General features: G+C 69.6%; 90 protein-coding genes. 36 read left to right on the top strand and 54 right to left on the bottom strand.

Annotated elements, in window-relative coordinates:
- Positions 1 to 115 precede the first annotated feature (115 nt).
- On the bottom strand, positions 116 to 1,915 hold the full coding sequence (locus KV106_RS32360; protein WP_261215427.1) for a tannase/feruloyl esterase family alpha/beta hydrolase: 1,800 nt from the start codon (positions 1,913 to 1,915) through the stop codon (positions 116 to 118).
- A 100-nt stretch (positions 1,916 to 2,015) separates the two neighbouring features.
- On the bottom strand, positions 2,016 to 2,948 hold the full coding sequence (locus KV106_RS32355) for a 3-hydroxyacyl-CoA dehydrogenase family protein (RefSeq protein ID WP_082322037.1): 933 nt from the start codon (positions 2,946 to 2,948) through the stop codon (positions 2,016 to 2,018).
- Between the two features lie 285 nt (positions 2,949 to 3,233).
- Here KV106_RS32355 and KV106_RS32350 point away from each other — a divergent pair, with 285 nt between their 5' ends.
- Positions 3,234 to 4,667 carry a sigma-54 interaction domain-containing protein gene (locus tag KV106_RS32350; RefSeq protein ID WP_057597136.1) on the top strand — a complete coding sequence of 478 codons (1,434 nt, stop codon included), beginning with the start codon at positions 3,234 to 3,236 and terminating at the stop codon, positions 4,665 to 4,667.
- Between the two features lie 12 nt (positions 4,668 to 4,679).
- On the opposite strand, the gene KV106_RS32345 is transcribed toward KV106_RS32350, so the two are convergent.
- Together KV106_RS32345 and KV106_RS32340 are read right to left on the bottom strand one after the other, a co-directional pair.
- Complete coding sequence (locus KV106_RS32345; RefSeq protein ID WP_261215422.1) at positions 4,680 to 5,150, bottom strand: hypothetical protein; 471 nt, start codon at positions 5,148 to 5,150, stop codon at positions 4,680 to 4,682.
- Positions 5,147 to 5,935, bottom strand: coding sequence for a Crp/Fnr family transcriptional regulator (locus tag KV106_RS32340; protein ID WP_057597138.1), 789 nt, complete (start codon positions 5,933 to 5,935; stop codon positions 5,147 to 5,149). The genes KV106_RS32345 and KV106_RS32340 overlap by 4 nt, the downstream gene beginning before the upstream one ends.
- Positions 5,936 to 6,020: 85 nt before the next feature.
- Here KV106_RS32340 and KV106_RS32335 point away from each other — a divergent pair, with 85 nt between their 5' ends.
- From KV106_RS32335 to KV106_RS32305, 7 genes are all read left to right on the top strand, one after another.
- Positions 6,021 to 7,994, top strand: coding sequence for an AMP-dependent synthetase/ligase (locus KV106_RS32335; RefSeq protein WP_261215420.1), 1,974 nt, complete (start codon positions 6,021 to 6,023; stop codon positions 7,992 to 7,994).
- Between the two features lies 1 nt (position 7,995).
- A complete protein-coding gene (locus KV106_RS32330; protein ID WP_057597139.1) occupies positions 7,996 to 8,778 on the top strand; it encodes an ABC transporter ATP-binding protein in 783 nt (260 codons plus the stop codon).
- 1 nt (position 8,779) lies between these two features.
- Positions 8,780 to 9,709: a branched-chain amino acid ABC transporter permease gene (locus KV106_RS32325; protein ID WP_093344126.1), complete on the top strand. Its 930-nt coding sequence runs from the start codon at positions 8,780 to 8,782 to the stop codon at positions 9,707 to 9,709.
- A gap of 3 nt (positions 9,710 to 9,712) precedes the next feature.
- The gene (locus tag KV106_RS32320; protein ID WP_057597141.1) at positions 9,713 to 10,777 is read left to right on the top strand and encodes a branched-chain amino acid ABC transporter permease; all 1,065 of its coding nucleotides are present in this window, start codon (positions 9,713 to 9,715) and stop codon (positions 10,775 to 10,777) included.
- 65 nt (positions 10,778 to 10,842) lie between these two features.
- Positions 10,843 to 12,174, top strand: a complete 1,332-nt coding sequence (locus KV106_RS32315) for an ABC transporter substrate-binding protein (RefSeq protein WP_057597142.1) — start codon at positions 10,843 to 10,845, stop codon at positions 12,172 to 12,174.
- Positions 12,175 to 12,323: 149 nt separating this feature from the next.
- On the top strand, positions 12,324 to 13,136 hold the full coding sequence (locus KV106_RS32310) for an ABC transporter ATP-binding protein (protein WP_057597143.1): 813 nt from the start codon (positions 12,324 to 12,326) through the stop codon (positions 13,134 to 13,136).
- Positions 13,137 to 13,470: 334 nt separating this feature from the next.
- Positions 13,471 to 14,718 carry a phenylacetate--CoA ligase family protein gene (locus KV106_RS32305; RefSeq protein WP_057597144.1) on the top strand — a complete coding sequence of 416 codons (1,248 nt, stop codon included), beginning with the start codon at positions 13,471 to 13,473 and terminating at the stop codon, positions 14,716 to 14,718.
- On the opposite strand, the gene KV106_RS32300 is transcribed toward KV106_RS32305, so the two are convergent.
- Together KV106_RS32300 and KV106_RS32295 are read right to left on the bottom strand one after the other, a co-directional pair.
- On the bottom strand, positions 14,709 to 15,746 hold the full coding sequence (locus tag KV106_RS32300; RefSeq protein ID WP_261215414.1) for a hypothetical protein: 1,038 nt from the start codon (positions 15,744 to 15,746) through the stop codon (positions 14,709 to 14,711). The two genes, KV106_RS32305 and KV106_RS32300, sit on opposite strands and share 10 nt — an antisense overlap.
- Before the next feature lie 79 nt (positions 15,747 to 15,825).
- A complete protein-coding gene (locus tag KV106_RS32295; RefSeq protein ID WP_261215412.1) occupies positions 15,826 to 16,938 on the bottom strand; it encodes a citrate synthase/methylcitrate synthase in 1,113 nt (370 codons plus the stop codon).
- A gap of 83 nt (positions 16,939 to 17,021) precedes the next feature.
- Between KV106_RS32295 and KV106_RS32290 the strand changes: the two genes are divergently transcribed.
- A complete protein-coding gene (locus tag KV106_RS32290; RefSeq protein ID WP_261215410.1) occupies positions 17,022 to 18,191 on the top strand; it encodes a citrate synthase in 1,170 nt (389 codons plus the stop codon).
- Between the two features lie 9 nt (positions 18,192 to 18,200).
- Here the strand turns inward: KV106_RS32290 and KV106_RS32285 are convergent, their stop codons facing one another.
- The 4 genes from KV106_RS32285 to KV106_RS32270 form a co-directional block, all read right to left on the bottom strand.
- Entirely contained in the window at positions 18,201 to 18,779 is a 579-nt protein-coding gene (locus KV106_RS32285) for a type 1 glutamine amidotransferase domain-containing protein (protein WP_057597703.1), read from the bottom strand.
- Between the two features lie 197 nt (positions 18,780 to 18,976).
- Positions 18,977 to 19,879 (bottom strand): hypothetical protein, encoded by a 903-nt coding sequence (locus tag KV106_RS32280; RefSeq protein ID WP_261215407.1) that lies wholly within the window; start codon positions 19,877 to 19,879, stop codon positions 18,977 to 18,979.
- Positions 19,880 to 19,970: 91 nt separating this feature from the next.
- Positions 19,971 to 21,437, bottom strand: coding sequence for an NAD-dependent succinate-semialdehyde dehydrogenase (locus tag KV106_RS32275; RefSeq protein ID WP_057597704.1), 1,467 nt, complete (start codon positions 21,435 to 21,437; stop codon positions 19,971 to 19,973).
- 116 nt (positions 21,438 to 21,553) lie between these two features.
- A complete protein-coding gene (locus KV106_RS32270) occupies positions 21,554 to 22,735 on the bottom strand; it encodes a M48 family metallopeptidase (protein WP_261215405.1) in 1,182 nt (393 codons plus the stop codon).
- A gap of 263 nt (positions 22,736 to 22,998) precedes the next feature.
- Here KV106_RS32270 and KV106_RS32265 point away from each other — a divergent pair, with 263 nt between their 5' ends.
- Positions 22,999 to 23,976 carry a tripartite tricarboxylate transporter substrate-binding protein gene (locus KV106_RS32265; protein WP_261215403.1) on the top strand — a complete coding sequence of 326 codons (978 nt, stop codon included), beginning with the start codon at positions 22,999 to 23,001 and terminating at the stop codon, positions 23,974 to 23,976.
- 82 nt (positions 23,977 to 24,058) lie between these two features.
- Here the strand turns inward: KV106_RS32265 and KV106_RS32260 are convergent, their stop codons facing one another.
- Positions 24,059 to 26,188 (bottom strand): carboxypeptidase-like regulatory domain-containing protein, encoded by a 2,130-nt coding sequence (locus tag KV106_RS32260; RefSeq protein WP_261215401.1) that lies wholly within the window; start codon positions 26,186 to 26,188, stop codon positions 24,059 to 24,061.
- 188 nt (positions 26,189 to 26,376) lie between these two features.
- On the opposite strand from KV106_RS32260, the gene KV106_RS32255 reads away from it, so the two are divergent.
- The gene (locus KV106_RS32255) at positions 26,377 to 27,357 is read left to right on the top strand and encodes a response regulator transcription factor (RefSeq protein ID WP_057591244.1); all 981 of its coding nucleotides are present in this window, start codon (positions 26,377 to 26,379) and stop codon (positions 27,355 to 27,357) included.
- 27 nt (positions 27,358 to 27,384) lie between these two features.
- Here the strand turns inward: KV106_RS32255 and KV106_RS32250 are convergent, their stop codons facing one another.
- Positions 27,385 to 29,514 (bottom strand): PQQ-dependent dehydrogenase, methanol/ethanol family, encoded by a 2,130-nt coding sequence (locus KV106_RS32250; protein ID WP_261215398.1) that lies wholly within the window; start codon positions 29,512 to 29,514, stop codon positions 27,385 to 27,387.
- Positions 29,515 to 29,647: 133 nt separating this feature from the next.
- Between KV106_RS32250 and KV106_RS32245 the strand changes: the two genes are divergently transcribed.
- On the top strand, positions 29,648 to 30,910 hold the full coding sequence (locus tag KV106_RS32245) for a helix-turn-helix domain-containing protein (protein ID WP_261215396.1): 1,263 nt from the start codon (positions 29,648 to 29,650) through the stop codon (positions 30,908 to 30,910).
- Position 30,911: 1 nt separating this feature from the next.
- Here the strand turns inward: KV106_RS32245 and KV106_RS32240 are convergent, their stop codons facing one another.
- Positions 30,912 to 31,757, bottom strand: coding sequence for an IclR family transcriptional regulator (locus KV106_RS32240; protein WP_261215394.1), 846 nt, complete (start codon positions 31,755 to 31,757; stop codon positions 30,912 to 30,914).
- Positions 31,758 to 31,880: 123 nt separating this feature from the next.
- Here KV106_RS32240 and KV106_RS32235 point away from each other — a divergent pair, with 123 nt between their 5' ends.
- From KV106_RS32235 to KV106_RS32220, 4 genes are all read left to right on the top strand, one after another.
- Complete coding sequence (locus KV106_RS32235; protein WP_261215392.1) at positions 31,881 to 33,152, top strand: 3-isopropylmalate dehydratase large subunit; 1,272 nt, start codon at positions 31,881 to 31,883, stop codon at positions 33,150 to 33,152.
- A complete protein-coding gene (locus KV106_RS32230) occupies positions 33,149 to 33,664 on the top strand; it encodes a LeuD/DmdB family oxidoreductase small subunit (RefSeq protein ID WP_261215390.1) in 516 nt (171 codons plus the stop codon). The genes KV106_RS32235 and KV106_RS32230 overlap by 4 nt, the downstream gene beginning before the upstream one ends.
- Positions 33,665 to 33,745: 81 nt before the next feature.
- Positions 33,746 to 34,618 (top strand): isocitrate lyase/PEP mutase family protein, encoded by an 873-nt coding sequence (locus KV106_RS32225; RefSeq protein ID WP_261215388.1) that lies wholly within the window; start codon positions 33,746 to 33,748, stop codon positions 34,616 to 34,618.
- A gap of 43 nt (positions 34,619 to 34,661) precedes the next feature.
- Complete coding sequence (locus tag KV106_RS32220) at positions 34,662 to 35,657, top strand: Bug family tripartite tricarboxylate transporter substrate binding protein (RefSeq protein WP_057591251.1); 996 nt, start codon at positions 34,662 to 34,664, stop codon at positions 35,655 to 35,657.
- A 4-nt stretch (positions 35,658 to 35,661) separates the two neighbouring features.
- On the opposite strand, the gene KV106_RS32215 is transcribed toward KV106_RS32220, so the two are convergent.
- The 10 genes from KV106_RS32215 to KV106_RS32170 all read right to left on the bottom strand — a co-directional run bounded on the left by KV106_RS32215 (position 35,662) and on the right by KV106_RS32170 (position 48,173).
- Positions 35,662 to 38,061, bottom strand: a complete 2,400-nt coding sequence (locus KV106_RS32215) for a membrane-bound PQQ-dependent dehydrogenase, glucose/quinate/shikimate family (protein WP_261215384.1) — start codon at positions 38,059 to 38,061, stop codon at positions 35,662 to 35,664.
- A gap of 175 nt (positions 38,062 to 38,236) precedes the next feature.
- Entirely contained in the window at positions 38,237 to 39,391 is a 1,155-nt protein-coding gene (locus KV106_RS32210; protein WP_261215382.1) for an ROK family transcriptional regulator, read from the bottom strand.
- Between the two features lie 23 nt (positions 39,392 to 39,414).
- A complete protein-coding gene (locus KV106_RS32205) occupies positions 39,415 to 40,215 on the bottom strand; it encodes an ATP-binding cassette domain-containing protein (protein WP_057591254.1) in 801 nt (266 codons plus the stop codon).
- 2 nt (positions 40,216 to 40,217) lie between these two features.
- Complete coding sequence (locus KV106_RS32200; RefSeq protein WP_057591255.1) at positions 40,218 to 41,408, bottom strand: sugar ABC transporter permease; 1,191 nt, start codon at positions 41,406 to 41,408, stop codon at positions 40,218 to 40,220.
- A 100-nt stretch (positions 41,409 to 41,508) separates the two neighbouring features.
- Positions 41,509 to 42,531, bottom strand: a complete 1,023-nt coding sequence (gene xylF / locus KV106_RS32195; RefSeq protein WP_261215372.1) for a D-xylose ABC transporter substrate-binding protein — start codon at positions 42,529 to 42,531, stop codon at positions 41,509 to 41,511.
- A 230-nt stretch (positions 42,532 to 42,761) separates the two neighbouring features.
- On the bottom strand, positions 42,762 to 44,732 hold the full coding sequence (gene mrdA, locus KV106_RS32190) for a penicillin-binding protein 2 (protein WP_261215370.1): 1,971 nt from the start codon (positions 44,730 to 44,732) through the stop codon (positions 42,762 to 42,764).
- A gap of 26 nt (positions 44,733 to 44,758) precedes the next feature.
- On the bottom strand, positions 44,759 to 45,523 hold the full coding sequence (locus tag KV106_RS32185) for an SMI1/KNR4 family protein (RefSeq protein ID WP_261215360.1): 765 nt from the start codon (positions 45,521 to 45,523) through the stop codon (positions 44,759 to 44,761).
- Positions 45,520 to 46,041 (bottom strand): rod shape-determining protein MreD, encoded by a 522-nt coding sequence (gene mreD, locus KV106_RS32180; RefSeq protein WP_057591259.1) that lies wholly within the window; start codon positions 46,039 to 46,041, stop codon positions 45,520 to 45,522. The genes KV106_RS32185 and mreD overlap by 4 nt, the downstream gene beginning before the upstream one ends.
- Positions 46,038 to 47,045, bottom strand: coding sequence for a rod shape-determining protein MreC (gene mreC / locus KV106_RS32175; RefSeq protein WP_057591260.1), 1,008 nt, complete (start codon positions 47,043 to 47,045; stop codon positions 46,038 to 46,040). Before mreC ends, mreD begins: the two co-directional genes overlap by 4 nt.
- Positions 47,046 to 47,129: 84 nt before the next feature.
- Complete coding sequence (locus tag KV106_RS32170; RefSeq protein WP_057591261.1) at positions 47,130 to 48,173, bottom strand: rod shape-determining protein; 1,044 nt, start codon at positions 48,171 to 48,173, stop codon at positions 47,130 to 47,132.
- Positions 48,174 to 48,397: 224 nt separating this feature from the next.
- On the opposite strand from KV106_RS32170, the gene gatC reads away from it, so the two are divergent.
- The 3 genes from gatC to gatB are packed head-to-tail and all read left to right on the top strand — an operon-like array spanning position 48,398 to position 51,700.
- On the top strand, positions 48,398 to 48,697 hold the full coding sequence (gene gatC, locus KV106_RS32165; RefSeq protein ID WP_057591262.1) for an Asp-tRNA(Asn)/Glu-tRNA(Gln) amidotransferase subunit GatC: 300 nt from the start codon (positions 48,398 to 48,400) through the stop codon (positions 48,695 to 48,697).
- Entirely contained in the window at positions 48,694 to 50,208 is a 1,515-nt protein-coding gene (gene gatA, locus KV106_RS32160; RefSeq protein WP_261215357.1) for an Asp-tRNA(Asn)/Glu-tRNA(Gln) amidotransferase subunit GatA, read from the top strand. Before gatC ends, gatA begins: the two co-directional genes overlap by 4 nt.
- A 1-nt stretch (position 50,209) precedes the next feature.
- A complete protein-coding gene (gene gatB, locus KV106_RS32155) occupies positions 50,210 to 51,700 on the top strand; it encodes an Asp-tRNA(Asn)/Glu-tRNA(Gln) amidotransferase subunit GatB (protein WP_057591264.1) in 1,491 nt (496 codons plus the stop codon).
- Between the two features lie 80 nt (positions 51,701 to 51,780).
- On the opposite strand, the gene KV106_RS32150 is transcribed toward gatB, so the two are convergent.
- Entirely contained in the window at positions 51,781 to 52,491 is a 711-nt protein-coding gene (locus KV106_RS32150; protein WP_261215356.1) for a DUF4124 domain-containing protein, read from the bottom strand.
- A gap of 12 nt (positions 52,492 to 52,503) precedes the next feature.
- A complete protein-coding gene (pyrE, locus tag KV106_RS32145; protein ID WP_057591266.1) occupies positions 52,504 to 53,187 on the bottom strand; it encodes an orotate phosphoribosyltransferase in 684 nt (227 codons plus the stop codon).
- A gap of 11 nt (positions 53,188 to 53,198) precedes the next feature.
- On the opposite strand from pyrE, the gene KV106_RS32140 reads away from it, so the two are divergent.
- Complete coding sequence (locus KV106_RS32140) at positions 53,199 to 54,002, top strand: exodeoxyribonuclease III (protein ID WP_057591267.1); 804 nt, start codon at positions 53,199 to 53,201, stop codon at positions 54,000 to 54,002.
- Positions 54,003 to 54,138: 136 nt separating this feature from the next.
- On the opposite strand, the gene KV106_RS32135 is transcribed toward KV106_RS32140, so the two are convergent.
- From KV106_RS32135 to KV106_RS32090, 10 genes are read right to left on the bottom strand one after another with little or no spacing between them, the layout of a single operon-like run.
- Positions 54,139 to 55,641, bottom strand: coding sequence for an amidohydrolase family protein (locus KV106_RS32135; RefSeq protein ID WP_261215338.1), 1,503 nt, complete (start codon positions 55,639 to 55,641; stop codon positions 54,139 to 54,141).
- Between the two features lie 8 nt (positions 55,642 to 55,649).
- Complete coding sequence (locus KV106_RS32130; RefSeq protein ID WP_261215337.1) at positions 55,650 to 56,693, bottom strand: ABC transporter substrate-binding protein; 1,044 nt, start codon at positions 56,691 to 56,693, stop codon at positions 55,650 to 55,652.
- A 26-nt stretch (positions 56,694 to 56,719) separates the two neighbouring features.
- Positions 56,720 to 57,127, bottom strand: coding sequence for a DUF3830 family protein (locus tag KV106_RS32125; protein ID WP_261215430.1), 408 nt, complete (start codon positions 57,125 to 57,127; stop codon positions 56,720 to 56,722).
- A gap of 26 nt (positions 57,128 to 57,153) precedes the next feature.
- Positions 57,154 to 57,936, bottom strand: a complete 783-nt coding sequence (locus KV106_RS32120; protein WP_261215336.1) for an ABC transporter permease — start codon at positions 57,934 to 57,936, stop codon at positions 57,154 to 57,156.
- A complete protein-coding gene (locus tag KV106_RS32115; protein ID WP_208510394.1) occupies positions 57,933 to 58,817 on the bottom strand; it encodes an ABC transporter ATP-binding protein in 885 nt (294 codons plus the stop codon). Before KV106_RS32115 ends, KV106_RS32120 begins: the two co-directional genes overlap by 4 nt.
- A gap of 8 nt (positions 58,818 to 58,825) precedes the next feature.
- The gene (gene atzD, locus KV106_RS32110) at positions 58,826 to 59,980 is read right to left on the bottom strand and encodes a cyanuric acid amidohydrolase (RefSeq protein ID WP_314733659.1); all 1,155 of its coding nucleotides are present in this window, start codon (positions 59,978 to 59,980) and stop codon (positions 58,826 to 58,828) included.
- On the bottom strand, positions 59,977 to 61,446 hold the full coding sequence (gene allB / locus KV106_RS32105; protein ID WP_261215333.1) for an allantoinase AllB: 1,470 nt from the start codon (positions 61,444 to 61,446) through the stop codon (positions 59,977 to 59,979). Before allB ends, atzD begins: the two co-directional genes overlap by 4 nt.
- Before the next feature lie 17 nt (positions 61,447 to 61,463).
- Entirely contained in the window at positions 61,464 to 62,255 is a 792-nt protein-coding gene (locus tag KV106_RS32100; RefSeq protein ID WP_093344065.1) for an SDR family NAD(P)-dependent oxidoreductase, read from the bottom strand.
- A gap of 41 nt (positions 62,256 to 62,296) precedes the next feature.
- Complete coding sequence (locus KV106_RS32095; protein WP_261215331.1) at positions 62,297 to 63,337, bottom strand: ABC transporter substrate-binding protein; 1,041 nt, start codon at positions 63,335 to 63,337, stop codon at positions 62,297 to 62,299.
- A 1-nt stretch (position 63,338) separates the two neighbouring features.
- Positions 63,339 to 64,184: a cysteine hydrolase family protein gene (locus tag KV106_RS32090; RefSeq protein WP_261215329.1), complete on the bottom strand. Its 846-nt coding sequence runs from the start codon at positions 64,182 to 64,184 to the stop codon at positions 63,339 to 63,341.
- 156 nt (positions 64,185 to 64,340) lie between these two features.
- Here KV106_RS32090 and KV106_RS32085 point away from each other — a divergent pair, with 156 nt between their 5' ends.
- Positions 64,341 to 65,246 carry a LysR family transcriptional regulator gene (locus KV106_RS32085; protein ID WP_261215328.1) on the top strand — a complete coding sequence of 302 codons (906 nt, stop codon included), beginning with the start codon at positions 64,341 to 64,343 and terminating at the stop codon, positions 65,244 to 65,246.
- A gap of 1 nt (position 65,247) precedes the next feature.
- Here KV106_RS32085 and KV106_RS32080 read toward each other — a convergent pair whose 3' ends face one another.
- Positions 65,248 to 66,147, bottom strand: coding sequence for a LysR family transcriptional regulator (locus tag KV106_RS32080; protein ID WP_261215326.1), 900 nt, complete (start codon positions 66,145 to 66,147; stop codon positions 65,248 to 65,250).
- A 72-nt stretch (positions 66,148 to 66,219) separates the two neighbouring features.
- On the opposite strand from KV106_RS32080, the gene KV106_RS32075 reads away from it, so the two are divergent.
- Together KV106_RS32075 and KV106_RS32070 are read left to right on the top strand one after the other, a co-directional pair.
- Positions 66,220 to 67,470, top strand: coding sequence for a flavin-dependent oxidoreductase (locus tag KV106_RS32075; RefSeq protein ID WP_261215324.1), 1,251 nt, complete (start codon positions 66,220 to 66,222; stop codon positions 67,468 to 67,470).
- Positions 67,471 to 67,505: 35 nt separating this feature from the next.
- Positions 67,506 to 68,468: a tripartite tricarboxylate transporter substrate binding protein gene (locus KV106_RS32070; protein ID WP_261215322.1), complete on the top strand. Its 963-nt coding sequence runs from the start codon at positions 67,506 to 67,508 to the stop codon at positions 68,466 to 68,468.
- A gap of 135 nt (positions 68,469 to 68,603) precedes the next feature.
- On the opposite strand, the gene KV106_RS32065 is transcribed toward KV106_RS32070, so the two are convergent.
- From KV106_RS32065 to KV106_RS31990, 16 genes are all read right to left on the bottom strand, one after another.
- Positions 68,604 to 69,374 carry a GntR family transcriptional regulator gene (locus KV106_RS32065; RefSeq protein ID WP_057597946.1) on the bottom strand — a complete coding sequence of 257 codons (771 nt, stop codon included), beginning with the start codon at positions 69,372 to 69,374 and terminating at the stop codon, positions 68,604 to 68,606.
- Between the two features lie 29 nt (positions 69,375 to 69,403).
- Positions 69,404 to 70,072, bottom strand: a complete 669-nt coding sequence (locus tag KV106_RS32060; protein ID WP_261215321.1) for a cysteine hydrolase family protein — start codon at positions 70,070 to 70,072, stop codon at positions 69,404 to 69,406.
- A 211-nt stretch (positions 70,073 to 70,283) separates the two neighbouring features.
- Positions 70,284 to 71,858: an ABC transporter ATP-binding protein gene (locus KV106_RS32055; RefSeq protein ID WP_261215320.1), complete on the bottom strand. Its 1,575-nt coding sequence runs from the start codon at positions 71,856 to 71,858 to the stop codon at positions 70,284 to 70,286.
- A 181-nt stretch (positions 71,859 to 72,039) separates the two neighbouring features.
- Complete coding sequence (gene biuH, locus KV106_RS32050) at positions 72,040 to 72,750, bottom strand: biuret amidohydrolase (RefSeq protein ID WP_261215318.1); 711 nt, start codon at positions 72,748 to 72,750, stop codon at positions 72,040 to 72,042.
- Positions 72,747 to 73,748 (bottom strand): formamidase, encoded by a 1,002-nt coding sequence (locus KV106_RS32045; protein ID WP_261215317.1) that lies wholly within the window; start codon positions 73,746 to 73,748, stop codon positions 72,747 to 72,749. Before KV106_RS32045 ends, biuH begins: the two co-directional genes overlap by 4 nt.
- 43 nt (positions 73,749 to 73,791) lie before the next feature.
- Positions 73,792 to 74,715, bottom strand: coding sequence for an ABC transporter permease (locus tag KV106_RS32040; protein ID WP_057592790.1), 924 nt, complete (start codon positions 74,713 to 74,715; stop codon positions 73,792 to 73,794).
- The gene (locus KV106_RS32035) at positions 74,712 to 75,788 is read right to left on the bottom strand and encodes an ABC transporter permease (RefSeq protein WP_261215309.1); all 1,077 of its coding nucleotides are present in this window, start codon (positions 75,786 to 75,788) and stop codon (positions 74,712 to 74,714) included. Before KV106_RS32035 ends, KV106_RS32040 begins: the two co-directional genes overlap by 4 nt.
- Positions 75,789 to 75,905: 117 nt before the next feature.
- Complete coding sequence (locus KV106_RS32030; RefSeq protein ID WP_261215307.1) at positions 75,906 to 77,024, bottom strand: BMP family ABC transporter substrate-binding protein; 1,119 nt, start codon at positions 77,022 to 77,024, stop codon at positions 75,906 to 75,908.
- Between the two features lie 45 nt (positions 77,025 to 77,069).
- Entirely contained in the window at positions 77,070 to 77,456 is a 387-nt protein-coding gene (gene hpxZ / locus KV106_RS32025; RefSeq protein ID WP_261215305.1) for an oxalurate catabolism protein HpxZ, read from the bottom strand.
- A gap of 22 nt (positions 77,457 to 77,478) precedes the next feature.
- On the bottom strand, positions 77,479 to 78,906 hold the full coding sequence (locus KV106_RS32020; protein WP_261215303.1) for an AtzE family amidohydrolase: 1,428 nt from the start codon (positions 78,904 to 78,906) through the stop codon (positions 77,479 to 77,481).
- Complete coding sequence (locus tag KV106_RS32015) at positions 78,903 to 79,109, bottom strand: DUF4089 domain-containing protein (protein WP_261215301.1); 207 nt, start codon at positions 79,107 to 79,109, stop codon at positions 78,903 to 78,905. Before KV106_RS32015 ends, KV106_RS32020 begins: the two co-directional genes overlap by 4 nt.
- A gap of 14 nt (positions 79,110 to 79,123) precedes the next feature.
- Positions 79,124 to 79,957, bottom strand: a complete 834-nt coding sequence (locus tag KV106_RS32010; RefSeq protein ID WP_203203762.1) for an ABC transporter ATP-binding protein — start codon at positions 79,955 to 79,957, stop codon at positions 79,124 to 79,126.
- Positions 79,954 to 80,781, bottom strand: a complete 828-nt coding sequence (locus tag KV106_RS32005) for an ABC transporter permease (RefSeq protein WP_057592783.1) — start codon at positions 80,779 to 80,781, stop codon at positions 79,954 to 79,956. The genes KV106_RS32010 and KV106_RS32005 overlap by 4 nt, the downstream gene beginning before the upstream one ends.
- Before the next feature lie 4 nt (positions 80,782 to 80,785).
- Positions 80,786 to 81,787 (bottom strand): ABC transporter substrate-binding protein, encoded by a 1,002-nt coding sequence (locus tag KV106_RS32000; RefSeq protein ID WP_261215299.1) that lies wholly within the window; start codon positions 81,785 to 81,787, stop codon positions 80,786 to 80,788.
- 38 nt (positions 81,788 to 81,825) lie between these two features.
- Positions 81,826 to 83,541 carry an allophanate hydrolase gene (gene atzF / locus KV106_RS31995; RefSeq protein WP_261215297.1) on the bottom strand — a complete coding sequence of 572 codons (1,716 nt, stop codon included), beginning with the start codon at positions 83,539 to 83,541 and terminating at the stop codon, positions 81,826 to 81,828.
- 236 nt (positions 83,542 to 83,777) lie between these two features.
- Positions 83,778 to 84,632: a M48 family metallopeptidase gene (locus KV106_RS31990; RefSeq protein ID WP_261215288.1), complete on the bottom strand. Its 855-nt coding sequence runs from the start codon at positions 84,630 to 84,632 to the stop codon at positions 83,778 to 83,780.
- Between the two features lie 89 nt (positions 84,633 to 84,721).
- On the opposite strand from KV106_RS31990, the gene KV106_RS31985 reads away from it, so the two are divergent.
- The 4 genes from KV106_RS31985 (at position 84,722) to KV106_RS31970 (ending at position 88,001) form a co-directional block, all read left to right on the top strand.
- Positions 84,722 to 86,101, top strand: coding sequence for an AmpG family muropeptide MFS transporter (locus tag KV106_RS31985; RefSeq protein WP_261215286.1), 1,380 nt, complete (start codon positions 84,722 to 84,724; stop codon positions 86,099 to 86,101).
- Positions 86,102 to 86,228: 127 nt separating this feature from the next.
- Positions 86,229 to 87,434 carry a beta-ketoacyl-[acyl-carrier-protein] synthase family protein gene (locus tag KV106_RS31980; RefSeq protein ID WP_261215284.1) on the top strand — a complete coding sequence of 402 codons (1,206 nt, stop codon included), beginning with the start codon at positions 86,229 to 86,231 and terminating at the stop codon, positions 87,432 to 87,434.
- Positions 87,435 to 87,495: 61 nt separating this feature from the next.
- Complete coding sequence (locus KV106_RS31975) at positions 87,496 to 87,660, top strand: hypothetical protein (protein WP_203206419.1); 165 nt, start codon at positions 87,496 to 87,498, stop codon at positions 87,658 to 87,660.
- A gap of 71 nt (positions 87,661 to 87,731) precedes the next feature.
- Positions 87,732 to 88,001 (top strand): type II toxin-antitoxin system prevent-host-death family antitoxin, encoded by a 270-nt coding sequence (locus KV106_RS31970; RefSeq protein WP_261215281.1) that lies wholly within the window; start codon positions 87,732 to 87,734, stop codon positions 87,999 to 88,001.
- Positions 88,002 to 88,304: 303 nt separating this feature from the next.
- Here KV106_RS31970 and KV106_RS31965 read toward each other — a convergent pair whose 3' ends face one another.
- Positions 88,305 to 89,054 carry a glucose 1-dehydrogenase gene (locus KV106_RS31965; protein WP_261215279.1) on the bottom strand — a complete coding sequence of 250 codons (750 nt, stop codon included), beginning with the start codon at positions 89,052 to 89,054 and terminating at the stop codon, positions 88,305 to 88,307.
- Positions 89,055 to 89,155: 101 nt separating this feature from the next.
- On the opposite strand from KV106_RS31965, the gene KV106_RS31960 reads away from it, so the two are divergent.
- On the top strand, positions 89,156 to 89,764 hold the full coding sequence (locus tag KV106_RS31960; protein ID WP_203206416.1) for a TetR/AcrR family transcriptional regulator: 609 nt from the start codon (positions 89,156 to 89,158) through the stop codon (positions 89,762 to 89,764).
- A 1,375-nt stretch (positions 89,765 to 91,139) separates the two neighbouring features.
- Here the strand turns inward: KV106_RS31960 and KV106_RS31955 are convergent.
- Positions 91,140 to 92,015, bottom strand: coding sequence for a helix-turn-helix domain-containing protein (locus KV106_RS31955; protein ID WP_203206415.1), 876 nt, complete (start codon positions 92,013 to 92,015; stop codon positions 91,140 to 91,142).
- A 207-nt stretch (positions 92,016 to 92,222) separates the two neighbouring features.
- Between KV106_RS31955 and KV106_RS31950 the strand changes: the two genes are divergently transcribed.
- The 8 genes from KV106_RS31950 to KV106_RS31915 all read left to right on the top strand — a co-directional run bounded on the left by KV106_RS31950 (position 92,223) and on the right by KV106_RS31915 (position 99,429).
- A complete protein-coding gene (locus KV106_RS31950; RefSeq protein WP_261215276.1) occupies positions 92,223 to 93,293 on the top strand; it encodes a cyclase family protein in 1,071 nt (356 codons plus the stop codon).
- A 6-nt stretch (positions 93,294 to 93,299) separates the two neighbouring features.
- Complete coding sequence (locus KV106_RS31945; protein ID WP_057595192.1) at positions 93,300 to 93,983, top strand: amino acid ABC transporter permease; 684 nt, start codon at positions 93,300 to 93,302, stop codon at positions 93,981 to 93,983.
- A gap of 9 nt (positions 93,984 to 93,992) precedes the next feature.
- Positions 93,993 to 94,661 (top strand): amino acid ABC transporter permease, encoded by a 669-nt coding sequence (locus tag KV106_RS31940; protein ID WP_057595190.1) that lies wholly within the window; start codon positions 93,993 to 93,995, stop codon positions 94,659 to 94,661.
- Positions 94,662 to 94,664: 3 nt separating this feature from the next.
- Entirely contained in the window at positions 94,665 to 95,402 is a 738-nt protein-coding gene (locus tag KV106_RS31935) for an amino acid ABC transporter ATP-binding protein (RefSeq protein ID WP_057595189.1), read from the top strand.
- A 53-nt stretch (positions 95,403 to 95,455) separates the two neighbouring features.
- On the top strand, positions 95,456 to 96,241 hold the full coding sequence (locus tag KV106_RS31930; RefSeq protein ID WP_057595234.1) for a transporter substrate-binding domain-containing protein: 786 nt from the start codon (positions 95,456 to 95,458) through the stop codon (positions 96,239 to 96,241).
- Positions 96,238 to 96,570: an NIPSNAP family protein gene (locus KV106_RS31925; protein WP_261215273.1), complete on the top strand. Its 333-nt coding sequence runs from the start codon at positions 96,238 to 96,240 to the stop codon at positions 96,568 to 96,570. The genes KV106_RS31930 and KV106_RS31925 overlap by 4 nt, the downstream gene beginning before the upstream one ends.
- Positions 96,571 to 96,580: 10 nt before the next feature.
- On the top strand, positions 96,581 to 98,149 hold the full coding sequence (locus tag KV106_RS31920; protein WP_261215271.1) for a UxaA family hydrolase: 1,569 nt from the start codon (positions 96,581 to 96,583) through the stop codon (positions 98,147 to 98,149).
- 68 nt (positions 98,150 to 98,217) lie between these two features.
- Entirely contained in the window at positions 98,218 to 99,429 is a 1,212-nt protein-coding gene (locus KV106_RS31915) for a fumarylacetoacetate hydrolase family protein (protein WP_261215269.1), read from the top strand.
- Positions 99,430 to 99,493 lie beyond the last annotated feature (64 nt).

Raw genomic sequence — 99,493 nt, 5'->3', positions numbered from 1 at the left:
CTTGCTGACCGCGGTGAAACCCTTGAATTCCTTGGTGAGCTGGCGTGTTTCTAGAATGCAGCCGCTCATCGACGGACCTCTTTCGATGCGATGGGTTCTTTCATGCGCGAGGCCCTCATTCGTCGACGCACGAGAAGCTCGCCGCGAGGTCGAGGTCGCCGCGGCCGTTGTACCTGGGCCATGCGGGGTAGTCGCAAAGCGGTCGGGTACGGCCCGGAACGCCTTGGGTATCGGCCACGGTCTGCGCGCTCGGTGCCATGCCTTGCTCCACCCAGTTCTCGAGCGCGGCCAGCGAATCCCAGCTGGCGTTGAAGACCAGGCTTCTTCCATGCCCGTAGCCCGGGATCTGGTAGTAGCGCATGAAGCTCTTCACGCGCTCGGCGCCCATGGTGGCGCGCACCCGGTTGAAGTACTGGTCGGTCGCGCGCGGGGTCACCAACGGGTCGGCCGTGCCGTGCGCCATCAGCAGCTTGCCGCCATGCGCGGCGAACGCGGACAGGTCGGCCTGGTTGATGTCCTGCAGCCGCGTGAGCTCCGCGATCCGGGCCTGCCACGGGCCGGGATTCTCGGGATCGAGCGTCAGCGAATCGAAGCCCGGGTCCTTCGTGACGAAGAAGCGCACCCACTGGTCCCAGAATCCCGAGAGGTACGGCGCCCTTTCGGGCATCGGGAAGGCAGGGGCGCTCCAGCCGAGGCCCAGGTACGCGAGGAGCATCTGGGTCTCGTCGGCCTTGGTGCCCGTGCCGGGCCGGCCGAATTCTGCGCCCCAGACGTTGAAGCCCGGATACTGGTTCTCGCCGCTGCCCAGCGGATAGTTGAAGATCGCCGGCGTGTCGATCACCTTGAAGGCGGCGATCTGCGCGTCCGACAGGCAGTCGTCCGCGGTATCGGCGCCGCCGGGGCAGCGCAGCGGCCGGCCATCGAGCAGGGCCGTCGCGGGATCGAAGCGTCGGTTGCAGGCGATCTGGTTGCCGATCACCCCGTCCTTCGCGCCATCGAGGGCGTCGCATGCCTGCATCGACGCATCGAACAGCGCCGCGCGCTTCGCGAGGCTCGGATAGGCGCCCGGCCTGGCCAGCGCACGCGTGATGCGGCCGAACTGCAGATCGAGACCGGCCGCGTTGAAGGCCGGATAGAAGGCGATGGCACCGTCGAAATCGGTCGGCCATTTCTGCACCACCGCCAGCGCCTCGCGACCGCCCGACGAACCGCCCAAGAAGTAGCTGCGTTCCGGCTCCCGCGCATAGCGCTGGCGGATCAGGAAGACGGCCGCATCGCGCGTCTTCTTCAAGGCCTCGAACGAGAAGTTGCGCAAGGCCTCTTCATTGAGCGCGAAGGTGCCCGGGTTCTTCGGATCGGTGGCCGCGTCGTGGCCCGAGTCGCTCGCGAAGATCGCATAGCCGCGGCCGATCGGGTCGGGAACATCGACCGGACCGGCGGAAAAATTGCCACCGACGCCGGGAATGGTGCCGTCGTAGCCGCCACCGCCGTACATCATCGCCTTGCGGTTCCATTCGGTGGGCAGCAGCAGGGTCATTTTGATCGGCGGCGCGGCGGGATCGACCGGAGCGATCTCGGCGCTGAGCTTGCAGTGCTCGCCGTAGTTCTTCGGCGCCTTGCCGCCCGCGGGCACCAGCGTGGCCGCCGTCACCTTGGCGCCGCCGGTGGCGAGCGCGATCGCCGATGCGGGCACGGACAGCCTGGCCATCTGCTCGCAACCCAGCGGTGTCGCCTCAACGGACGGCGGCGGTGCCGCCGGTGTCTGCGGCCCGGGCGCGCCCGGAACGATGGCGCCGAGGGTCACGCCGCTGCTTCCGCCGCCACAGGCGCCCAGCAAGGCCGCGGCGGCGAGGGCCAGCACCCACGGCATGGCTGGAGCGGCGCGCCGCGAGGGGGTCGATGTGCTTCGGTGCATGCTTGTCTCTCTTTGTGATGAATTCGAAAAGTCGCCACGCGGGCGCGGCGGGAAACACCTCGCGTTGCCGCGCTGGCGGCGCGGGCCGGACCGGCGGCGGTCAGTGCGGCGAGCGCATGTCCGTCAACATGCGCAGCCTTCGCTCCCGCACCGACTGCCAGTGCGCATCCGTCCACTCGTAGAAGCCCTGGCCCACCGCCGCGCCCCAATGGCCGGTCGCGACCATGGCCTTCAACAGTTGCAGCCCCGAGGCGTCGCTCTCGAGTTCGGGCATCAGGTGGCCCGCGATGTCGAGGAAGGTGCACAGGCCGCCGAGGTCGGCCGTCTCGAAGGGGCCGAACGATGCGTAGCGGCGTCCGATGCAGGAGCGGACGACGGTGTCGACGGTGGCCGCATCGGCGACACCGCTTTGCACCAGGTGCAGCGCCTCGCGCAGCACCGCGAACTGGATGCGGTTGCCGATGAAGCCGGGCGCGGCCCGGCTCAGCAGCACCGCCTCGAAGCCGGCATGCTCGAGCCGCTCGCGCACGGCCGCGCTGGCATCGGGGGCCGTCGCGGTCGCCGGCACGAGTTCAACGAAGGGGATGACATGCGGGGGATTCCAGAAGTGCGCGACCAGGAAGCGCTCGGGATGCTGCATGCGCTCGCACAGGACGTCGGGCATGAAGCCGCTGGTGTTGCTCGCGATCAGCGCATAGGAAGGCAGGAGCGCCTCGAGCTCCGCATAGAGCGCATGCTTGACCTCGAGCCGCTCGACGACCGCCTCGAAGACCAGCGTGGCATCGGCCATCGCCGCGAGCGTCGCGACCACGCGAATCCGCGCCAGCGCCGCGTCGCGCCCGGCCTCGCTGATGCGGCCCGCGGCGATCAATTCCTCGAAGATCTTTTCGGCCAGCGCGGGCAGTTCGCCGCGCCGCGCATCGCTGAGATCGAACACGTCGACGTCTTCACCGGCAAGCGCCAGGCAGGTGGCGATGCCCACGCCCATGAGCCCTGCGCCCACCACGGCCACGCGTCGATTCTTTCCATGCATGCAACTTGTCTCCCGGCATCGCTTGGCACCGAGATCGTTCGGTGCCTTGCGCTGGTTTTTGCAGAAAGCGTGCCCGGACACTGCGCCCCTCGCCGAGGGACGCGCTTTTCACTCGGGCGCTTCGTACAAACCCGCATGCGGCACGCCCGCGGAATACCGTGCGAGCAATGTCCAATAGTGTTCAAGCCACTGCACACAACGTCCAACAACTGGACAGCGATTCGGAGCCACTACAGTCGTTGCGCGCGCGGTGGGCATTCGCACCGCGAACCAAGGGAGTCAGCCATGCTGCAGATCAAGGGAGACCAGGCCTTCGACCTGGCGAGCATCCGGGGCCAGGCCCTGCAGTCCTTCTTCGAGCTCTTCGGCCAGCTCGCCGAGGGCGCCTTCGTGGTCGACCGCGACAGCAAGGTCATCTGGGCCAACGCGCGCTACCTGGCCTTCATCGGCCTGGAGCCCGACCGGCCGGTGGTCGGCCAGCACATCTCGACGGTGGTGCCTACCACCCGCATGCCCGAGGTGGTCGAGACCGGCCGCTCGATCCCGTTCGACGTGATCGAGGTCAACAACCGCTGGGCCGTGGTGTCGCGCTTTCCGATCAAGAACGACGAACAGGAAGTCATCGGCGGCTTCTGCTTCGTGCTGTTCGACGAGATCGATCCGCTGCGGCCGATGCTCGCGCGCATCCAGCAGCTGCAGAGCGAGCTCGAGCGCACGCGCTCGAAGCTCAACCAGCTGCGCCGCACGAAGTACGAGTTCAGCCACTTCGTCGGCTCGAGCCCGCAGGCCGCGCAGGTGCGGCGCAGCGCGCGGCAGGTGGCGGCCACCGACTCGACGGTGCTGCTGCTCGGCGAGACCGGCACGGGCAAGGAGATGGTCGCGCAGGGCATCCATGCGGCCTCGCGGCGCGCGCGGCAGAACTTCATCGGCGTCAACGTGGCGGCCATTCCCGAGGAACTGATGGAGGCCGAGTTCTTCGGCTCCGCGCCGGGCGCCTACACCGGCGCCCATCCCAAGGGCCGCACCGGCAAGATGATGCTGGCCGACAAGGGCACCTTGTTCCTCGACGAGATCGGCGACATGCCGATGCGCATCCAGGTCAAGCTGCTGCGCGCGCTGCAGGAGCGCGAGATCGAGCCGATCGGCGGCAACACCGTGATCCCGCTCGACCTGCGCGTGATCGCGGCCACCAGCCGCGACCTCCGGCAGCTGGTCGAGACCGGCCAGTTCCGCGCCGACCTCTACTACCGCCTGAGCGTGGTGCCGATCCAGATCCCGCCGCTGCGCGAGCGGCTCGAGGACCTGCCCGAGCTGGTCGACCTGCTGCTGGCCGAGCTCTGCGCCACGCTGGGCATGCGCGAGAAGGACGTCGCGCCCGACGCGCTGGCGCGGCTCGCACGCTTCGGCTGGCCCGGCAACGTGCGCGAGCTGCGCAACGTGCTCGAGCGCGCCTGCGTGGTGTCTGGCGATGCCTCGGAGCTGCGCGCCGAGCACATGCTGCTCAACGACGGCGCGCGGCCGGCCGCGGTTGCTGCGTCGACCGCGACGGTGGCCCCGGCGCGCCACGACCTGCACGCCGCCGTGAACGAGACCGAGCAGAAGGCCTTGCTCCATGCGCTGCAGGAGACCAGGGGCAACAAGCTGCTCGCGGCCCGCCTGCTCGGCATCAGCCGCTCGACGCTCTACAACAAGCTCAAGCAGATGGCGCTCGAGCGCTAGCGACCCGCGCGTTCAACCGCCGCGGAACTGCCCGCGCAGGAAGTTGCGGTGCCGCGCGATGTGCCCCATCTGCGCGGGCGCGATCGTGCCGCCCAGGTCGTTCTCGTCCGCGCCGTTGAGCACCGCGTTCGCATGCGCGAGCGCGCGCGCCACGATCTCCTGTTCGCTCACGCCGAGCTGCGCGCCCAGGTCCAGCGCCACGCGCCGCATCGCGCGCTGCGACAGCATCCACATCGCGCCGAAGCGATCCCACGCGAGCGCGGACTCGCCGGCCTTCTCGTGCTCGGCGAGGATGTCCTTGAGCGGCTTGGCGAGCAGCTCGTCCATCGCCTCGAGCCGCTCGCTCAGCGCGGCATTGCGCTCGGCCAGCTGCTCGGGCGTGGGGCCCGGCTCCTCGGCCTTGGGCGCGGGCGGCGGCGGTGGCACGAAGCCGGCCACGTCGGCATCGGCGGGAACGATCTGGAGTTGGTCTTGCAGGCTCATGATTTCTTTCCGTGGCCGGTGTCTGTGGAGGAAGCCTTGCGGCTCGTCATCGCCGTCGCGCGCAGCCCGGGCAGGTCGAGCACGCGCAGACCGCCGTACTCGACGCGGATCAGGCCCTGCGCCGACAGCCCGTTGAGCGCCTCGTTCACGCGCTGGCGCGACAGGCCCACGAGGTAGGCCAGTTCCTGCTGCGTGATGCGCAGCACCTCGCCCACGCCCGGATAAAGCACCGGGTTGAACAGCGAGACCAGGTTGCGCGCCACGCGCGCGTCGGGGTTGTTGAGGCGATCGATCTCGAGCGCGGCGATGAACTGGCCCAGGCGCTCGTTGAGCTGGTTCATCACGAAACGGTTGAAGCCGATCGAATGGTCGAGCAGCCAGTGGAAGCTCTCGATCGGCAGGCCCGCGACGAGGCTGCGCCGCAGCGCCTGGATGTTGTAGCGGTAGGGTTCGCGCTTCATCACCGTGCCCTCGCCGAACCAGCCGCCGGGCGGCACGCCGGTGTAGGTGACCGAGCCGCCGTCGGCGTTGTCGTTGCTCATCTTGAGCAGGCCCTCGACCACGCCGAACCAGTAGGTGGGCGAACGCCCCACGCGGCACACGAGATCGCCGACCTCGGCCTCGCCGACCACCAGCGCGGCCTCGGCGCGGCGGCGCTCGGGCGCGGTGAGCGTGAGCAGCCAGGGGATGCCCTCGAGCTCGGCCGCGTTGGGCGGACGCACGCGGTCCTTGATCGAACTGCCCGCGGCGAGGGGGAGGTTGAGCGAGGGGCTGCCGTTCGGCATCGGGAAACTCCGGGGAGTAGTGTCCCTAGGATTGTCGTTGGAACGACAACTCGGCGTCAAAGTGCGGCCCTACGATCCGCGCACCGTGCAAACAAACGCCCTCACCTTTCCCCGCCTGCTGCTTGCGCATGCGCAAGCGCAGCCCGAGTCGCCCGCGGTGCGGGAGAAGGACCTCGGCATCTGGCAGACCTGGACCTGGCGCGCCGTGGCGCAGGAAGTGCGCGAGATCGCGTGCGGCCTCGCGAGCCTGGGCTTCCAATCCTTCGACAACCTCGCGATCGTCGGCGCCAACCGTCCGCACCTCTACATGGCGGTGGTCGCGGCACAGAGCCTGCGCGGCGTGCCGGTGCCGCTGTACCAGGACGCGGTGGCCAACGAGATGGTGTTCATGCTCGACGACGCGGCCATCGACTTCGTGGTGGTCGAGGACCAGGAGCAGGTCGACAAGCTGCTCGAGTGCCGCGACCTGCAGGCCGAGCGCGTGGCACGCGGCGAGGGCCGCCAGGGCATCCGCCACATCGTCTACGACGACCCGAAGGGCCTGCGCCACTACGACCAGCCCGGCCTGATCAGCTACGACCGGCTGCGCGAACTCGGCCGCGCCTACGACCAGGCGCACCCCGGCGTGTTCGACGCCGCGGTGGCCAGCGGCGAGGCCACCGACGTGGGCGTGATCCTCTACACCTCGGGCACCACCGGCCGCCCCAAGGGCGTGTGCCAGACGCATGCGAGCTTCATCGCGGCGGGCCGCGGCGGCGTGGAGACCGACAGGCTCGGCCCCGGCGACAACATCATGAGCTACCTGCCGATGGCCTGGGTCGGCGACCACCTGTTCTCGGTGGCGCAGTGGCTGGTGGGCGGCTTCACGCTCAACTGCCCCGAGTCGGCCGCCACGGTGATGAACGACATGCGCGAGATCGGCCCGAGCTACTACTTCGGCCCGCCGCGCACCTTCGAGGGCCTGCTCACCGCGGTGTCGATCCGCATGGAGGACGCGGCCGCTCCGAAGCGCTGGCTCTATGCGAAGTTCATGGCGCTCGCGCAGCGCGTGGGCGCCGACATCCTCAACGGCCAGCCCGTGGGCGCCGGCGACCGGCTGCTGTACGGCCTGGGCAACCTGCTGGTCTACGGGCCGCTGCGCAACGTGCTGGGCATGAGCCGCATCCGCGTGGCCTACACCGCGGGCGCGGCGATCGGTCCCGACCTGTTCCGCTTCTACCGCTCGATCGGCGTCAACCTCAAGCAGTTCTACGGCCAGACCGAGACCTGCGCCTATGTCTGCCTGCAGCAGGACGGCAAGGTCAAGCTGCAGACCGTGGGCACGGCCGCGCCGGGCATCGAACTCAAGATCGCCGACGACGGCGAGGTGCTGGTGCGCGGCGTCTCGGTGCTCAAGGAGTACTACAAGCGCCCCGACGCCACGGCCGAGGTGCTCGATGCGAACGGCTACTTCCACACCGGCGACGCCGGCGTGCTCGACAGCGAAGGGCATCTGCGGATCATCGACCGCGCCAAGGACGTGGGGCGGCTCGCGGGCGGCGCGATGTTCGCGCCCAACTACATCGAGAACAAGCTCAAGTTCTTCCCGCAGATCAAGGAAGCCGTGTGCTTCGGCCATGCGCGCGACGAGGTCAGTGCCTTCGTCAACATCGACTTCGAGGCAGTGGGCAACTGGGCCGAGCGCCGCGGCCTGGCCTACGGCGGCTACGTCGACCTGGCCGGCAAGCCCGAGGTGCTGGCGCTGATCGCCGAGTGCCTCGGCAAGGTCAATGCCGACCTGGCGGCGGAAGCCGGCATGGGCGAGACGCAGATCGCGCGCTTCCTGGTGCTGCACAAGGAGCTCGACCCCGACGACGACGAGCTGACCCGCACGCGCAAGGTGCGCCGCGGCTTCATTGCCGAGAAATACGCGGTGCTGGTCGAGGCGCTGTACGGCGGCAAGACCGAGCAGTTCATCGAGACCCAGGTGAAGTTCGAGGACGGCCGCACCGGCGCGGTGAGCGCGACCCTGAAGATCGTCGAGGCGAAGCGCTTCCCCGGCATGGCAAAGGCGGCCTGACATGGCAAGAAAAACCGGCGACGTCATCCTGGACGTGCAGAACATCTCCCTGAGCTTCGGCGGCGTGAAGGCGCTGACGGACATCAGCTTCAACGTGCGCGAGCACGAGGTGCGGGCCATCATCGGCCCCAACGGCGCGGGCAAGAGCTCGATGCTCAACTGCATCAACGGCGTGTACTGGCCCCAGCAGGGCTCGATCACCTTCCGCGGCCAGACCTTCAAGCACATGAACTCGCGCCAGGTGGCCGAGATGGGCGTGGCGCGCACCTTCCAGAACCTCGCGCTGTTCAAGGGCATGAGCGTGCTCGACAACATCATGACGGGGCGCAACCTCAAGATGAAGAGCGGCCTGCTCGCGCAGGCGCTGCGCTGGGGCCCGGCCGAGCGCGAGGAGCTCAAGCAGCGCGAGTTCGTCGAGCACATCATCGACTTCCTCGAGATCCAGGCGCACCGCAAGACGCCGGTGGGCCGCCTGCCCTACGGCCTGCAGAAGCGCGTGGACCTGGGCCGCGCGCTCGCGATGGAGCCGCAGGTGCTGCTGCTCGACGAGCCGATGGCCGGCATGAACGTGGAGGAGAAGCAGGACATGAGCCGCTTCATCCTCGACGTGAACGACGAGTTCGGCACCACCATCGTGCTGATCGAGCACGACATGGGCGTGGTGATGGACATCTCCGACCGCGTGGTGGTGCTCGACTACGGCAAGAAGATCGGCGACGGCACGCCCGACGAAGTGCGCAACAACGAAGACGTGATCCGGGCGTACCTGGGCGTGGAGCATTGACATGGGCTTTTTCCTGGAAACCCTCTTCGGCGGCCTGATGGTCGGCATGCTCTATTCGCTGATAGCGATCGGCTTCGTGCTGATCTACAAGGCCTCGGGCGTCTTCAACTTCGCGCAGGGCGCGATGGTGCTGTTCGCGGCGCTCGCGATGGCGCGCTTCGCCGAATGGATCCCGCAGTGGCTGGGCTTCCAGAGCCTGATCCTCGCGAACATCCTGGCCTTCATCGCGGCGATGGCGATCATGGTCGTGGTGGCCTGGCTGATCGAGCGGCTCGCGCTCAGCAAGCTGGTGAACCAGGAAGGCATCACGCTCTTGATGGCCACGCTGGGCATCGCCTACTTCCTCGACGGCCTGGGCCAGACGCTGTTCGGCAACGACATCTACAAGATCGACGTCGGCATGCCGAAGGAACCGCTGATGGTGCTCGAGAGCACCTTCCAGGGCGGCCTGCTGCTGAGCCAGGAGGACCTGATCGCGGCGCTGGTGGCGGCGGCGCTGGTGGTGGTGCTCGCGATCTTCTTCCAGAAGACCGCCACCGGCCGCGCGCTGCGCGCCGTGGCCGACGACCACCAGGCGGCGCAGTCGATCGGCATTCCGCTCAACCGCATCTGGGTGATCGTGTGGTCGGTGGCCGGCTTCTCGGCGCTGGTGGCCGGGATCATCTGGGGCTCCAAGCTCGGCGTGCAGTTCTCGCTCTCGCTGGTGGCGCTCAAGGCGCTGCCGGTGGTGATCCTCGGCGGCCTGACCTCGATCCCCGGCGCGATCATCGGCGGCCTTTTGATCGGGGTGGGCGAGAAGCTCTCGGAGATCTACCTCGGGCCGATGCTCGGCGGCGGCATCGAGATCTGGTTCGCCTATGTGCTGGCGCTCGTGTTCCTGCTGGTGCGGCCGCAGGGGTTGTTCGGCGAGAAGATCATCGATCGGGTCTGAGACATGTTCTATAGAGAAAACGGCCAGTTCAAGTCGACCTACCGCGCCGACCAGCAGATCTTCCCGATCCTGCAGGACCGCGTGGCGATCCTCGCGCTGCTCGCGGTGGCCTTCATCGCGGTGCCGCTCGGCGTGTCGGACTACTGGATGCGCGCCATCCTCACGCCCTTCCTGATCCTGTCGCTCGCGGCCATCGGACTCAACGTGCTGGTGGGCTACTGCGGCCAGATTTCGCTGGGCACCGGCGCCTTCATGGCAGTGGGCGCCTACGCGGCCTACAACTTCCACGTGCGCATCGACGGCATGCCGCTGATCGCCTCGCTGCTGCTGGGCGGCCTGTGCGCCACGGTGATCGGCGTGCTGTTCGGCATTCCGAGCCTGCGCATCAAGGGGCTGTACCTCGCGGTGGCCACGCTGGCGGCGCAGTTCTTCACCGACTGGGCCTTCCTGCGCATCCAGTGGTTCACCAACAACTCGTCGTCGGGTTCGGTCAGCGTGGCGGGCCTCAACGTGTTCGGCATCCCGATCGAGTCGCCGGTGCAGAAGTACCTGTTCTGCCTGGCGCTGGTGGTGATCTTCGCGCTGCTCGCGAAGAACCTGGTGCGCAGCGCGATCGGCCGCGAATGGATGGCGATGCGCGACATGGACGTGGCGGCCGCGGTGATCGGCATCCGCCCGGTCTACGCCAAGCTCACGGCCTTCGCGGTCAGCAGCTTCATCGTCGGCGTGGCCGGCGCGCTCTGGGGCTTCGTGCACCTGGGGGCCTGGGAGCCGGCCGCCTTCAGCATCGACCGCTCGTTCCAGCTGCTGTTCATGGTGATCATCGGCGGCCTCGGCTCGATCATGGGCTGTTTCTTCGGCGCCGCCTTCATCGTGCTGCTGCCTCTGCTGCTGAACCAGCTGCCGGGCTGGCTGGGCTTCTCGATCTCGACCGCGCTGGCCTCGCACCTCGAATACATGATCTTCGGCGCGCTCATCGTGTTCTTCCTGATCGTGGAACCGCACGGCCTCGCCCGGCTGTGGTCCACGGCCAAGGAGAAGCTGCGGCTGTGGCCCTTCCCCCATTGAGCTTTCCAGGCGTTTTTTCGGCGTTGACAACCCGGCACCGCGGTGCCCCCAAGAAGGAGACAGGCATGAAACTGAAATCGCTCGCTCTGACCGCCGCACTGGTGGCCGGCACCCTCGGCACCGCGCTGGCGCCCTCGCTCGCACAGGCCCAGGCCAAGGAGCAGTTCTTCCCGCTGCTGGTCTATCGCACCGGCCCCTACGCGCCCAACGGCACGCCCTGGGCCAACGGCAAGCAGGACTACATCAAGCTGGTCAATGCGCAAGGCGGCATCAACGGCGTGAAGATCTCCTACGAAGAGTGCGAGACCGGCTACGCCACCGACAAGGGCGTGGAATGCTACGAGCGCCTCAAGGGCCGCCCGGGCGTCGCGCTGTTCGACCCGCAGGCCACCGGCATCACCTTCGCGCTGACCGACAAGGTGCTGACCGACAAGATCCCGCTGATCACGCTGGGCTACGGCCTCGCGGCCTCGCAGGACGGCGGCGTGTTCAAGTGGAACTTCCCGCTGATGGGCAGCTACTGGACCGCGGCCGACATCCTGATCCAGCACATCGGCAAGAAGGAAGGCGGCCTCGACAAGCTCAAGGGCAAGAAGATCGCGCTGGTCTATCACGACTCGCCGTTCGGCAAGGAACCGATCCCGCTGCTGCAGGAGCGCGCGAAGCAGAATGGCTTCGAGCTCTCGCTGATCCCCGTGACCGCGCCCGGCGTCGAGCAGAAGTCGGCCTGGCTGCAGGTGCGCCAGCAGCGTCCCGACTACGTGCTGCTGTGGGGCTGGGGCGTGATGAACTCCACCGCGCTGAAGGAAGCCGTGGCCACGGGCTACCCGCGCGAGAAGATGTACGGCGTGTGGTGGGCCGGCGCCGAGCCCGACGTGAAGGACGTGGGCGCGAATGCCAAGGGCTACAACGCGCTGGCGCTCAACACCTCGGGCACGCAGCCCAAGGTGATCCAGGACATCCTCAAGCAGGTGCACGAGAAGGGCCAGGGCACGGGCCCGAAGGACGAGGTGGGCTCGGTCCTCTACACGCGCGGCGTGATCATCCAGATGCTGTCGGTCGAGGCCGTGCGCCGCGCGCAGGAGCGCTTCGGCAAGGGCAAGGTCATGACGGGCGAGCAGGTGCGCTGGGGCTTCGAGAACCTCGCGCTCGACCAGAAGAAGCTCGACGCGCTGGGCTTCTCGGGCGTGATGCGTCCGGTGAGCACCTCGTGCCAGGACCACATCGGCTCGACCTGGGCGCGCGTCCACACCTGGGACGGCGCGCAATGGGGCGGCATGTCGGACTGGTACCAGGCCGACGAGCAGATCATCAAGCCGATGGCGAAGGCAGCGGCCGACAAGTACGCCACCGAGAAGAAGCTCACGCGTCGCGACGCGGCCGACTGCCAGAGCTGACGCTCTGGCAGGTGCCACCGGTCGACGGCACTCTCCCCCTACCCCCTCCCGCCAGGCGGAAGGGGGCCTGCCTCCCCTGCACGGGAGGCGATATCCGCAAAGGCATCGCTTCGTAGATGCATGTCTTTGCGGATGTCCGAAAGAACACCATGAGCCAACCCAACATCCTTCTCGACGTCAACGGCATCGAGGTCATCTACAACCACGTGATCCTGGTGCTCAAGGGCGTGTCGCTGACCGTGCCCGAGGGCGGGATCGTGGCGCTGCTGGGCGGCAACGGCGCGGGCAAGACGACGACGCTGCGCGCGGTGAGCAACCTGCTCGCGGGCGAGCGCGGCGCGGTCACCAAGGGCACGATCGAATTGCGCGGCGAGCGCATCGAGGCGCTGTCGCCGGCCGAGCTGGTCAAGCGCGGGCTGATCCAGGTGATGGAAGGCCGCCACTGCTTCGCGCACCTGACCATCGAGGAGAACCTGATGACGGGCGCCTACACGCGCACCGACGGCAAGGCCGCGGTGCAGCAGACGCTCGAGAAGGTCTATGCCTATTTCCCGCGCCTGAAGACGCGGCGCACCTCGCAGGCGGCCTACACCTCGGGCGGCGAGCAGCAGATGTGCGCGATCGGCCGCGCGCTGATGGCCAACCCGACGATGGTGCTGCTCGACGAGCCCTCGATGGGCCTGGCGCCGCAGATCGTGGAGGAGGTGTTCGAGATCGTGAAGGACCTCAACGCCAAGGAACGCGTGACCTTCCTGCTGGCCGAGCAGAACACCAACATGGCGCTGCGCTACGCCGACTACGGCTACATCCTCGAGAACGGCCGCATCGTGATGGACGGCGCGGCGCAGAGCCTGCGCGAGAACGAGGACGTGAAGGAGTTCTACCTCGGCGTGGGTGGGGCGGATCGCAAGAGCTTCCGGGATGTGAAGAGCTACAAGCGGCGCAAGAGGTGGCTGGCTTGATGTGTTTGCCTACTGCTTGCGTGTGGGGACGGGCTCGCGCCGATGGGGTACTCCCCTCCGCGAATGTCCCCCGCCTTCGGCTCCTCCTTTATTTCGCTGCGGGGAGTACCCCATCGACGCGAGCCGGGACGCAATCGTTGTTGAACCGCCGGCACCACCGCAGCGCCCACGTGCACAGGGCAGTGGGTGCTTCCCGCAGCGAAATCAAGGAGGAGCCCGAAGGGCGGGGGACATTCGCGGAGGGAAGTACCCGCTGTCCTGTGCACGCGCCCCGGACGCCCCTCTCGAAGCAAGACAGCAGAAATCCGAATTGAACAGATTGAAGGGTACGGACATGACCGACCACTACGACGCACTAGAGATCCGCGACCCTGCCGAACGCGAACGCGACCTGCTGGCCGCGCTGCCCCGACAGATCACCCAGGCCCAGACCGCCGCGCCCGCCCTCTCGAAGATCCTCGACGGCATCAAGGCCGCCGACGTCACCACGCGCGAGGCCCTCGCGAAACTACCGGTCACGCGCAAGTCGGAACTGCTCGAACTGCAGAAGCAAGGCCGCGAGAACGACCCCTTCGGTGGCTTCTCGGCCATTGCGCGCGGCACCCGCATGCCGCGCGTGTTCGCGAGCCCCGGCACCATCTACGAACCCGAGGGCGAGGCGCGCGACTACTGGCGCACCGCGCGCGCGCTGCATGCCGCGGGCTTTCGCAGCGGCGAGCTGATCCACAACAGCTTCAGTTATCACATGACACCGGCCGGCTCCATCATGGAGAGCGGCGCGCGCGCCGTCGGCTGTACCGTGTTCGCGGGCGGCACCGGCCAGACCGAACAGCAGCTCGAGGCCATGGTCGACCTCAAGCCCGAAGGCTATGCCGGCACGCCGAGCTTCCTCAAGATCCTGCTCGAGAAGGCCGAGGAGAAGGGCCAGAAGCTGCCCTGGCTCACCAAGGCCCTGGTCTCGGGCGAGGCCTTCCCGCCGAGCCTGCACGACTGGATCGCCGCGCGCGGCGTGAAGGGCACCCAGTGCTACGCCACCGCCGACCTCGGCCTCATCGCCTACGAGACCAGCGCGCGCGAAGGCCTGGTGCTCGACGAGGGCGTGCTGGTCGAGATCGTGCGCCCCGGCACCGGCGACCCCGTGCCCGACGGCGAGGTCGGCGAGATCGTCGTGACCACCTTCAACCCCGACTATCCGCTGGTGCGCTTCGGCACCGGCGACCTCTCGGCCGTGCTCGCGGGCACCTGCCCCACGGGCCGCACGAACAAGCGCATCAAGGGCTGGCTCGGCCGCGCCGACCAGACCACCAAGGTGCGCGGCATGTTCGTGCATCCCTCGCAGGTGGCCGACATCGCGCGGCGCTTTCCCGAGATCCAGCGCGCGCGGCTCGTCGTGTCGGGAGAGATGGGCGACGACCAGATGAACTTCCGGCTCGAATGCGCGGGCGCGCCCGAAGGCCTGGTGGTGCGCATCGCGGAGGCCGTGCGCGAGGTGACCAAGCTGCGCGGCACCATCGAGCTGGTGGCGCCCGGCAGCCTGCCGAACGACGGCAAGGTGATCGAGGACGCGCGCAGCTACAAGTAGCGCCGGTACAACCGGCGCGTCATCGCGCGCGCCAGCAGCACCGTGAGCGCCGCGTAGAGCGCGATCAGCACGACCATGAAGCCGGCCATCGCGCCGATGCCCTGCAGCGCCTGGACCGCGCCCACCGCGAGCGCGAACCAGAGGAACGCGAAGGCGATGCAGCCCAGTTGCACCAGTACGAAGCTCAGCAGCGCGGCCGACACCGCGCGGAACGGGCGCACCGGCCACAGGCCCGGGCGCGTGCCCAGCCAGCCGCCCCAGACCGCGAGCGCGCAGGCCACGACCGGAGGCAGGGCCCAGGTCAACAGCAACGCCCAGGGCCCGCCGTCCTGCGAGGCGCCGGCCCAGCGCGCCGCCGCGAGCGCGCTCCAGACCTGCAGCGACGCGAACAACGCCCCCACCAGCAGCGCCACCGCCGCGCGCGGCGAGGCACCGGCCGGCACCGTCGAGACCTCGTCGGGCGCGCGCGCATCGAGCGCCTCGGCCGCCGCCGAGCGGCTGCGGCGCAACGCGAAGCGCGCCGCGAGCCAGAGGCCCAGCACCAGCACCGCGAGCTGCACCAGCGACTGCAGCAGTGCCGCGAGTCCCAGGCTCAGGCGCGGCATCGCTCCGCCCAGCGCCTCGGCATAACGGCCGCCCGGCATGAACATCAGCTGCAGCTCGTAGAACAGCGGCGTGAGCGCGAGGTGGTTGAGCACCAGCACCAGCAGCCAGGCCCCGCCGAAACGCAGCCGCGCGCCGCCCGACAGCGCCACCCGCGGCACGCCCAGCCGCTCGAGCGCCTGGCGGCCGTGGCTCCAGGCCAGGCCGCCGATCAGCGCCCACGACATCGCCGTGCTCGCGGCCAGCAGGATCCACACGCCGGCCTGCGCGTAGGCGCGGCGGATCTGCGCCGCATCGTCGGTGCCCGGCAGCAGCAGCATCGCCATGTTGCCCGCGAGCAGCACGGCATCGAGGCCGACCGCGATCAGCGCGAAGTCGCGCGGCAGGCGCAGCGCGCGGGCATGGGCGGGGTCGGCGGTCGTCATCGGTCGGTACGTCGTGTCGCTGGAAATGGAAGACAGTCGCCACGAGCGTATCGGAGGACGGCGGGACCGCCGTGTAGGCTCAGTGCGCGAGTGCGGGTTCCCGCGCGGCGGGTTCGGGCCCCACGTAGACCGACTGCGGCCGGATCAGCCGCCCCTTCTGCACCTGCTCGCGCGCATGCGCGAGCCAGCCCGCTGTGCGACCGGCCGCGAACACGCAGGTGAAGCTCTCGCGGCCGAAGCCCAGCGCCTCGAGCAGCAGCGCCGTGTAGAACTCGACATTGGTCTCGAGCGGCCGGTCGGGTTTCTTCTCGCGCAGGATCGCGAGCGCGGCCTGCTCCGCGGCCTCGGCCAGCGCGAAGCGCGCGGCATCGACCCCGCCCTCGGCGCTGAGCCGCTTCAGCGCGCCCTTGAGCGCATCGGCGCGCGGATCGCGCACGCGGTAGATGCGGTGGCCGAAGCCCATCAGGCGCTGGCCCTCTGCCACGGCTGCCTCGAGCCAGGCGCGCGCATGGGCCGCGCTGCCGATGGCGTCGAGTGCATCGAGCACCGGCCCGGGCGCGCCGCCATGCAGCGGCCCCTTGAGCGCGCTGATGCCCGCGAGCACCGCCGAGGCCAGGCCCGCGCCGGTGGAGGCCACCACGCGCGCCGCGAAGGTCGAGGCATTGAGGCCGTGGTCGCAGACGGTGACGAGGTAGGTGTCGAGCGCCGCCGCCTGCGCCGCCGTGGGCGCGCGGCCATGCAGCATGCGCAGCATGTCGGCCGCGTGGCCCAGGCCTTCGTCGGGCGCGAGCGCCGGCACGCCGAGCCGCCAGCGCATCACCGCGCCCGTATAGACCGCCGGGCCCGCCAGCAGGCGCAGCGCGGTCGCGAGGTCGTCGCCGTCGGGCAGCCGCGCGAGCAGCGCGCGCACGGCCTCGATCGGCGGCAGGCGGCGCAGCTGCGCCTCGTCGCCGGGCTGCAGCCGTTCGAAGGCCTCGCGCCGCGCGCGCCCCAGCGCGACGCGCAGGCTGGCGGCATCGGGCGCGCGTTCGAAGAAGCCCTCGAACAGCGCGGCCGCCACGTCCTCGAACTGCCAGCGGCGCGCGATCTCGTCGAGCGTGTGGCCGCGGATCACCAGCCGGCCCGCCGCGCCATCCACCTCCGACAGCACGGTGTGCGCCGCCACCACGCCTTCGAGTCCATCGTCGTTCATCGTTTCATGCTCCATTCGTGTTCACGATGCGGACGATTCTGGCGCCGCTAACATTGACGTCAATCTTGATCCATTCCATCAACATGACCCGCTCCTCGCCCTGGCTTCCCGCCGCCGAAGCGCTCGCCCTGATGCAGGTGCGGCCCCAGACGCTCTATGCCGGCGTGAGCCGCGGCCGCATCCGCGCCAAGCCCGATGCCGCCGACCCGCGGCGCAGCCTCTACCACCGCGACGACGTGCAGCGGCTCGCGGCGCGCGCGCAGGGGCGGCGCAGCAGCGAGGCGGTGGCGAGCGAGGCGATCCAGTGGGGCGAGCCGGTGCTGCCCTCGGCCGTGTCGACCGTGGCCGGCGGGCGGCTCTGGTACCGCGGGCAGGACGCCTGCGCGCTGTCGATCGGGGCCACGCTCGAGGACGTGGCGGGCCTGCTGTGGGAATGTGCGCCGCCGCGCCTGTCTTCCTCCGGTGAGGCCACCGAGCGCGACGGCTTGCCAGCGCTGCAGGCGGGCCTGCGCGCGCTCGCACTGCGCGCGGCGATCGACCCGCCCTCGCGCGGCCGCTCGCCGCAGGCCTTGCGCGCCGAGGCCGCCGAGGTGGTGGGCACGCTGGCCGATGCGCTGATCGGCAAGGTGCCGGCGAGCGCCGCCGCGCAGCCGCTGCATGCGCGCCTCGCCGCGGCCTGGCGCCGCCCGCGCGCGGCAGCGCAATTGCGTCGTGCGCTGGTGCTGCTGGCCGATCACGAACTCAATGCCTCGACCTTCGCGGCCCGCGTCACGGCTTCCACCGGCGCCTCGCTCGCGGCCTGCCTGCTGACCGGCCTCGCGACCCTGACCGGCCCGCTGCATGGCGGCGCGGCGCGCGCCGTGCAGGCGCTGGTGCGGCAAGCCGAGCAGTCGAGCGCCGACGCGGCCGCGCGCGAGTGGCTCGCGCACGACCGGCCGCTCGCGGCCTTCGGCCATCCGCTCTATCCGGCCGGCGATGTGCGCTGCGCCGCGCTGCTCGAGGAACTCGAACTGCCGCCGGCCTTCGCGGCGCTGCGCGAGGCCGGCGAGCGCCTCGTGGGCGAGCCCGTCAACATCGACTTCGCGCTGGCCGCGCTCGCGGCCGTGCACAAGCTGCCGGCCGATGCGCCGCTGGTTCTGTTCGCGCTCGCGCGCAGCGTGGGCTGGACCGCGCACGTGCTCGAGCAGGCGGCCACGGGCCACCTGATACGGCCGCGGGCGCGCTACACGGGGCCGGCCGTCGCGCAGGACTGAAGCGCGGCCTCAGTGGTGCTGCAGCGCCGCCTCGTGCGCCAGCTCGAACAAGCGCACCATCTCGCGATTGAAGGCCGGCAGGTCGTCGGGCTTGCGGCTGGTCACGAGCTCATGGTCGACCACGACCTCCTGGTCGCTCCAGCGCGCGCCCGCGTTGCGCAGGTCGGCGCGCAGCGAGGGCCACGAAGTCATGCGCCGGTCCTTCACGCCGCCGGCATCGATCAGGGTCCAGGGCCCGTGGCAGATCGCCGCGATCGGCTTGCCGGCCTCGACGAAGGCGCGCACGAACGCGACCGCCTTCTCGTCGATGCGCAGGGCATCGGGGTTGACGACGCCGCCGGGCAGCAGCAGCGCATCGAAGTCGTCGGGGTTCGCCATCTTGAGCGGCACGTCGACCTCGAAGGTGTCGGCCGGATCGTGGTGCTTCCAGCCGCGCACGCTGCCGTCGAGCGGCGAGACGACCTGCGTTCTCGCGCCCGCGGCCTCCAGCGCCTTGCGCGGCTCGGTCATCTCGACCTGCTCGAAGCCGTCCGACACGAGGATCGCGACCGTCATTCCGTCCAGTGAAGAGGTGGTGATGGTGGGCATGGTGAATCACTCCTTGGGTGGGTTTCTCGAGGCAATGAAACTTCACCCTAGGCCCGAGCCATGCACGCCGCATCGGCCGGTGCCGGCCCCCTTTGTCGGACAGTTCGACGGCAGGCAACCTCCGCTTACCAGTTCGTGGAGATTGCGCGTATCCGTTGAATGGATTGCTGGCGCGCCGCCGTCGACGCCCCTCGCGCTCACAGCGCAGGAATCACTTCAACGATTGCGTTCTCCGTTGGAACACGTTTCACGGCTCCGGATTCAGGGTCGTAGAGGATGAGCACCTTGCTCAAGGCAAAGACAACACGCCCTTTGACTTGAAGGTCGCCTTCGGTGAAGGTAACGGATACGCATTGCACGCCAATTTCGGTGCTTCCTTGATCCGGCTTCGACTGCAACTCCAGGCGTCGGGCTCGATTTGCAAGGGAAACACATTTCTCCGGCGCGACGACGAAGTTGTCGATGTGCGTCTTGCCGGCAGACATTCCTACGATGGGAACAATCGTGAGCATCGCCGCGGCAACAAGGATCAGCACGACGCCGAGCAACATCACCAGTGGAGCGATCAGAATGCTGACCGGCATCCACCACGTCTTGTTGATGACGTATCGAACATCACTGACTTCCTGCTTCCGACTCTTCTGCTTCGTGGAACGTCGAGTGAAGATCTTTCTCTTGCGATAGAGATAGAGGACGACCAGCGCTATCAGCCAACCCGTGAAAAGCATGCCCAATGCATATCTGGTTTCCCAGAGGGTTTTCTTATAGAAGGCGAAGGTCCCAAGAGCTTCGAATCCCTTGGTGACAACCTGCAAGATGACCCAACTCGAAAGATCCAACATATCCATCGTTGAATCGATCAATTGCGCTCTTGGCATTCCGAATCGAGCTTCCGTCGCCAGCGCAACGCCGTAGCCCAACAGTGAAAGAACCACACCTACGAATGATGCGATCGCAAGAAAGCGCCCAATGAACGCAGAGAGGCCGATTTCCGAATCGTCACTCGCCTCTCTTCCTCGCGATTGCGCCTCCTCCTCTTGATTGCGCGTGACGCTACCTGCCTGCGCCACCCCTTTTTGCGAATCCACTCTGTTGTTCATCGATTGGCCCTCCCAAGCCTCGCATGTCCGCCCAAATCAGGCAGTTCTGCGAGTTTGCCAATCGACGACTCATCTGCAACCTATTCTTTGGCTACTTGTCCAATCCCGCGAGACAGACGTACTTGACCTCGAGGAAATCGTCGAGCCCGTACTTCGAGCCCTCGCGCCCCAGCCCCGACTGCTTGACGCCGCCGAACGGCGCCTCGGCGGTCGACACCAGGCCGGTGTTGACGCCCACGATGCCCGACTCCAGCGACTCGGCCACGCGCATGATGCGGCCGATGTCGCGGCTGTAGAAGTACGCGGCGAGGCCGAACTCGGTGTCGTTGGCCGCGGCGACGGCCTCCTCCTCGGTGTCGAAGGCGAAGATCGGCGCCAGCGGGCCGAAGGTCTCCTCGCGCGCGAACAGCATGTCGGCGGTGGCGCCGCCGATCACGGTGGGTTCGTAGAACAGGCCGCCGAGCGCATGGCGCTTGCCGCCGGCCAGCACCTGCGCGCCCTTGGCCACGGCGTCGGCCACGTGCTCCTCGATCTTCTCGACCGCCTTGGCATCGATCAGCGGGCCCTGGTTGACGCCGGCCTCGGTGCCGTCGCCGACCTTGAGCGCCTGGACCCTGGCCACCAGCTTCTGCGTGAAGGCCTCGAGCACGCCGCGCTGCACGTAGAGGCGGTTGGCGCAGACGCAGGTCTGGCCGGTGTTGCGGTACTTCGACACCATCGCGCCCTCGACGGCCGCGTCGATGTCGGCATCGTCGAACACGATGAAGGGCGCGTTGCCGCCGAGCTCGAGCGAGAGCTTCTTGATGGTGTCGGCCGACTGCTTCATCAGCGTGCGGCCGACCTCGGTGGAGCCGGTGAAGGTGAGCTTGCGCACGATCGGGCTGCGCGTCATCTCGCCGCCGATCTTGCTGGCCGAGCCGGTGAGCACCGACAGCAGGCCCTTGGGCACGCCCGCGCGCTCGGCCAGTTCGGCGAAGGCCAGCGCCGAGTACGGCGTCTGCGTGGCGGGCTTGACCACCATCGCGCAACCCGCGGCCAGCGCGGGGCCGGCCTTGCGCGTGAGCATGGCGGCCGGGAAGTTCCAGGGCGTGATGGCGGCCGTCACGCCCACGGGCTGCTTGAGCGCGAGGATGCGGCGGTCGGCCTGCGGCGCGGGAATGGTGTCGCCGTAGACGCGGCGCGCCTCCTCGGCGAACCACTCGATGAACGAGGCGGCATAGGCGATCTCGCCGCGGCTCTCGGCCAGCGGCTTGCCCTGCTCGGTGGTCATGATCAACGCGAGGTCGTCGACGTTGGCCAGCATCAGGTCGTTGAGCTTGCGCAGGATCGCCGAGCGCTCCTTGGCGGGCAGCCGGGCCCAGCCCTTCTGGGCCTTCTCGGCGGCCGCGATGGCGCGCTCGGTTTCGGCCGTGCCGCACATCGGCACGGTGCCGATGGTCTCGCCGTTGGCGGGGTTGGTCACCGCGACGGTGGTGCCGTCGTCGGCATCGATCCAGGCGCCGGCAACGTAGGCCTGCTGGCGCAGCAGGGTCGGGTCTTTGAGTCGAAGGGCGGGCATCGGGCAGGGTCTCCGGGTCGTCGTTGCTGAAAGGGGAAACGACGAGGGGACCACGCCCGGGCCCGGGCCGCAAGCCGTGCGCGCCAAATCCGCGCGTGCGGCTCGGGTTTGAAGACCTACTTGCAGCTCGCGGGCAGGGCCTTCTCGGCCAGGCCCTCGCCGGCGCCGCAGGTCCAGCGCAGGCCGTCGCCGGCGGGCGCGGGCTCCATCAGCAGCGTGCCGCGCGCGGTCTGCACCTCGACCACCATGGTGTCGCTGTCGAGCCGCAGCGCGGTGCCGTCGGACAGGGTGTCGCTCAGCCCCGCGGCCTCGAGGCTCTCGGGGATCTCCTCCTTCTCGCGGTAGTACTCGGCGAGCGCGAGGCGCACCGGCGCGCCGTTGGCCCAGGCCTGCGCGACCACCGCGCGCGATTGGTACTCCTGGTAGGCGGGCAGCGCCACCGCGGCCAGGATGCCGATCACGGCCACCGTCACCAGGATGCCGAGCGCGCCGCCGCCGGCGCGCCCCGCGTAGGGCACGAACAGGCCCAGCAGGTAGGCCGCGGGATTGCGCTCGGGCAGGCGCGCGGCCGGATCGATGGCGCGCGCCACGCGCTTGGTGAGCCAGGGGTAGCCGCCGACCACCTCGTGGAACGAGCCCCAGAAGCCGGCATTGGCGCGCGACTGCGCCGCATAGGCGTTCATGTCGACGTTGCGCCACTGGTGCGCGCCGGCGGCCAGCGCCAGCAGCGCGCGCGGCGCGGAGTCGAGCTGCTCGCAGCAGGCGGCGCCGTGCAGGTCGCAGGTGTATTCCTTGGCGCGCGCATAGGCCGCGCCCAGCAGCGGCAGCCACAGCACCGGCGCGCGCCAGAAGTGGCCCGTGAGGTGCTTGCGCCGGATGTGGCCGAGCTCGTGGCCGATGTAGAAGTTGATGCCGTCGGGCTGCGGCTCCATGGCGTCGACCACGTCCGACAGCAGGATCACGAAGTCGCGGCCGAGGAAGCGGGTGGCGAAGGCGTTGAACATGCCGTCGCCGTGCAGCAGGTAGGCCTCGGGCGGCTTGGCGATGCCCAGGCGCGCGCAGCAGGCCTCGAAGCGCGCGTTGAGCTCGGGCAGCTGGGTCGGCGAGAGCTTCACGCCGGTGCCCTTGATCCAGGCGATCAGCGCCGAGTGCGCGAAGCAGTAGCCGATGAAGCCCATCAGCAGGTAGAGCAGCAGGATGCCGAAGGTGCCCACCAGCAGGGCCAGCCAGACCAGCAGGCCGAGCACGAGCGTGATCGCGCCGAGCGTGCGCTCGCGCGGATAGACCAGAGGATCCATGTGTGTTTTCCCTTCTTTTGTCGCGGCCCGGCGGGCCGCACCGTCGTTGCGGCATGCGCGCCCCCCATGGCGCGTCTCCCAGGGAAACATCATGCCCGAGCCGCGCGGCGCGACGGTGGCGCCCCTCCTTCCGCAGGAGCCTCTTCCCGCATCGCCGTGTGGACTAGGGCTTGTGGGGATTCGTCAGCGCATGGTCAGCCTTTAAGATCGCGCCCGCTTTCAATTTCCCTTCATTCCTTTTTCCTCTTCCGGGGGTCCTCTCCATGAAAAAACTGCTAGCCCTGACGGCGATCGCCGCTGTTGCCATCGGCGCCCACGCCCAGGACTACCCGAGCGGCAAGCCCATCAGCATCGTGGTGCCCTTCGCCGCCGGCGGCCCCACCGACCGCGTCGCGCGCGACCTGGCCGAGGCGCTGCGCAAGCCGCTGGGCGGCGCCAGCGTGGTGATCGACAACGTGCCCGGCGCGGGCAGCTCGATCGGCGCGGCCAAGGTGGCGCGCGCGGCACCGGACGGCTACACGCTGCTGCTCAACCACATCGCGATGTCGACCATCCCGACGCTGGTGCGCAACGTGCCGTTCAAGGTCGAGAGCGACTTCGAGTACCTGGGCATCATCAACGACGTGCCGATGACGCTGATCGCCAAGCCCAGCCTGCCGGCCAACAACTACAAGGAACTGACCGACTGGATCGCCGCCAACAAGGGCAAGATCAACCTCGGCAACGCGGGCGTGGGCTCGGCCTCGCACCTGTGCGGCCTGCTCTACCAGAGCGCGATGAAGACCGAGATGACGCCCGTGCCCTACAAGGGAACGGCTCCGGCCATCACCGACCTGATCGGCGGCCAGATCGACCTGCTGTGCGACCAGACCACGAACACCTCGCCGCAGATCGAGGGCAAGAAGGTCAAGGCCTATGCCGTGACCACGCCCAAGCGCCTGACGGTGCCGCTGCTCAAGGACCTGCCCACGCTGCAGGAGTCGGGCCTGAAGGACTTCCAGGTCACGATCTGGCACGGCCTGTACGCGCCCAAGGGCACGCCGGCACCGGTGCTGAAGAAGCTCAACGACGCGCTGAAGGTCGCGCTCAAGGACCCAGACTTCCTGAAGAAGGAAGAAGCGCTGGGCGCCGTGGTCGCGGTCGATGGCCGCATCGAGCCCGATGGCCACAAGAAGTTCGTGCAGGCCGAGATCGCCAAGTGGAGCCCGATCATCAAGGCCGCCGGCGTCTACGCCGACTGAGCGCCGATCGCTTCGCAGAAACAGAAAAGCCGCCTGGCCCTTCGCGGGGCCAGGCGGCTTTTTCATGGCCGCTCGTGCGCCGTCAGGGCTGGGTCACGGTCCAGAGCTCGAAGCTGCGGCGCTGGTCGACCAGGCGCGGCGTGCGCGCGGTGAACACGAAGTTGCTGATCGAGGTGCCCTGCGCGTACTGGCGGTTGCTGCCGGTGCCCGGCGCGCAGTGGGTGTCCTGGGCGCCCGAGGGCTGGCAGTAGGCGATCACCTTGCGCAGGTTGGAGCGCAGCGTCACGCTCTCGCTGTAGCGCACGGTGTTGCCCGGCGCGCGGCCGAAGATGCCCAGCGAGATCGGCGCATAGGCACCAGAGGGAACGCTCCAGCCGTCGGTGTTGCCGGCGGCGCTGAAGTCCACGTTGTTGGACGAGGGGTCGTTGGGATCGATGGCCGGGAACACCAGGCCGCGGCCGGTGTTGCGGGTCTCCTCGAGCAGTTCGGCGCGCAGCGCCGGCGTGAGCTCGACCAGCGCGGCCGCGCGCGCCTCGGCGATCGTCGGCACGCGCGAGAAGGTGCGCGCGTACTGGACCACGTTGGGCCGCTCGGGGTCGACATGGAAGAACTCGAGGCGCCACACGGCCTGGTCGGGCAGCGCGGCGAGCTGAGCGTCGGTGAAGGCCGGTGCGGCGAACAGGTTGCCGCTGTCGATGTCGGACGGACTGCCGGCCTGCGTGGCGTCGCGGTATTGCGCCGCCATGCGCCACACGGGCGAAGCCAGCGGCGTGCCGCCCTGCGAGCCGTCGGCCGTGAGCACCAGCGTGGTGATGCTGCCGTTGGGCACCAGCACCAGCGAGCGGCCCGGCAGCGCGGTCGAGGTCGCCACCACCTTCGAGAACAGCGGGTTGCCCTGCGCGTCGCGCCGGTTGTCGACGCTGACGGTGTAGCCGACCGAATGGAACACCAGGTTCTGGTGCTTGAGGAAATCCTTCATGTCCAGGTGCGGCCGCACGCTGGCGCGGTAGGCGTTCTCGTTGCCGACCAGCTTGAGCGCGCCGCCGACGATGCGCGCGTTGAAGACGTCGTTGTCGGTGTTGCCGAGCACGTCGGTCCAGCGGTAGGTGAGCGCGACATCGCCGTTGGCGTAGAAGTACTCGAAGTTGCCGCGGTCGTGCTTGAGGTTGGTCGGGCCGGCGCGGAACAGGCTCTCGAAGGAACGGCGCGCGCCGCTCTCGACGCGGCCGATGCGCGCGCCGAACGAGACGAAGTTGGCCGGGTCGTCGCCCACGAACAGCGTGCGGCAGGCCGGAGCGACCACGTTCGACGCGTCGCCGTAGGCATTGCCGTCGCCGTTGACGGTGCTGTTCACGCGCTGCGCGAGCGGCAACGCATAGCAGGCGTTGAGGCGCTCGAGCAGTGCCTGCACCATCTGCGGCGTGGGCGGCTGCTGCACGGCCTCGGCGGAGATCGCCGGCAAGGGTTCGATCCGCGCATCGCCGCTGCGGAACACCAGCGACACCGGCGCGCTGTCCTCGCCGGCCGGCAGCGACTTGACGGTGATCTCGATGCTCGCGGCGCTGCCGTCGGGGCGCACCGAGACGCTCAGGGTGTCGAGCACGCGGTCCTGGCCGGTGCCGTCGGCGCTGAAGGCGCCGCCGATCGGATCGATGGTGGTGCCCAGCGCGCTCAGCAGCGGCTGCAGCGCATCGAGCAGCTGCTTGACCTGCGCGCCGATCGTGCCGGCCGTGACCGTGCCGGCGTTGGCCTGCACCGCCTCGAGCAGCTTCGCGGGATCGCCGCCGGGCGCGAGCCGCGACACCACCACGGTGGTCAGCGGCGTGACGTTGGCGGTGCCGGTGGCGCTGCTCGCGGTGGTGCTGTAGAGCACGAGGTCGTCGCGCACCGCCTGGATCACCAGCGGCGCCTTGGTGCCCGCGGGCAGCGTGCAGCTGTAGCGGCCGTCGTCTCCGGTGCGGACCTCGCAGACCTTGGCGCCGGTCTGGTCGAACACGGTGAGCGCGGCGCCCGCGAAGGGCGCGCCGGTGGCGGCCGTGCCGCTGAGCGTGGTGGTGGATGCGGCCGGCGGCGTGGTGCCGCCGCCGGAAGAGGAGGGCGGGATGAAGCCGAAGCCGCCGCCGCCGCCCCCACCACCGCCGCCGCAGGCGGCGAGCAGCGCGAGGGTCATCGCGGACAGGGCCAGGGGGATTCTTCGCACGGGCAGGGACATGGTCGAGCTCCTCTCTCTCTTGGTGTTGTCGGGGTTGGGATGGATCGGCTCCGGTGAATCCGGAGACTGCGGAAACGATATCTTTCGTTTTCGCTCGGCGAATGGTGCAAATGCACCATTCACACATCCCGCGCCCTCCCCTGAACGGGTGATGCGTGAGCGGCGCCAGCTTCCGAAGATCGAACCCGATGAGTACTCCCGGGCTACAAGATTTCAGCGGGCTCCTGCTGCGGCTGTACCGACACGCGCACGAACTGCCGATCGACGACTTCCAGGACGCGGCGCTGCAGCTGATCAAGCCGGTGCTGCCCTTCGACTCCTGCATGTGGGGCACGGCCTCGCGCGGCACGGCCGGCATCGACATCCACACGCTGCACCTGCACAACCAGTCGATGGAGATGATCGAGAGCTACGAGCGCGTGAAGCACCTCGACACCGCGGCCGCCGAGGTCGCGCGCCGCCCGCGCACCACGCTGGCCTTCAATGCCGACGCCTGGTTCTCGGGCCGGCACCAGGGCGCGCTGCGCGAGCACGGCCGGCGCCACGAGCAGGCCAACTTCTTCATCACCTCGGACGTGAATGCCGCGAGCGGGCTGGTGCACTGGATCACGCTGTTCCGCGCCGACGCCGAGGCCCATGGCACGCCCGAGGAGACGCAGCTGCTGTCGGCGCTGGCGCCGCATGCGATGCAGGCGCTGTCGCTCAACCGCATCGTGCACCTCGACCGGCTCGAGGCCCCGCTGGGCGGCACGCCCGGCGGCTCGGCCATCGGCGACCTGCACGGCGTGCTCTACCACGCCGACAGCGCCTTCGAGGAACTGCTGCGCCGCGAATGGCCGGGCTGGCACGGCCGCACGCTGCCCGGCGCGATGCTCGAGGCCTTCCTGCAGGGGCAGCCGCGCTATGCGGGCCGCGCCCTCGTCGCGAGCCACCACGTCGAGCAGCGGCTGCTGTTCCTCAAGTGCCGCGCGCGCTGCCGCGCCGACGACCTGACGCCGCGCGAGCACACCATCGCGCAACTGGTGGCGCGCGGCAACACGCACAAGGAGATCGCGGCGATGCTGCACCGCGCGCCGGCCACGGTGCGCAACCACATCCAGTCGATCTACGAGAAGCTCGAGGTCGGCAACGTGGCCGGCCTGATCCAGGAACTGGGCCGCGCCGGCTGAACGGCGCGCCCATTCGCGGCCCTCGCGCTACTTGGGCCGGATCGCGTCGGCCGTGCCCTGGATGAAGGCCTTGATGCTCTCGATGTCGTCGGCCGACAGCTTGCCCGTGAAGTCGGGCATGCCGCGCGCCATCGCCGGGCCCTTGAGCACGAACTTGTCGAGGTTCTCGATGTAGGCGGAATCGAGGTAGCCGAGGTTCGGGATGTTGCCGCCGCGGTCCACGCCGGGCACGCCGTGGCAGAAGACGCAGTTGCTGACGTAGAGCATGGTGCCGGCCTGGACCTTGGCCGGGTCGTACTTCACGCCCTGCACCAGCTTGCTCATGCGGTACTGCACGAAGTCCGGCATCTTGGCCGTGCCGCCGACCGCGAAGGTGTAGACGGTGCCCGGGCCCTGGCGCTCGGTGGCGCGCTGCGCGAGGCCGTACACGCCGCCCCAGCCCACGGCCACCGACACGTACTGCTTGCCGTCGACCATGTAGGTGGCGGGCGCGGCGACCACGCCGGTGCCGGTGGGCGTCTCCCAGAGCTTGTCGCCGTTGCGCGCGTCGTAGGCCACGAGCCGGCCGTCGGCCGTGCCCTGGAACACCAGGTTGCCCGCGGTGGTGAGCGTGCCGCCGTTCCACGGCGACACATAGTCCACGCCCCAGGCTTCCTTCTGCTTCACCGGATCCCAGGCCACGAGGCGACCGAAGGGCTTGCTCGTGGGCGGCTCGACGTTGGCGAACTTGCCGGTATTCCAGCCCAGCGCGGCATGCGGGCGGCCCGGCGCGTTCTGGTCGAACTTCCAGTCCTTGTCGTCCATCAGGTTCAGCGGCACGTGCTGCGCGGGCAGGTAGGCCAGGCCGGTCTGCGGATTGAAGGACATCGGGTGCCAGTTGTGCGCGCCGAAGGGGCCGGGGATGCTGTCGCCGGGCTTCTCGTTCTGGCGCGCGGCGGCGATCTCGATCGGCCGGCCGTTCTTGTCGTAGCCCGTGGCCCAGTTCACTTCGACGAAGTTCTTCGCCGAGATGAACTTGCCGTTGGTGCGGTCGATGACGAAGAAGAAGCCGTTCTTCGGCGCATGCAGCACCACCTTGCGCTGCTTGCCGTCGACCTTGATGTTGGCCAGGATCATCGGCTGCGTGGAGGTGTAGTCCCAGTTGTCGCCGGGCGTCTCCTGGTAGTGCCAGACGTACTTGCCGGTGTCGGGGTTGAGCGCGACCACCGAGCCCAGGTAGAGGTTGTCGCCGCCCTTGGGGCTGCGTGCCTTGTGGGCCCAGGGCGAGCCGTTGCCGGTGCCGATGTACATCAGGTTGAGCTCGGGATCGAAGGCCATCGAGTCCCACACGGTGCCGCCGCCGCCGGCCTCCCAGTACTTGCCGTCGGGGTCCCAGGTCTTGGCGGCGCGCGCCATGGCCTCGTCCTCGAAGGGCTTGGCCGAGTCGCCGGGCACGGTGAACCAGCGCCACTTCTGTTCGCCCGTGGCCGCGTCGTAGGCCGTGATGTAGCCGCGCACGCCGTACTCGGCGCCGCCGTTGCCGATGATCACCTTGCCCTTGAAGACGCGCGGCGCGCCGGTGATGGTGTAGCTGCCCTTCTGGCCCTCGATGGTGTTCTTCTCCCAGAGCTTGCGGCCGGTGGCGGCATCGAGCGCGATCAGGCGCCCGTCGAACGCGCCCACGTAGACCTTGCCCTGGTACAACGCAACGCCTCGGTTCACCACGTCGCAGCAGCCCTTGAAGCCTTTGGACCTATCGACCTCGGGATCGAAGGTCCACAGCTTCTGGCCGGTGCGCGTGTCGATCGCATGCACCACGCTCCACGAGGCCGTGACGTACATGATGCCGTCGACCACCAGCGGCGTGGCCTCGACGCCGCGCGTGGACTCGAGGTTGTACGACCAGACCAGGCCGAGCTGCTTCACGTTGCCGGCGTTCACCTGGTCGAGCTTGCTGAAGCGGGTCTCGGCGTAGTCCAGCCCGATGCTGGGCCAGTCGGGCGTCTGCTTCTGCGCCGCGTTGGCGCGGATGAAGCCGCCGTCGACGCGCCGGGCGGCCGCCGCGGCACGGTCTTGGGCGGAGGGCCCGCTGCCCTGCGCCGAGGCGATCGATGCGAGCGCGAACAGCCATGCGGCGGCCAGCGCCGCCAGCGCGGAGGAATTCCTTCTTCGGGTCATCGTGGGTCTCCTTGTGCCCAGAGAATCGTCCGGGCGGCGCGCGCGTTCACCTTCGGGATTTCCCCGATCCGGTGCTGTTCCATTGCGGAACACATTCGATGCTGGTCCCGGTACCCCACGGAGGCGATGGCACATGACCCTCGACAGGCTGGGCACGGCGAACGCGCCGCGCCAACTCTTCGCCACCACGCCGGCACAGCGCGTGGCACTCGCGCGGCAGCAGTTCTTCGAGGAAGGCGTGCGGCCCTCGGGCCTCGTCGGCGAAGCGGTGCTGCAGTCGTGGATGCGCTGCTGCCGCACCCACAGCGACCGCCAGCGCATCGTGCCCTTCGATCCCGTCACGCCGAGCCGGCTGCATGCCACGCTGGCGCGCAACCGCGAGCTGCTCGAGGTGGCGCGCCAGGAGCTCGCGACCATGGAGCATTCGCTCGCGGGCACCGACTGCCGCGTGATCCTCACCGACCGCGACGGCGTGGTGGTGCACGTCACGCACGAGTCCGCGCCCGCGCACCAGCCGGTGCTGCGCAAGACCGCGCGCGTGGGCGTGAACATCTCCGAGCGCGTGGTGGGCACCACCGCGCCGGGCATCGTCGCGAGCACCGGGCTGGCCTGCACGGTCGACGGCGCCGAGCACTACTTCGACGTGCTGCGCGAGATGCAGTGCGCCGCGGCACCGATCCGCGGCATCGACGGCCGGCTCGCGGGCGTGCTCGACCTCACGGTGGAGGCGCAGCGCTTCGGCTTCGACGCCGCCTCGATGGTGGCGCTCTATGCGACCACGATCGAGAACCGCCTCTTGCAGGCGCAGTCGCGCGAGCAGCTGATCCTGCGCTTCCAGGCCAGCCCCACGCTGCTGGGCACGCCGCTCGAGGGCCTCGCGGGCATCGCGTCGGACGGCACCATCGCCTGGCTCAACGGCGCGGGGGCGCGGCTCATCGGCCACCTGCCCGAGCAGCCCGATGCGCGCGGCGTCGAATGCCTGCTGGGCCTCGACCTCGCGAGCCTGCTGCGGCTGGGCCGGCGCGAGTCGGCGCAGCCGCTGCGGCTGGCCAGCGGGCTCGGCGTGTGGGTGCAGGCGCGGCTGCAAGGGGCCGATGGCGTCGACTTCGGACACGCGGTGGCGCTGGCGCAGCGCGTCGAGGCACCGGCGCCGGCACAGGAGCCGCCGCAGCAGATGCAGCAGGAGGACACGCCGGAGCAGCAGTCCGCCGATGCGCCGGCCGCGCCACAGGCCGGCACGCTGCGCGAGCACAGCCGCAAGCTGATCGAGGAGACGCTGGCCGCGCACGGCGGCAACGTGTCGCAGGCGGCGCGGCAATTGCGCGTGTCGCGCGGCACGCTGTACCGGCGGCTGCGCGGCTGGGAACAGGGGAGCGACGAGCCCGGCGACGCCTAGCTCACTCGCCCTCGCGGCCCGAGCCCGCCTCCACCGGCTGCGATTCGAGCAGCACGCAGATCGCGCGCACCTGCTGCTCGATGATCTTCGCCACCTCGGCGCGGCGCGCCGGCCCCATGCGGCTGGAGATCGCGGCCACGCTCACGGCCGCGATCGGGTTGTCGGGCGGAAAGGCGACGCCGATGGCGGCCGCGCCCGGCGTGGCCGCGCTGTCGAGGAAGGAATGGCCCTGAGCGCGCGTCTGCGCGATGGCCTCGCGCAGGAAGCCCGGCGCGAAGGCGGCGCCGAACTTCGCATAGCGCGCCTCGTTGGCGGCCACGATCAGTTCGGCTTCGGCCTCCGGCAGCGCGCTGAGGATCGCGAGGCCGCCCGCGCCCACGCCCATGGGCCGGCGGATGCCGACGTCGAGCGTCAGCGCCTTGATCGGATAGGCACCGAGCGCGCGGCTGGTGCAGATCGATTCGGGGCCGCGCCGCTCGCTGAGGTAGACCGTGTCCTGCGTGAGTTCGGCGACGGTGCGCAGCGCCGGCTCGCACAACTCGCTCAGGTGGTAGCGCGGCTGGGCCAGCATGCCGAGCTCGTGCAGCAGCGGGCCCAGGTGGTACTTGCGCGTGAGCAGGTCGCGCACCAGCAGGCCCTCGACCTCGAGCCGCTGCAGCATGCGAAAGCAGGTCGACATCGGCAGGCCGCTGAGGCTCACGACATCGGCGATGCGCATGCCGCGCCGCCCGCGCGAGGCCACCACGCGCAGCATGCCCACCACGCGCTCGATGCTCTGCGTGCCCGAACGCGCGGCGGCGGCCGGCGGCGGGGCGGTCTTGGCGGTGGTGCGGCGTTTAGTTTCCACGATGCGGCAGTAATTCGGGTTGCTCCCCAATGGGGAAGAATTTCCCTCGACTGTAATCGGTGGATCGAAACCCAAGGACTGCCACATCGTGGAAGTCGAAAGCCGAACAAGATGCCCCAGACGATGACCGAGAAGATCCTGGCCCGCGCCGCCGGCCGGCCGCGCGTGGCGCCGGGCGAGGAGATCACGGCGCGGCCCGATTTCGTGATCGCCTACGACTTCCCGGGCTACACCGACGTGTTCTTCAAGGAGACGCGCGAGGACTTCGGCATCGAGAAGGTCGCGAGCCCCGAGCGCTTCGTGCTGTTCATCGACCACATGGTGCCGGCCACCGCGCCGAAGGAAGAGGAGCTGCACAAGATCACCCGCGCCTGGGGCAAGGAACAGGGCGTGCCGGTGCACGAGCGCGAGGGCATCGGCCACCAGGTCGCGGCCGAGCTCGGCTATGCCACGCCGGGCGCCTTCGCCGTGCACTTCGACGGCCACGTGAGCCAGCTCGGCGCCTTCGGCACCTTCGCCTTCGGCGCGCGCAAGGGCGTGCTCGAGTCCTTCGTGACCGAGACGCTGACCCTGACCGTGCCCGCGACGGTCAAGGTCGAACTCACGGGCACGCTGCAACCCGGCGTGATGGCGCGCGACGTGTTCCATCACATGGTGCGCGTGATGGGCCCGGCCTCCTGCCGCTTCAAGGTGGTGGAGCTCTGCGGCCCCGTCATCGACGCCATGAGCATCGAGGGCCGCCAGACCCTCTGCGGCCAGGCCATGTTCCTGGGCGCGACCACGATGCTGATCGCGCCCGATGCGAAGACCCTGGCCTACGTGCAGGGCCGCTCGAAGATCGCGCTCGACCCGGTCTACCCCGATGCCGATGCGGCCTACGAGCGCGTGGTGACGATCGACGTCTCGGCGCTCGAGCCCATCGTCGTGATCCCGCCGAGCCCCGCCAACACGCGCGACCTCCAGGACTACACCGGCATCGAGGTGCACACCGGCTACCTGGGCTCGTGCGCCAGCGGCCGGCTCGAAGACCTGCGCATCGCGGCCGAGGTGCTGCGCGGGCGCCGCATCCAGCCGGGCTTCCAGCTGCACGTGGTGCCGACCTCCAAGGCGATCATGGCGGCGGCCGCGCGCGAGGGGCTGATCGAGGTGCTGGTCGAGGCCGGCGCCTTCATCAGCTCGCCGAGCTGCGACTACTGCTTCGGCCGCATCGCCACCATGAGCGACGGCCAGCGCGCCGTGTCCACCGGCACGCTCAACACGCCGGGCCGCATGGGCAGCGTGGATTCGGAGATCTACATCTGCAACGCGGCCGTGGTCGCCGCCTCGGCGCTCGAGGGCCGCATCGCCGATCCGCGGCCCTACCTGGCGGCGGCGCGCGAGGGAGTTTCCGCATGAGCCTCGAGAACCTGCGCGGCCGCGCGGCCTGGGTCTTCGAGGAAGACGACTACGACATCGACCTGATCGTCGGCGTGCGCAACATCAAGATCACCGACGTGAAGGAACTGGCCGCGCTGGCCATGGCCGACTACATGCCCGGCTTCGCGGCCGGCGTGCACAAGGGCGACCTGCTGGTCGGCGGCCACAACTTCGGCTACGGCCATCCGCACTACCCGGCCATGCGCGCCATGCGGCACCTGGGCATCGCCGCTGTGATCGCCGAATCCTTCTCGCCGGGCTTCTTCCGCGGCGAGACCAGCATGGGCTTTCCGCTCGTGAGCTGCCCGGGCATCCGCGCGGCCACGGCGCGCGGCGACGAGCTCACGGTCGACTGGGACACCAACGAAGTGAGGAACCTGCGCTCGGGCCAGACGTTGATGCTGCAGCCCTTCTCCGAATCCGAGCGCGGCATGCTCGACGCGGGCGGACTCATTCCCTACCTGAAGCGCCGCGTGGTCCCCGCGAGCTGAGCCCTTCTTCTTTTCCCTTGCAGCGAGTTCATGGCGCAGCGCCCATGTCGGGTCGCCACGCCCTTTTTCTGGAGACACACGATGACTTCATCCCGCCAGGCCCTGCGCCAGCGCATCACCCACGGCCCGACGCTCTGGTTCGGCGGCGCGCAGGACGCGCTGTCGGCCCTGCTGGTCGACCAGTCCGAGTTCGACGGCATCTTCAGCACCGGCTTCGGCGTTTCCGCCGCGCTGCTGGGCCAGCCCGACATGGAGCTCTACACGCTGAGCGAGAACGTCGCCACCGTGAACCGCATGGCGAACGTGGTGCGCAAGCCGATCTTCGTCGACGCCGACACGGGCTACGGCAGCGTGCTCAACGTGGGCCGGGCGGTGCGCGAGTTCGAGAAGGCCGGCGCCGCGGCGCTGCAGCTCGAGGACCAGTTGAGCCCCAAGCGCTGCCCGGCCGCGGCGGCGCCCTCCACGCTGGTGTCCATCGACGACGCGGTGGCGCGCATCAAGGCCGCGCTCGATGCGCGCCAGGACCCCGACCTGCTGATCGTCGCGCGCACCGATGCCCAGGACCCCGGCGAGGCGCTCGAGCGCGCCGCGCGCTATGCCGAGGCCGGCGCCGACCTGATCCAGCCGATCTCGCGCACCTTCGAGCGCTACGAGCAGCTGGTGCAGCTGCGCGAGGCCTGCGGCCGCCGGCTGTCGCTGATGCTGATGGCCGGCACCTGGATGACGGCGCTGACGCGCGAACAGATCGAGAGCGTGGCGGCCTTCGCGAGCTATCCGATCGCGGGCCTGCTGACCACCGTGCACACGGTGCAGGCCAACCTGCGCGAGCTCGCGCGCCGCCGCTCGGGCGATTTCGCCGACCTGCCCTTCGCCCAGACCTCGATGGCCGACTTCAAGCACATCATCGGCTGGCATGCACTCGAGGAGCGGCAGGCGCACTACGAGGTCCGCTGAGCCGGCCCCGTCCGTTTTCCCATCAGAAGAATCAGGAGCACACGTGCGTACCCTCACCCTCATCGGCCGTGTCCTCACGGCGGGATCCCTGGCGCTGGCCTTCGGCGGCGCCGCCCTGGCGCAGGACGCGGCCTATCCGACCAAGCCGATCCGCCTGGTCGTTCCCTATCCGCCGGGCGGCGCCACCGACGTGGCCGCGCGCATGCTGGGCCCGCGTCTGCAGGAGGAGCTGGGCCAGACCGTGCTGGTCGACAACCGGCCCGGCGCGGGCGGCAACATCGCCATGGTCAACGTGATGCAGAGCCCCGCCGACGGCCACACGCTGGCGGTGACGCTCACGGGCATGCTGTCGATCAACCCGGTCATCTACAAGAAGGCGGGCTTCCAGGCGTCGGACTTCGTGCCGGTCGCGCGCGTGTCGCTGGCGCCGCTCTTGCTGGTGGTGCCCGAGAAGTCGCCGTACAAGAACGTGCAGGAACTGCTGGCCGCGGGCAAGAAGGCCGGCAAGGGCGGCATGCCCTACGGCTCGGCCGGCGCGGGCGGGCTCTCGCACCTGGCGTCGGAAGCCTTCAACGCCAACGCCGACGGCAACTTCACGCACGTGCCCTACAAGGGCGGCGCGCCGCTGGTGCAGGCGCTGATGGCCAACGAGGTGAGCTGGGGCCTGCTGGGCACGGGCGACGTGCGCAGCTTCATCCAGTCGGGCAAGCTCAAGGCCATCGGCCAGCTGCGCAACGGCCGCTCCGAGCTGTGGCCCGAGGTGCCGACCCTGACCGAGCAGGGCGTGCCCGGCGGCGTGGACTTCGACGTCTGGTTCGGCGTGGTCGCGCCCGCGAAGACGCCGCCCGCGGTGGTCAAGCTGCTCGGCGAGAAGATCGCCAAGATCACGGCCGAGCCGGCCTTCCGCAAGCGGCTCAACGACCTCGGCGGCGTGGCGCCCGCGACCGGCAACACGCCCGAGGCCTTCGCCGAGGTGCTCAAGCGCGAGCTCGCGATCCTGCCGAAGGCGGCGCAGGACGCGGGCCTGCAGCTCGATTGAGTTCCTAGCGCTTGGGCAGCGCGTAAGCGATCACGTGGTCGCCGGTGCGCGTGCCCAGCGAGCCATGGCCGCCCGCGGCCACCACCACGTACTGGCGGCCGTCCGCGCCCTCGTAGGTCATGGGCGTGGCCTGGCCGCCCGCGGGCAGGCGGCTGCGCCAGATCTCGCGGCCGCTGTTCACGTCGTAGGCGCGCAGGTAGTAGTCGAGCGTGCCCGAGAGGAAGGCCACGCCGCCGCCCGTGAGGATCGGGCCGCCGAGGCTGGGCACGCCCATCGCGAAGGGCAGCGGCAGCGGCGAGCTGTCGCGCACGGTGCCGTTCTTGTGCTTCCAGAGGATCTGGCCGCTGCGCAGGTCGGCGGCCGCCACGTGGCCCCAGGGCGGCGCCTGGCACGGCAGGCCGAGCGCCGAGGTGAAGGGATGGAGCTTCACCGCGAAGGGCGCGCCGAAGTTCTCGTTGAGCGCGGGCAGGCTGCCATCGGGCGGCTTGCCGCCCTGCACGTAGAGCGTGCTGTCGTCGGCGCGCGGGATCAAGGTGGAGACGAAGGCCAGCGAGGCCGGCGTGGCGAACGCGATCTGGCGCTGCGGATCGACCGCGACGCCGCCCCAGTTGAAGACACCGAAGTTGCCCGGGTAGATCAGCGAGCCCTGCGTCGACGGCGGCGTGAAACGGCCCTCGTAACGCAGTCGGTGGAAGGCGATGCGGCAGGCCAGCTGGTCGAACACGGTGGCGCCCCACATGTCGGCCGGCCGCAGCGCGGGCGGGTCGAAGGACAGGCCCGACACCGGCTGCGTCGGCGCCGTGCGGTCGCCCTGCGCGGCGCCCTGCGGCGCGGCCTGCTCGCGCACCGGCACCACGGGCTGGCCGGTGCGGCGGTCGAGCACGAACAGCTCGCCCTGCTTGGTCGGCTGCACCAGCGCCGGCACGCGCACGCTGCCCACGCGCAGGTCGACCAGGCTGGGCTGCGCGGGCACGTCGTAGTCCCAGAGGTCGTGGTGCACGGTCTGGAAATGCCAGCGCACGCGGCCGGTCGCGAGGTCGAGCGCGACCACCGACGACGCATAGCGCTCGGCGCCCTCGGTGCGCTTGCCACCCCACTGGTCGGGCGGCTGGTTGCCCATGGGCACGTAGACCATGCCGAGCTTCTCGTCCACGCTCGAGATCGACCAGCTGTTGGGCGAGTTGACGGAATAGGTCCGGCCCGGGCCGATCGGCGCGGTGTCCTCGGGCCGGCCCGAATCCCAGTTCCACACCAGCGCGCCGGTCTCGATGTCGAAGGCGCGGATCACGCCCGAGGTCTCCTGCGTCGAGACGTTGTCGAGCACGGTGCCGCCCACCACGATCAGCGAGCGCGTGACCACCACCGGCGAGGTCGCGTAGTACGAGCCCGGCTTCACGTTGGGCATGTTCTTCCACAGGTCGATCTGGCCGCTGCCGCCGCCGAAGCGCAGGCAGGGCTTGCCGCTCTCGGGGTCGAGCGCGAGCACGCGGCCGTCGGCCGTGGGCATGAACAGCTTGGCGGCGCAGGCGCCATCGGCCGAGAGGTTGGGCGACGGGGCCGCGGCCGGCGGCGGCTGGTACGAGAGGCCGCGGCAGGTGAGATGCTGCAGCGCGAGCGAGGGCGCGATCTTCGGCGTGTGGCGCCACAGCTCCTGTCCCGTGGTGGCATTCAGCGCCACCACCGACTGGTGCGGCGTGCAGAGGAACAGCCGCTCGCCGACCTTCAGCGGCGTGACCTCGAAGGTGGTCTCCTCGGGATCGCCGGGCTGGCCGCGCACGTCGCCGGTGCGGTAGTGCCAGGCCTCCTCGAGCTGCGACACGTTCACTGGCGTGATCTGGCCCAGCGTCGAATAGCGCTGGCCCATGGCGGTGCCGCCGTAGGCGGTCCAGTCGGCGCCGGCGGGGGGCAGCGCCTCGCTGGTGAAGGGCGGATCGGCCTGCGGCGCGATGCCATCGAGACGCTCGTCGCCGCGCACCCACGACAGCACGGCCGCCACCGCGAAGGCCGCGAGCACCAGGCTCAGCGCCCGGCGCGAGGCCACGATGCCGGCACCGTCGCGCCGCGCGAGCGCACGCGCGACCCAGGGCGTGAGCAGCAGCAGGCCGAGCAGGAAGAACAGGTCGCCGCGCGCGGCCATCGGCCACCATGCGAGCCCCACCTCCCACAGCGCCCAGGCCAGCGTGGCCGCGACCACCAGCGCATAGACCATCAGGCCGCGCCCGCCGCCGCGCGGCAGCAGCGCCGCGGTGGCGACGAGCCCCAGGCCCGCGAGCAGGTAGTACCAGGAGCCGCCGAGCGCGATCAGCCAGCCGCCCGCGACGACGAGCCCCAGGCCGGCCAGTCCGATCAGCAGCGCGAGGACGAGGAGCAGCGCGCTGGCGCGGGGACGGGTGGACGAGGGCATGGCGGGGACTCCGGAACGGCGGGCAAGTCCTCACCGTAGTCCCGCGCGCGCCATGCCGGCGTAGGCGGTTCGCGCATGTGCCTCCCGGCGCGGCGCGGCAGATGGCGCGCGCGGGGACCAAGGTATGCAGCGCGCGGGCGCGGCGTGGACGAAGGTACTCGCGAGTCCCGGCAGCTCAGGCCCGCGCGCCCAGCGCCGCCCGCGCCCGCCGCGCCCGCGCATCGGGCTGCAGCGGCCGCAGGTACTCGTGCAGCGCGAGCGCGGCCGCGCCCACCGCGGGCGCGAGCGCGTCGTAGCGCGCGGTGCGCAGCTCGGGCGCGGGCATGCCGGCGCCGTCGGCATGGTGCTTGACGCTCGCGAAGGCGGCCTGCGCGAAGCCGCGGTGCTCGGCGCAGGACTTGCCGCCGAGCACGATGGCGCGCGGATTGAAGGTGACCCAGAGGTTCTGCAGCAGCACGCCGAACAGCGCGGCGGCGCGCGGCATGTCCACGCCCTCGCGCGCCAGCACGCGGGCGCCGAAGAAGGCCTCGGCGCAGCCGCGCCGGCCGCACGAGCATGGCGGGCCGTCGAGCTCGAGGATGGTGTGGCCGATCTCGCCGGCCATGCCCTGGGCGCCGGTGAACAGGCGGTCGTTGAGCACCACGCCCGCGCCCACGCCCACGTCGCAGTTGACGAAGATCAGCGGGTCCTCGCCCTCGCCCGCGGCGAACTCGTACTCGCCGAGCGCGGCGGCGTCGGCATCGTTCTGCAGCTGCACCGTCACGCCCGTGAGGCCGGCCGCGGCCAGCGCGTCCTCGAGCATCGGCAGCAGGCGCACGTTGCGCCAGCCGAGGTTGGGCGCGAAGCGGACCTCGCCGGTGCAGTCGTCGACCGCGCCCGGCACGCACACGCCGATGCTCGACAGCCGCAGCCCGCGCTCGGCCAGCCGGCGGTGCGCGGCCGCGGCCATGCGCGCGACCTGCGCGCAGGTGCCGGCCGGCGCGCTGTCGGCCAGCGCCTGCTCGTCGGAATGCAGCACCTCGCCCTGCAGCGAGACGCAGGCCAGCCGCGCCGTGTCGACCGCGATCTCGATGCCCATGAGCGCGCGCACGCCGACATTGATCCGCAGCGGGGTCGAGGGCCGCCCGAGCCCGTCGGCCACCGCGGCGCCCGATTCGCTGAGCCAGCCTTCGTCGAGCAGCTCGCGCACCAGCAGGCTCACGGTCGACTTGGTGAGGCCGCTCTCGCTCGCGAGCCGCGCGCGCGACAGCCCCGGCCGCGCGCGCAGGAGCCGCAGCAGCACGCTGCGGTTCATGCGCTTGAGCAGTTGCTGGTCGCCGATGGTCTTCATGCGCGGGGCCGGGTGGGAAAGCCTCAGGCCGCGGCCACCGCCGTCGCCGCGTGCGGCGCCTGCTCGCGGCCCTCGGGCCGCTTGCCCGCGATGATCATGCCGAGCACCTCGTCCTCGGTGACATCGGCGGTGCGGTAGGTACCGACCAGCTTGCCGTTCTTCATCACCGCGAGCCGGTCGCTCAGCGAGAACACGTCGGGCATGTCGTGGGTGATCAGGAAGATGCCCACGCCGTCGTCCTTGAGCTGCTTCACGAGCCGGCCGACCATCGCGGTCTCCTCGGGGCCGAGCGCGGCGCAGGGCTCGTCCATGATCAGGATGCGCGCGTTGAAGTACAGCGCGCGCGAGATCGCCACCACCTGGCGCTGGCCGCCCGAGAGGCGGCGCACCGGGATGCGGATGTTGGTGAAGTTCTTGTTCAGGCGCTGGAACACCTTGCGCGCCTGCACTTCCATGAAGTGGTCGTCGAGCGTGTTCCAGGCCGTCATCTTCTCGCGGCCCAGGAACAGGTTGGCCACCGAATCGAGGTTGTCGGCCAGCGCCAGCGTCTGGTAGATGGTCTCGATGCCCTGCGCCTGCGCCTCGGCCGGGGTGCGGATGTTGACCCTGTCGCCCGCGATGCGCACCTCGCCCGAGTCGATCGGGTAGGCGCCCGCGAGCATCTTCATCAGCGTGGACTTGCCGGCGCCGTTGTGGCCCAGCAGCGCCACCACTTCGCCGGGATAGAGGTTGACGCTCACGCCGTCGACCGCCTTCACGCCGCCGAAGGCCTTGCGGATCTCGTGCAGCTCGACCAGCGGCCGGGTCTTGTCGATGTCGGCCATCTTCAGTTCTCCCCGAACTTGCGGCGATAGAGCACGTCGAACACCACGGCCACGATCAGCACCTGGCCGATGATCACCATGCGCTTGCCGATGGGCACGTCGAGCAGCAGCATGCCGCTGTCGAGCGACTGCATGATCAGCGCGCCCAGCACCGAGCCGAAGATCGAGCCGCTGCCGCCGGCCAGCGCGGTGCCGCCGATGACGGCCGCGGCGATCACGTAGAGCTCCATGCCGGTGCCCAGCGAGTTGGTGCCGGCGTTCAGCCGCGCGATCGAGACGATGGCCGCGATGGTCACCAGCACCGCGAGCAGCGCGAACAGCATCAGCGTGACGCGCTTGACCGGAATGCCCACCAGCGCCGCCGCATCGGGGTTGCCGCCCATCGCGAAGACGTAGCGGCCGAAGCGCGTGCGGTGCACGATGAACGACAGCACGATCGCCACCACGGCCCAGATCAGCACCGGGATCGGGATGCCCTGCGGCGCGTCCTTCGAGTCGATCTTGTAGTGGTTCATCACGGCCGCGAAAAGCAGCACCACGGCCGCCGGCACCGCGGTCAGCAGCAGCTCGATCCACAGCGGCTCGTTGGGCATCTCGTGGCGCGTGCGCGCGCGGCGCTTCTGCACCATGCGCGCGAACAGCACCACCGCCACCAGCCCCGCGATCGCCCAGCTGGCCGTGACGCCGATGCCGCCGTCGTAGCCGCCGCCCAGGCGCTGGAAGAACTCGTCGTTGACCGGCTGGGTCTTGCCGTCGGCCACAAGAAAGGCCGCGCCGCGGAACGACATCAGGCCGCCGAGCGTGACCACGAACGAAGGCACGCCGAGTACCGCCGTGAGCCAGCCTTGATAGATGGCCACCAGCAGCGCCACCGCGAGCCCCGCGAGGCAGGCCGTGGGCCAGGACCAGCCCGAGGTGTACTGCAGGTAGGCGATCAGCACGCCCACGAAGCCCATCACCGAGCCCACCGACAGGTCGATGTGGCGCGCCACGATGATCAGCACCATCACGGTCGAGACGATGCCGACCACGGCCGTCTGCTGGGCCACGTTGTAGAGGTTCTCGGGCGTGAGGAACACGCCGCCGGACATCAGGTTGAAGCCGATCGCCAGCGCCACCAGCAGCACGCACATCAGCACGAGCCGCAGGTCGACGCCGCTGCGCCGCCACCAGCCGGGGGTTGGATTGCTCATGGGAGGACTCCCTCGGAAAGAAGGGGATGGGCGGCCGCGCGCGGGGCCGGCCCGTGGAAGGAGGAGGCGCAGCGCAGCGCGCTGCGCCCCGGTCTGCCGTTTACTTGCAGGCAACCGGCGCGTTCGCGCCCGAGACGCCCTTGCAGAGCTCGTCCTTCTTGATCCAGCCGGCCTTGACGACCACGTCGAGGTTGTCGCGCGTGACCGGCACCGGCGTCAGCAGGCGCGAGGACAGCGAGACCTTCTTCGGGCCCGAGTTCCAGGTGCCGGCCTTCTCCACCGGCTTGCCCTGCGCCAGCGCCAGCGCGGCGCTCGCGGCCTCGCGGCCGAGCTCGCGCGAGTCCTTGAAGATGGTGGCGGTCTGCGTGCCCAGCGCGATGCGGTTGAGCGCCGCGAAGTCGGCGTCCTGGCCCGACACCGGCACGCCGCGCAGGCCCTTGGCCGTGAGCGCGGCCACCGCGCCGCCGGCCGTGCCGTCGTTGGCGGCCACCACGGCATCGACCTTGTTGCCGTTCTTGGTGAGGATCTGCTCCATGTTCTTCTGCGCCACCTCGGGCTTCCAGCCCTCGGTGTACTCGTCGCCGACGATCTTGATGTCGCCCTTCTTGATCGACTCGGCCAGCACCTCCTGCTGGCCCGCGCGCAGGAAGTCGGCGTTCGGGTCGGCCGGCGAGCCCTTGATGATCACGTAGTTGCCCTTGGGCTTGACCTTGAGCACCTCGCGCGCCTCCATGCGGCCGACCTCGACGTTGTCGAAGGTGATGTAGAACACGCCGGGCGCCTCGATCAGGCGGTCGTAGGCCACCACGGGCACCTTCTGGCGCGTGGCCTTGGTCACTGCGGGCAGGATCGCGTCCTTGTCCATCGCCAGCACGATCAGCGCCTTCGCGCCCTTGGCCATCAGGCCCTCGATGTCGCCGAGCTGTTTCTCGGGCGAGCCGCCCGCATCGGCACTGATGTACTTGGCGCCCTGCTTCTCGAGCTGGGCCTTGATCGCGGCCTCGTCGGTCTTCCAGCGTTCCTCCTGGAAGTTGGACCAGCTCACGCCGACCACGGTCTGGGCCATGGCGCCCACGGCCGTCAGACCGAAGGCCATCGCGGCCAGGGTGTGTTTCAGTTGCATCGATGTCTCTCCAGTGTTGAGTCGCCCGGTGCAGGCGGCCTGTGCTTCGGGATCGGCGCGCGAAGGCCGGGACCCGCCCCATGCCACGCCTGTTGTTCGCCACGAACCCGATTGAGAACCTTGGCGCTACTTAGTTTGGCTGGCGAACTAACTATCCCATCGCAAGCGCGGCGGGGGCATCGGGGAATTCCCCGAGCGGGCTGCAAGGACCGGAAAGAAGAGGCGTGCGCTCAGGGCGCGGGCGCGTTCGCCGGCGCCGCGGCGGGCCAGGCGACCTCGCTGGCCACGCGCGGCTTGCCCATCGGCGCGCCGGCCTTGCCGATGCGCACGGCCGCCATGTCGGCCTCGCTCGGGTACTGGTCGGCGAGCCAGTAGTCGAACACGCGGCGCGCGATCGGCGCGGCCGCGCCGGCGCCCCAGCCGGCGTTCTCGACGATCACGGCGAGCGCGATCTTGGGATCGTTGACCGGCGCGAAGGCCATGAACAGCGCATGGTCGCGCTGGTGCTCCTCGAGCGCGCGCGCGTTGTACTTGGTGTTCTGCGCCTGCGTCACGGCCTGCGCCGTGCCGGTCTTGCCGGCGGCCTGGTAGGCCGCGCCCGCGAACACGCTGCGCGCGGTGCCGCTGGTGACCACGCTGGTCAGGCCCTCGCGGATGACGGCGATGTTGGCCGCCGTGAGGCCCAGGTTCATGCCCGGCGGCTGCGGCAGCGGCACCACCTGGCCGCTGACGGTGTCGCGCGTGGCGAGCGCGAGGTGCGGCTTGTGCTTGATGCCGCCGTTGGCCACGATCGCGGTGGCCTGCGCGAGCTGCAGCATGGTGAAGTTGTTGTAGCCCTGGCCGATGCCCAGCGAGATGGTCTCGCCCGCGTACCACTTCTTCTGCTCGGGCCGCTTGTAGGTGTTGCGCTTCCACTCGGTGCTCGGCAGCACGCCGCGCACCTCGCCGCCGAGGTCGATGCCGGTGATCTGGCCGAAGCCCAGCGGCTTCATGAAGTCGTGGATCAGGTCCACGCCCATCTCGTTGGCCAGCGAGTAGTAGTAGATGTTGCTCGACAGCTGGATCGAACGACGCATGTCGACGCCGCCGAGGTTGCCCTCGGGGCTGCCGAAGCGGTGGCCGCCGAAGTTGAAGTAGCCGGGGTCGTTGACCACCACGCTGGCGCCGCGCTTGCCGGTCTGCAGCGCGGCCAGCGCCATGAAGGGCTTGTAGGTGGAGCCGGGCGGGTAGGTGCCGCGCAGGGCGCGGTTGAGCAGCGGCTTGTCGATCGACTCGGTCAGCGCCTGCCAGCTCTCGGTGTCGATGCCCTCGACGAACAGGTTGGGGTCGAAGGTGGGCTTGCTCACGAAGGCCAGCACCTCGCCGGTCTTGGGATCGATCGCCACCAGCGCGCCGCGCCGGTCGCCGTACATCTCCTCGACCAGCTTCTGCAGCTTGATGTCGATCGACAGCATGACGGTGTTGCCCGGCGTGGCCGGGTGGCTCGCGAGCCGGCGCACCGCGCGGCCGCCGGCCGAGGTCTCCATCTGCTCGACGCCGGTCTGGCCGTGCAGCGTCTTCTCGTAGCTCTGCTCGATGCCGAGCTTGCCGATGTAGTCCGTGCCCTTGTAGTTGGCCTGCTCTTCCTCGTCCCAGTCCTCCATCGCGACCTTCTCGCGCTGGTTGATGCGGCCGATGTAGCCGAGCACGTGCGAGCCGAGCTCGCCCTGCGGATAGTTGCGGAACAGCCGCGCCTTGATCTCCACCCCCGGAAAGCGGTAGCGCTGGGCCGCGAAGCGCGCGACCTCCTCGTCGCTCAGGCGGGTGCGGATCGGGATCGAGTCGAAGCTGCGCGAGTCCTCGCGCAGGCGCTTGAAGCGGCGCCGGTCGCGCGGCGAGACCTCGACCACCTGCGTCAGGTCGTCGATGGTCTGCTCGACGTCGCCCACCTTCGAGGGCGTGATCTCGAGCGTGTAGGCCGAGTAGTTGGAGGCCAGCACGATGCCGTTGCGGTCGAGGATCAGCCCGCGGTTGGGCACCACCGGCACCACGGCCGTGCGGTTGCTCTCGGCCTGCTCGGCGAGGTCCTCGTGGCGCGCGACCTGCAGGTAGATCAGCCGCGACGACAGCAGCCCGAAGGCGAACAGCACCGTGAGGCCGATCACGATCACGCGGCGCTTGAAGCGCGCGAGGTCGGCGGCGACGTTGCGGATTTCGGTCATGGGCGGCGAACGGTCAATGGATGAGCTTAGGCTTCATGCGGTGCCGAGGCAACCGGCACGAAGTCCACCGTGGCGCCGAGCGCGCGCAGGCTGCGCAGGTCGGCTTCCAGATGAGTTTGGAAACCGCTGCGCAGTTCCAGCGGCGGCGCCTTGAGCAGCGCGAGCGCGCGCGCCGGCGCGACACCGAGCAGCCGCACCACGCATTGCGCGACCTCGACGCGGCGCGCGCCCGCGTCGCGCAGCACCAGCGTGCCGCGCGTCCAGTGCGCGGGGTCGACCGGCGCGGACGGCTCTTCATCGTCCGCGTCGGGCGCGTCCATGGCCTCGGCGAGGTTGGCGCGGATCTCGCGCCAGGGCGCGCCCCCGGTGCCGGGCTCGCGCTCGATGCGCGCGAGCATCGCGCCCGGGTCGTCGCCCAGCGCCGCCAGCGAGCGCAGCAGCGCGCCGAAGCGCTCGATCGACGCGGCCACGGGCGACGGCGTCCAGCGGCCGGCCGAGGCCGGCGCCCACCAGACCGGATAGCCCGCGTCGGCCTCGCGCAGGTCGATGAAGTAGGGGTCGCGAAAGTAGTTGGCCGCCACCGCGAGCCAGGCGGGATGCCACTGGCCCGGCGCCTCGCTGCTCAGGTCCTCGCCGGTGTTGCCGTTCGAGCGGTAGCCGACCTGGAAAGCGTCGATGCCGCCGGGCTCGGGATACCACTGCGGCAACCCGAGGTCGCCGACCACGACGGCGGCATCCACGAAGGCCCGCACGGACGGCGGCAGGGAAGGCCCGGCGACGGACATGGTCACAAGGGGCGGTTTTCGTCGGGCTCGGGCGTGCGGCGCTGCGGCGCCAGCAGCACGAAGGTGGCCAGCGGCCACAGCGCGGCCTCGACCGCCGGCGAGATCAGTACCGACCAGCCCGGGAACACCCCGCCGCCGATGATGCGCGTGACGATCTCGATCAGCTGCGACAGCGCGAACAGCGGCAGCACCTGCAGCGCCTGCGACAGCACCGGGTACCAGAGCAGGCGCCGGTGGATGGTGATCGCGAAGAAGCCCAGCGTGGTGTAGGACAGCGCATGCTGGCCGAGCATCGAGGCCTGGTGCACGTCCATCAGCAGGCCGAAGACGAAGGCGGCGCCGATGCCCACGCGCATCGGCTGGTGCACGCCCCAGAACACGATCGCCAGCGCGAGCAGGTCGGGCATCCAGGCGGCGCGGCCGATCGGGACCATGTTGATCAGCAGGGCCACCACGAGGCTGCCCCACATGAACACGGGGCTGACGGGCAGCAGAAGCTGCTGCTGGCCGGGTCGCTTGATCATCGCGCGGCCTCCGCGGGTTTCTTCGGTGCGGCGGCGCCGTTCTTCTCGGACGCCTTCTCCGCGCCCTTGACGGCCGCGCCGGCCTTGCCCTCGGCCTTCTTCGGGCGCGGCGCCGGCGCGGCCGCGGCCGGCGGCGGCGGTGCCGAGGGCGCGCCCGTGGGCTGCAGCACCAGCACGTAGCGCGCGGCCATCACGTGCGCGAGCGGCACACAGTAGATGCGCGCGAAGGCCGAGTCGGCGCGGCGCTCGATGCGCTCGATCTTCGCCACCGGCAATCCGGCGGGATAGATGCCGTCGACGCCGCTGGTGGACAGCAGGTCGCCCTCCTGCAGGTCGGCGTTGGCGGCCATGAAGCGCAGCTCGAGCCCGCCGCCATGCGCCGAGGCATCGCCGAAGGCCACGCTGCGCACGCCGGTGCGGGTGTTCTGCACGGGAATGGAGAGATCGCGGTCGATCACCAGCGTGACCTCGCTCGTGAAGGGCTGCACCGCCGTCACCTGGCCGAGCACGCCCTGCGCGTCGATCACCGGCGAACCCGGCGCCACGCCCTGGGCCAGGCCCTGGTCGATGACGATCTTGCGCGTGTAGGGGTCGGCCGCGTCGTACAGCACCTCGGCCGCGCGGCCCGGCGTCTGCTGCAGCTGGCGCAGCTCGAGCAGCGCGCGCAGCCGCGCGTTGTCCTGCGCCAGCGTGTCGGCCTGGCTTGCGCGCTCGGCCTGCAGCATCAGCGCCTTGCGCGCGTCGGCCTCGTTCTTCTGCGCGGTCTGCAGGTCCTCGAGATAGCCGCCGGCGCCCACCACGAACTGCACGGGCTTGAGCGCCACCCACTGCACCGGGTAGAGCACGGCCGCGATGGCCTGGCGCACCGGCTGCACGATGTGGAAGCGGGCGTCCGCCACCATCAGGAAAAGCGCGAGCGTGCTGAAGAAGATCAGCTTGCTCAGCGCCGATGGCCCCTGGTTGAACAGGGGTGGCGCGGTGCGGTCGAGCGTGCCCAGGGGCATGGGATCAGGTCGGGTGCTGCGGCATCAGATGACAAAAGGCCGGCCCGCGCAAGCGGGGGCCGGCCGATGGAGGCGGCGCTGCATTCACTCGCTCGTGAAGATGCTTCCCAGCCGGTCCATGCGCTCGAGGGCGATGCCGCAGCCGCGCACCACGCAGGTCAGCGGGTCCTCGGCGACCAGCACCGGCAGGCCGGTTTCCTCGGCCAGCAGGCGGTCGAGGTCGCGCAGCAGCGCGCCGCCGCCGGTGAGCATCATGCCGCGCTCGGCGATGTCGGCGCCGAGTTCGGGCGGGGTCTGCTCGAGCGCGTTCTTGACGGCCGAGACGATGTTGTTGAGCGGGTCGGTCAGGGCTTCCAGCACTTCGTTGCTGCTGATCGTGAAGCTGCGCGGCACGCCCTCGGAGAGGTTGCGGCCCTTGACTTCCATTTCCTTGACCTCGGAGCCCGGGAAGGCCGAGCCGATGCTCTTCTTGATGACCTCGGCCGTGGGCTCGCCGATCAGCATGCCGTAGTTGCGGCGGATGTAGTTGATGATGGCCTCGTCGAAGCGGTCGCCGCCGACGCGCACCGAGCCCTTGTAGACCATGCCGCCGAGGCTGATGACGCCCACCTCGGTGGTGCCGCCGCCGATGTCGACCACCATCGAGCCCGAGGCTTCGCTGACGGGCAGGCCGGCGCCGATGGCCGCGGCCATGGGTTCCTCGATCAGGTAGACCGAGGTCGCGCCCGCGGCCTCGGCCGCGTCCTTGATGGCGCGGCGCTCGACCTGGGTGGAACCGCAGGGCACGCAGATGATGATGCGCGGGCTCGGCGTGAGCAGCGTGCGCGGGTGCACCATCTTGATGAACTGCTTGATCATCTGCTCGGTGATCACGAAGTCGGCGATCACGCCGTCCTTCATCGGGCGGATGGCTTCGATGTTGCCCGGCACCTTGCCGAGCATGGCCTTGGCCTCGCGGCCGACGGCCTGGATCACCTTCTTGCCATGCGGGCCGCCTTCGTGGCGGATGGCGACGACCGAGGGTTCGTCCAGCACGATGCCCTTGTTGCGGGCGAAGATGAGCGTGTTGGCGGTGCCGAGGTCGATCGCGAGGTCGGTGGAGAAATACCGACGGAAAGCTCCAAACATGTGCGGAATCCTCTGGAGCACGGGCTGCGCATCGGCAGAACGTCGCTCACTCTATGGGTGTTTTGGGGGTGCTGGAAGGGTGAATTTGATCGTTTTTGCAGCAAAAGCCGGCGCGTTCGCGGGGGTTGCGGCAAAGGCGGGATAATACCCGAATCCCCTCTGAATCCCGTGTTGGCGGCCCTTGCGGCGCGCTATTTACCTCCGGTTTTTCGGCCGGTTCCACCATGTCCCTTTCCGCTTCCGATATCGCCCGCATCGCCTCCCTGGCGCGGCTGCAGCTCGCCCCCGACGAAAGCGAGCGCATGCTCAGCCAGCTCAACGGCTTCTTCGACGTGGTCGAGCGCATGCGCTCGGTCGACACCACCGGCGTCGAGCCCCTGGCCCACCCCGTGGCCGCCATCGAGGACATCGTCCTGCGCCTGCGCGAGGACGTCGTGAGCGAGCCCGACAACCGCGAAGCCAACCAGCGCAGCGCCCCCGCCGTCGAAGCCGGCCTGTTCCTCGTGCCCAAGGTGATCGAATGAGCGGCGCCAAGGACCTGCACCAACTCGGGGTGGCCGCGCTGGCGAAGGCGCTGGCCGGGCGCGAAGTCTCGGCCGTCGAGGCCGCGCAGCACTTTCTCGGCCGCATGAAGGCCCACCAGGCGCTCGGCAGCTTCGTCGAAGTGAACGAGGACGCCACGCTGGCCCAGGCCCGCGCGGCCGACGCGTCGCTCGCGGCCGGCAACGCTCCGGCGCTGGCCGGCGTGCCGATCGCGCACAAGGACATCTTCGTCACCACCGATTTCGCCACCACCGCGGGCTCGAAGATGCTCGCGGGCTACCGCTCGCCCTTCGACGCCACCGTGGTGCGCCGCCTCGCCGAGGCCGGCACCGTCACGCTGGGCAAGCTCAGCTGCGACGAGTTCGCGATGGGCTCGGCCAACGAGAACGTGGCCGTGCCCGCCGTCGGCCACGACCGGGCCGTGCCGGTGCGCAACCCCTGGAACCTCGAGCGCATCCCGGGCGGCTCCTCGGGCGCCAGCGCGGCCGCCGTGGCCGCGCGCCTCGCGCCGGCCGCCACCGGCACCGACACCGGCGGCTCGATCCGCCAGCCGGCCTCGTTCTGCGGCGTGACCGGCATCAAGCCTACCTACGGCCGCGCCTCGCGCTACGGCATGGTGGCCTTCGCCTCCAGCCTCGACCAGGCCGGCCCGATGGCCCGCTCGGCCGAGGACTGCGCGCTGCTGCTGTCGGCCTTCTGCGGCCCCGACCTCGACCGCGACTCGACCTCGCTCGACCGCCCGGCCGAGAACTTCGGCCGCGCGCTGAACGATTCGCTCGAGGGCCTGCGCATCGGCGTGCCGAAGGAGTTCTTCGGCGAGGGCGTGGCGCCCGGCGTGCGCGCCGCCATCGATGCAGCGCTGTTGCAGTACGAGAAGCTCGGCGCCAAGCGCGTCGAGGTCTCGCTGCCGCGCACCGAGCTGTCGATTCCCGTCTACTACATCATTGCCGCGGCCGAGGCCTCGAGCAACCTGAGCCGCTTCGACGGCGTGAAGTTCGGCCACCGCGCCAAGGACTTCTTAGACTCGGCCAGCAAGAAGACCGCGCTCACGCAGATGTACGAGCGCACGCGCGCCGAAGGCTTCGGCGACGAGGTCAAGCGCCGCATCATGATCGGCACCTACGTGCTCTCGCACGGCTACTACGACGCCTACTACCTGCAGGCGCAGAAGGTGCGCCGCATGATCGCCGACGACTTCCAGCAGGCCTTCGCGCAGTGCGACGTGATCGCCGGCCCGGCCGCGCCGACCACCGCCTGGAAGATCGGCGAGCACGGCGACGATCCCGTGGCCGACTACCTGGCCGACATCTTCACCTTGCCGGCCTCGCTGGCCGGCCTGCCCGGCATGAGCCTGCCGGTGGGCTTCGACGGCGGCATGCCCGTGGGCCTGCAGCTGATCGGCAACTACTTCGGCGAAGCGAAGCTGCTCAACGCGGCGCACCGCTTCCAGCAGGCCACCGACTGGCACGCGCGCACGCCGGAGGGCTTCTGACATGAGCGAGACAGTGAACACCTTCGAAGCACAGCAACAGGGCCGCCCGACCGGCCCGCTGGTGCGCGGCTATGAAGTCATCATCGGCTTCGAGACCCACGCCCAGCTCTCGACCGCGAGCAAGATCTTCAGCCGCGCCTCCACGGCCTTCGGCGCCGAGCCCAACACGCAGGCCTGCGCGGTCGATCTCGCGCTGCCCGGCACGCTGCCCGTGATGAACAAGGGCGCCGTCGAACGCGCGATCCGGCTCGGCCTCGCGCTCGGTTCGCACATCGCGCCGCGCAGCGTGTTCGCGCGCAAGAACTACTTCTATCCCGACCTGCCCAAGGGCTACCAGATCAGCCAGTTCGAGATCCCCGTGGTGCAGGGCGGCTCGGTGAGCTTCTTCGTCGGCGAGGAACAGAAGACCGTGCGCCTGGTGCGCGCCCACCTCGAGGAGGACGCGGGCAAGTCGCTGCACGAGGACTTCGTGGGCCAGAGCGGCATCGACCTGAACCGCGCCGGCACGCCGCTGCTCGAGATCGTGACCGAGCCCGACATGCGCTCCACCGCCGAGGCCGTGGCCTATGCGAAGGAGCTGCACAAGATCGTGACCTGGATCGGCATCTGCGACGGCAACATGCAGGAAGGCAGCTTCCGCTGCGACGCCAACGTCTCGGTGCGCCGCCCCGGCGAGAAGCTCGGCACGCGCCGCGAGATCAAGAACCTGAACAGCTTCAAGTTCATGCAGCAGGCGATCGACTACGAGATCAGCTGGCAGATCGACACGCTCGAGGACGGCGGCAAGATCGAGCAGGCCACCGTGCTGTTCAATCCCGACACCGGCGAGACGCGCGCGATGCGCGCCAAGGAAGACTCGTCCGACTACCGCTACTTCCCCGACCCCGACCTGCCGCCGCTGGTGATCGCCGCCGACTGGATCGAGCGCGTGAAGGCCGAGATGCCCGAGCTGCCGCGCGTGATGGCCGAGCGCTATGTGCGCGACCACGGCCTCTCGGAATACGACGCCGCGCAGCTCACGCAGGGCCCCGCGCTCGCGCGCTACTTCGACGACGCGGTGAAGGCCGGCGCCACGCCGAAGCTCGCGAGCAACTGGATCACCGGCGAGATCGCACGCCGCCTCAATGCCCAGGAGATCGGCATCGAGGCCGCGCCGGTCAGCGCCGCGCAGCTCGGCCAGCTCGTGAAGCGCATCGCCGACGGCACCCTGCCGAACAATGCCGCGCGCCAGGTCTTCGAGGCACTGTGGACCGGCGAAGGCAGCGACGTCGACGCGATCATCGAGGCCAAGGACCTGAAGCCGATGAACGACGCCGGCGCGCTCGACGCGATCCTCGACGAGGTGATCGCGAAGAACGCCAAGAACGTCGAGGAGTACCGCGGCGGCAAGGAGAAGGCGCTCAACGGCCTCGTGGGCCAGGTCATGAAGGCCAGCGGCGGCAAGGCCAACCCCGCGCAGGTCACGGAACTGCTGAAGGCCAAGCTGGCCTGAGCCCGGGCTTCGCCCCGGCACGACGGTGAAGCGGGCCCCGCGCGGGCCGCTTCACCGTTTTTTCTTTGGGGGGATGCCGGTCAGCGCGCGGTGGTCGCGGTATCGCCCGACCACAGCTGCTTGAGCCGCACGCGCTCCTCGTCGAAGCGCGCGTTGACGCGCTTCTTCTCGTCTTCCTGCTCGCCGATGAAGCGGTTCTGCACCGCCACGCTCTTGGCGTTGTCGTCGAGCCGGCGCCGCAGCACGCCGGGCGCCTTGCTCGCGTCGCCCTTGTAGAACTCGAGCTCCTCGTCGATCTTCTTGCGGTCGTCGGCCAGCTCGGACAGCCGCTTGCGCGCCGCCTGGATCACCGCGTCGACCTGCACCAGCGCCTCGCCGCGCTCGCGCTCGTGCGCGGCGGCGTTCGGGTAGCGGATCAGCAGCGCGCGCTCGCGCCGGCGCTCGTCGGCGATGCGCGCGGCCTGCACCGCGGCCTCGCGCGCGCGGTCCTCGCGCTCGGCCTGCTCGCGCGCCGTGTAGGTGGGCTCGAGCCGGCGCCGCGTCATGCCGCTCGGGCTCAGTTCGCGCTGCTCGCGGTCGCTGCACTCGGCGATCGGCCGGTCGGCCGTCAGCGTGCGGCCCTTGGCATCGACGCACGAATAGATGCCCGCGGCGCCGGGCACGGGCGCGCCCTTCTGCGCCTGGGCCAGCGCCAGCGTGCAGCCGGCGGCGAGCACCACGGCCAGCGCGGCACGGGCGTTTCCGATGGCGCGGAATCGGCTGTGGCCGGCGTGGTGCGGCGGGCGGTGCATCGGGGGTTTCCTTCAGAGCGCGCCGTAGCGCGTGCGGTAGGCGAGCACGCGCTCGCGGTGGGTGCCGAGGTCGGCGGCCGCGTCGCCCGAGAGGTAGCTCAGCAGGTCGTCGAGGGTGGCGATCGCCACCACCTGCAGGCCGAGCTGGTTGCGCACGTACTGCACCGCGCTGTGGTCCACGTCGACGCCGTTCTCGGTCGCCTTCTCCTGCCGGTCGAGCGCGATCGCCACCGCGTGCGGCACCGCGCCCGCGGCCTGGATCGCGGCGATCGATTCGCGCACCGCGGTGCCCGCGGACATCACGTCGTCGACGATCAGCACCCGGCCCTTGAGCGGCGCGCCGACCAGGTTGCCGCCCTCGCCGTGCGCCTTGGCTTCCTTGCGGTTGTAGGCGAAGGGCACGTTGCGGCCGCGCCGCGCGAGCTCGGCCGCCACCGTGGCGCCCAGCGGGATGCCCTTGTAGGCCGGGCCGAAGATCATGTCGAACTCGAGCCCGCTCTCGATCAGGCGGTCTGCATAGAATCCCGCGAGCCGCGCGATCTTGGCGCCGTCGTCGAAGAGGCCCGAATTGAAGAAATAAGGACTCATGCGGCCGGCCTTGGTCTTGAACTCGCCGAAGCGCAACACGCCCGCGTCGAGCGCGAACTGGACGAAGTCCTGCGCCACCGCACTGCTTTTCTCACCATCTACAGCCATCGGAATTCCTTGTGTTCAAACTGACCAGTCTCAATCTCAATGGCCTGCGTTCGGCCGCCACCAAGGGCGTTGCCGACTGGGTGGCCGAATTGGCGCCGGATTGTATTTGCATGCAGGAGATCCGGGTCCAGGCCAGCGACATCGAAGGCCGCTTCGAGGAGATGGCCGGCCTCAAGGGCCACTTCCATTTTGCCGAGAAGAAGGGCTATGCGGGCACCGCGATCTACACGAAGCACGTGCCCAGCGAGGTGGTGGTGGGCTGGGGCGACGCCGAATTCGACGCCGAGGGCCGCTACCTCGAGCTGCGCTTCGACACGCCGAAGCGCAAGTTCTCGGTCATCAGCTGCTATTTCCCGAGCGGCAGCTCGGGCGAGGAGCGCCAGCAGGCCAAGTTCCGCTTCCTCAAGGGCTTCTTCCCGCACCTGGTGGCGCTGAAGAAGCAGCGCGAGTTCGTGCTGTGCGGCGACATCAACATCGCCCACAAGGAGATCGACCTCAAGAACTGGCGCGGCAACCAGAAGAACAGCGGCTTCCTGCCCGAGGAACGCGCCTGGATGACGAAGCTGCTCGACGCCGGCGCCGAGGGCGCGGGGCTGGTCGACGTCTACCGCATGCTCAAGCCCGACACCACCGGCGAGGCCTACACCTGGTGGAGCAACCGCGGCCAGGCCTATGCCAACAACGTGGGATGGCGGCTCGACTACCACCTCGCCACGCCCAAGACCGCCGCGCTCGCGCGCACCGAGCAGATCTTCAAGACCATCAAGTTCAGCGACCACGCGCCGATCACGCTGGAGTACGACTTCACGCTCTAGGAAATCGGGAACGGGCAGCCGAACGCAGAGGGCGCGAAGGTTACGCAGAGGTCGCAGAAGGAACAGCCAAATTTTCTTGGACCCTTCTGCGACCTCTGCGCGCTTTGGTCTTCCTTCTGCGTTCGGCTGTCCGATTTCAGCCGCAGCAGCGCCCGATCCGCCCCTCGCGGTACAGCGGCCCCAGGTCCTCCGCCAGCGCCCCCAGCGTGCGGCGCCATTGCGCATGCGAGGGGTCGGCCGCCAGCGCCGCGCGCATGCGCGCCAGCAGCTCGGCGCGCAGCGCGGGCTCGTCGATGCCCAGCACCCGTCCGGCATCGACCGCCAGCCGCCCGCCGACCAGCACCTGCGCCACGTGACGGCCGCTGGCGCGGGCCAGCACCAGCTCGAGCGGGTCGATGTCGTCGAACAGCGCGTCATCGTCGAGCGCCTCGAGGTCCAGCAGCACCAGGTCGGCCGGGGCGCCGGTCGCGATGCGGCCGCCCGACACCAGCGCGCCGCCCACGCTGCGCGGGCCGTGGCCGGCCGCGAAGGACCAGAGCTGGGCCGGGGTCATCGCGCGCTCGTAGCCCCAGCCGCGGTGCAGCGCGTAGGCCAGGCGCATCTCGCGCAGGGCGTCGTCGTCCTCGTCGAAGGCCATGCCGTCCAGCCCCATGGCCACGCGGCAGCCCTGGCGCAGCATCTCGGCCAGCGGCGCGATGCCCGACTGCAGGCCGAGGTTCGAACTGGTGTTGACGGCGATGGTGGCGCCGCGCTCGGCGATCAGCGCGAGTTCGTCGGGCCGCGCCCAGGTGCAGTGGGCGAGCGTGAGGCGCGGGCTCAGCAGGCCCATCGCATCGAGAAAACGCACGATGCCGCCCGGATGATGGGCATCGGCCCAGTCGCGCTGGTAGCGCGTCTCGAGCAGGTGCATGTGGACCGGCCGGCCGGTATCGGCCGAGGCGCGCGCGATGGCCTCGAGCAGCGGCGTGCCGCACCACTGGACCGCGGTCGGGCCGTACTGCACGGTGACGTGCGCGCCCAGGCCCTCCTCCTCGACCATGCGCGCCACCGCGTCGACCAGCGCGAGCTGCCGCGCGGGCTCGACCGGCTGCACCACGAGGCGCCGCGCGACCGCGTCGCGGATGCCGGGGCGCAGCAGCGCCAGCACGGCGGCATCGTCGTCGTAGGCGATGCCATGGCGGTCGCGCATCGCGACCGCGAAGCCGATGCGCACGCCGACGTCGCGCGCGGCCCGCGCCACCGCGCGCGCCTCGTCGACGTAGTCCATGCCGCCCTGCACGCGCGTGTAGTGGACCATCAGGTTCGTCACGCCATGGCGCAGCGAACGCGCGAACGAGGTGGCGGCGCAGAGGTAGGGGTCCATGCCCGGCACCGTACCCAGGAAGGGCAGCCAGCTCTCGAGCGGCTGGCCGAAGGCGCCGAGCGTGGCGCTGCGGAAGGTGCGTGCATGGTCGTGCGCGTTGGCCAGCGCCGGCAGCGCGAGCAGGCGCGGCGCGGGGCCGGTGGCATCGCGCGGCGCGATCGCGCCGAAGCGCTCGCCCTCGAGCGCGATGCGCATGCCGGCCTGCGCGGGCCGCAGGCCCGGCTCGGCCAGCAGCCAGGCGCAGTCGATGGCGTCGGAATGCGGAGCGAGGCTCATGCCAGGCCTCAGCTCGCCACCACCCGGCGCGCGGCCGCGGGCGGCAGGAAGCGCCGGTCGAACACCTCGCCGGGCGCGGGCGCGCGCGACAGCTCGAAGGCGGTGCGCAGCTGCGCGATGGCGCGGCCCATGCGCGCATCGTCGATATCGCCGATGCCGGCCTGCGCGACCGCGGGCGTCAGCATCACGGTGCGCAGCGTGTAGAGCAGGCGCCGCTTCTCGAGCGCGGCATCGAGCAGCGGCTCGCGCTTGGCGAGCGCGGCGATGGCCGCGTCGGGATCGGCGATGGTGTCGAGCACCGCGCGGTGGATCGCACGCACCAGCCCGGCCACGGCCTCGGGCCTGTCGCGCAGCAGCGCGCGCGACACCATCACGCCGTTGCCGTAGAGGTCCACGCCATGGTCGGCGTAGTGGAACCAGCGGATGTCGCGGTCGGGGTCGACGCCCTGCGCCACCAGGTTCATGTAGCTGGTGACCGAGAACACGGCCGAGCCGTCGACATGGTCCTTGAGCAGCATCTGCTCCTGCAGGTTGGGCGCCATGCCGGTCCACTGCACCTTGGCCGGGTCGATGCCCACGCGCGCCGCGATCACCGGGAACATGCGCGCCGCGGCACCGCCGGCCGGGCTGCCGAGCGTGCGGCCCTCGAGGTCCTTGAGCGTCTTGATGGGCCCGCCCGCCTTCACGATCAGCGCGAAGGGCGCGCGGTCGTAGAGCATGTAGACCATCACCGGCGCGTCGGCCGGCCGCGTGGCGGCGTTCTGCACGATGGCGTTCATGTCGCCGAAGGCCGCCTGGTAGGCGCCGTTCATCACCTTGGTGACGGCGGCCGCCGAGCCGTCGCCCTGGTCGATGCTCACGGCCAGCTTCTCGGCCGCGAAATAGCCGCGGTCCTGCGCGAGGTAGTACCAGGCATGGATGCCCTGCAGCTTCCAGTCGAGCACGAACTTGATCGGCGTGGGCGCCTGCGCGAAGGCACGCGGCGCGCCGAGCGCGGCCGCCAGCGCGGGCAGGGCCGCGAGCGCGCCGCGGCGCGAGAGGGTTTGCAGCATGGAAGCTCCTTGGTCTTGCGTGAAGTTCAGGCGGCCTCGAAGCGCACGTCCTGCGCGCCCTCCCACAGCACCCGCCGGCCGAGTTCGCGCAACTGCTCGCGCCCCTCGACGATGCTCAGGAAATGGTTGCCCGCGAGCTGGCCCATGCGGCTCGAGAAGCTGCAGGCGCCATAGGCCAGGATGATCTCGGTCTCGCTGTAGCCGCCGGGATAGAACAGGATGTCGCCCACCGACGGATGGCTGGTGTGGTTCTCGAAGCCCACGCCGAGCTGGAAGTCGCCCAGCGGCACCCAGCAGCCCTCGCCGCTCCAGCGCACGTGGATCAGCTTCTGCCGGTAGGGCAGGAGCTTCGAGAACGCGGCCACGGTGAGCGGCGCGTCGGGATGGGTCTGGGCCACGAAGCGCAGGCCGCCCGCGGTGATGAGGATGCGCATGGAATTCATTGGAGGTCGTCCCTGGTTCAGGCCATGGCCATGTCGGTCTTGCGCTGGGCCCAGCCCGTCATGCGCCGTTCGACGAGGGCCGACACCGCATAGAGCAGCACGCCCATCGCCGCGAGCAGGAACAGGCCCGCGAACACCATCGGCACGTCGAAGTTGCCGCTGGCGATCATCATCACGGTGCCGATGCCCTTGTTGGCCGCCACGGTCTCGCTGAGCACCGTGCCCACGAAGGCCAGCGTGATCGCGATCTTGAGCGAGGCGAACAGGTAGGGCAGCGTGCGCGGCAGGCCCACGTTCCAGAGGATGTCGCGCTTGCGCGCGCCGAGCACGCGCAGCACGTCCTCGAGCTCGGGCTCGGTGCTCGCGAGGCCGGTGGCCACGTTGACCACCACCGGGAAGATGCTGATCACCATCGAGGTCAGGATCGCGGGCACGGTGCCGGCCCCGAACCACACCACGAACAGCGGCACCACCGCCACCTTCGGAATGCTCGAGAAGCCCACCAGCAGCGGATAGGTCACGTCGTAGGCCAGCTTCGAGGAGCCGATGGCCACGCCGATCAGCACGCCCGCGGCCACGCCGAGCACGAAGCCCGCGAGCGTGGTGTAGAGCGTCTGCACGGTGTGCGGCCACAAGAGCGGCATCTTCTCGAGCAGCACGTGGGCGATCTGGCTCGGCCGCGGCAGCACCAGGTCGGAGATGCCGCCGGCCAGGCAGGCCAGCTCCCACAGCACGAAGAAGCCGAGCAGCGCGCCGGTCGACAGCAGGCGCTGGCGCAGCACGGGGGAGATCGCGCTCATGCCGCCACCTCCGCCACCAGCGGCTCGGCCGCCGCACCTTCGGGCACCGCGTCGCCGCCGCGGCGCGCCTGCGCGATGCGCATGCGCAGCTGCTGCACCAGCGCCGCGAAATCGGGCGCGTAGCTGCTCTCGAGCGTGCGCGGCCGCGCGAAGCCGACCTCGCGCGTCTCGAGGATGCGGCCCGGCCGCGCGCTCATCACGCAGATGCGGTTGGCCAGGTAGGCCGACTCGCGCAGGTCGTGCGTCACCAGCAGCACCGTGGGCCGGCGCGCGATCCACAGCGACTGCATGATGTCCCACAGCTCCTCGCGCGTGAACTGGTCGAGCGCGCCGAAGGGCTCGTCGAGCAGCAGCAGCTCGGGCTCGTGCACCAGCGCGCGGCACAGCGAGGCGCGCTGCAGCATGCCGCCCGAGAGCTGCCAGGGCCGCTTGTCGCCGAAGCCCTTCAAGCCGACCTGGGCCAGCAGCGCGTCGGCGCGCTCGGCGTACTCGCCGCGCTTCTTGCGCCGGTAGTCCTGACGGAACGGCTCGACGATCTTCAGCGGAATCATCACGTTCTCGCGGATCGTGAGCCAGGGCAGCATGGTCGGGTTCTGGAACGCGAGGCCGATGCGCAGCCGCGGCGCGGCCGAGGCATGGCTGCCCGCGGGCGTGCGCACGCCCACGGCGCCCACCTCGCGCCCGCCCGCGATCACCGCGCCGGCGCTGGGCCGCAGCAGCCCGGCCACCAGCTTGAGGATCGTCGACTTGCCGCAGCCGCTGGGGCCGACCAGCGCGACGAAGTCGCCCTTGTCGATGCCCAGCGTGGTGTGGTCCAGCGCGATGGTGCCGCCGCCGTAGCGCAGCATCACGTCCGACAGTTGGATGAAGGCTCGTTCCATGGTCGCTTTCAGGAAGAAGGAGAGGACGCGTGCGCGTCCTCGACGCGCACGATCGCGGCCACCGGACCGCCACCCGCGGGCCCCTGGTGCTCCGCGCCGCCCGAGACATAGAGCGCGGTGTGGCCAGCCAGCGAGGCCAGCACGCCGCCGACCACCGCGCGCGCATGGCGCGTGGCATGGATGTCGGAGTCGTTGAGCATGGTGTGGCGCTCGCCGCGCACGCGGCCGTCGGGGCTGGCCTCGGCCTTGGCGAGCAGGTTCACGAGCCGGCGCGAGACGGCCTGCGCATCGCGCTCGGCATCGAGGCCGAAGGCATCGCGCAGCAGCGCGCGCACGCTGTGGCCGTCGATCGCGTCGCGCATCACGCCGTGGGCGATGCGCAGCGCCGAGGCGCTGGCGCGCGCCTCGCCGAGCACGATGACCACGTTGCCCTCGAGCTCGATGCCGGCCGAGGCCGAGGCGCGCGCCGAGTAGGCGCTCCAGTCGGCCATCACGCTGGCGTCGCCGATATCGGCGCGCGCCACCTCGCCGAGCGCCACCGCCACGCCGAGCGCCGAGGCGCCGCGCGAGTAGCCCATCGACTCGTAGCTGTCGTGCGTGACCGGCGCGGCACCGCGCGCGAGCGCGGCCGCCACCTTGGCCGAGGTCAAGAGCGGGCACTTGACCTGCACGAAGTGCACGTCGTGCGTGCTGTCGATGCCCGCGTCGCGCATCGCCGCGGCCACGGCCTCGGCGGTGGCGTCGATCTGCGCGGCGCGGCCCATCTCCTCGGGCAGGAAGTCGCGCGTGTGCGCCACGCCGACCACCAGCCGCTTCTCGCCATGCGTGGGCACGGCCTCGTCGCGCCAGCGCCGCGCGAACACGGTGAAGTGCGGCGAGAGCACGCCCTCGGTGCCGCCCGACATCACGAGCGCCACCTGGCGGTGCACGGCCTCGGGCGTGCAGCCGAGCGCGCCCGCGAGCAGCTGGCACCAGGCCGCGGAGGCGTACTCGCGCGTGAAGTCGTTGACGCAGCCGTTGCCCTCGGTCTTGCCCATCACCGCGACGATCTCGGACGGCACGAGCTCGCCCGCCTCGATCAATGCTTGCGCGCCGCGCAGGTCGCCGGGCCCGCTGCACGGGATGCGCCAGACGCGCACTTCCTGGATGCGAGTACCGCTCATGCCGCGTTCCAGTCGATCTCGCCCACCGGCACCGCATTCACGGGCACGCCCGGCGGCGTCTCGAGGATCGCGCTGCTGTAGTGCTCGGTGTTGCGCGGCCTGGCCACCGGCATGCGCTGCACGCCCTTCACCGAGCGGCCCCAGCCCGCGGCCTCGGCCACCAGCCGGCCGTCGCGCATCACGAAGCGCCCGCGCAGCAGGGTGTGCAGCGGATAGCCGCGCACCGCGCGCCCGTTCCACGGCGAGATCTTGCTGATGCTCTGCAGCTTGTTCTGCGACAGCACGCCGGCACGGTTCATGTCGACGAAGGCGATGTCGGCATGCGCGCCCGGCGCGATCACGCCCTTGGTGCCGTACAGGCCCCAGGCCTTGGCCGGGTTGACCGAACTCCAGCGCACGTAGTCCATCAGCGAGGCGCGGCCGCGGTTGACCTCGGTCAGCATCAGCGGCATCTGCGTCTCCACGCCCGGGAAGCCGCAGTCGCAGTCCCAGATGCTCTCGCGCGTCTTCTCCTCGGGCGCGTGCGGCGCATGGTCGGTGGCGATCATGTCGAGCGTGCCGTCGAGCAGCGCGTCCCACAGCGGCTGGTTGTGGCGCGGCTCGCGGATCGGCGGGTTCAGCCGCATCACACCGCCGAGCGTGCGCATGTGGTCGGTGTTGAGCAGCAGGTACTGCGGGCAGGTCTCGGCCGTCACGTCGACGCCGCGCGCGCGCGCCGCGCGCAGCAGGTAGAGCGAGTCGGCCGCGCTGTGGTGCGCGATGTGCACGCGCGCACCGGTCCATTCGGCCAGGGTGAGTACACGGCCGATGGCCTCGATCTCGGCCACCGCGGGCCGCGCCGCCAGGTGCGCCATCGCGTCGATGCGACCGGCCGCCTGCATCTTCTTCTGGCGCCGGAACAGGATCGAGGAGTTCTCGGCATGCACCACGGTGCGGATGCCCAGCGGCGCGAGCTTCTCGAAGCCCTCGAGCAGCGCGCCGTCGGTGGGCGCAGGCAGGTTGCCGAAGGTGTTGCCGACGAAGGCCTTGAAGCTGGTCACGCCGGCCTCGAGCAGCTCCTCGAGCCGCTCGACGGTGTCGTCGCCGAGCAGGCCGTGGATGCCGAAGTCCACGTACGAGGACTCGGCCGCCTTCTGCTTGAGGCGCAGCGCCTCGACCGTGCCGGTCGGCGGGTTGGTGTTGGGCATCTCGAACACGGTGGTCACGCCGCCGAGCGCCGCGGCCGCCGAGCCGGTCTTCCAGGTCTCCTTGTTCGGATAGCCGGGATCGCGGAAATGCACGTGGCTGTCGATGGCGCCCGGCAGCAGGTGCAGGCCGTCGGCGCGCATCTCCTCGCGCGCGCTCGGCATGGTGTCGTCGTGGCCGACGGCCACGATGCGCTCGCCGGCGATCGCGACGGCGGCTTCGAAGATGCGGTCCGGCGACACCACCTGGGCGCCGCGGATGACGAGGTCGACTTCCTTCATGGTTCGTTCCTCCGCGTTCAGAGCATGGCCCAGCCGCCATCGACCGGCAGGTCGACGCCGGTGATCTGGCGCGAGACCTCGCTGGCCATGAACAGGCAGGCGTTGGCCACGTCGGCGTCGGTGGAGACGCGGCGCAGCGCGTAGTCGGCCGCATGGCGCGTCATCGCCTCCTCGAGCGTGATGCCCAGCTTCTCGGCCATGTTGGCGCACACCTTCTCGCGAAAGCGCGGCCCGTCGACCATGCCCGGCGCGACGCAGTTGACGTTGATGCCGTGCGGGCCGGCCTCGAGCGCGAAGCTCTTGGTGATGCCGCGCAGTCCCCACTTCGAGGCCGAGTAGGCGAGCCGGCCGGCGCGCCCGCGCATGCCGAAGGTGCCGCCGACGTTGACCACCTTGCCGCTCTTGCGCTCGATCATCGAGGGCAGCACCGCGTGCATGGTGTTGAAGCAGCCCGTCATGTTGAGCTGCACGATCTCGTCGAACTCCTCGCTCGTGGTCTCCCAGCCGGTCTTGCCGATCGGGCCCGAGCCGCCGGCCACGTTGACCAGGATGTCGATGCGGCCGAAGGCCTCGAGCGCATGCGCGGCCAGCGCCTCGGTCTGGGCGCTCTGCGTGAGGTCGCAGGGCACCACGATGGCGGCCACGCCGAGCGCGCGCGCCTCGGCGGCCACGGGCTCGATGGCGGCGGTATCGCGGCCGGCCAGCACCAGCTTCGCGCCTTCGCGCGCGAAGGCCAGCGTCACGGCGCGGCCCATGCCCTTGGCGGGGCCGGTGATGAGCGCCACCTTGTCCTTGAGTTGCAGGTCCATGTTCGTGTCTTTCTCTGTTCGTTCGTCGTTGTGGTGGGGGTTCAGGGCTGGCGGTCCAGGCTCGAGGGCCGCTCGGCGCGCGCGGGCAGGAAGCCGCGGTCGAAGACCTCGGCCACCGTGGGCTTGCGCGGCAGCTTGTTGGCATCGGCCACGATCTCGATCGCGCGCTGCATGCGCGCCTCGTCGATGTCGCCCAGGCCGATGCGCGCGATCTCGGGATGGCTCATGTCGTTGCGCAGGGTGGCGAGCAGCTTCTCCTTCTCGACCTCGCGCTTGAGCAGCGGCTCGCGCTTCATCACCGCGGCCACGCCGGCATCGGGATCGGCGATCACGTCCTTGATCGCACGGTTGAGCGCCTTCACGAAGCCCTGCACCGCCTTCGGGTTGTCCTTCACGAAGGCGCGCGAGAAGAACACGGCGTTCGAATAGAGGTCCATGCCGTGGTCGCCGTAGCGGATGAAGCGCAGGTCCTTCGCGGGATCGAGGCCCATGGCCTTGGCGCTGAAGCTCACGGTGGTGACATAGCCGAAGGCAGCGTCGATCTGGCCGCGGCTCAACATCTGCTCGCGCAGGTTGGGCGCCATGTTGGTGATGTTGACCTTGGCGGCGTCGACGTTGGCGATCTTCGCGAAGGCCGGGAACAGCTTGAGCGCGCCGTCGTTGGCCGGGCCGCCGATGGTCTTGCCCTCGAGGTCCTTGGGCGTGCGGATCGGGCTGTCCTGCTTCACCACCAGCGTGAAGGGCGGCGTGTTGTAGAGCATGTAGACCGCCACCGGCGCATCGGCCGGGCGCTTGGAGGCCAGGTCGATCAGCGCGTTGACGTCGCCGAAGCCGGCCTGGTAGGCGCCCGCGGCCACCTTCGGGATCGAGGCGGCCGAGCCCTCCCCCTGGTCGATCTCGACGTCGAGGCCCTCGGCCTTGAAGTAGCCCTTGTCCTGCGCGGTGAAGAACCAGGCCTGCGCGCCTTCGTACTTCCAGTTGAGGACCATCTTGACCGAGGTCTGGGCGGCGGCGCCGGTGGCGGCCAGCGCGAGCGCGCAGGCCGAGAGCAGCGCGGGCATGGGGCGGCGGAAGAGGGACATGTCAGGACTCCTGGTGGGGCGGGGTGGATGCGGTGCGGCGCGAACGCTTCGGCAGCGAGGCCATGAGCGCTTCGGCCGTGGCGACGAAGCCGTGCAGCTGCTGCACGATGAAATGGATGCCGCGCGTGACGTAGGCCGGCGACGGCGTGTTGCAGGCGTCCTTCAAGAGCACGCAGTCGTAGCCGAGGAAGGCCGCGTCCTGCAGCGTGGAGAACACGCAGCGGTCGGTGTTGATGCCCGCGAAGAGCAAGGTGGTGATGCCCTGCTGGCGCAGCAGGCTGTCGAACTCGTTGTCCCAGAAGCCGCTCAGGCGATGCTTGTGCACGGTGATGTCGGAGGCGGCGACCTCGAGCTCGTCGATCACGCGCGCGCCCCATTCGCCGCGCACCAGCGAGGGGCCGTGGTCGATCGGCGAACGCTCGGCATAGCCCACGCCGTCGGCGCTGCGCTTGCCCTTGAAGTGGATGGTCGGGCTGAGGTTGAGCGCATCGGCGCGGATGCCCCAGTTGAGCCACACCACCGCGCCGCCGGCCGCGCGCCAGGCGGGCAACAGGCGCGCGATGACGGGAATGGGCTTGCGCGCGGCCTTGGTGCCCAGGCCCTTCTGCGCGAACCAGCCTTCGGGGTGGCAGAAGTCGTTCTGCATGTCGACCACCACGAGCGCGCTGCGCGCGAGGTCGAAGCGCACCGGCTGCGGCTGCGCATCGATGCGCACCGGAACGGGCCGCCTTGGTGCGCGCACCAGGCTCACGCCCTGCGCGTCGAGCGTCCAGGCGTTGTGCGCGGCGGGGCCGAAGCGTGCCGGCTGTGCGTCTTTGGTGCGTGGGGGCGGCGATGGGCGTTTCATGCCCGATCACTACGCAGTCACCGTGCCAGAAGGTGCTCCGAATCCATACCGTTTCGCGGACCCTGCGTTGCCGTAACGGCAACGCACCTCCTGTGCCGCCATTGGCCCGGATCGTGCAACCGGTCGCGGCCACATCCCTTCAGCCAACGATCCGCCATGAACCACCTGCGCTTCCTGCGCTATGCCGACGAGGTCGCCCGCGCGGGCTCGATCCGCCAGGCCGCCGAACGGCTGCATGTCGCGCCCTCGGCCGTGAACCGCCGCATCCAGGACATCGAGGAGGAGCTCGGCACGCCGATCTTCGAGCGGCTGCCGCGCGGCATGCGGCTGACCACCGCGGGCGAGCTGTTCATGCGCTACGTGCGCGGGCGCGCGGCCGACCTCGAGCGCGTGCGCTCCGAGATCGAGGAGCTCAAGGGGCTGCGCCGCGGCACGGTGCGGGTGGTGGCGAGCCAGGCGCTGGCGCCGCGCTTCCTGCCCGCGGCGATCCACGACTTCCGCCAGAGCCATCCGCTGGTGGCCTTCGAGGTGCGCATCGGCGACCACGTGCAGGCGGCCGAGGCGCTGCGCAGCTTCGGCACCGACCTCGCGCTGGTGTTCAACCTCGCGCCCGAGAGCGACATCGAGCGCCTGACCTCGGTCGAGCAGCGGCTGATGGCGCTGATGCATGCGCGCCATCCGCTGGCCATCGCCACCGGCACGGCCACCGGCGTGCGGCTGCGCGACTGCGCCGAGTACCCGGTGGTGCTGCCCAACCGCGACACCGGCGGGCGCCAGCTGATCGAGCGCTTCCTCGCGCGCAGCTCGATACGCATCGACGCGATGGTGGAGAGCAACAGCTTCGAGTTCCTGCGCGGCTGCGTCTACGACCGCCGCTCGATCTCGTTCCAGATGGCGATCGGCGCGCTGCCCGACGACCGCGAGGTGGTGGTGCGCGAGATCGAGGACCGCGGCTTTCCGCGCGGCGAGCTGGTGCTCGCGAACCTGCGCGGGCGGCAACTGCCGGTGATCGCCTATGCGTTCGCGGAGTTCCTGGGGAAGCGGCTGGCGGCGCTCGACTGACTCAGTGCGAGAGCGCCGGCAGCGCCTTCATCAGCGTCTCGCTGAACGCCCGCAGCGCCTCGGTCTCGTGCGCGCCGCGCTTGGTCACGCGGAAGAAGTCCATGCCCACGCGCGGCTTCACGAGCACGTCGGTCCGCACGCGGTGGCGGCGGCAGGCCGCGAGCGCGAAGGTGGGCATCACGGCGGTGCCGAAGCCGGCCTCGACCATCGAGATCAGCGTGCCGAAGAAGTTGAAGGCGGGCCGCTGCGCGTCGGCCAGGCCCATCTCGCCGAGCTGGCGGTCGATCACCTTCTGGATCGGGTTTCCGGGCGGCAGGCCGATCAGCGCGGCGCCGCGCAGCGCCGACCAGGGCGCGCTGCCGACCGGCTCGCCGACGGCCGCGGCCTGCGTCACGCGCATCAGCTCGAAGCGGCCCACGGGCGTGCGATCGAGGCCGGGCGCGGCCCTGAAGAAGAAGCCCAGGCCGAGGTCGGCATCGCCCGCCTCCACCATCGCCTCGACGTCGCGCAGGTCGGCATCGAACAGCCGCAGCGCGACCTGCGGGTGCGCCTCGCGAAAGCTCGCGAAGACCCAGGGCAGCAGGTGCGACGACACCAGCGGCGTGGCCGCGATGCGCAGGGTCTGGCGCGCCGCGTCGCCCTCGGCGCCGAGCTCGGCCGCCACGTCGTCGAGGTCGGTCAGCAGCCGCTCGACCACCGGCAGCAGCCGCCGGCCGGCCGGCGTGAGGCTCACCATGCGCGTGGTGCGGTCGAACAGGCGGCAGCCGAGCTGCTTCTCCATCTCGCGGATCAGGATGCTCAGGCCGGCCTGGGTGATGTGCGCCTGCTCGGCCGCGCGCGTGAAGTTGCCGATGCGCGCCACCTGCAGGAAGGCGCGCATCTGGCGCGTGCTCAAGTTCATAAGAATTCATGATAAATCCATATCACATCTAAATTTCTCCTATGGCTCGTTTCAGGTCCCAATACGACCCCCATGAGCACCGCATCCAACGAAGTCATCATCCTGGGCGCCGGCATCGGCGGCCTGACCCTCGCGCTGAGCCTGCATCAGGCCGGCATCGCCTGCCGCGTCTACGAGGCCGTGCCCGAGCTGCGCCCGCTGGGCGTGGGCATCAACCTGCTGCCGCACGCGGTGCGCGAGCTGTCCGAGCTGGGCCTGCTCGAGGCGCTCGACCGGGTCGGCGTGCGCACGCAGGAGGCGGTGTTCTTCACCGAGCACGGCCAGCTGGTGTTCCGCGAGCCCGCGGGCCGGCATGCGGGCTACGACTGGCCGCAGTACTCGATCCACCGCGGCGACCTGCAGACCGTGCTGCTCGAGGAGACGCTGAAGCGCCTCGGCCCAGACAGCGTGCGCTGCGGCCACCGCTGCACCGGCGTCGAGCAGGACGACGCGGGCGTGACGGTGCATTTCGCCGACGGCCGCGCGCCGGTGCGCGGCGCAGTGGCGATCGGCTGCGACGGCATCCACTCGGCGCTGCGCAAGCAGCTCTATCCCAACGAAGGCGCGCCGCGCTACTCGGGCATCAACATGTGGCGCGGCACGGCCGCGTGGCAGCCGTTCCTCACGGGCGGCAGCATGGTGCGCGCGGGCTGGCTCACGGTCGGCAAGATGGTGATCTACCCGATCCGCAACAACATCGACGCGCAGGGCCGCCAGCTCGTGAACTGGGTGGCCGAGATCCACGCACCGCAGCCCGCGATGCGCGACTGGAGCCGCGCCGGCCGGCTCGAGGACTTCCTGCCCGCCTTCGCCGACTGGCACTTCGACTGGCTCGACGTGCCGGCGCTGATCCAGGCTTCCGACACCATCCTCGAGTACCCGATGGTCGACCAGGACCCGCTGCCGCGCTGGACCCACGGCCGCCTCACGCTCCTGGGCGACGCCGCGCACCCGATGGTGCCGCGCGGCTCCAACGGCGCGGGCCAGGCGATCATCGACGCGCGTTTTCTCGCGGGCGCGATGAAGCGCGAGGGTGTCGGCCAGGCCGCGCTCGAGAGCTACGACCGGGTGCGCGTGAAGGCCACCACCGAGGTGGTGCTGACCAACCGCAGCAATCCGCCCGACACCATCCTGCGCGAGGTGTTCGAGCGCTCGGGCGGCAAGCGCTTCGACAGGCTCGACGAGATCGTGACGCAGCAGGAGCTGCAGGCGATCTCGGACCACTACAAGCGCGTGGCCGGCTACGACCCGGCCGCGCTCAAGCAGCGCGCCCCGTACCTTTGACCCCATCCCCCCAAGAACATGCACCCGGAGACACCATGCGCCTTCTGACCAAGACCCTCGCCACCCTGCTCGCCGCCGCCAGCGCCATGGCCGCCCATGCCTGGCCCGACCAGGCCGTGACGCTGGTCGTGCCCTACACGCCCGGCACCGGCATCGACCTGATCGCACGCCAGCTCTCGGCACGGCTGCCCGCGGCGCTGGGCCAGCCGGTGGTGGTGGAGAACGTGGCCGGCGCCAGCGGCAACATCGGCAGCGAGAAGGTGGCGCGCGCCAAGCCCGACGGCTACACGCTGATGGTGCAGGTCAACACGCTGGTGATGAACAAGAGCCTCTACAAGACGCTGGCCTACGACCCGGTGGCGGACTTCACGCCGGTGACGCTGACCTCCTGGGGCACGCTGCTGCTGGTGACCAACCCGAACACGCAGAAGGCCGGCACGCTCGCGCAGCTCGTGGCCGCGGCCAAGTCGCATCCGGGCCAGCTGACCTACGCCACGCCCGGCGTCGGCACGCCGCACCACCTGTCGATGGCGCTCTTGATGCAGGGCACCGGCACCGAGCTGCTGCACGTGCCCTACAAGGGCACCGCGGGCGCCGTCACCGACCTGCTCGGCGGGCGCATCGACGCGATGTTCCTGCCGGTGCACGTGGCGCTGCAGCACATCCAGGCCGGCAAGCTCAAGGCGCTCGCCACCGGCAGCAGCCACCGCCTGCCGCAACTGCCCGACGTGCCCACCCTGGCCGAGGCCGGCGTGACCGCCGACAACGTCGACATGTGGTACGGCGTGCTCGCGCCCAAGGGCACGCCGGCCGACGTGGTGGCGCGGCTCAACAAGGAGATCGCCGCGGTGCTGAAGTCGCCCGAGGTGGCGAAGTCCTTCGAGGCGCAGGGCATGGTGCCCGCGAGCTCGACGCCGGCGGAGTTCGGCACGCTGATCCAGAAGGATGCGCAGCGCTGGGCGGCGGTGGTGAAGAAGGGGAACATCACGGCGGATTGAGCCGGCGTCTTTCTCCCTCCCCCGCTGGGGGAGGGCCGGGGTGGGGGCATGCGGCGGTGGACAGGGTCGCGGCCTCATCGACCGCCCGGTGCCCCCATCCCGACCTTCCCCCAGCGGGGGAAGGGGCAAATGCCTTCAACGAGGCGCGCGCCCCGCGTGCCGCGCCAGATGCACCTGGTGCAGCGTGATCTTGCGCACCTCGGCCTGGCTGGTCTCGATGTGGGCGCGCAGCAGCATCGCGGCCTGGTCGCCGCGGTTGGCGCGCACGGCCTTGAGAATCTTGGCGTGCTCGTCGTAGGTGGCGTCGATGCGCGGCTGCTGCGTGAAGTCGAGGCGGCGGATGATGCGGATGCGGTCGGTGACGTCGCGATGCACGCGCGCCATCTCGGCATTGCCCGCGGCCGCGACCAGCGAGCAGTGGAAGGCCTCGTCCCAGGCCGCGACCTGCGCCATGTCGGTGCTGCGCTGCGCGGCGGGCACCAGCCAGATGGCTGCGAGCTCGTCGAGCAGGCTGCGGTCGACGCGGCGGTCGGCCTCGCACAGGCGGTGCACGGCCGAGGTCTCGAGGATCATGCGCAGGTCGTAGAGCTGCTCGAACTGCTCGAAGTCGAAGGGCAGCACGCGCCAGCCGCTGCGGAACAGCACCTCGACGAAGCCCTCCTGCTGCAGCCGGAACAGCGCCTGGCGCACCGGCGTGCGCGAGACGCCGAGGCGGTCGCTGATCTCGTTCTCGGTGAAGCGGTCGCCCGGCACGAGGATGAACTCGGCCACGTCGCGCTTGAGCTGCGCATAGACCTCGTCGGCGCGCGTGCGGAACACGACCGCGTCGGCGGCCACCGGCGTGGACGCGGGGGCTGTGGGTTCGGCGGCTTCGGTGCCGTGGCGGGGACGGGCGATGGTCGACACGGGGCGAATGGTAGTCGCTGCGGCGCGCTTCATGCGCCGCCGAGCGCTTCGATGAGCTGGCCGCCGGTCGCGGTCCAGCCGACGATGCCGCCCTGGGCGCGCACCATCTCGACGGTGGCGGTCTTGAAGGCCGGGAAGTAGCTCTCGGTGCAGTCCTCGAGCAGCAGGCCGTCGTAGCCGCGGTCGTTGGCCTCGCGCATGCTGGTCTGCACGCAGACCTCGGTGGTGACGCCGCCGAACAGCAGGTGAGTGATGCCGCGTGCACGCAGCAACTCGTGCAGCTCGGTGGCGTAGAAGGCCCCCTTGCCGGGCTTGTCGATCACGATCTCGCCGGCCACGGGCGCGAGCGCCTCGATGATCTGGTTGCCGGGCTCGCCGGCCACGAGGATGCGGCCCATCGGTCCCTCGTCGCCGATGCGCAGCGTGGGATTGCCGCGGTTGCGCTTGGCCGGCGGGCAGTCCGAGAGATCGGGCCGGTGCGCCTCGCGCGTATGGACCACGAGGCCGCCGGCCGCGCGCCAGGCGGCGAGCACGCGCTGCGTGGCCGGCACGATGGCCTCGAGCAGCGAGACGTCGTTGCCCAGGGTCTCGCCGAAGCCGCCGGGCTCGATGAAGTCGCGCTGCATGTCGATCAGCACGAGCGCGGTGGTCTTCGGGTCGAAGGTGTAGGGAAAGGGAAGTGCGTTCGTGATCTGCATGTTGGTTATCCCATTCGCTGCGCGCCACCCGCAGAACTCGCAGTGGCGAAGGCGTTTGAAGACGGGCGCGGACTTCCGGACGCAGAGGACGCGAAGGTTGCGCGAAGGACGCAAAAGGAATGCAGAAAATTTTTTGAATTTCTCTTTCGCGCCCTTTGCGAAACCTTCGCGTCCTCTGCGTCCGGCTGTTCGTGTTTCATCTCGATTCCATTCAATGCCCGCCGCCCATGTGCGCGCCGATCACGTGCCGCTCGGCACCCGCGGCGGCGGTCTCGTGGACCACGCGGCCCTCGCTCATGACGACGATGCGGTCCGACAGCTCGAGCAACTCGTCGAGGTCCTCGCTGACCAGCAGCACCGCCCCGCCCTTCTCGCGCACCTGCACGATGCGCGCGTGGATCTCGGCCACGGCCGCGAAGTCGAGGCCGAACACGGGGTTGGCCGCGATCAGCACGTTGATGTCGCCCGCGAGCTCGCGCGCGAGCACGGCGCGCTGCACGTTGCCGCCCGAGAGGCTGCGAATGGGCGCGCCCTCGCCCTGGGTCTTCACGCCGTACTCGGCGATCCATTCACGCGCCCGCGCACGCCAGCGCGAGAAGCGCAGCAGGCCGCCGGCCGCGAGCGGCGGACGGTCGAAGTCGCGCAGCGCCATGTTCTCGGCCACGCTCAGGTCGCCCACGCAGGCATTGCGCAGCGGCTCCTCGGGCAGGCTGCGCACCCTGAGTTCGCGGTTCTCGGCGCGGCTTGCGCGGTAGGGCGTGCCCATCACGCGCACCCGGCCCGCGAGCCGCGGGCGCTGGCCCACCAGTGCCTCGACCAGTTCGCGCTGGCCGTTGCCCGAGACACCCGCCACGCCGAGGATCTCGCCCGCGCGCACCGACAGGCTCAGGTCGTGCAGCGCGAGCGTGCCGCGGTCGCCGAGCGCGCGCAGGCCCTCGACCTCGAGCGCGACGGGCGCATCGGCGGCCGGCGCGCGACGCGTGGAGGCGACGACCTGCGCCGGGGCCGCGGTGGTCTGCTGCGCGCCCATCATGGTCGCGGCGAGCAGCGCCGGGCTGGTGTCGGCCACGCGGCCGTGGTGCACGGCCTTGCCGCGCCGCAGCACCGTCACGCCGTCGGCATAGGCCATGACCTCGCGAAACTTGTGCGTGATGATCAGCACGGTGCACAGCCCGCTGCGCGCGAACTCGCGCACATGGCCCAGCACCTCATCGGCCTCCTGCGGCGTGAGCACCGAGGTCGGCTCGTCGAGGATCAAGAGGCGCGGCTTCAGGTAGAGCTGCTTGAGCAGTTCGAGCTTCTGCTTCTCGCCCGCGGCCAGTTCGGACGGCCGCGCATCGAGGTCGAGGCGGAACGGCGTGGTGGCCAGGAAGGCCTCGAGCTCGGCGCGCTTGGCCTTCCAGTCGATCACCGCGGGCGTGCGACCGCCGGCCAGCAGCAGGTTCTCGGCCACGGTCATGCCCGGTGCCAGCGTGAAGTGCTGGTAGACCATGCCGATGCCGAGAGCGCGCGCGACGATCGGGTTGGCGATGTCCTGCTCGCGGCCGTCGATCAGGATGCTGCCCTCCTCCGCGCGCTGGAAGCCGGCCACGCATTTCACCAGCGTGCTCTTGCCCGCGCCGTTCTCGCCGAGCAGCGCATGCACGCTGCCGGGTTCGACGCGCAGCGTCACGCTGTCCATCGCGGTGAAGGCGCCGAAGCGCTTGGTGAGGCGGTAGGTGTCGAGCGCGAGCGCGCCGGTGCCTGGGGGGAGGCCGCCGATGGCGTGAGGGGATGTTGTGCTCATATCCGGACTCCAAGGGGTCGTTCGGGGCGCGGCCGGTACGACCACAGCGCCCCTCGATCACGTCGCTGGGGTGCCTTGCGCAGCGAAATCAAGGAGGAGGCCGAAGGCCGGGGGACATTCGCGGAGCAAGGCACCCCAGTGGCGTGATCGCGCCCCGGTCCGTGACAGCGAAGACATGCGCTCATAACGCCGCCAGCAAAGCCTGCGACGAAGCATGCGCCCCGAACACCCCGCCCTGCATCGTGATCATCTTGAGCGCCGCGAGATGGTTGCCATGGTCGGTCGCCGCCGTGCAGTCCGACAGCAGCAGGCATTCGAAGCCGCGGTCGTTGGCATCGCGCATGGTGGTGTGCACGCAGACGTCGGTGGTGATGCCCGCAAGGATCAGGTTCTCGATGCCGCGCGTGCGCAGGATCAGCTCGAGGTCGGTGGCATAGAACGAGCCCTTGCCGGGCTTGTCGATCACGGTCTCGCCGGGCAGCGGCGCGAGCTCGGGGATGATTTCCCAGCCCGGCTCGCCGCGCACCAGGATGCGCCCGCAGGGACCGTCGTCGCCGATGCCCACGCCGTTGGCGCCGATCTGGCGCGAGCGCCAGCGCTTGTTGGCCGGCAGGTCGGCGAGATCGGGCCGGTGGCCCTCGCGCGTGTGGATCACGTGATAGCCCAGCGGCCGCAGCGCTGCGAGCGTGCGCGCGATCGGCTGGATCGGCGCCTGCACCAGCGACAGGTCGTAGCCCATCACGTCGACATAGCCGCCCTTGCCGCAGAAGTCGGTCTGCATGTCGATCACGATCAGCGCCGTGTTGTCGGGCCGAAGCTGGCCGTTGTAGGGCCAGGCATAGGGTTCGGCCGCGACGTGGCGCTGCACGGCGGCGGTGTAGTTGGTGCTCATTGCCCGGGTCCTGCGTAGCTGCGTTCGGGCGGCGCGAAGCCGCAAGGCGTGCCGTCGGTCACCTTCACCTCGGCGCTCCAGGGCAGGCGGTAGGTGCCCGCGGCCATGTCGCGCATGTAGGTGTAGGGACAGTCCTGCGCCCCGCCCTTCACCGCCACGTAGCCGCGGTGGTAGAGCTGGTAGATGTTGTTCTCCACGCCCCAGCCGGTGCGCGCCTCGCGCACCAGGTCGGGCCGCAGTTCGGCCGTGACGATCTCGTCGACGCGGCCGCCGCCCTCGACCAGCACCGTGCCGTCGAAGTTGCAGAACATGCCCTCGCCCATCGAGTCGAAGCTGCCGTCGCTGCCGCTCAGGCACACGCTGGCCGTGTACGCGAGGTTGCAGAAGGCGTTGGCCTGGTTGGTGATCTTCCAGGCATGGCGGATCGGCGCGGTGTAGCCGGCCGTGCGCAGGATGATCTCGGCGCCCTTGTACGCGGCCTCGCGCGCCATCTCGGGGAACATGCCGTCGTGGCAGATGATCAGCGCGAGCTTGCTGCCGTTGGGGCCGTCGCACACCGGCACGCCGAGGTTGCCGGGCTCCCAGGGCTCGACCGGCACCCACGGATGCAGCTTGCGGTAGTAGAGCCGGATCTCGCCCTGGTCGTCGATGATCAGCCCGCTGTTGTAGGGGTTGCCGCGCGGGTTGGCTTCCATGATCGAGAAGCAGCCCCAGATGCGGTGCTCGATGCAGGCCTGTTTGAAGGCCGCGACCTCGGGGCCGTCGAGCGTGCACATGATCTCGGGGTTGGTGTCCATCGAGAGGCCGTGCAGCGCGTACTCGGGGAACACCACCAGGTCCATGGTCGACTGGTTGCGGCGCGCCTTGCCCACCAGCTCGCAGATGCGCGCGGTCTGCGCCGCGAGCTCGGCGCGCGTCTTCACGTTCGGCAGCTGCAGCTGCACCAGGCCGACGACGACGCCGTTGGCCGATTTGTTGAGTCCGCCGAGGCCGCTCATGGGCGATGTCCTTGTGTGATGGGGTTTGGAGTCATGTCGAGGTTCAGTTCCTGGTGGCCGACAGCTCGCCGGGGCTGCCCGCGGCCGCGCTGCCGGGGCGGCAGGTCAGCACCAGGATCGCCAGCGTGAGCACATAGGGCACGGTGTTGAAGAGGTGGTAGCCCCAGCCGATGCCGATCGACTGCAGCGCGGGACCGATGGCGCCCGCGCCACCGAAGAGAAAGGCCGCGCCCACGCAGCGCAGCGGGCTCCAGCGCGCGAAGATCACCAGCGCCACCGCGATCAGGCCCTGGCCGCTCGAGATGCCCTCGTTCCAGCTGCCCGGATAGAACAGCGTGAGCGAGGCGCCGCCGAGCCCCGCGATGAAGCCGCCCGCGGTGGTGGCCGCGATGCGCAGGCCCGACACCGAATAGCCGAGCGCGCGCGTGGCCTGCGCCGAATCGCCGGCCATGCGCACCAAAAGGCCGATGCGCGTGCGCGCGAAGCCCCACCACAGCAGCAGCGCCAGCGCCAGGCCCACCGGCACCAGCGCATTGAGCTGCAGCGCCGAGCGCACCACCGGGTTGTCGCTCCAGAAGCCCAGCGGGATCGCGGGAATCTGCGGCGCCTGCGGCTGGATCAGCGGCTTGCCGAGGTAGAACGCCAGGCCGGTGCCCAGCAGCATCAGCGCGATGCCGGTGGCCACGTCGTTGACGCGGTCGAGCGAACACAACAGGCCGTGCAGCAGCGCGAGCGCCGCGCCCGCCGTGGCGCCGATCAGCACGCCGAGCCAGGCCGAGTCGGTGAGGTAAGCACCGCCGAAGGCCGCCATGGCCGACAGCACCAGCACGCCCTCGAGGCCGAGGTTGATGCGGCCCGACTTCTCGGTGAGGCACTCGCCCAGGCTCACGAACAGGAAGGGCGCGCCCACGCGCAGCGCGCCGCCGACGATGCCGGCCACGAGCGCGATCCACTGGTCTGCGGTCATGCAACGAAACTCCTGTCGTAGCTCTTCGCTTCGGGCAGCATGCGATCGCCGAACTTCTTCCAGTTGACCGTGCGCAGCCCCTCGCTCGCGAGGATCAGCACGAAGGCGATGCCCTGCAGCACCAGCACCGAGGCATCGGGCAGGCCGACGCGCCGCTGCAGCAGGCTGCCCGCGGCGCCGAAGCCGCCGAACAGGATCGCCACCGGCACGATGGCCGCGGGGTTGTGGCGCGCGATGAAGGAAACGAGGATGCCCGCGTAGCCGTAACCCGCGATCAGCGAGGCGTTGGCGTTGGTGTGCACCGCCGCCACCTCGATCGCGCCGGCCACGCCCGCACAGGCGCCGCCGAGGCCGCAGGCACCAAGGATCAGCCGCGTGGCCGGCAGTCCCACGAGTTGCGCGGTGCGCGGGTTGCCGCCCACCACGCGCACCGAGAAGCCCGAGGGCGTGGCGCGCAGCCAGGCCGCGAGGCCCAGGCAGGCGACGATGCCGACCACCAGGCCCCAGTGCACGTCGGAACCGCCGATGCCGCCGATCAGCAGGCCGTCGGGCAGGGTGTGGGTCGAGGGCTTGTTGAGGCTCGCGGGATCGCGCAGCGGCCCTTCGACCAGGTGCTTGAAGATGCCGATCGCGATGTAGGCCAAGAGCAGGCTGCTGATGGTCTCGTTGATGCCGCGGTACTGGCGCAGCCAGCCCGCGAGCATGATCCACAGCGCGCCGACCGCCGCGCCCGCGATGCACAGGAGCGTGATGCCGGCCACGCCCGAAGGCAGCGGCAGCGCATGCGCGAGCGCCGCGCAGGCCAGGCCGCCGAACACCAGCGCGCCCTCGCCGCCGATCACGATCAGCCCGGCGCGCGCCGGCAGCGCCACGCACAGGGCCGTGAGCATCAGCGGCGCCGCGCGCTGCAGCGTGTTCTGCCACGAGAACCAGTCGCCGAAGGCGCCCTTGAACAGCGTGGTCCAGACCTCCACCGGATCGACGCCAGCGAAGGCGACGACCAGGCCGAAGACCAGGAGCGCCGCCGCGATGGCGAAGACCGGGAGGGCGAATTCCTTGAATGCGCTACGCATGACCGCTTTCTCGAAAGGGGGAGAATCGGCCGCCGCCGGGCCGCCCCAAGGCGGGCCGAGCCTCCCCCTCGGGGGGTGGCGAAGCACACGCAGTGGCAAGCCGGGGGGCCAACATTGCTAGACCGAGCCGAGCACGCCTTCGACCAGGTAGTTCATCTTCTCGAGCTCGAGGTCGGTCTGCTTGAGCACCTTGCCCGCGGGCACCACCACCGCGCCCTTGTTGTCCTTGATGCCGTCCTTGAAGATGTCGAAGCTGCCCGCGATCATCTTGGCCTTGATGTCGTCGGCCTGCTTCTTCGCGGCGTCCGGCACCATCGGGCCGTAGGCCGACATCTTCACGTGGCCTTCCTTCAGGCCGCCGCGCAGGAAGTTGGGATGCGGCTTGCCGGTCTGCGCGGCCTCGATCGCGGTCTTGTAGGCGGTGAGCCAGTTCCACTCGGCGCCCGTGAGGTAGGCGTTCGGCGCGAGCTTGGCCTGGCTCGCGTGGTAGCCGCAGACCATCTTGCCGCGCTTGGCGGCCGTCTCGACCACCACCTTGGGGCCGTCCACGTGCATGGTGAACACGTCGCAGCCCTGGTCGGCCAGGCTGTTGGTGGCCTCGGCCTCCTTCACGGCCATCGACCAGTCGCCGGTGAAGATCACGCTGCAGGTGATGTTCGGCTTGACCGAGCGCGCACCCAGCGTGAAGGCATTGATGTTGCGCAGCACCTGCGGGATCGGCTTGGCCGCGACGAAGGCGATCTTGTTGCTCTTCGTCATGTGGGCGGCGATCACGCCGTTGAGGAACTGGCACTCGTCGATGTAGCCGAAGAAGCTGCCGACGTTCTTCGGATGCTTGCCCTCGGTCCAGAGGCCGCCGCAGTGCGAGAAGCGCACGTCGGGGTTCTTGGGCGCGACGGCCAGGATGTGCGGATCGAAGTAGCCGAAGGAGGTCGGGAACAGCAGCTTGGCACCGTCCTGCGCGATCATGCCCGACATGGTCTTCTGCACGGCCGCGGTCTCGGGCACGTTCTCCTCTTCCACCAGCTTGATGCCGGGCAGCTTCTTGATCTCGGCCGCGGCCTGCGCGTGCGCCTGGTTGTAGCCGTAGTCGTCGCGCGCGCCGACGTAGATCACGCCGACGGTGAGCGGCTTGGCCTGCGCGCGAGCGAAGGGGCTCAGCGCACCGAGGGTGCCGGCCGCGCCGAGGGCGGCCAGGGTCTTGAGGGAATCGCGGCGATTGGGTTGGCTCGTCATGCTGTGCTTTCGGGAGGGTGGAGGTGGGGGTGCAAGAAATGGGCCTCAGGCGCCGAGCAGGCTCACGTGCGCGACGACCACGCGCCAGCCCTGGTCCGTGCGCATCCAGGTCTGGCTCTGGCGGCCGGTGCGTTCGCTGCCTTCGCGGCGGAACTCGCAGTTGGCGGTCGCGAAGTCGCGGCCGTAGGTGGTGATGGCGACGCGCAGCAGCTCGCGCGCGAGCCCCTGCGCGGGGCGCGATGCGCGAAAGGCCTGGATCGCTTCGTAGCCGTAGAGGTTCTCGGTCGCGCCGTAGCGCAGCGTGGTCGGGCTGGCCCAGAACAGTTCGTCGAGCACCTCGACCTCGTTGTGCACCAGTGCGTGCTCGTAGCGCGCGAACACGGTCTCGACTTCGGCGAGCACGTCGGGCAGGTTGATCTCGGGAGTGGTCATGAAGCTGGGTGTCCGTCGGTCGTCAAAGGGTGGCCACGGGCGCGCGCGCCACGCCCGCGTCCTCGAGCGCCGCGGCCACGCGCAGCGCGAGGTCTTCCCGCCAGGGCGCGGCGATCAGCTGCACGCCGATCGGCAGCCGCGCATGCGCGCCCCACACCGGCACGCTGCACACCGGCAGGCCGATGCACGAGATCGGCTGCGTCAGCAGCCCCATGTTGGGCCGCACCGGCAGGCTCTGGCCGTTGATCTCGAAGCGCTCGGCGCCCACCGGCGTGGCGGCGCTCGGCGTGGCGGGCGCGAGCAGCACGTCGAAGCGGCCGAACACGCGCGCCACCGCCTCGGCATAGACGCGGCGCACGCGCTGGGCGCGCGCGATCCAGGCGGCCGGCAGCAGCGCGCCCGCGAGGAAGCGGTCGCGCGACAGCGGTTCGAAGTCGTGCGCGCGGCGGCGCAGGTCGTCGAGGTGCAGCGCCGCGCCTTCGGCGTTGGTGATCAGGAAGGCGGCCGCGCGGCCGGCCTCGACCAGCGGCAGCTCGACGCTGGCGTGCGCGGCCAGCGCATCGGCCACGCGGTCGACCGCGGCGTTGGCCTCGGCGCCGGCGTTGGCGCGGAAGTAGCCGCCGAGCACGCCGATGCGCAGGCCCTGCGTGCCGCGCACCAGCAGCGGCGCCACCGGTTCGACCGCGCGCTGCGTGCAGCCGGGGTCGCGCCGTCCGGCGGGATCCTCCGGGCCCTGCATCGCGTCGTAGGCCAGCGCGAGGTCGCGCGCCGAACGCGCGAAGGGCCCGAGGTGATCGAGGCTCGAGACGAAGGGATAGCTGCCGCTGCGCGGCAGCCGGCCGAAGGTGGGCTTGAGGCCGAACACGCCGCACAGCGAGGCCGGCACGCGGATCGAGCCGTTGGTGTCCGAGCCCAGCGTGAGCGCGACCTGCCCCGCGGCCACGGCCGCGCCCGAGCCGCCCGAGGAACCGCCCGCGATGCACGAGAGGTCGTGCGGATTGCGCGTCGGGCCCTCGTGGCTGTTCTCGGTGGTGAAGCCGTAGGCGTACTCGTCCATGTTGAGCGCGCCGACCAGCACCGCGCCCGCGCGCTCGAGCCGGCGCACCAGCAGCGCGTCGGCATTCGCGGGCGCGGCTTCGCGCTCGATCTTCGAGCCGGCCAGCGTGGCGATGCCCGCGATGTCGAACAGGTTCTTGACCGCGAAGGGCACGCCGAGCAGCGGCAGTTCGCGCGTGCGCTCGGCCGTGGCCGAGGCCAGCGAGGCATCGACCTGCGCGGCGCGGCGCAGCGCGCGTTCGCGCAGCACGGCGGTGAAGGCGTTGACGCGGCCGTCGATGGCCTCGATGCGCGCGAGGCTGGCCTCGGCCAGCGCACTGGCGCTGACCTCGCCGCGGCGCACCGCCTCGGCCATGGCGCTCGCGTCCCTGGCGATCAGGCTGGCGGCGTTCATCGGCCGGCCTCCGAAGGCGAGACCGGAACGAACTGCACCGCCGCCTCGTCGTGCACCGACAGCGGCACCGCCTCGATGGTGGCCGCGAAGCCGGCCGCGAGCGCGAAGTAGCGCAGCACGCCCTCGCGGTGGGCGGGCGAGAGCGGGAGGCCGAGCGCGGCCGCGGCCGCGTCGACGTGGCGTTCGATCTGTTCGGGCGTCATGGCGTCGGCTCCTCTCAACGGCGCACTTCGCGCTGGAAGATGTCGAGGCTCAGCTTTTTCATCGCGACGAAGCTCTCGGTGCTCAGGGTCTCGACCGTGCGCGGGCGCGCATCGCCATAGCGCAGGATCTCGGCCACCTTGGTCGGGCGCTTGGTCAGGAGCAGCACCTCGTCGGCCAGGTACACGGCCTCCTCGAGGTCGTGCGAGACCAGCAGCATGGTGGTGCCGGTCTGCATGAACACCTCCTGCAGCTTCTCGCGGATGAACAAGGTCATCTCGAAGTCGAGCGCCGAGAAGGGCTCGTCGAGGAACAGCACCTCGGGATTCGGCGCGAGCGCGCGCATGATCGACGCGGTCTGCTGCTGGCCGCCCGAGAGCTCGTAGGGAAAGCGCTTGAGGTCGAACTTGACGTCGAAGGAGGCGACCAGTTCCTCCATGCGGCGATCGACCTCGGCCTTGCTGCGGCCTTCCAGCTTCAGCGGATAGGCGATGTTGTCGATGGTGCGCATCCACGGGAACATCGCCTCGCGGTAGTTCTGGAACACGTAGCCGATCTTGGTGTCCTTGCGCTGTTTCCCGTCGAACAGGATCTCGCCGCTGTCGATGGGAATCAGCCCCGCGATCATGTTGATCAGCGTGGACTTGCCGCAGCCGTTGGGCCCGAACACCGAGACGATGCGGTGCTTGGGGATGTCGAGGTCGAAGTTCTCGTACAGCGGCCAGCCCGCGAAGTACTTGGTGAGGCCGCGGATCGTGATGTGGGTGCCCGCCGGGCCGGGCTTGAACACCGGCTTGGGCACGTCGGCATACACCGGGCCGTTGACGACGATGTCGGGCGTGGCTTTCATCGGCCGCTCCAGTGAACGATGCGGCGCTCGGCCACGAGGAAGAGGATGTTGAGCACGTAGCCCAGCGCGCCGGCCGCGAGGATGGCCGCATACATGCTCTTGACGTTGAGCACCTGCTGCGCGTCGATGATGCGGTGGCCCAGGCCGTTGTCGGAGCCGATGAACATCTCGGCCACGATCACGATCACCAGCGCCATCGAGACCGCCGAGCGCAGGCCCACGAAGCTGGGCTGCAGGCTCTCCCACACCAGCACGTCCTTGAAGATCTGCCAGCGCGAGGCGCCCATCACGCGCGCCGCCATCACGCGCTGCTTGCGCGCGTTGATCACGCCGTAGGCGCTGTTGAACACCACGATCAGCAGCGCGCCGAAGGCCGCGATCGCCACCTTGTTGATGTCGGACACGCCGAAGATCAGCAGGAACAGCGGGATCAGCGCCGACGAGGGCGTGGAGCGGAAGAAGTCGATCAGGAACTCGACGCTGCGGTAGGCGCGCTCGTTGCTGCCCAGCAGCACGCCCAGCGGCATGCCGACGATGGCGGCGATCGCGAAGGCCTGCACGGTGCGCCACACGGTGACGGCGAAGTCGACGAGCAGCGGCCCGCCGGCCAGGCCGGTGATGAGCGCGGCCACGGTGTCGGCCGGCGAGGGCAGCAGGATCGGCTTGATGAAGCCGAGCCGCACCACCAGGTCCCAGACGATGAACAGGACGACCGGCCCGATGGCCGGCAGCCAGCGCTCCCAGGCGGGCGCCTTCGGTGCCGCGGAGGCGGCGTTGCCCGCGGGCGGTGCCCAGGGCGAAGCGGTGGTGCTGCTGTCGGCCATGGCGTCAGGCCTTGTAGAGCAGGCCGTCCACCAGGACCTTCTTCTCGAAGATCCCCTTCTCGGTGAACAGGTCGTAGAACTTCTGGAAGTAGGCGACGTCGCTGGGCTTGAACTCGTTGTAGAGCATGTACGAGGCCAGCGGCACCTCGGCCGTGAGCTTGCCCTCGATGGCGGTGTAGCCCTTCATGTACTGGCGCGCCTCGTCGGGCTGGCTGCGCACCAGCTCCACGCCGCGCGCATAGGCGGCGATGTACTTCTTCGCGGCGTCGGGGTTCTTCTTGAGGAACTCGGTCGTGAGGCTGGCGGCGCCGCCATGCCAGGGCGCCATCGGGTCGCCGAGGATGTAGCGCGCGACCACGCCGGCCTCGAGCACGCGCGTGGTGCCGTTCATGCGGCCCACGGTGCCGGTGGGCTCGAGCGTGTAGCAGGCATCGACCTGCCCCGCCACCAGCGCGGCCACGTGCTGGCCGATCGGCAGCTCGCTGACCGACACGCCCTTGGCGCCCGCGCGCTCGAGCATGGTCTTGCACAGCGTGACGTTCTGGATGCCCGGGCCCGAGGCCACCTTCTTGCCCGCGAGCTCGGCCATGGCCTTGATCGGGCTGTCCTTCGCGACGATGAACTCGTCGAGCACGAACTTCGCGTTGCTCGGGTTGGTGCAGAAGATCTTGAACAGGCCCGGCTGCGCGATCTCGCCGATCGCGAGGTTGGCCGAGCCGGTGCCGTTGGCGCTGCCGTCGCAGCGGCCCGCGAGCATGGCTTCCATCACCTGCTGCGCGCCCGCGAACTTCTGCGGTTCCACGTCGAGCCCCGCTTCCTTGAAGAAGCCGCGCTCGACCGCCGCGAAGAAAGGCAGACCCGCGGCCACCGGCCAGAAGCCGACGCGGATCTTCGGTGCCGCCTGGGCGCGCACGATCGCCGGCGCGGCGAGCACCGCGAGGCCGGCGGCGCCGGCCTGCAGCACCTGTCGGCGCGAGGCGGAGGAAGGAAGGTCGGAGATGGACATGGAAGACTCCTCGGTCTGGGTTCGAAGACAACAGGGATTCAGGCGGCGCGGCTCGCGAGATAGGCGCGCCAGCCGCCATGGCGCGTGACCTCTTCCGCACCGGCCAGCGCATGGCCCTCGCAGATGAAGCCGTGCACCCAGCGGCCGTCGGCCAGCTCGACGCTGCCCAGGCCCAGCGGCGCGGGGATCAGCGCGAGGAAGCCGCCGACCTCGGCCAGCGGCAGGTCCCACACCTCGAGCGCGATCGCGGCGCCGCCCTCGGCGCTGCGCTGCAGGCCGGGCTTGGGCGGCACGGTGCCGGGCAGCGCGTACAGCCGGTAGCGCGGCGCGGTCTGGATGGCTTCGCGCAGCACGGCGCCGCGCTCGGTGAGCTGGCCGTTGAGCGGCATGCCGCTGAGGTGCGCGCCGACCACCGCGATCGGCAGCGTCGCGGCCTGCGCCGGGGCGAGGCCACGGATCGGCCGCGGCGCGGGCAGCGGCTCGCCGGTCGCGCCCTGCGCGAGGCCGGTGGCGTGGTGGTAGCGCTGGCCCAGCTCGGCCAGCGCGAGGTCGCTGCCGCAGCGGCCGATCAGCGTGATGCCGAAGGGCAGGCCGTCGGGCCGCAGGCTGCTGGGCACCGAGAGCGCGGCGTAGTCGAGCAGGTTGACGAAGTTGGTGTAGGCGCCGAGGTTGCGGTTGAGCGCCACCGGGTCGGCGCGCATCGCGTCGCGCGTGTAGTGCGTGGGCGCGGTGGGCACCAGCAGCACGTCGATGTCGCGCCACATCGGTTCGGCCTGCTGCGCGAGCGCGCGCAGCCGGGTCTGGGCCTCGAACACGTCGGCCGCGTTGTAGCCGCGGCCCTGCGCGAGGATGCCGCGCACGGGCTCGACGACCTCGGCCTCGTGGCGGTCGAAGAAGGCGCGCACCGCGGCATAGCGCTCGGCCACCAGCGCGCTGTCGTAGAGCAGCGCGGCGGCCTCGGCCAGCGGCGCGAAGGGCACGGTGACGGCCGTGCCGCCCAGCGCCTCGAGGCGCCGGCGCGCGTCGGCGAAGGCGGCCTCGGCCAGCGTGTCGCCGAAGAAGGCGAGGCGGTCGGGCACGCCGAAGCGGAAGGCGGCGGGGAAGGGCTCGGCATCGAGCGCGATGTCGCGCGAGTAGGGATCGCGCGCATCGAAGCCGAGCGCGGCCTGCAGCACCTCGACCGCGAGCGCGACCGTGCGCGCGAAGATCGAGACGCAGTCGACGCTCTGCGCGGCCGGCACCACGCCGGCGGTGCTCAGCAGCCCGCGCGAGGGCTTGAGGCCGACGATGTTGTTGAGGCCCGCGGGCACGCGGCCCGAGCCGGCCGTGTCGGTGCCGAGCGCGAAGTCGGCCTCGCCGGTGGCGACCACGCGGGCCGAACCCGAGCTCGAGCCGCCCGAGACATAGCTGGCATCGAAGGCATTGCCGACCTCGCCATAGGGCGAGCGCGTGCCGTTGAGGCCGCAGGCGAACTGGTCGAGGTTGGTCTTGCCGAGCAGCGACGCACCGGCGTCGAGCAGCCGCTGCACCACGGCCGCATGGGCGGCCGGCAGGCGGTCGAAGGCCGGGCAGGCGGCGGTGGTGGGCACGCCGGCGACGTCGATGTTGTCCTTGACGGCGAAGCGCAGGCCCGCGAGCGGGGCGGGGGTGGTAGCGGGCGTGGCTTCCCGCGTGTCGTCGTTCTCGCGCGTCAGCGGCTGCGCGAAACGCAGGATCCACGCCGCGGCGGCCGGGTCTTTCTCGTCATGCACCATGATCAGGCATCCAAACTTGTGTACAAGTCGAGATGCAAGCGGCGTGCCAGCGTGCACGGGCCGCTGCCGACGCGCCTATGGCATCAGCCGCTCAAGTATTTATGTATGGCTCCCTCCCCCGCTGGGGGAGGGTTGGGGTGGGGGCACCGGGCCTTGCCATCGTTGCGGGCCTTGTCCACCGCCCGGTGCCCCCATCCCGGCCTTCCCCCAGAGGGGGAAGGAGGAAGACAGGGCGCTCAGCTCTTCTTGGCGTCCCGGTACAGGTTCTCCACCTTCGGCAGATTCGCCTGCAGCTTGGCGATCCGGTCCGGCCCGCTCGGGTGCGTCGAGAGGAAGCTCAGCCCGCCCTGGTTCTTCGAGGCCGTGGCCATCTTGTTCCACAGCGAGACCGAGGCCTTCGGGTCGTAGCCGGCGCGCGCCGCGAGCTCCAGGCCGACGAGGTCGGCCTCGGTCTCGTCGCCGCGGCTGAACTTGAGCGTGAGCAGCTGGGTGCCCGCGCGCGCCGCGAGGTCGCCGACCTGCCCCAGGCCGAGCAGCTGCGCACCGATCGAGAGCGCGGCGCCGGTGCCCGCGCTCTTGGCCATGCGGGCGCGCGCATGCTCGCGCAGCGCATGGGCCATCTCGTGGCCCATCACCATCGCGACCTCGTCGTCAGTGAGCTTGAGCTGCTCGAGGATGCCGGTGAAGAAGGCGATCTTGCCGCCCGGCAGGCAGAAGGCGTTGATCTGCTTGCTGCCGATCAGGTTGACCTCCCACTTCCATTGCCGCGCACGGCTGTTCCAGGGCGTGGCGAAGGGGATCAGCCGGTTGGCGATGGCGCGCAGCCGCTGCAGCTGCGGATTGCCGTCGCCCGCGAGCGCGTTCTTGGCGCGCGCCTGCTCCAGCAGTTCGCCGTACTGCTGGCCGCCCGCGGCCTCGATGCGGTCGGCCGGCACGAGGTTGCGCGCCACCGAGGCATTGCCGACGTCGACCTGCGCGAGTGCCGGCCCGCTCAATGCCGCGCCGGCCGCGGCCAGCAGGAAGGCGCGCCGAGGCTGCCAGGCCGAGGCATGGGAGAGGACCGGGGCGGAGCGATCGCAGCGTGTGCACATATGGGGCCGGATGATAGGAACAAATGAAGACGCCTTGGTGGATGACCCGGCGGCCGACCGGCGCGGCACTCATGGACAATCGCTCCCACATGTCTTCCGTCCCGCCCGCCGAATCCACCGCCGCCGGTTCGCCGCCCTGGCGCGACGCCCTGAAGGTCTACCTCGAACCCGCCACCTTGCGCATGCTGGCGCTGGGCTTCTCGGCCGGGCTGCCGCTGCTGCTGGTGCTGGGCACGCTGAGCTTCCGGCTGCGCGAGGCCGGCATCGACCGCGCCACCATCGGCTACCTGAGCTGGGTCGGCCTGGCCTACGGCTTCAAATGGGTGTGGGCGCCGCTGGTCGACCGGCTGCCGCTGCCGCCGCTGACCACGCTGCTCGGGCGCCGGCGCGGCTGGCTGCTGCTGGCGCAGGGGATGGTGATCGCGGGGCTGGTCGGCATGGCGGTCAACGATCCGCGCCAGGGCCTCGTGCCGATGGTCTGGTGCGCGCTGCTGGTGGCCTTCGGCTCGGCCACGCAGGACATCGCGCTCGACGCCTTCCGCATCGAGTCGGCCGAAACGCGCAAGCAGGCGGCGCTGGCCGCGGCCTACCAGACCGGCTACCGGCTCGCGATGATCTGGGCCGGGGCCGGGGTGCTGTGGGTGGCGGCCTGGGCCGAGGTCGCGCCGGCCGCGCCGGCGGTGGGCGCGGCGGCCGGCGCGGCCTACCAGAATGGCGCCTGGAAGACGGCCTACCTCGTGATGGCCGGCTCCATGCTCGTGGGCGTGCTCACGGTGCTGCTGTCGCCCGAGCCCGCGAAGCGCTCGCTGTCGGCGCCGCGCAATGCCGCCGAATGGCTGCGCGACGTGCTGGTCGAGCCCTTCGCCGACTTCATCCGCCGCTACAAGTGGCAGGCGGTGCTGATCCTGTCGCTGATCGCGATCTACCGCATCAGCGACGTGGTGATGGGCATCATGGCCAACCCCTTCTACGTCGACATGGGCTTCACCAAGGACGAGGTGGCCACGGTCAGCAAGATCTACGGCGTGGTCATGACGCTGGTGGGCGCCTTCGTCGGCGGCGTGCTGTCGATGCGCCTGGGCGTGATGCGGGTGCTGATGCTGGGCGCGGTGCTCAGCGCGGCGAGCAACCTGCTGTTCGCCTGGCTGGCCTCGCGCGGCCACGACCTGACGGCCCTGATCGCCGTGGTCTCGGCCGACAACCTCGCGGGCGGCATCGCCTCGGCGGCCTTCATCGCCTACCTCTCGAGCCTCACCAACATCAGCTACTCGGCCACGCAGTACGCGCTGTTCAGCTCGCTGATGCTGCTGCTGCCGAAGTTCATCGCCGGCTACTCGGGCGTGTTCGTCGACGCCTACGGCTACAGCACCTTCTTCTATGCCACCGCCCTGCTCGGCGTGCCGGTGCTGGTGCTGGTGGCGCTGGCCTCGCGCACGCTGGCCGCGCGCCCGGACAGCGGGAAATCCTGACCCGGCCCCATAGGAAACCGCCGACACGGCCCCACCCCCGCAACTGGTAGGCTTTGCGCTGCTTCCCCCAGCCCCGACCACTAGAACTACTCCTCCAACCGCGTCACCGCCCAGCCACGTCCACACCGTGCCCGCCCGCATTCCTCCCCTCCAGATCAGCGCCTACACGGCCACCTCGGCCGTCGGCGTCGGCAAGGAGCCGCTTGCCGAAGCGCTCGAACATTCGCGCAGCGGCCTGCGCGCCAACGACTTCGGCCCCGCGCCGCTGCCGACCTGGATCGGCCGCGTCGACGGCCTCGAAGAAATCCGCCTGCCCGAGGCCTTCGCGCACTGGGACTGCCGCAACAACCGGCTGGCCTGGCTCGGCCTTTCGGCCGACGGCTTCCTCGAGGCCGTGGCCGCGGCGCGCCGGCGCCATGGCGCGGCGCGCATCGCGCTGATCCTCGGCACCTCGACCTCGAGCATCGGCGAGACCGAGCTGGCCTACACCCAGCTCGACGCCGACGGCCATTTCCCGCCCGCGCAGCGCCGCCCGGCGGTGCACACGCCGCATTCGCTCGCGATGTTCGTGCAGGAAGTGCTGGGCCTCGAAGGGCCGAGCGAGACCATCTCCACCGCCTGCTCGTCGAGCGCCAAGGTGTTCGCCTCGGCCGAGCGGCTGATCCGCCTGGGCCTGGTCGACGCGGCCGTGGTCGGCGGCGTCGACACGCTGTGCGGCAGCGTTCTGTTCGGCTTCAACTCGCTCGAGCTGGTGTCGGGCGGGCCGTGCCGGCCCTTCGATCCGGACCGCGACGGCATCAGCCTGGGCGAGGCCGCGGGCTTCGCGCTGCTCGAGCGCGCCGACGCTTCTTCCGGCTCGGGGCTGCAGCTGCTGGGCTACGGCGAGGCCAGCGACGCGCACCACATGTCGACACCGCATCCCGAGGGCCTGGGCGCCGAGCGCGCGCTCGACGAGGCGCTGGCGCGCGCCGGCCTCGCGCCCGAGGCGATCGACTACATCAACATGCACGGCACCGCGAGCCAGAAGAACGACGAGGTCGAGGGCGCGCTGGTGGCGCGCCGCTTCCCGGCGCGCACGCATGCGAGCTCGACCAAGGGCTTCACGGGCCACACGCTGGGCGCCGCGGGCATCGTCGAGGCGGTGATCAGCCTGCTGGCGATCGAGCGCGGCCTGATGCCGGGCACGGTCAACTCGGCCGCGCTCGACCCGGGCTTCGGCCCGCAGATCCGGCTCGCGCCGGCGCACGGCGAGGTGCGCTACGCGCTCTCCAACTCCTTCGGCTTCGGCGGCAACAACTGCGCACTGGTGTTCGGTAAGGCGGCGCAGGCATGAGCACCGCCCCAGGCCGCCCCAAGCAAGCTCGGACCGCGGTGCGAAGCACGAAGGTACTTCCATGAGCACCACGCCGACGATCTACATCGAGGGCTTGGCCTTCTGGAGCCTCACCCGCTCGGCTGGGAGGCCGCGAGCGGCCTACCGCGGCGAGGGCGTGCTCGCCAGTCCGCCGACGCTGGTGCTCGAGGGGGAGACCACGGCGATCCACGGCTCTGGCTACTAAGCAGACGCTTGCACCTCGGCAATTCATGACATACGCCAGCTAAACTGTATTTAGCCAATTTGGGAATGTTCATGCTCAATGTCACCTCGGCCAAAGCACAAAATCGCTTCGGGCAACTGCTGGGCTCTGCTCAACGCGAGCCCGTCGCCATCACCCAACGCGGCCGTCCCGCGGCTTACATCATTTCTCCTCAAGAGATAAATAAATTGCAGGAAGCTCCCCGTGCACGCGGCGAGGAACGGATCCAGCAACAGCGCCATTGGGCCGATGCATGCGCTGACGGCTGGAACGCCGTACAGGCCCAGTGGGGCTCTTTCGCAGACGAACACTCGCCCCTCTGAGGCATGGCGCAGTTCGATCTGCATCGAAACAGCGGCGAACAACAGCGCGCCATCCCCTATGTCTTGGGAAACTACAGATAGGTGTCCACAAGGCCCACCTAGAGCGTTCGCGTGACTCTCAGGGCACCTCGATCAATCGACCGGAGGCCGCGCCCTGCGTCTAGCGCACACCGAACAGACGTGGCGCTCGCAATCAGCGCGAAGCATGGGTACGCCGATCCTGGCGTTCGACACCGTCGGCAAGGACTTGTTCCCGTGACCTAGCGCTGCGCAGCTTGTAGGAAGTCTTCGTCGGAAAGAGTCTCAAACAGCGATCGAGCCGCCATCCACGAAGAGTTCAATGCCGGCAATGTAGCTGCTCTCATTTGATGCAAGGAACAGCACGGCGCGCGCGATCTCGTCTGGCTGACCCAGGCGACCGAGAGGCACGACCTGCTTCAGCATGTCTTCGACGCCCGGTCGCGAATCAAGGTAGCTACGCATCAGGCTGGTCTCAGTGCCGCCCGGCGATACCACGTTGACGCGGATTCCGCGCTCCTTCAGGTCGGCCGTCCAGGTTCGCGCGAACGAACGCACTGCCGCCTTGCTCGCGTTGTAGAGCGTTTGGTCGGGAAAGCCTTTACTGCCGGCGACCGAGCCGTTCAGGATGACTGCGGCGCCAGCGGTCATCAGTGGCAATGCCTTCTGCACGGTAAAAAGCACGCCGCGTACATTCAAGTCGAATAGGCGGTCAAAGCCGGCTTCGTCAATCGTGCCCAGCGGGCGCGGCTCGCCCTCGGCGATGCCAGCGTTGGCAAACACAACATCCAGCTTGCCGCTCTCGCGCTGAATGCGCTCGTAGAGGCGATCGAGGTCGGTGAGGTTCGCGGCATCTCCCTGTACGCCGATAGCACCGTTGCCAATTTCCCGGACGGCGTCGTTGAGTCGCTCCTGTCTGCGTCCGGTGACGTAGACCCGCGCGCCCTCTGCGGCGAAGAGCTTGGCAGTTGCCAGTCCAATGCCTTCGCTGCCACCGGTAATCGCTACAACTTTGTCTACAAATCGCTTGCCCATGCGTACCTCATCTCTAAAGTGGAGTGTTCCTCCACTTATTATATGGAGGAACCATCCACTTTTGAAGCGGAGCTATCATCCACTTGTAACCAAGACCGGATATGAAAGAAAGTCCTGCCACCGATGAGGCGCCACTACGCGCCGATGCAGCGCGCAATCGGGAGCGTATCCTTGCAGCTGCCGAAGAGGTGTTTCTCGAGCGTGGTGCTGATGCCTCGCTCGACGATGTTGCCAAGCGTGCGAAGGTGGGGATCGGGACGCTTTATCGCCGCTTCCCGACGCGCGAGGCCCTGCTTGCCGCACTAAGCGATGAGCGCCTGTTGTCGCTCGCAGCGGCGAGTCGAGCCGCAGACCCTGCGCCCGAACCCACAGCCTCCATACGCGCTTTCGTTCGAGCGCTCGTGATGCATGCCAGCCACTATCACGGACTAGCTGCATCGCTGGGCGCGGTACTTAAAAGCGGCACTCCCGGCTGCAAAGCGGGGAGCGATGAGGGTCTGCGGCTGCTCCAGCGTGCGCAAGAAGCGGGAGCGATTCGCGAGGATCTGTCCCTGGACGATCTGTTGTGCATGGTCACGGCGATCTCTCTTGCTGTCGAGCAGTCCCACAGCGGAAAAGCGCGTATCGCGCACTTGGTAGATCTGTTCTTTGACGGAATTGGGTTGCACCGAGCTGACGATCAACTGCTCCCCGAAAAAGTCGCGAACTAACCGATCCAGTCCTGGACGTGCTCAAAATGGTGAGCACAACCAAATCTTCACGCTGGCGGTAATTCCGGGCGGGCGTTGATTTCGATCGAGTTGGTCGAGTGGCGCTCTAGAAACAATCCCATTGAATCTCGACGGCGCATCATTGCGCCAGCAACTTCTTTTGCCGCGGCTCTTGTATCAGCCAGTCAGCTTCCTTGAATCAACATCCATCGCATGTTCACTTCCTCGTCGTGCAAGGTATGTAGCGGATAAATCTCGAGCCTGCATCCGAGCGCGCGTCTGAGGTGCCCCGTCGGCGCCGAACTCCGCACAGCAACCAGACCATCGCACCAATCGCATCAGCGGAAACGAAGTTGCCCGAGGTCGACCCCAGCCGAGGACATTCCGCGTGAAGGCTTGGCTCAAAGGTTCGAGAGCGATGCCGAGGCATTTTGAGGTGCCGCAGACGGTGAGTACTGCAAGCATGTCTGACGCCCGTAACTCCCGCAGGACCGAACCCTCGACAAAAGACGTGGTGACGTCTGGCCACTCCTTTTCATCGCAAAAGGTACATCATTACATCGACGAAAGTCGCCCTGCGCGGCGCATACAAGAAAAACTACGTGCGGATGCTCGTCCTCAAGCGCAGCTGTTCTGCCGCCCGGTGGAAGCTCCCTTGCTCCTGCACTGCGACAAATGCCCTCAGTACGAAATACTCGGCTTCTCGCATGGCGGGTCCCGCTGATGTGCGGCTGAGCATATCTGAGCGGAGATGAACCACGATCCTTGTGCCCCTTGAAGCCGCTGCCAAGGATATCGTGTCGTAGTTCCCTGGCCCAAGCTGCCCGAAGTACTTGCAGGCCTTACAGCAAGGCTTACAGAGAAGGCATCCAGGGCAACGGCGCCAAAGCCGCGGGATCGATGCCGCACGTCGATCACCGCCGCAAGCCCGCTGCACGACGCCTCGTCCAGCGCGTCCGGCGGATCGCGGTGGCGGTCGACTGGCAGACCCAGGCATCCGAAGTTGCGGGCGATCTCCGCAAAGTCCCGCTGGATGAATTTGGTAGCAGTCCTGCATCCGCTCGCCATCGATCTGCGCCTTGCGCAAGCTCGTGAGTCCTTGCGCGAGGCAACCGTTGTTGTTGCCGACCATGATCGTGTTCAAGGCGCGCGATTTGCTCCTCGAATCGGGGGACGATGCCGAAGGCCTTGGGGTCGAGCGCCCCCTCGAGAGAGCTCTCGGCAAGCCGGCCGACGTCGACCGCGCAGATGGCTGGTGGGCTTCGGCCGGTTCCTGGAGAGCAGGCCGGCAGCTTTCTTCAAAGAGCGCTAGATGACGTCACGCGATGTGGCAAATGGGATTGCCACAGGCTCGCTGGAAGGACGTTCGCCACGCTCAATCGAGCAGTTCTTCCAACAGCCTGGCGCCATCGGTCCCACGCTTGCAACGGCTCCATAGCCGATCGAACAGCTGCACGTGCAGGTCGACAGCCTCCTTCGCGGAAGTGATCATCGCCACGCCCACGTCCAGGTTCGGCAATTCGCCGATCCGAAAGGGACTCGTGCCGAGAACCACCGCATCGGATTGGTAGAACAGCTGGAATGCCACGTTCGGCACCACGTTTTCAACCAGGCCGATCTGGATGCCCAGCGGTTCCGTGCGCATCAGCCTGGCCAGGTGTTCCACCTGGCGCTGAGCTGCCTGCCTGCGCTTCGCGACCGTGGCAGCCGGCAGTCCAAGGCGCCCGACCAAACCTAGGGTCAGCAGTCGCCGCAGCTCCTCGAGCGAATAGAGACAGGTGATCGACGGCGAGTGCTCGCGGGCCTGGATCCGACGCTGCCCGAGGGTCTCCAGCAGCGCGGTCCCGCGGTCGCTTCGGGCACCAGCGCGCACGCGGCTGACGGGCGCTTCCGCCTCCTCGATCATGAGTGCAAGGTACTCGTCGTACTCCTCGGTGGTCAACAGGTATGACAGCGGACTGAAGAGCGCGACGATGTGACTCGCATTCTTCTCGAGCTGCTGCATGCGTGCCTGGTAGCTCGCGGCGTTCGCGTGGTACTCGGCCCCCGCCCCGAGCAGCGAGGCCAGACTGGTACCGAGGATGGAGGCGATGTTCTGGATCACGTCGATCTTGACGATCTCCCCTTGCTCGATGCGATAGAGCGCGGCACGCGACACCCCCAGTCGCGCAGCGAGCTCGTCTGCGTTGTAACCAGCACCAAGTCGGTAGGCACGCACCCGCGCGCCGATGTCGGCCAAGTCAAAGGCCATACGGCTGCCTCGTTGTTTCAAAAATTAGACATCTGCTCATTATCGACCGTGTCGCTCCCCAGTGCGCGGCGCCTCTGCATCCAGGGGCGGGAGCCACGGCTGACACGCAACTGCCTAGGGATAGCCCTATGTGAGTCCAAAAGGTTTAGAACCAATAATTGGATATTGTCTCAAAATTTAGTCACTCTTGCAGCGGCATCCCCTCTCATGATCGAACACACGACGCCAGCCTCGCCGCGCTGGCGACAACGCCCACCCGGCTCCAACTGGGGCGACTTCGGCCCCGACGACCAGGCGGGCCGGATGAATCTGCTGACGCCGAGCAAGGTCCTCGAGGGCCTGGCGGAGGTGCGCGATGGGCGCACCTTCTGCCTGAGCCTGCCGCTCGATTTCCCCGGCGGCAACGTGCTCAACGAGAAGCGCCGGCCCCCGATCCTGCGTCCCACGCTGCGCAATGGCCGGCCGAACATGAACTACAAGATGTTCACGGAGCTGCTCAACCTGACCGACGTGCTCTGCGACGACCTGGCCGTGCTTTACCTGCAGTACTCCACGCAGTGGGATTCGCTGGCGCATGTCGGCCAGATGTTCGACGCGAACGGAGACGGGGTGCCGGTGCCTGTCTTTTACAACGGCTACCGTGCGCACATCGACATGATCGGCCCGGAAGACCCCGCGGATGCGGGGCCGCCGGTCGCGGGCGTGACGCACTCCACTTCGCATGCCAAGGCGCTGGGCATCGAGAACATGGCCGAGCGCTGCGTGCAGGGCCGCGCGGTGATGATCGACCTGCGCGCGCACCTGGGCGACGACCGCGTGAACGTCGGATACGACACCCTCATGCGCATCCTGGATGCCGACCGCGTCGAGGTGGAGAGCGGCGACATGGTGTGCCTGCACACCGGTTACGCGCAGCGCCTGCTCGACATGAACCGGCAGCCGGATGCCACGGTTCTGGACCGCAGTTGCGCGGTGCTGGATGGGCGCGACGAGCGCCTGCTGCAATGGATCACGGACTCGGGCCTGTCCGCCCTGATCGCGGACAACTACGCGGTCGAAGCCCAACCCGCGCGCGCCTTCGACGGATGCTGCGCGGCACTGCCGCTGCACGAGCATTGCCTGTTCAAGCTGGGCGTGCACCTGGGCGAGCTGTGGCACCTCACGCCGTTGGCCGAATGGCTGCGCGCGCGCGGGCGCAACCGCTTTCTGCTGACGGCGCCTCCCTTGCGGCTTCCCGGCGCGGTCGGCTCCCCGGCCACACCGGTCGCCACGGTCTGACGGCCCATGAACTACAAGTTCGACTTCAGCAGCGTCGCGGCATTCTGGCCGGACTTCCTGCACGGCGCCTGGCTCACGATCCAGCTCTCGTTCGCGGCCACGCTGCTAGGCTTCGTGCTCGGCTCGCTGTGCGCGATCGGCCGCCGCAGCCAGCTCGCGTGGCTGCGGCGCACCTGCGGCATCTATGTGGAAGTGATCCGCAACACGCCGCTGCTGGTGCAGGTCTTCCTCTTCTACTTCGGCTTCGCGAGCCTCGGGCTGACGATGCATGCCGCGGTAGCATCGCTGCTGGTCCTCGTGATCAACGTCGGCTCCTACACCACTGAGATCATGCGCGCCGGTTTCGAGTCGGTGCATCCAGGCCAGATCGAGGCCGCCGAATGCCTCGGCCTTTCGCGCATCCAGACCTACTGGTACGTGGTGCTCCAGCCGGCCATGGAGCGCGTCTACCCGGCCCTGACCAGCCAGTTCATCCTGCTCATGCTGGCCACCTCGATCATGTCGCAGATCTCGGCCGAGGAACTCACCGCCGTCGCGAACCGCGTGCAGTCGATGACCTTTCGCGCCTTCGAGACCTACCTCGTGGTCGCCTGCTGCTACCTCCTGCTGTCGCTCGCGATGCGTGCCGGGTTCTGGCTCCTGGGCCTCCTCATCTTCCCTCGTCGACGCAGGCTCGGCACCGCGATTTGAGTCGACCCGATGAACAACGAATTCAACACCAACCACCTGCTCTTCCTGCTCCACGGCGCAGCCTGGACGCTCGGCCTGTCGGCCACCGGCTTCGTGGGCGGCGGTCTGCTCGGGTTCCTCGTGGCCCTGGGCCGCATCGCGCCCAGCCGACTGTGCCGCGGACTCGTGGGCATCTACGTGCAACTGATCCAGGGAACGCCGCTGCTGATCCTGATGTTCCTGGCGTACTTCGGCCTCGGCATCATGGGCTTCGACGTTCCACCTCTCGCGGCCGCCGGCCTGGCGATGACGATCTACACCAGCGCCTACCTCGGGGAGATCTGGCGCGGTGCGCTGCAGTCCGTGCCCCGGACGCAGTGGGAAGCCGCCGAGTGCCTGTCCTTCAGTGCCTCGCAGCGCCTGTTCCTGATCATCGTGCCCCAGGCCCTGCGCATCGCCACGCCGCCAACGGTCGGCTTTCTCGTGCAGATCGTGAAGAACACCTCGCTGGCTTCGGTGGTGGGTTTCATCGAGCTCGCGCGGGCCGGCCAGGTCATTAACAACGCCCTGTTCGAACCCTTCCTGGTGTTCTCGATCATGGCGCTCCTGTACTTCGCGCTGTGCTACCCGCTCTCGCTGTGGGCACACGCGCTCGAAACGCGTCTGCGCGTCGGTCGACGCGCCTCTCCTGGAACCTGAGACATGAACGACAACACAGCACTGGTTCGACTGGACCAGGTTCGGAAAAGCTTCGGCACGGCGAGAGTGCTCGATGGCGTGTCCTTCGACGTGCACCGCGGCCAGGTCGTGGCCATCATCGGCCGCAGCGGCTCCGGCAAGAGCACGGCGCTGCGCTGCATCGACCGCCTCGAGACCATCGATGGCGGCGAGATCACCGTGTGCGGCCAGTCGCTGAGCAGCGCCTCGCTGGACCTGCGCCGCCTGCGCCGCGAGGTTGGCATCGTCTTCCAGAGCTACAACCTCTTTCCGCACCTCACGGTGGCCCAGAACGTCTCGCTCGCACTCAGGAAGGTGCGCGGCAAGTCCGCCGCCGAAGCCACCGGCATCACCGATCGCGTGCTGCGCCAGGTCGGCATGCACGACAAGCTGCAGGCCTATCCCGAACAGCTTTCGGGCGGGCAGCAGCAGCGCGTGGCCATCGCCCGGTCCCTGGCGATGGAACCGCAGCTGATGCTCTTCGACGAGGTGACCTCCGCACTGGATCCGCAATTGACGGGCGAGGTGCTGCAGGTCATGGAATCGCTCGCCAGGGGCGGAATGACCATGATCCTCGTGACCCATGAGATGGCATTTGCCGCCAAGGTGGCGGACAAGATCGTCTTCATGCATGCCGGACGGGTGCATGAGATGGGCGGCGCGGACATCCTGGCCGCACCCCGCACACCGGAGCTCGCGCAATTCGTCGGCAACGGACTCTGACCTGCACCGTCCCTCTTTCTTCCCCATCCACATCCACATCAGGAGACATGACCATGATCAAGCCAACCCTCGGGCGCATCGCGCTGGCTTTCTCGCTGCTGGCCGCCGCGGGCGCAGCACAGGCCGACCTGCTCGACAACATCAAGCAGGCCAGGAAGCTGCGCGTCGCCATCGAGCTGGCGCTGCCGCCCTACGGCATGACCAACGACAAGATGCAACCCTACGGCTCCGATGTGGAGACCGCGCAGCTCCTGGCGAAGGACCTCGGCGTCGAACTGGAGATCGTTCCGGCCACCGGTCCCACACGCATCCCGTTCCTGCAGACCAACAAGGCGGACCTCGCGATCGCGACGCTGTCGATCAGTCCCGATCGCCAGAAGGTGATCGACTTCTCCGTGCCGTACTCGGTCGTGCAGATCGTGGTCGCCGCACCCAAGTCGATGAACATCAAGGGCTATGGCGACCTCGTCGGCAAGAAGATCGCCATCACCCGCGGCAACGTGCAGGAGATGGAACTCGTGCAGAAGGCCGTGGGCGCGCAGATCGTGCGCTACGACGATGACGCGACGCTGGTGACCGCTGGCGTGAGCGGGCAGGCGCCGATCGTCTCCACCGCGACCACCCTGCTGCAGGCGATCCAGACCAAGGCGCCCGGCAGGGAACTCGAAACCAAGTTCGTCGTGAAGGAGTTCAACCTGGGCATCGGCATGCGCAAGGAAGAACCAAAGCTCCTGGCGTGGATCAACGACTGGGTCAAGGCCAACCGCGCCAATGGCAAGCTCAACGAAATCTTCAAGAAGTATCACCACAGCGAACTGCCGCCGCTGCCCGCGCAATGAGCGCCGTTCACGAACTGCGCATCTACCACTGCGCCCAGGGCCGCCTCGCGGCACTGCACCGACGCTTCGAGGAAGCCACGCTGCCGCTGTGGCGCCGCCACGGCATCGAGGCGGTAGGTTTCTGGACCACCGAGGTCGGCTCGAGCAACCAGGCGCTGACGTTCATGATCCGCTGGGACAGCCTGGCCGCGCGCGAACGCATCTGGAGCGCGTTCTCCAACGATCCGGAATGGCTGGCCGCGCGGGAGCGCTTCGAGTCCGAAGGGCCCATCGTCGCGCGCATCGAGAACCAGTTGCTCGTTCCCACGCGCTACTCGCCGCTGCAGTGAGGACCAGCGAATGAATGATCGCCATGGCCTCGCGCCGACTGCCTCGTTATCGGCCGCGCCGCGCGTGATACGACTGCATCCCGAAGACAACGTGGTGGTCGCACTCGACCAGCTGCTGTCGGGCACGCTCGTGCGCGGCGAGAACGTGGTCGTCTCCGGACTGGTTCCGCCCGGCCACAAGATGGCAACCCGCGAGATCGCCGTGGGCGAGGTCGTGCGCCGCTATGGCCAGATCATCGGCTTCGCCAGCGTGGCGATCCGCGCGGGCCAGCATGTGCATACGCACAACGTGACGATGGGCGAGTTCAGCCGCGACTACGCGCACGCGGCCGAGACCCGGGCCACCCCGGCCGCCTCGCAGCCAGCCACGTTCCAGGGGATCGTGCGCAAGGACGGGCGCGTCGGCACCCGCAACTACATCGGCATCCTGACGACGGTCAATTGCTCCGCCACCGTTGCGCGGGCCATCGCCGACCGATTTCGCCGCGACACTCATCCGGATGCCCTGGGCGCCTACCCCGACATCGACGGCGTCGTGGCGCTGACCCATGACGCGGGGTGCGCCATCGATGCGAAGGGTGAAGGCCTGCGGATCCTGCAACGCACGCTGGGAGGCTATGCCTGCCACCCCAACTTCGCCGCGGTGGTCGTCGTCGGACTGGGCTGCGAGACCAATCAGATCTCCGGGCTGCTGGCCAGCCAGGGATTGACGCACGACGATCGGGTGCACAGCTACACCATCCAGGACGTGGGCGGGACCACGAACGCCGTCGAGCGCGGCGTGGGTCTGGTGCGCAGCCTCCTGCCGGCGGCCAACGCCGTGCAGCGGCAGAGCGTTCCCGCGAGCCATCTGGTGGTGGGCTTGCAGTGCGGCGGCTCCGACGGTTATTCCGGCATCTCGGCCAATCCGGTGCTGGGTGCCGCCGTGGACCTGCTGGTACGGCACGGCGGCACCGCGATCCTGTCGGAGACGCCGGAGATCTACGGAGCCGAGCACCTGCTCACGCGACGCGCGCGCGCGCCGGACATCGGCCGCAAGCTGGTGGCGCGCATCCAGTGGTGGGAAGAATTCTGCGCGCGCAACGGCGCGGAGATGAACAACAACCCGTCCGCGGGCAACAAGGCCGGCGGGCTCACCACGGTCCTCGAGAAATCGATGGGTGGCATCGCCAAGGGCGGAACGACCTCGCTCAACGAAGTCTACGAATATGCGCAGCCGGTCGCCGCCAAAGGGCTGGTCTTCATGGACACCCCGGGCTACGACCCCGTGTCCGCCACCGGGCAGGTCGCCGGCGGAGCGAACCTGATCTGCTTCACCACCGGCCGCGGCTCGGCCTACGGTTGCGCGCCATCGCCGTCGATCAAGCTCGCGACCAACACCGCCCTGTGGGAACGGCAGGCCGACGACATGGACCTGAACTGCGGAACCGTGCTGTCCGGCGAGCGCTCGATCGCCGAGCTCGGCGAGGAGCTGTTTCGCATGATGCTGTCGGTTGCCTCCGGGGAGCGCTCGCGCAGCGAGCAGCACGGCTATGGGCAGAACGAATTCGTGCCCTGGCAGATCAGCGTGGTCACCTAGGCGCCGGCTGCATTCCCTTCTTCAGCCATCTTTCCCGAATTTTCCGAATACCGATCGAATGGAACGGCATGACGCTTGATCCTGTTTCCTCCCCGCCCCTGACACTTGCCGCCTCCGCGGTGCTGCCGGACGACGGCTACGCGGGCACCCTGGTCGGACGCGCCTGGCTGACCGGCGAGGTGCCCGGTCCCGCGGTGGTCGCGATCCGCGCTGACGGGGTCTATGACCTGTCGAGCGCCTTCCCGACGATGTCCACCTTGCTCGATGCCGACGACCCGGCACGGCGGGTGCGCGAGACCGCCGGATCGCGCATGGGAAGCCTCGAGGAACTGCTGTCGAACAGCGTCCACCCTGGATGCGACATGCGCCGCCCCTACCTTCTGGCGCCATGCGACCTGCAGGTCATCAAGGCCGCGGGCGTGACGTTCGCGGCCAGCCTGATCGAGCGCGTGATCGAGGAGCAGGCCGGGGGCGATCCATCGCGCGCGGAAGAGGCCCGCGCGCAGGTGCGCGAGACCGTGGGCGACGACCTGTCGCTCATCAAGCCCGGCTCCGAGGAGGCCATGGCGCTCAAGCGCCTGCTGCAGGAACGTGGCGTGTGGTCGCAATACCTCGAGGTCGGCATCGGCCCGGACGCCGAGGTGTTCACCAAGGCGCCGGTACTGTCCGCCGTCGGCACGGGCCAGGAGATCGGCATCCGCAGCGACTCGGCCTGGAACAACCCGGAGCCTGAAGTCGTGCTGGCGGTCAGCAGCGAGGGGGCGATCGTTGGCGCCACGCTCGGAAACGACGTCAACCTGCGCGACATCGAAGGCCGCAGCGCCCTCCTGCTGGGCAAGGCCAAGGACAACAACGCCTCGTGCGCGATCGGCCCGTTCATCCGGCTCTTCGACGCCTCCTTCGGGCTGGATGCCGTTCGCGGCGAAACGGTGCATCTGACCGTGCGAGGGCCCGAGGGTTTCGAGCTGGCGGGCATCAGCTCGATGTCGCAGATCAGCCGGGATCCGCTGGACCTGGTGGCGCAGACCATGGCGGCTCACCAGTATCCCGATGGCTTCATGCTTTTTCTCGGCACCTTGTTCGCACCCATCCAGGATCGCTCGCAGCCGGGCAGCGGCTTCACCCACCGTGTCGGCGACGTGGTGAGCATTCGCAGCGCGCGACTGGGCGAATTGCGCAATCGCGTCGCTCACAGCGAGGACGCGGCGCCATGGCGGTTCGGCCTGCGCGCCTTCATCGCCAACCTCGCGCGCCGCGGACTCCTCGCCAACGACCTCTGAAGAAACGAAGAAGCATGCAGAACCACGACAACCTGATCGGCGGCGAATGGCGCGCCGGCGCGAG

Origin of the sequence: Variovorax endophyticus (genome assembly GCF_025376855.1) — a bacterium.
Classification (GTDB): Bacteria; Pseudomonadota; Gammaproteobacteria; order Burkholderiales; family Burkholderiaceae_C; genus Variovorax.
This window is presented reverse-complemented; position numbering and strand designations above follow the sequence as displayed.

Excerpts from the sequence above, each read along its gene's own strand:
- KV106_RS32360 (WP_261215427.1), bottom strand. The coding sequence starts at position 1,915 with ATGCACCGAAGCACATCGACCCCCTCGCGGCGCGCCGCTCCAGCCATG.
- KV106_RS32355 (WP_082322037.1), bottom strand. The coding sequence starts at position 2,948 with ATGCATGGAAAGAATCGACGCGTGGCCGTGGTGGGCGCAGGGCTCATG.
- KV106_RS32350 (WP_057597136.1), top strand. The coding sequence starts at position 3,234 with ATGCTGCAGATCAAGGGAGACCAGGCCTTCGACCTGGCGAGCATCCGG.
- KV106_RS32345 (WP_261215422.1), bottom strand. The coding sequence starts at position 5,150 with ATGAGCCTGCAAGACCAACTCCAGATCGTTCCCGCCGATGCCGACGTG.
- KV106_RS32340 (WP_057597138.1), bottom strand. The coding sequence starts at position 5,935 with ATGCCGAACGGCAGCCCCTCGCTCAACCTCCCCCTCGCCGCGGGCAGT.
- KV106_RS32330 (WP_057597139.1), top strand. The coding sequence starts at position 7,996 with ATGGCAAGAAAAACCGGCGACGTCATCCTGGACGTGCAGAACATCTCC.
- KV106_RS32325 (WP_093344126.1), top strand. The coding sequence starts at position 8,780 with ATGGGCTTTTTCCTGGAAACCCTCTTCGGCGGCCTGATGGTCGGCATG.
- KV106_RS32320 (WP_057597141.1), top strand. The coding sequence starts at position 9,713 with ATGTTCTATAGAGAAAACGGCCAGTTCAAGTCGACCTACCGCGCCGAC.
- KV106_RS32315 (WP_057597142.1), top strand. The coding sequence starts at position 10,843 with ATGAAACTGAAATCGCTCGCTCTGACCGCCGCACTGGTGGCCGGCACC.
- KV106_RS32310 (WP_057597143.1), top strand. The coding sequence starts at position 12,324 with ATGAGCCAACCCAACATCCTTCTCGACGTCAACGGCATCGAGGTCATC.
- KV106_RS32305 (WP_057597144.1), top strand. The coding sequence starts at position 13,471 with ATGACCGACCACTACGACGCACTAGAGATCCGCGACCCTGCCGAACGC.
- KV106_RS32300 (WP_261215414.1), bottom strand. The coding sequence starts at position 15,746 with ATGACGACCGCCGACCCCGCCCATGCCCGCGCGCTGCGCCTGCCGCGC.
- KV106_RS32295 (WP_261215412.1), bottom strand. The coding sequence starts at position 16,938 with ATGAACGACGATGGACTCGAAGGCGTGGTGGCGGCGCACACCGTGCTG.
- KV106_RS32290 (WP_261215410.1), top strand. The coding sequence starts at position 17,022 with ATGACCCGCTCCTCGCCCTGGCTTCCCGCCGCCGAAGCGCTCGCCCTG.
- KV106_RS32285 (WP_057597703.1), bottom strand. The coding sequence starts at position 18,779 with ATGCCCACCATCACCACCTCTTCACTGGACGGAATGACGGTCGCGATC.
- KV106_RS32280 (WP_261215407.1), bottom strand. The coding sequence starts at position 19,879 with ATGAACAACAGAGTGGATTCGCAAAAAGGGGTGGCGCAGGCAGGTAGC.
- KV106_RS32275 (WP_057597704.1), bottom strand. The coding sequence starts at position 21,437 with ATGCCCGCCCTTCGACTCAAAGACCCGACCCTGCTGCGCCAGCAGGCC.
- KV106_RS32270 (WP_261215405.1), bottom strand. The coding sequence starts at position 22,735 with ATGGATCCTCTGGTCTATCCGCGCGAGCGCACGCTCGGCGCGATCACG.
- KV106_RS32265 (WP_261215403.1), top strand. The coding sequence starts at position 22,999 with ATGAAAAAACTGCTAGCCCTGACGGCGATCGCCGCTGTTGCCATCGGC.
- KV106_RS32260 (WP_261215401.1), bottom strand. The coding sequence starts at position 26,188 with ATGTCCCTGCCCGTGCGAAGAATCCCCCTGGCCCTGTCCGCGATGACC.
- KV106_RS32255 (WP_057591244.1), top strand. The coding sequence starts at position 26,377 with ATGAGTACTCCCGGGCTACAAGATTTCAGCGGGCTCCTGCTGCGGCTG.
- KV106_RS32250 (WP_261215398.1), bottom strand. The coding sequence starts at position 29,514 with ATGACCCGAAGAAGGAATTCCTCCGCGCTGGCGGCGCTGGCCGCCGCA.
- KV106_RS32245 (WP_261215396.1), top strand. The coding sequence starts at position 29,648 with ATGACCCTCGACAGGCTGGGCACGGCGAACGCGCCGCGCCAACTCTTC.
- KV106_RS32235 (WP_261215392.1), top strand. The coding sequence starts at position 31,881 with ATGACCGAGAAGATCCTGGCCCGCGCCGCCGGCCGGCCGCGCGTGGCG.
- KV106_RS32230 (WP_261215390.1), top strand. The coding sequence starts at position 33,149 with ATGAGCCTCGAGAACCTGCGCGGCCGCGCGGCCTGGGTCTTCGAGGAA.
- KV106_RS32225 (WP_261215388.1), top strand. The coding sequence starts at position 33,746 with ATGACTTCATCCCGCCAGGCCCTGCGCCAGCGCATCACCCACGGCCCG.
- KV106_RS32215 (WP_261215384.1), bottom strand. The coding sequence starts at position 38,061 with ATGCCCTCGTCCACCCGTCCCCGCGCCAGCGCGCTGCTCCTCGTCCTC.
- KV106_RS32210 (WP_261215382.1), bottom strand. The coding sequence starts at position 39,391 with ATGAAGACCATCGGCGACCAGCAACTGCTCAAGCGCATGAACCGCAGC.
- KV106_RS32205 (WP_057591254.1), bottom strand. The coding sequence starts at position 40,215 with ATGGCCGACATCGACAAGACCCGGCCGCTGGTCGAGCTGCACGAGATC.
- KV106_RS32200 (WP_057591255.1), bottom strand. The coding sequence starts at position 41,408 with ATGAGCAATCCAACCCCCGGCTGGTGGCGGCGCAGCGGCGTCGACCTG.
- xylF (WP_261215372.1), bottom strand. The coding sequence starts at position 42,531 with ATGCAACTGAAACACACCCTGGCCGCGATGGCCTTCGGTCTGACGGCC.
- mrdA (WP_261215370.1), bottom strand. The coding sequence starts at position 44,732 with ATGACCGAAATCCGCAACGTCGCCGCCGACCTCGCGCGCTTCAAGCGC.
- mreD (WP_057591259.1), bottom strand. The coding sequence starts at position 46,041 with ATGATCAAGCGACCCGGCCAGCAGCAGCTTCTGCTGCCCGTCAGCCCC.
- mreC (WP_057591260.1), bottom strand. The coding sequence starts at position 47,045 with ATGCCCCTGGGCACGCTCGACCGCACCGCGCCACCCCTGTTCAACCAG.
- KV106_RS32170 (WP_057591261.1), bottom strand. The coding sequence starts at position 48,173 with ATGTTTGGAGCTTTCCGTCGGTATTTCTCCACCGACCTCGCGATCGAC.
- gatC (WP_057591262.1), top strand. The coding sequence starts at position 48,398 with ATGTCCCTTTCCGCTTCCGATATCGCCCGCATCGCCTCCCTGGCGCGG.
- gatA (WP_261215357.1), top strand. The coding sequence starts at position 48,694 with ATGAGCGGCGCCAAGGACCTGCACCAACTCGGGGTGGCCGCGCTGGCG.
- gatB (WP_057591264.1), top strand. The coding sequence starts at position 50,210 with ATGAGCGAGACAGTGAACACCTTCGAAGCACAGCAACAGGGCCGCCCG.
- KV106_RS32150 (WP_261215356.1), bottom strand. The coding sequence starts at position 52,491 with ATGCACCGCCCGCCGCACCACGCCGGCCACAGCCGATTCCGCGCCATC.
- pyrE (WP_057591266.1), bottom strand. The coding sequence starts at position 53,187 with ATGGCTGTAGATGGTGAGAAAAGCAGTGCGGTGGCGCAGGACTTCGTC.
- KV106_RS32135 (WP_261215338.1), bottom strand. The coding sequence starts at position 55,641 with ATGAGCCTCGCTCCGCATTCCGACGCCATCGACTGCGCCTGGCTGCTG.
- KV106_RS32130 (WP_261215337.1), bottom strand. The coding sequence starts at position 56,693 with ATGCTGCAAACCCTCTCGCGCCGCGGCGCGCTCGCGGCCCTGCCCGCG.
- KV106_RS32125 (WP_261215430.1), bottom strand. The coding sequence starts at position 57,127 with ATGCGCATCCTCATCACCGCGGGCGGCCTGCGCTTCGTGGCCCAGACC.
- KV106_RS32120 (WP_261215336.1), bottom strand. The coding sequence starts at position 57,936 with ATGAGCGCGATCTCCCCCGTGCTGCGCCAGCGCCTGCTGTCGACCGGC.
- KV106_RS32115 (WP_208510394.1), bottom strand. The coding sequence starts at position 58,817 with ATGGAACGAGCCTTCATCCAACTGTCGGACGTGATGCTGCGCTACGGC.
- atzD (WP_314733659.1), bottom strand. The coding sequence starts at position 59,980 with ATGAGCGGTACTCGCATCCAGGAAGTGCGCGTCTGGCGCATCCCGTGC.
- allB (WP_261215333.1), bottom strand. The coding sequence starts at position 61,446 with ATGAAGGAAGTCGACCTCGTCATCCGCGGCGCCCAGGTGGTGTCGCCG.
- KV106_RS32100 (WP_093344065.1), bottom strand. The coding sequence starts at position 62,255 with ATGGACCTGCAACTCAAGGACAAGGTGGCGCTCATCACCGGCCCCGCC.
- KV106_RS32095 (WP_261215331.1), bottom strand. The coding sequence starts at position 63,337 with ATGTCCCTCTTCCGCCGCCCCATGCCCGCGCTGCTCTCGGCCTGCGCG.
- KV106_RS32090 (WP_261215329.1), bottom strand. The coding sequence starts at position 64,184 with ATGAAACGCCCATCGCCGCCCCCACGCACCAAAGACGCACAGCCGGCA.
- KV106_RS32085 (WP_261215328.1), top strand. The coding sequence starts at position 64,341 with ATGAACCACCTGCGCTTCCTGCGCTATGCCGACGAGGTCGCCCGCGCG.
- KV106_RS32080 (WP_261215326.1), bottom strand. The coding sequence starts at position 66,147 with ATGAACTTGAGCACGCGCCAGATGCGCGCCTTCCTGCAGGTGGCGCGC.
- KV106_RS32075 (WP_261215324.1), top strand. The coding sequence starts at position 66,220 with ATGAGCACCGCATCCAACGAAGTCATCATCCTGGGCGCCGGCATCGGC.
- KV106_RS32070 (WP_261215322.1), top strand. The coding sequence starts at position 67,506 with ATGCGCCTTCTGACCAAGACCCTCGCCACCCTGCTCGCCGCCGCCAGC.
- KV106_RS32060 (WP_261215321.1), bottom strand. The coding sequence starts at position 70,072 with ATGCAGATCACGAACGCACTTCCCTTTCCCTACACCTTCGACCCGAAG.
- KV106_RS32055 (WP_261215320.1), bottom strand. The coding sequence starts at position 71,858 with ATGAGCACAACATCCCCTCACGCCATCGGCGGCCTCCCCCCAGGCACC.
- biuH (WP_261215318.1), bottom strand. The coding sequence starts at position 72,750 with ATGAGCACCAACTACACCGCCGCCGTGCAGCGCCACGTCGCGGCCGAA.
- KV106_RS32045 (WP_261215317.1), bottom strand. The coding sequence starts at position 73,748 with ATGAGCGGCCTCGGCGGACTCAACAAATCGGCCAACGGCGTCGTCGTC.
- KV106_RS32040 (WP_057592790.1), bottom strand. The coding sequence starts at position 74,715 with ATGACCGCAGACCAGTGGATCGCGCTCGTGGCCGGCATCGTCGGCGGC.
- KV106_RS32035 (WP_261215309.1), bottom strand. The coding sequence starts at position 75,788 with ATGCGTAGCGCATTCAAGGAATTCGCCCTCCCGGTCTTCGCCATCGCG.
- KV106_RS32030 (WP_261215307.1), bottom strand. The coding sequence starts at position 77,024 with ATGACGAGCCAACCCAATCGCCGCGATTCCCTCAAGACCCTGGCCGCC.
- hpxZ (WP_261215305.1), bottom strand. The coding sequence starts at position 77,456 with ATGACCACTCCCGAGATCAACCTGCCCGACGTGCTCGCCGAAGTCGAG.
- KV106_RS32020 (WP_261215303.1), bottom strand. The coding sequence starts at position 78,906 with ATGAACGCCGCCAGCCTGATCGCCAGGGACGCGAGCGCCATGGCCGAG.
- KV106_RS32015 (WP_261215301.1), bottom strand. The coding sequence starts at position 79,109 with ATGACGCCCGAACAGATCGAACGCCACGTCGACGCGGCCGCGGCCGCG.
- KV106_RS32010 (WP_203203762.1), bottom strand. The coding sequence starts at position 79,957 with ATGAAAGCCACGCCCGACATCGTCGTCAACGGCCCGGTGTATGCCGAC.
- KV106_RS32005 (WP_057592783.1), bottom strand. The coding sequence starts at position 80,781 with ATGGCCGACAGCAGCACCACCGCTTCGCCCTGGGCACCGCCCGCGGGC.
- KV106_RS32000 (WP_261215299.1), bottom strand. The coding sequence starts at position 81,787 with ATGTCCATCTCCGACCTTCCTTCCTCCGCCTCGCGCCGACAGGTGCTG.
- atzF (WP_261215297.1), bottom strand. The coding sequence starts at position 83,541 with ATGGTGCATGACGAGAAAGACCCGGCCGCCGCGGCGTGGATCCTGCGT.
- KV106_RS31990 (WP_261215288.1), bottom strand. The coding sequence starts at position 84,632 with ATGTGCACACGCTGCGATCGCTCCGCCCCGGTCCTCTCCCATGCCTCG.
- KV106_RS31985 (WP_261215286.1), top strand. The coding sequence starts at position 84,722 with ATGTCTTCCGTCCCGCCCGCCGAATCCACCGCCGCCGGTTCGCCGCCC.
- KV106_RS31975 (WP_203206419.1), top strand. The coding sequence starts at position 87,496 with ATGAGCACCACGCCGACGATCTACATCGAGGGCTTGGCCTTCTGGAGC.
- KV106_RS31970 (WP_261215281.1), top strand. The coding sequence starts at position 87,732 with ATGCTCAATGTCACCTCGGCCAAAGCACAAAATCGCTTCGGGCAACTG.
- KV106_RS31965 (WP_261215279.1), bottom strand. The coding sequence starts at position 89,054 with ATGGGCAAGCGATTTGTAGACAAAGTTGTAGCGATTACCGGTGGCAGC.
- KV106_RS31960 (WP_203206416.1), top strand. The coding sequence starts at position 89,156 with ATGAAAGAAAGTCCTGCCACCGATGAGGCGCCACTACGCGCCGATGCA.
- KV106_RS31955 (WP_203206415.1), bottom strand. The coding sequence starts at position 92,015 with ATGGCCTTTGACTTGGCCGACATCGGCGCGCGGGTGCGTGCCTACCGA.
- KV106_RS31950 (WP_261215276.1), top strand. The coding sequence starts at position 92,223 with ATGATCGAACACACGACGCCAGCCTCGCCGCGCTGGCGACAACGCCCA.
- KV106_RS31945 (WP_057595192.1), top strand. The coding sequence starts at position 93,300 with ATGAACTACAAGTTCGACTTCAGCAGCGTCGCGGCATTCTGGCCGGAC.
- KV106_RS31940 (WP_057595190.1), top strand. The coding sequence starts at position 93,993 with ATGAACAACGAATTCAACACCAACCACCTGCTCTTCCTGCTCCACGGC.
- KV106_RS31935 (WP_057595189.1), top strand. The coding sequence starts at position 94,665 with ATGAACGACAACACAGCACTGGTTCGACTGGACCAGGTTCGGAAAAGC.
- KV106_RS31930 (WP_057595234.1), top strand. The coding sequence starts at position 95,456 with ATGATCAAGCCAACCCTCGGGCGCATCGCGCTGGCTTTCTCGCTGCTG.
- KV106_RS31925 (WP_261215273.1), top strand. The coding sequence starts at position 96,238 with ATGAGCGCCGTTCACGAACTGCGCATCTACCACTGCGCCCAGGGCCGC.
- KV106_RS31920 (WP_261215271.1), top strand. The coding sequence starts at position 96,581 with ATGAATGATCGCCATGGCCTCGCGCCGACTGCCTCGTTATCGGCCGCG.
- KV106_RS31915 (WP_261215269.1), top strand. The coding sequence starts at position 98,218 with ATGACGCTTGATCCTGTTTCCTCCCCGCCCCTGACACTTGCCGCCTCC.